Source organism: Lentilactobacillus senioris (genome assembly GCF_026798195.1).
GTDB classification, from domain to species: Bacteria; Bacillota; Bacilli; order Lactobacillales; family Lactobacillaceae; genus Lentilactobacillus; species Lentilactobacillus senioris_A.
In genome coordinates, this window is record NZ_JAPQEZ010000003.1 from 57672 (window position 1) to 173014 (window position 115343).

A 115343-nucleotide genomic window follows, 5' to 3' on the forward strand; every position below is an offset into this window, starting at 1 on the left:
ACTAGGAAGTCCCCAAATTGTACTCCTCGATTAGGAAGTGGCAAAGAACTTCTAAATTGATCGTTAATATCCGTAGCGATTTGTTTAGACCTACCAGGATGGTAGTAATAACTAGTCACTCCACTAGCAGTGTTAGGCTCATCAGATGAATCTAAATGAAAACTAATAAACGCATCTGCATAGTTGGTTTCAGCAATTTCTGGACGTTTATTTAAGGAAACGGTACTATCAGAATCACGAGTTATTATTACTCGTGCACCAGTAGCCCTTAATTGTTGTGCTACTTTTTTAGCTATTTGCAAGGTATAAGTTTGTTCTTGCTTGCCAGTATTAGAAAGGGCTCCGGTGTCGACACCACCATGTCCAGGATCGATAACGATGGTGGCTTCAGCAATTTTACGAGGATTGGTAATTTGGGTATCGTTAACCAGCCACGAAGCTACCCAGCCAACTTGCCGGTGATTAGCAATTACTTTTAACCAATTGTTTTGACGTTTAATTACTTGAAGGTGAGCTCCCTTTTTAACGGTCCCCTTAACGGAATAGGAAACGGACGGTCCAGATCGAACATTTAGCTCAGCAACTTTGACGGTAACGGAGTTGGAGAAAAAAATGGTTAATAAAATTGCAAATGTACCGATTGCAATTATTCCAGCAATTATCCAACCCCGGTTTTGTACAATTCTTTTCACTAAAATCCCCCAATAAAAATTATAATTGCAATTATTATACCGCAGTTTTTTATCAAGGGCTGTAATTGGCTGGATCTTGACTTTTTTTTATTTTTCAATTAGGCTAAATGCTGTTAGTAAACGATTAATCGTTCATCAACGGATGATTTTTAAAAACTTGCGCTTACCACTTTTAATCAAAAGTGGTTTTTTATTGAAAAATTGGGAGGTTTGAAATGAAATTTCAACGGCCAAAGGGAACAGCAGATATCTTACCTGGAGAATCACAAAAATGGAACTATATTGAAGAAACAGCACGGAGCTTATTTCAAGACTACCGTTATTCAGAAATAAGAACACCATTATTTGAAAATTTTGAAGTTTTTTCTAGAACGTCTGGAGATACGTCCGACGTGGTTACTAAAGAAATGTACGATTTCCACGACAAAGGTGACCGGCATATTAGTTTACGTCCAGAAGGAACGGCGGGAGTAGTTAGAGCCTTTGTAGAAAATAAACTGTATGGTCCGGAATTTCAAAAACCATATAAAGTGTTTTACATGGGCTCCATGTTTCGATATGAACGGCCACAATCTGGTCGGTTACGTGAATTTCACCAAATTGGGGTAGAGGCCTTTGGTAGTGATGCTTCTGCATTGGATGTAGAAGTAATTGCCATGGCTATGGATTTGCTAACTCGATTCGGCTTACAAAACTTACACTTAGTAATCAATACTTTGGGAGATCAAGAAAGTCGTGATGCCTATCGAAAAGCATTGATTGACTACTTAGAACCTCATTTTGATGAACTAAGTGAAGATTCTAAAGTTCGTTTGCACAAAAATCCATTACGGGTACTTGATAGTAAAGACCCTAAGGACCAGGTATTTGTTGCTGATGCACCTTCCATTTTAGATTATTTAACTCCAGAAGCCGTAACGCACTTTGAAGAAGTTAAGCAACTACTTACGGACTTAAATATTGCTTATGAAGTGGACTCAACTATGGTTCGAGGATTAGATTATTATAACCATACTATTTTTGAAGTAATGACTAGCTTGGACGGCTCAGCCGATTTAACTACTATTTGTGCTGGTGGTCGTTATAATGGTTTGGTAGAAGAATTAGGCGGTCCAGAAGTTTCTGGTGTCGGTTTTGGATTAGGGATTGAACGCTTATTATTGTTGATGGAAGCTCAACATGTCACTATTCCCGACTTAAACGAATTAACTGCCTACGTAGTGGGAATTGGCGAAGAAACTTCTGCCACCACTTTAAAAATCGTGCAAGCATTAAGACATAATGATATTACTGCCGAGCGCGATTATTTGAATCGTAAACCTAAAGCTCAATTTAAGTCAGCAAATAAAGATAATGCTAAGTTTACAATTACCATTGGAGATAACGAATTGGCCAATCAAACTGCCAATGTTAAGTCCATGACTACTGGTGAAGAAGTAGCAATTCCTCAAGCTGAAATTATGACTGATTTTGCTAAAGCTGTGTCTACGTATTTTGATCTTTAATAAAAGGCCGGTAAACGGCCTTTTTTATTTTGGTGACTGGTTAAGCAATTTGATATACTTAGATAGAAAATATAGACAAGGTTAGGAAGCAAATAATGGACGATTTTGGAAATCTTTTTAAACGGCATACTTATATTACCAAAGCATCAACTTCGTTAATTTACGGGATCTTAGTTTCAATTGCGGTGAATTTCTTTTGGACTCCAGGTCATATTTATTCATCTGGGATGACTGGTTTTGCCCAGTTATTAAACACTATTTCTAACCGTTCACTGCCAGTCACTATTCCGACTGGAATTGGATTATTTATTTTAAACGTACCATTATTTTTATTAGCTTGGCGATCAATTGGTAAGGAATTTACGGCATTTACTTTTATTACCGTGTTGCTTTCCAGTTTGATGATCCAAATGCTTAATCCAATTCCACTAACGCATGATCCGATTATTTGTGCGATTTTTGGTGGGGCAGTTAATGGATTTGGGACCGGGTTAGCTCTTAGAAATGGCATTTCTACTGGTGGCTTAGATATTTTAGGAATTGTGATTCGTAAGAAAACCGGTAAAAGTATTGGGACAATTAACATTGCTTTTAATTCAATCATTGTAATTGCTGCTGGTTTCTTGTATGGTTGGCCATATGCCTTTTACTCAGTGTTAGGTCTGTTGGTTAATGCTCGAGTGATCGATATGACTTATACCAGACAACATCAAATGCAGGTTATGATCATTACTGATCGCCCCAATACGGTAATTGATAGTGTCCAAAATCATATGCGCCGCGGAATCACCATCGTTAACGATGTAGAAGGGGCTTATCGACACGAATCTAAAACCATCTTATTCACGGTTATCTCTGCTTTTGAAATGAGTGAATTAGAAGCTGCATTAGAAGAATCTGATCCTAATGCATTTGCTAGCGTTTCTGATACCGTTAAAATTTTAGGGAGATTTTACGAACCGAAACCGTAATTTAAGAATTTACCATAATTCTAATTTGAATGTTGTAGCGATACGTGGTGTGATATAATACCGTCGTGTGAAAAAATGAATAAATTGAAAATGGTGAAAAAAGTGAAAGTCATTTATCTGTGGTTGATTCGACTAGTTTCCTTGTTTAATAGTTGGCGACCAAAGAAAAAAGTCATCTACTTAATGAGTTTTGACAATAATGTTGGGTTTATTAAACGCTTAGCTCAGCGTTTACCGCAACGGACGCCCATTGTGGTGTTGTATCGAAAAGAAACTGAAGCAGCCGCTACTGATTTGGCTGCATTTGGTATTCAAACAATTGAGTTTCGGGATGATTTATATTTTGTTACCCAATTAGTACCACTATTGGCTAGTGCTAAATTGATTTTTTGCGATAATTATTACGCCTTTTTAGGGGGCTTTGTTCATTCAAAGAAAACTAGAATTGTTCAATTGTGGCATGCAGCCGGTGCCATTAAGAAATTTGGATGGGAAGATCCAACCACCCAAAAGAGAACGGCAGTGGCTAAACGAAGATTTCAGCTAGTTTATAATCAATTTGATGAATACGTGGTTAGTTCTCAAGCGATGGGGACGGTATTTGAAGAAAGTTATCATGAGCCACAAGCTAAGATTAGATTGTTAGGTTATCCACGCTCAGATCGGTATTTAAATGCAGAGTGGTGTAAGAGAGCTCAACGGCACGTTTACCAAGTGGCTCCTGATCTAAAAGGAAAACGGGTAATTTTATATGCGCCAACGTACCGGGATGATAAAAAAATTAAAATTCCGGTGGGAGTGGCTGATGCTTTAAGTGCTGATCCCAATGCTATTGTGATTGTTAAATTGCATCCTTTATTACAATCATTGAGTCAACGACAAGCAGATGATAATAGCAAAATTAGGTCTTACGATCAATTATCAACTAGTGAGTTGTTAACCGTGACTGATACATTAGTAACGGATTATTCATCAGTAGCTTTTGATTTTTCATTGCTGCCTAATGCTAAAACGGCAATATTTTATATGTTTGACCTGGATAGCTACCAAAAGGCTCCAGGGATTCAAGATGATTTTTTAACTTGGTTGCCAACTCCGCCCGTAACTACTGTAGCTGAGTTAGCTGAGGTTATTAAAGCTAATCAAACTACCGATTTTACGACTTTTAATCAAAAGTGGAATACTTACAACGATGGTAATGCCACGCATCGAGTAATTGATTACTATACTGAGTATTTAAATTTAAAACGTTAAGGAGTGCCTAGCTTTGAAAGAGGTCTATACATTAATAAAAGAGCAATTTGACAATATCGGAATTATTGGACGAATTGCTAGGTACGAAGATAAAGCTGAATACCAGAGCCATTACTTAGGGTTGGTCTGGGAATACTTATATCCTTTAATCCAAATCGCCATTTATTGGTTAGTGTTCGGAGTGGGATTAAAGCATGGAAACGCCACTGACGGCGTAAGTTATTTAGCTTGGATGGTAATTGGGTATACTCCTTGGTTTTACATGAACCGGGCTACCTTGGATGCTTCTAAGAGCATCTATCAACGGGTAGGAATGGTATCCAAAATGAAATTTCCGGTTAGTGTCTTACCCAGCATTAAAATTATCGGTAATTTGAGTTCTTTTTGGACAATGATGACTTTTTCTATTGTTGTAGGGCTCTTATACGGAGTTCATCCCACTATTTACTGGGTTCAATGGATTTATTACTTTGTAGCCATGATTGCTTGGTTAATTGCTTTTGGGATCTTTAACTCAACTATTTCAGTGTTGGTCAGAGATTACCATATCCTATTACAATCATTAATGCGGATGTTATTCTATATGTCCGGGGTCTTATTTAACTTCCAAACGGATGCATTTCCAGCGCCATTTGTTAGAATTTTAGAATTAAATCCATTTTTCTACATTATTTCCGGATTCCGACAATCAATGGTTGGCCATACCGGGTTCTGGCAACAAACGACGCTTAACTTAGTCTTTTGGGGAATGGTTCTCTTCTTCTTACTAGTCGGCTCTCACTTACATTACAAGTTCCGTTCCAAGTTTGTAGACTTAATTTAACGGGAGATTAAAATTGAAAAAGCAATTAATTCACTTTTTAAAATTAATCGCTCGCTTAGGACTCATCGTGATGAACGATGGGTTTCTTTGTATGGCGATTAAAAAAGATACCGTCGTATTTGAAAGTTTTAACGGCAAGGATGTTAGCGATAATCCCTACGCCATATATCAGCAATTATTGGCTACTCACCCGGAGTTAAGAGAAAAACTGTACTTTAGTGTTAAACCTAAAGAATATAAGCGGCTACATAAAGAACATCCAGAAATCCATCTGGTTAAACGATTCACACCAGCTTGGGTGCCAGTAATTGCCAGAGCCCAATTTTGGGTTATGAATTCTAGAATGCCGGCTTGGTGGCATAAGAACCAAAATACTATCTATATTCAAACCTGGCATGGTACGCCGCTGAAACGTTTGGGAGCCGATATTGAGAATGTAGAAATCCCGGGTAAAACCACTGACCAATATCATCAAGAATTTATTCAAGAAGCTAGTCGTTGGCAATATCTAATTGCGCCTAATCAGTATTCTAAGGATATTTTCGCGAGAGCGTTTAAGTTTTCCAATCAGTTTTTAGATATTGGTTATCCCAGAAACGATGTTTTATACACAGACAATAATGTTTTTAAAATTAAGCACTTAAAACAAACTCTCTTGGGACATAATTTTCGGCAAGTGATTTTGTATGCTCCCACTTGGAGGGATGATGATTATATTCAACCAGGTCAATACCACTTTACGTTGCCGTTTGATCTAAAGAAGTTTTTTGATATGGTTGGTGATGATGTTGCTCTGATTATTCGGCCCCATTATTTAGTGGCTGATCAAGTGGATATAACCGGATTTGAAGATCGCGTTTTTGTTAAAGCAACTGAGGACATTAATCAGTTGTACTTGATTAGCGATTTACTGATTACGGACTATTCTTCAGTAATGTTTGACTATGCTAATTTAAAACGACCTATGTTATTCTATCCGTATGATTTACAGCACTATCAAAAAGAACTACGGGGCTTTTATTTTCCATATGATGAGCACCATCTCCCAGGACCAGTAGTGACCAACTCAACTGATTTTTATCAACAATTAACTACGTTTAAGGAAACTAAAATGTTTCCAGCCTTTAATTCTCAACTGGAATACTTTAATCAATTGTTTTGCCAGTGGGAAACTGGTCACGCAGCTGATGACGTGGCCAAATTAATTGAAACACTGACTGAAAGGAAGATGATCAAATGACAACTCCGTTTTTAATTGGATCTCACGTTAGCATGAAGGGTAAACCGATGTTTTTAGGCTCAGCACAACAAGCAGCAGAACTTGGCGAAAATGTCTTTATGGTGTATACGGGAGCGCCTCAAAATACGGTTAGAAAACCAATTGAAGCACTCAACGCTAAAGAAGGTCAAGAGTTCATGAAAGAACATGACCAAGTTGAAGTGGTTGTCCATGCACCCTATATTATTAATTTAGGAAACGTCAATAAACCAGAAAATTTCAGCTTTGGGATTCAGTTTTTAAAGAGTGAAATTCAGCGAGCTCAGGCAATTGGAGCTTCGCAAATTGTATTACATCCCGGATCTCATGTGGGAGCTGGTAGTCAAGTAGCAATTGAACAGATTGCCAAGGGGTTAAACCAGGTTTTAGATGCTGATCAAACGGTTCAAATATCATTAGAAACTATGGCCGGTAAAGGAACTGAAGTTGGTAAAACTTTTGATGAATTGGCCGCTATTATTAATCTAGTTGATCGTTCCGAACTATTGTCAGTCACTTTTGACACTTGTCACGTTAATGATGCCGGTTATGATATTAAAAATGATTTTAAGGGTGTTCTACAACAATTTGACGAAGTGATCGGGTTAGAACGAATTAAAGTGATTCACCTTAATGATTCTAAAAATCCGTTAGGCAGTCATAAAGATCGTCATGAAATTATTGGGTTAGGAACGATCGGATTTGAAGCATTGAATCAAATTGCACACAGTGTGGAATTTGAACAGTTGCCTAAATTATTGGAAACGCCAGCGTTAAAAGATCCGGAAAATAAAAAAGTCACCTACGATCCGCACGGATACGAGGTGGCTATGTTAAAACGAGAACAAATGAATGCCAATATTTTTGCTGATATGATGGCTGCTAAGCCGTTTTAATTAGTTCATCTGAGTGAAATCAATATTGAGACTTTCTAAAATAATGGAGGCCGTTTCTTCAATTGATTTATTAGCGACGTTGATAGTTAGGCAACCGATTTCTCGGTAAAGTTTTTTGGCGTATTCTAATTCTTGCTTAATATTTTCAGCGTCGGAGTAGGGAGTATCGGCAGCTAAACCGTAAGAAATCATTCGTTCTTTTCTAATTTGACTTAATTTTTCAGGAGTATTAGTTAATCCAAATATGCGAGTAGGGTCAACTTGCTTTAACTCTGCTGGTAATTGTAATTCTGGTCCAATTGGTAGGTTGGCTACCCGCAAATTTTGGTTAGCTAAGTACAATGATAGTGGGGTTTTAGAAGTTCGAGAAACCCCTAAAATCACTAAATCGGCTTCCAACATTCCTTGAGGATGTTTGCCATCATCGTTAGCTACTGCAAATTCCATCGCGGCGATTCGTTCAAAGTAGTTTTCGTTTAAATCATGGATTAAACCGGGGACACTAGCTGGTTGTTCTCCGGTGGCAGCACTGATCATTTCCATGGGGCTTTGAATGCAGTCAAATGAAAAGAGGTGATTATCAGTGGCAAAATCCTTCACCATTTGACAAAGTTCGCGGTTAACCAGGGTATGAAATAAAATAGCATTATTTTCTTTAGCTAATTTGAGAATTCCAGTTAAAATTGACTTAGTTTGAACGAAGGGGAATCTTTTTAGTTGGGGAGTTAAGTTAGGAAACTGGGATGCAGCGGTTTGGGCGATGGTTTGACTCGTAGCACCACTAGAATCTGAGATAATAAAAAACGTGGGATTGGTAGCCATATAGGGGCCTTCCTTTCAAAATAATTTTCTTTTAGTTTACACGCAAATTGTTTTTCTCACAAATGATTGACGGCGAGGAATTATTTATGTATAATTTATGCTGGACCGTTGTTAAGTATTGTATTTTTGCTTTTTAACAGTTACATTTCAAGCGCGGAGGGAGGGAATTTCATAATGGCAAAGACAGTCGTTCGTAAAAACGAGTCTCTTGATGATGCTCTTCGACGCTTCAAACGAACAGTTTCAAAAAGCGGTACACTGCAAGAATATCGTAAACGTGAGTTTTATGAAAAACCAAGTGTTAAGAGAAAGTTAAAATCAGAAGCAGCACGTAAACGTAACAATAAGAAAAAGAAGCGCTTCTAAGAACATTTTAAGATCGGAATCTAATTTTATTAGGTTCTGGTCTTTTTTAATGGTAAAATTAAGAGTAGAAAAAATAAAGGAGACCTGGGAAATGAGTATGCAAGATCAATTGAATTCAGATTTAAAAACAGCAATGAAGGCTCGTGATAAAACTAGTTTGGATGTTATTCGCGGCTTAAAATCCCAGTTAACCAACAAAAAAATTGAATTGGGTCATGATTTAAGCGACCAAGAAGCCTCTGAAGTGGTTCTAAAAGAACTTAAGCAACAAAAGGAATCATTGGCTGAATTTGAAAAGGGCGGTCGTGAAGATTTAGCTGAAGACCAAAAGGCTAAAATTGCAATAACTGAAAAATATGCACCTAAACAAATGAGTGCAGAAGAAGTTAAAGAAATTGTTGAACAAACTGCTAAGGACTTAAATGCTAGTGCACCATCAGATTTTGGTAAAGTGATGGGTGCAGTTATGCCTAAGCTCAAAGGTCAAGCAGATGGGAATGTAGTTAAACAAACGGTTAAAGAATTATTAGGTTAAGAATATAAGTAAAGGAGCTTATGTATTTGACTGATACTAAAGAAGTAGCCGCAGAAGTGACGGTAATTGATCCCGCTAAATTAGCTGAATTAGTGGGCACCCAAAACGAATACCTGACAATAATTGAAGAATCGTTGTCAGTGGTAATTAACCCGTTTGGTTCGGTGTTAAAAATCAGTGGTGCAGAAGAAATGGTAGCTGAGGCAACTGCTATCCTTGAAAATCTTGCTACGTTAATTAATAAGGACATTACCATTAATAGTAGTGACGTAGTAAGTGCTGTTAATATGGCAAAAAATGGCACTTTAGATTATTTTTTAGATCTTTATAGTCAGGTATTAATTAAAGACGTTAAGGGGCGGGCTGTTCGGGTTAAAACTTTTGGTCAACGTCAATATGTTAATGCGATTAAGCATAATGATATTACCTTTGGGATTGGTCCGGCTGGTACTGGTAAAACGTTCTTAGCGGTTGTAATGGCCATTGCCGCTTTGAAAAAAGGGCTTGTTGAAAAAATTGTGTTAACTCGCCCAGCTGTGGAAGCCGGAGAAAGTCTTGGTTTCTTACCCGGTGATTTAAAAGACAAGGTTGATCCATATTTACGGCCAATCTATGATGCGTTAAATGCGATTTTTGGAGTGGAACACACCGAACGATTAATTGAACGCAACGTAATTGAAATCGCCCCGTTAGCTTATATGCGAGGGCGGACGTTAGATAATGCCTTCGTTATTTTAGATGAAGCCCAAAACACCACTAACGCGCAAATGAAGATGTTTTTAACTCGATTAGGGTTTGGCTCTAAAATGATCGTTAATGGTGATATTTCTCAAATCGATTTACCCAACAAAGCTAAAAGTGGGTTAGTTGAAGCCCAACACATCCTCCAAAATTTGGATCAAATCGAATTTGTTGAATTTACCGCTCAAAATGTGGTTAGACATCCAGTGGTAGCTCGAGTAATCAACGCTTATGAAAATTTTGGAAAGTAGAAAGGAAATTTCATGGATTTAGAAATCTACGATAATACTAAAGATGGAGTACCAGCCGAACAAGTTGAATTAGTCAAAAAAGTTTTAAACTACGCAGGAAAGTACATTGATTTAGCAGACAATACCGAAATGTCAGTTACGTTTGTTAACAATGACGAAATCCAAAAAATCAATAACGATTACCGTGGAGTTAACCGGGCTACGGATGTTATTAGTTTTGCTATTGAGGATGAGGCAGACGATGATGATTTTCCAGTCATTATGGATGATGAATTAGCTGCTGAAATTCCACAAAACATCGGTGACATTTTTGTTTCCATCGATAAGGTTGGTGAACAGGCTGAATTTTTGGGCCACTCGTTTGAACGAGAATTAGGCTTTTTAGTAGTTCATGGATTCTTGCATTTAAATGGATATGACCATATGCAACCCGAAGATGAAGCGGTTATGTTTCCACTTCAAAGAAAGATTTTAGATGAATATGGGCTTACAAGATAATAAACAAACAGAAAAGAATCACAATTTTTTTCAGTCGCTTAAGCACGCTTTAGATGGTGTTAAGTTATTGATTGCAGAGGAACGGAATTTTCGGTTTGATATAATTATTAGCGCAATTACCGTTATTCTGGGGCTAGTAGTGCAACTAAATATTAATGAGTGGCTTTGGCTTTGTGTGGCTTTTTCTACCGTTTTAGGTTCTGAAGCATTAAATTCAATTATTGAAAACGTAGTTGATTTAATCGTAGATCATCGGTTTAATCTATTAGCTAAACGGGCAAAGGATATTGCGGCAGGAGCAGTGTTGTTATCTGCTTTTTTTGCAATTATTGTTGGTTGTTTAATCTTTATTCCTAAAATCATGCTGTGGTTTTAATTCAAAATAAAAGAAAGAAGTGTTATTGATGGACAATCCTAATTTTCATTCTGGCTTTGTAGCAATTGTTGGGCGGCCTAATGTTGGGAAATCAACCCTTTTAAACCGCGTGGTCGGCCAAAAAGTAGCTATTATGAGTGATAAAGCTCAAACGACCCGAAACAAAATTCAAGGAGTTTACACTACTGACGAATCTCAAATCGTGTTTATTGATACTCCCGGTATCCATAAACCCCAAAATAAATTGGGTGATTTTATGATGAATTCTGCCTTATCTGCTTTAAACGAAGTAGATGCAGTTTTATTCATGGTGAACGCAACTGAACGGCGGGGCGCAGGTGATAATTTTATTATTGATCAGCTTAAAACGGTTAAGAAACCAATTTTCTTGGTAATTAATAAAATTGACGAAATCAGCCCAGACGATTTATTCCCAATTATCGAACAGTATAAAGAAGCTTTACCATTTACCGATATTTTTCCGATTTCAGCTCTGCAAGGAAACAATGTTACTGAATTGCTAACTAAATTAACGGAAACGCTGCCTGAAGGACCCCAATACTATCCAGAAGATCAGGTAACTGACCATCCTGAACGGTTTATTATTTCAGAGTTAATCCGGGAAAAGGTACTTCAACTTACTAGACAAGAAATTCCTCATTCAGTAGCCGTTTACATTGAAAAAATTGCTGATGAAGGCGATAAAGTTCATGTTCAAGCAACTATTATTGTTGAACGTGATGGCCAAAAGGGAATTGTAATTGGTAAGCAAGGTTCAATGCTGAAAAAAATCGGAACTTTAGCTCGTAAAGACATTGAGAACTTGTTAGGCAGTAAAGTTTATTTGGAACTATGGGTTAAGGTGGTGCCTAGATGGCGTGATAAGGCTTCGCTCTTGCAATCCTACGGTTACCGTAAAAATGATTACTAGGCTTTAATAAAGGAATGATCAAGTGAATTATAAGCATCAGGCCACTGACTTTCACGCTATTATGATGTATTCGCGGCCCTACAAAGAACGGGATCTGCTGGTTAAGTATTTTACCGAAGAATTCGGTATTAAAATGTTTTTAATGCGGGGCGCGAAGAAACCTAATTTTAAAATGCGAGCAGCCCTACTTCCGTTTGCCGATGGCTGGTTTAGTGGTAGCATTTCTAACAGCGGATTGTCTTACTTGAATAATATTAAAGATGTTCATCAATATTCTAATATTAATGCAGATATTGTCTTAAATGCTTACGTCACTTATCTAGTATCACTACTAGATGCGGCTTTTGCTGAGGGGGAAGTTCAACCTAGTTGGTTTGCTCGATTTCAGTTAGCGGTTAAAATGATTGATTCAGGGGCAGATGTTGAAATCATCACTAATATTATGGAGATTCAACTGCTAACTGAATTTGGGGTTGCCCCTAACTGGCGAGATTGTAGCGTTTGTCACCGGACTGATTTAGCTTTTGATTTTTCAGAGGAATACGGTGGCTTATTATGTCAAAATCACTGGTCTTTGGATCCTTATAGATTACATTTAGATCAACGAACTATTTATTATTTAAGGCTATTTTCCGTGGTACAGTTAAGTCAAATTAATACGATTGATGTAAGTGAGCAGACTAAAAAAGCTATTCGACTTACCATCGATAAAATTTATGAAAATAGCGTAGGGATTGTGCCTAAGAGTAAACATTTCTTAGATCAAATTGATCAATTAAAGTTTTAAGCAGTGAGAAGCAGTTGACAAATTAAAGGTTGTCAACTATGCTAAAAAAAGTTGAATATTTAGCGAAGATAAAAGAAGATTATAAGTGGTTGGTTTAGCGACTGGGAAATGGTGTAAGCCCAGACAAACAGTTATGATTTGGCGCTTTTGGAGCTGACATGAACTAAGTGCTGACTATTACTAGTCAGAATTAGGGTGGAACCGCGAGATAATCGTCCCTATGTTAAATGAGCATTCATTTAGCATAGGTTTTTTTATTGGCAATATTTAGGAGGATAATAATGACTGAAAAGCTTTCGGTACAACAAATTATTTTAAAATTACAGCAATACTGGGCAGCTCAAGGATGCATGTTAATGCAAGCCTATGATACTGAAAAAGGGGCCGGAACAATGAGCCCGTATACATTCTTAAGAGCAGTTGGTCCAGAACCATGGAACGCCGCTTATATTGAACCATCCAGACGACCAGCCGATGGTCGTTATGGTGAAAATCCTAACCGGTTATACCAACATCACCAATTTCAAGTAATTATGAAACCATCTCCTGATAATATTCAAGAACTCTACTTGAATAGTTTACGGGAGTTAGGCATTGATCCGTTGGAACATGATATTCGGTTTGTTGAAGATAACTGGGAAAATCCTTCAATGGGTTGTGCTGGTGTTGGTTGGGAAGTTTGGTTAGACGGAATGGAAGTTACTCAATTCACTTACTTCCAAATTGTTGGGGGCTTAGAAATGAACCCGGTAGCTTCTGAAATCACTTATGGTTTAGAACGGTTGAGTTCATATATTCAAGACGTTAACTCTGTTTTTGATTTAGAATGGGCCGATAACGTTAAATATGGTGATATTTTTAAAGAACCAGAATATGAACATTCTAAGTATAGTTTTGAAGTTAGTGATCAAGACATGCTACTTAAGTTCTTTGAAGACTATGAGGCCGAAGCTAAACGGTTACTAGATCAAAATCTAGTTCATCCCGCCTATGATTACATCTTAAAATGTAGTCACACCTTTAATTTGTTGGATGCTCGTGGGGCAGTATCAGTTACCGAACGGGCCGGTTATCTTTCTAGAATTAGAAATATGGCTAGAATGGTAGCCCGTGAATTTGTGGAAGAACGTCGCAAATTAGGCTTCCCATTAATTAAGGATGAAGCTAAACGCCAAGCATTACTTGCAGATGCAAATGAGGAGGAAACTAAGAATGGCAAATAATTTTCTATTAGAAATCGGCTTAGAGGATATGCCGGCTCACGTAGTCACTCCCAGTGTGGAACAATTAAAGAAAAGAGTAGCAACTTATCTGAAAGAACAACGAATTACGTTTGCTAATATTAAAATGTTTGCTACTCCTCGAAGACTGGCTGTTATTGTTGAAGACTTAGCTGACAAACAACCTGATATTGATGAAGAAGTTAAAGGCCCGGCTAAAAAAATTGCCTTGGATGCTGACGGTAACTGGACTAAAGCCGCTATTGGCTTTAGTAAAGGACAAGGAGCTAGCGTAGAAGATATTGTCTTTAAGGAATTAAAGGGTGTCGATTACGTTTACGTTCAAAAGCATATTCAAGGTCAACCGGTTCAAGAAGTCTTAGCCGGCCTAAAAGACGTAATCACGGCCATGACTTTTCCAACCTTGATGAAGTGGGGAGCTAACTCTCTTAGCTATATTCGCCCTATTAAATGGTTGGTAGCCCTTTATAATGAAGAAGTCATTCCATTTTCAATTTTGGATATTACGACCGATAAAATTTCTGAAGGCCACCGGTTCTTAGGTCATGAAGCAGTTATTGACACTCCACTTGAATATGAAGAAAAACTAACCGAACAATTTGTAATTGCTAGTTTAAGTAAACGTAAGCAAATGATTAAAGATCAAATTGCTGCTATTGCCCAAAAAAATAATTGGCAAATTCATATTGATCCAGAACTATTGGAAGAAGTTACTAACTTAGTAGAGTGGCCAACGGCATTTGCTGGAAGCTTTGATTCTAAGTACCTAGTGATCCCCGACGAAGTTTTGATTACTTCTATGCGTGATCACCAACGATTCTTCTATGTTCAAGATTCTGATGGTAAGTTGTTACCAAACTTTATCTCTGTTCGTAATGGTAACGATCATATGATTGATAATGTGATTGCTGGTAACGAAAAAGTATTAACTGCTCGCTTAGAAGATGCCATGTTCTTCTTTGAAGAAGATCAAAAAGTAAACGTAGCTGATTACGTAGAACGTCTCAAAAAAGTTAGCTTCCACGATAAAATTTCTACAATGTACGAAAAAATGCAGCGAGTAGGAGTTATTGCTAACCACATTGCTAACGCGATTTCATTACCAGATGCTGCTAGAGCTGATTTAACTAGGGCCGCAGAAATTTACAAGTTTGATTTGGTTTCTGGAATGGTTGGCGAATTTGCTGAGTTGCAAGGGGTTATGGGTGAAAAGTATGCCTTACTACAAGGTGAAAATCCAGCAGTAGCCACTGCTATTCGGGAACACTACATGCCAATTTCAGCTAATGGTGATTTACCTACTAGTACTAACGGGGCTATTTTGGCGGTAGCTGATAAGTTAGATAGTGTTATGACCTTCTTTGCTGCTGGAATGATTCCAAGTGGTTCTAATGATCCTTATGCTTTGCGTCGTCAAGCATCTGGAATTGTCCGGATTATTACAGATCAAGACTGGTCATTGAATTTAAATGACGTTTTGGTTGGAGTAGAAAAAGAAGAACAAGCTGCCGGAGTTGCTCCTGAAATTGATTTAAGTAGCCAAAATGAAGCAGTCATTGACTTTATTAAGGACAGAGTTCGACAATATTTAGGTGATTTGAAGATTCGTTATGATATTACAGATGCCGTTACTAATGGTTTGGAAAATAACGTTTTGTTTATCGTTAAGAGTGCTCAAGCATTGACCGAACATAAAGACGATGCCGACTTTAAAAACGTAGTTGAGTCTCTAACTCGAGTATTAAGAATTGCCGATAAGGCTGAGGTACTGGTCACCGTTGATCCAGCATTATTTGAAAATGAATCTGAAACTAAACTTTATGAAGCAGTTTCTGTATTGACTGAAACAATTGATACTTTAACGGCTGATCAACTATATGCTAAATTGGTTGCAATTAGTCCGATTATTAGTGAATATTTTGATGCTACGATGGTGATGGCTAAGGATGAAGCTATCAAAAATAATCGTTTATCACAGTTACATGAATTAGCTCAAATGATCTATCGCTTGGGTGATTTAAACCAATTAGTAGTTAAAAGCTAATTATTGCTAAATAAGTAGATACATGTTATTATATTTCAGTGTCTCTTAAATGTACTTTTGATCGCACCGCAAATTTTTGGGGTGCGATTTTTGCAAGTTAGAATGGTTTGAGCTGAGGGGGATCAAAATAATTGGTAAAAATTCCGGAAGCAACCATTGAAGAAATTAGGTCCCAAACTAATATTACCGATGTTGTTAGCCAGTATGTTTCGTTACATCAAGCTGGTAAAAATTTATTTGGTTTGTGTCCGTTTCATGAGGAAAAAACAGCGTCCTTTTCTGTCTCTGAAAGCAAACAAATTTTTCATTGCTTCAGCTGCGGTCGAGGAGGGAATGTCTTTACCTTTTTAATGGATTTGGAAAATTTAAGTTTCCCAGAAGCAGTGGTGAAGGTAGCTGAATTTGAACATATTCCATTAGACTCGCAATATACGGATCAAAAAAACAATAATGCAAACGTTAATAATTCGCAAACTAGGGAACTAAGCGCCTTACATGAAGAGGCAGCTAAGTTATACCACCATATTTTAATGAATACTCAGATGGGACAACCGGCGTTGGATTACTTACACCAACGGGGGATGTCGGATGAGTTGATTAATGAATTTAATTTAGGGTATGCGCCTAGCCAACGACTATTAAAACCAGTTTTTGATGAGCGAAAAGTTGATTATCAAGTTCTACGTAAAACTGGTCTGTTTTCTGAAACTCAGGATGCACAATTAATTGATAGATTTGTGGATCGAATTATGTATCCGATTCGAGACGCCAGTGGAACTACCATTGCATTTTCTGGTAGATTGTTAACTGCCAATCCAGATTTACCTAAATATTTAAACAGTCCAGAAACGGAAATTTTTAATAAAGGCCGGGTGTTATTTAACCTAGATAAGGCCAAACTCGCTGTGCGAGAACATCGCAGTGTAATTTTATTCGAAGGTTTTATGGATGTTATCACGGCCTACTCAGCTGGGATTAAAAACGGAATTGCATCGATGGGAACTAGTCTCACCGACGACCAGGTTTATGATATTAAACGAATTGCGCAACAAGTTATCATTAGTTATGATGGAGATCAACCTGGTCAAAAGGCAACTAAAAGAGCAATTGACATTTTTAAACAGGTTCCTAGTTTGACTTTAGGAATTGTTGAAATTCCAGATGGCAAAGATCCTGATGAATATATTAAGTCTACAGGTGGTCCAGCCTTTCAAGAATTAATTAAGTCAGCGCAACCGGTAGTTGAGTACCAATTACGAATGTTAAAACAAGATGAAAATATGCATTCGGAATCTGGCCAGGCGGAATATATTAAACAAGCATTAGATTTAATTGCAACGATCAATTCTCCAATTGACCAAGAATTATATTTAAATCGATTGAGCGCCGAGTCAAAGATCAGTAAGGAAGTTTTACAACAACAGTTACAACAAGTGACTCAAGTAGTAAAACGGCCGGCGGTTAAACAGGTTCAACAACCTGGGATTTCTACTAATAATTTGAATAGAGAGCCGGCGTTATCTTTAGTTGAAAAAACCGAGCGGCGGCTGCTGAAACGAATGCTGTATGATCGAGATGTTTGGTTACAAGTAAAAAACATTTCTGATTTTGCGTTTATTGACGAAAAATATCAAATGCTGTATCTGTTAGCTGAAGGTTACTTTAGCCAATACGACCAATTTCAAATTGCTACTTTTAGCAATTTAATCAAAGAACCTGGATTACAGCAGTTACTAATTAATATTGATTTGGTTGATTTACCAGAAACGGTTTCTGCTGGAGAAATTGATGATTATGTTAATGTAATTATGAATCAGGCACCGTTAGTTAACCAAATTGCTGCAAAAAAACAAGAGCTAATAGATGCTGGCCGGGTGGGAGATCATCAACGCCAACGTCAGTTATTAGTGGATTTAATTGCATTAGAACAAAAAAAGCGTGCTAAGTAAACAAAGTGGAGGCAATTTAATGGCTGAAAAGAAAAGTGGCAAATCAGGACAAGTTAAAGTTGAAAAAACGTACCAAAAAGTTTTTAACGAATTAGTCAAGACTAATAAACCCATTGGACACGTTGTTTATTCAGAACTTGAAGATAAGATCATTACTCCGTACACCTTAAATGATAAGGGGACTGAAGAACTCTTAGAAATGGTGGAAGACGCTGGGATTAGTGTCGTGGATGAAAATGGGGAACCGGATCCTCGGGCTATTGGCGCTGCTAAAAAAGTTACTAAAAAAGAGTTAGCCGATGTCTCTGCTCCTACTGGGGTTAAAATTAATGATCCCGTTAGAATGTACCTTAAAGAAATTGGTCGAGTACCTTTGTTAAAAGCTGACGAAGAAATCAGTTTAGCTAAGCGAATCGAAGATGGTGATGAAACAGCTAAGCAAGAACTTGCTGAAGCTAACTTGCGTTTGGTGGTTTCTATTGCCAAGCGGTACGTTGGTCGTGGAATGCAATTCTTAGATTTAATTCAAGAAGGTAACATGGGCCTAATGAAGGCGGTAGAGAAGTTTGACTATCGTAAAGGATTCAAGTTTTCAACTTATGCTACTTGGTGGATTAGACAAGCAATTACTCGGGCTATTGCCGATCAAGCTCGAACTATTCGAATTCCAGTTCATATGGTTGAAACAATCAATAAATTAATTAGAATTCAACGCCAATTACTTCAAGATTTGGGTCGTGAACCTCTTCCAGAAGAAATTGGTGCTGAAATGGATATGCCAACTGATAAGGTTCGAGAAATCCTTAAGATTGCTCAAGAACCAGTATCATTGGAAACGCCAATTGGTGAGGAGGATGATTCTCACTTAGGTGATTTTATTGAAGATCAAGATGCTACTTCTCCTGCTGATCATGCAGCATACGAATTGTTAAAAGAACAATTGGAAAGCGTTTTGGATACTTTGACTGACCGAGAAGAAAATGTCTTACGACTTAGATTCGGATTGGATGATGGTAGAACCAGAACCCTTGAAGAAGTGGGGAAGGTCTTTGGAGTTACCCGAGAACGAATTCGACAAATCGAGGCCAAAGCATTACGTAAACTTCGCCATCCATCACGAAGCAAACAACTAAAAGACTTTTTAGAATAACAAGAAGCGAGAGAGATCTCGCTTTTTTTGTTGCTTTCATCAAAATATCAATTAATTTATTGCTGAGCATAGTATAATAATTGTAATTATAAAATAAGGAGTTTCTCTTCCATGAATAGTTTTCACCTATCTGAGCGGCTACAAACAGTTGCCAGCTATGTTCCTCGAAATAGTCGGTTGGCCGACATAGGTTCTGATCACGCCTATTTACCAATTCACCTAGTCCAAGAGCATTTGATTTCATTTGCCATTGCAGGAGAAGTGGCTAAAGGTCCACTGGCAAATGCCGTTCATGAAATCAATCAGGCGGGATTAAATAATCAGATTTTACCTCGGTTAGCAGATGGATTGGCGGCTGTTAATCTAGATGATCACGTTGATGCGATAACTATCGCTGGTATGGGTGGAACTTTGATTACTAAAATTTTAACTGATGGTAAAGACAAGTTAGTTGAAAAACCATTATTAGTTTTACAACCTAATGTTAACGAAGATATTGTTAGAACTTGGTTAATGCATAACGGTTACCGGATTAAAGCGGAAACTATTTTGCATGATTTAGGGCACACTTATGAAATTATTGTGGGTGAGGCGGTAACACAACCAGTTCAGTACACAGAACTAGAAATTAAATTTGGTCCCTTTTTAATGCAAGAAACTAACTCGGCTTTTCAACATAAATGGCAACAACGGTTGGATACGTTAGCTAAAATTAAGGTGAACTTGCAACGCGCTCATCAAACTGATGAAGCTAAGTTATTGGCAGTGGAACAAGAAATTAAAATGATTAATGAGGTGTTAGACGATGAAAGTTAAAACGTTAGTTGATCGCTTTGAAAAATTTGCTCCAAAAAACATAGCTGAAAAAAATGATCCGGTTGGTTTGCAGATTGGATCGCTGGATGCCGACATTCATAAGGTAATGGTGACGCTAGATGTTCGCCCAGAAGTGGTTGAAGAGGCTATTGAAAAGGACGTTGACTTTATTTTTGCTCATCATCCAGTGATGTTTCGCCCGGCTAAAAATTTAGATTTAAGCGATCCACAAAACGCAATGTACGCTAAAATTATCGCTAATCATATCACGGTCTACGCTGCCCATACTAATTTGGACTCGGCTAACGGCGGCTTAAATGACTGGTTAGCTGAAACATTAGGGTTGGAAGAAACTACTGGTTTGGTTCCGGGAGTAGTAGAACAGGTTTACTTACTAACCGTTCAAACTCCTAAAGTATATTCTGAAGCTATTCGAATGTCGTTAGAGGATGCAGGGGGCAAGCTCCAATTGCCGGATCAAGATGGTTACACCTTCCAGTGGGATGGGACTACTAGACTAACTACCGCTAGTAATTCGGCATTACCTCAAACTAGTAGTAGTCAAAATGATACCCGGATTGAATTCGAAGTCCCAGCATCTAACCTTACTGCGGTAATGTTGGCCTTAAAGGATGTTTTTCCTGGTGATAACCCGATTTACCGATTAGTTAAACTAGAAGATAGTCGTCTTCAGTATTACATGGGCCGAATTGGTAATTTACCAAATTCCATGACCATTCTCGAATTTGCTAACAAATGCAAACAAGATTTTAACGTTGCTGGCTTACGGGTCGTCGCAGCTAATTTGGATCAAAAAATTCGACGTGTAGCAATTTTAGGCGGTGATGGTGGTAAATTTTTCCACTTAGCTCAACAACAAGGAGCAGATGTTTATGTTACCGGTGACGTTTATTACCATACCGGCCATGATATGTTGGCGGCCGGATTACCGGTGGTAGATCCTGGGCATCATATTGAACAAATCGTTAAACCTAAATTGACACAATTGTTTACTGAGTGGGCCACTCAAGCAGATTGGCCTATTAAGGTTATTGCATCTGAAATTAATACTGATCCATTTACATTTATCTAAAAGGAGTGCTCATTATGGCTAAATATGACAATTTAATTCCTAACTTTCTGGATTTTGTGCGAGTAAATACTCGTTCTGATGAAACTTCAACAACAATTCCTTCTGCTCAACGCGAAGTGGACTTTTTGAATTCGTTAAAAGAATTATTGACTAAAATGGGCTTACAAGACGTGCATACTAATCAACAAAGTGGTTATGTCTTTGCTACCTTACCTGCCAATCAGGACAAGTCAGTGCCCACGGTAGGGTTTATTTCTCATGTAGATACAGCTGATTTTAATGGAGAAAATGTCAATCCCCAGATTGTTGCAAATTATGATGGCGAATCTGTGATTAAGTTGGATGCTGCTGGCGAATTTGTATTGGATCCAGCCGTTTTCCCTAATTTAAAAAATTATGCCGGCCATACATTAATTACAACTGACGGTTCTACTTTATTAGGGGCTGACGATAAATCTGGGGTGGCAGAAATTATTGCTGCAGCCACTTATTTATTAGCTCATCCCGAAGTTAAACATGGTGATATTAAATTTGGTTTTGGCCCAGATGAAGAAATTGGAACTGGGGCCGATCATTTTGATGTTGCTGATTTTGCTGCTGACGTGGCTTATACGGTAGATGGTGGTCCTGAAGGTGAGTTAAGTTACGAAACTTTTAATGCCGCTGATGCTAGAGTTGAAATCAAAGGGACTAACGTTCACCCTTCAGAAGCTAAGGGAGTAATGGTTAATGCTTCTCAAGTGGCCATTGATTTTCATAACCGGTTACCTAAAGATGTTAGACCAGAAAATACCGAAGGTAGACAAGGCTTTTTCCACCTCTATGAAATGAAAGGTGACGTAGACGCTAGTCAACTACGTTATATCATCCGAGACCACGATCGAAATCAATTCGAACAACAAAAGCAATTAATCACTGACATTACTGCTGATATGAATCACCAATTCGGTAGTGACCGAATTAAATTAACGCTGACTGATCAATATTACAATATGGGAGAAGTCATTGCTAAGGATCCAACGGTAGTGGACGTGGCAGAACAGGCCATGAAAAATGTGGGCGTCGTACCTAATATTTTCCCAGTTCGTGGGGGAACTGATGGCTCTAAAATTTCTTTCATGGGGCTACCAACGCCAAACATCTTTGCTGGCGGTGAAAACATGCACGGTCGCTTTGAATATGTTTCAGAAGAAACTATGGAAAAGGCTACCGATGTAATTATTGAAATCGTAAAATTATACGCAGCGAAATAATTGGTCAAAATTGGTCAAATTATTTCTCAAGGCTTCATTTATCTGTTAATATAGGTTTACAAAGTTTGAAATGATAATCATTTCAAACTTTTTTAAACTAAAAAACAAGGTGAAATATATGAATCCAGATAATTTAACTGAAGCGGTAACGCAAGCAATTGCTCAGGCTCAGCAAATTGCTGTCACCAGAAAACAACAAGAGATTACAGTTGCCCATCTTTTTAAATTTTTAACGCAGCCGGGTCAACTGGGTCGTCAGATTTATTCTGAAATGGGCTTAAATTTAGAAGATTTAGAACACGAATTAGACCAAGAAATTGATAATATCGCTACTGTTAGCGGCAGTAACGTTGCTTATGGTCAATCTATGTCTAATAATTTAGCTCAATTAATGCAACAGGCAGAACAGGTTAAAAATCAATTAGATGACGAATATATCGCTGTTGATACGTTAACCATTGCTTTGATGCAATTAACCGGAGAACGATTTACTGATTATTTGAAAAATCATGGAATTACTGAACAATTAGTACGTAACGAAGTAGATAGTATCCGTGGCGGTGAACGAGTAACCTCTAAAAATCAAGAAGATGGCTACCAAGCATTAGAGAAGTATGGAATTGATTTAGTTAAGGCAGCTCGTAATAATGAATTAGGTCCCATTATCGGTCGAGACGATGAAATCTTAGATGTGATTCGCATCCTATCTCGGAAAACCAAAAATAATCCGGTCCTTATTGGTGAACCCGGAGTTGGTAAAACTGCCGTAGTTGAAGGATTAGCTAAGCGCATTGCCATTAACGACGTGCCAGAAAACTTACAAAATAAAGTAATTTTCCAATTAGATATGAGTGCTTTGATCGCGGGCGCTAAGTACCGTGGTGAATTTGAAGAACGGCTTCAAGCAGTCCTGAAGGAAGTTAAAAAAGCTGAGGGACAAATTATTATGTTCATCGATGAAATTCATAACATCGTTGGAGCCGGTAAAACTGAAGGTAGTATGGACGCCGGAAATATCTTAAAGCCAATGTTAGCCCGAGGAGAGTTACACTTAATCGGCGCTACTACTCTAGATGAATATCGCCAGTATATGGAAAAAGATAAAGCCCTAGAACGGCGTTTCCAACGAGTAATGGTTAATGAACCCACAGTTAATGACACCATTACTATTTTGCGAGGCTTACGTGAAAGTTTAGAAATTCATCATGGGGTTAAAATTCACGATAATGCGTTAATTGCGGCAGCTAGACTTTCTGATCGTTACATTACGGATCGTTACTTACCTGATAAGGCTATTGATCTAGTTGATGAAGCCTCTGCTGAAATTCGGGTCGAAATGAACTCTAGTCCAACAGAGTTAGACCAAGCTAACCGTCAATTAATGCGCTTAGAAGTGGAAGAAGCAGCTTTAAATGAAGAAACTGATGAAGCGTCTCAGAAGCGGCTTCAAGAAGTTACTCATGAACTTGCTAGCATTAAAGAAAAGGTCAATGAACTTAATGCACGTTGGCAGGATGAAAAGAAATCTTTGACAGCCATTAGTGACAAGAAAAAGGAATTGGATCAAGCCAAAAACGAATTACAACAGGCTGAAAGTAACTACGATTTAAATTTAGCTGCTAAATTACAACACGGTACCATTCCTAGTTTAGAAAGCGAACTAGCGGAATTAGAAAGTACCGATCGACCAGATGAATGGTTGGTAGAAGAGTCCGTTACGGAAGATCAAATTGCTGATGTAGTTAGCCGGCAAACAGGAATTCCAGTTGCTAAGCTAGTAGAAGGCGAACGAGAAAAATTATTGCATTTGGCTGATAACTTACACAAACGAGTAGTGGGCCAAGACGACGCAGTTAATGCAGTTTCTGATGCCGTTTTAAGATCTAGAGCTGGATTGCAAGATCCAAGTAAACCCTTAGGATCATTTCTATTTTTGGGACCAACTGGGGTCGGAAAAACGGAATTAGCTAAAGCGTTAGCAGTCAATCTATTTGATTCAGAAGATCACATGGTTAGAATCGATATGTCTGAATATATGCAAAAAGAATCGGTTTCTCGTTTAGTAGGGGCGGCTCCTGGCTACATTGGCTATGAAGAAGGGGGCCAGCTTACTGAAGCGGTCCGACGTAATCCATATTCCATTGTCCTTTTTGATGAAATCGAAAAAGCCCATCCAGATGTCTTTAACATTTTGTTGCAGGTCTTAGATGACGGTCGCTTAACTGATGGCCAAGGTAGAACCGTGGACTTTAAGAACACGATTTTGATTATGACTTCTAACATTGGTTCTCAAGCTTTACTTGACGGAGTAACTGAAGATGGAACTATTCCTAAGGCTACCCAAGATGAAGTGTTAAATTTGTTGAGGGCACACTTTAGACCTGAATTTTTAAATCGCATTGATGAGACAATTATGTTTACGCCGTTGACCCTAGCAGACATGGCGCAAATTGTTCAAAAGTTAATTGATCAATTAGCGGTTAGAATGCATGATCAAGAAATGGGCCTAGAAATTACAGATGCAGCTAAGAACTGGATTGCTAAACAAGGATACGAACCTCAATTTGGGGCTCGACCACTTCAACGGTTTGTAACTAACCAAGTGGAAACCCCAATTGCTAAGTTAATCATTGCTGGAACAATTAAAAAGGATATGACCGTTAAAATTGATTTAGTAGATGATAAGTTAGCATTTAAGTATTAAAAATTAACACAAAAAAACCGGGAAAATTTCCCGGTTTTAATTTTGTCCTTTTTGTAAAAGGTAAATTCCGTTAACACTAACAACTGCAGTGATCACGGCGACGATTCCTACTTGAAGGGCGCTATACGGCATTACTTCAAGTGCGGAACCAATATAGCCAATAATTTCACCAAAGATGAATGACCAAAAAATAATTGTCAAGTTTGCGCTAATAATTTTAGGCAAAAATACCACCTCACAATCATGATGATTTTAGCACACATTTACAGAAAAATGAACTAATATCCAGATTGCTTGCTGAGTAATTCTAAAATTTTGATATACTTTAATACGAAAGGAAGTGAGCAGATGACGTTTGTGCCCCTACAATTAATTAGTTCATACAGTTTATTACAAAGCCCCATTAAAATTAATGATTTAATTCAAATTGCTAAACAAAGGGGTTATCAAGCGCTAGCACTCACTGATATTAACGTTATGTATGGTGCTGTCGAATTTTATGATGCCTGCGTAGCTGCTGATATTAAACCCATTATTGGATTAACGCTGGAAGTGGCTAATCAATTGAATCTGGATCGGTCAACTCAATTAGTTTTAGTTGCTAAAAATCAGCAAGGATATCAAAATTTAATGCTCCTATCTAGCCGTAAACTAACTACCGATGAGTTTGAGATTAAGGATCTCAAAGACCATTTGGCGGGATTAGCTGTTATCGTGGCCGAACAATCTGAATTTTATGATGATATTTTAAGAGGCCAAACGACAGAAGCAGAACAATTTTTATACCAATTACAAGAATTAAGCGATTCTACTACTGACATCTTAGTAGGATCAACATACATGCAACCAGCTAATATTATTCAAACGGTAGCTACCATCGCTGCAGAAGTAGGCAGCAAAGTAGTGGCCTTTAAACGAGTGGAATACCTTAATGCTGATGATTATTTTGCTCAACGAGTTTTAACGGCCATTGATTCAGGAAATAGGTTAACTGAAATAACCACCTTAGCTGCCAGTCAAGGACTTAATTGGTTACAACCAGCTAGGGATGAAGTGATTAACTTTGAAGCTTCTGGAATTAAGGCGGGACTGACTAATCTAAGTGAATTAGTAGCTAGCATTCAATTAGAAATGCAAAAGCAGGTGCCAATCTTACCCCAATTTAATACCCCGGATAACGTTACGGCAGGTGATTACCTAGCTAAGCTATGTGAACGGGGATTACTTAAACGCTTAAAAGATAACCAGATTTCCAATTCTTCACCATATTTTGAACGTTTAACCATGGAATTAACGGTTATTGCCGAAATGCAATTCAATGATTATTTCTTGATAGTTTGGGATATCATTCGCTTTGCCCACCAGCAACATATTTTAACTGGTCCGGGACGGGGATCTGCCGCTGGATCTTTGGTAGCGTATTGTTTGGGTATTACCGATGTGGATCCACTAAAATATGATTTACTATTTGAGCGCTTTTTGAATCCAGAACGAAATCAAATGCCCGACATTGATATTGATTTACCTGATGACCGTCGAGATGAAGTGATCCAGTACTTGCATACTAAGTATGGTCATGACCGAACTGGACAAATTATCACTTTTGGTACTTTAGCAGCTAAACAGGCTCTGCGAGATGTTTCTAGAAGTTTTGGTTTATCAGTAGCTCAACAAGATCAGTGGAGTAAAGCTATTCCGAATGCTTTGCATATTAGCTTGAGTGAGGCCTATGCTAACTCGCAGCGGTTAAAAAATTTAGTGGCGGATTCAGCAATTAATAAACTGATTTTTGAAACTGCTCAAAAATTAGAAGGACTTCCTAGACATTACTCAACGCATGCCGCTGGAATTGTTTTAAGTCAACATAAGTTAGTAGAACAAGTGCCAGTTCAAAATGGCAATGATGGATTGTTGATGACACAGTATTCTAAAAACTACGTTGAGTTAGTGGGTCTCTTAAAAATTGATTTATTAGGATTACGAAATCTGACTACCTTAGCTGATACCTTAAACAACGTGAAGTTGATCAATAACCAAATAATTAATCCAACGGCTATTCCTTTAGATGATTCGCAAACTATTGCGTTATTTCAGCAGGGAAAAACCGATGGCATTTTTCAGTTTGAATCGCAAGGAATTCGGCGAGCGTTGCAAGAAGTTGATCCGCAAAATTTTGAAGAAATCGCATTAGTTAACGCGTTATACCGACCAGGTCCCATGCAAAATATTCCACAATTAGTAAAGCGAAAGCAAGATGGACGCAAGCTGAAGTTTAATGTACCTCAGATTGAACCGATTTTAGCGCCGACTTTTGGAATTATTGTCTATCAAGAACAAGTAATGTTAGTAGCTTCCGCCATGGCTGGTTTTTCTTTAGGAGAAGCCGACTTGTTACGTAGAGCAATGAGTAAGAAGAATTTAGCCGCAATGGATCAAGAACGCGATAGTTTTATAAATGGTTCAGTAGCTAACGGAGTTGAACGAGATCGAGCTGTTGAAATTTTTGCCTATATTGAAAAATTTGCTAATTATGGATTTAATAAGTCACATGCGATTGCTTACAGTAAAATGGCTTACGAACAAGCATATCTCAAAGCTCATTTTCCTGCCGCTTTTTACGTAGCACTATTAAATTCTGTTCAAAATAATGACGTAAAAATTAAACAGTATTTAAATGAACTCAAGATCCTCAATATTGGAATTAAAGGCCCGGATATTAACCAAAGCCAAGAACGGTTTGGTGTTATTGACCACCAAATTATTTTTGGATTGAGTGCCATTAAACGGCTAAGAAAAGATACCGTAAAAGCAATTTTAGAAGAACGAACTGTCAATGGCGACTACACTAGTTTTGCTAATTTAATTACCAGATTGCCCGAAAAATTCAGAAATTCGGATCAAATTGAAATTCTAATTTACTCAGGAGCGTTAGATTCTTTTGGTTATAATCGAGCAGAATTATTAGCCGCAACACCGGAATTTATCAGTTCAGCAGAATTGAGTGGCCAATCAATAGAATTACTAACGGCATTGATGCCCAAGATTAAAAAAAGAGATGAATTAGAGTTAGCAGAGAAACTACAAAAAGAAAATGAATTATTAGGGGCTTACCTATCTGGACATCCAGTAGAAAAATATAATCGTTTATTAAGAAAACTCAATGCTGTATCAATACCAGATTTAGTAGTTGGTAGTCAGGTTACGGTGGGAATATACCTTACTAAGGTCAAAGTGATTAGAACTAAAAAAGGTAGTCAAATGGCATTTCTGGCGGGAAATGATTCTACGGGTGATATTGATATTACCATTTTTCCTCAATTGTATTCACAAGTAAGTAATTGGTTACATCGAGATATGGTAGTGGTTATAAGTGGTCGGGTGGAAGAACGCCAAGGATTACAAATTATTGCAGATCAAATCACTCCAGCCGCTAACCTTGCCCGTAAGTTACTTTTAAAAGAAAAACAGTGGTTTGTACGGGTAACTAAAGCTCAGTTGCAACCTAAATTAACTGAATTAGCTCAAATAGCTGTAGCTAATCAAGGAACTAGCAACGTAGTTTTGATTGCTGCTGATGATCATAAAACCACTAAATTAAATGATAATTTTAATTTAGCAACTACTAAAAAGGTCCAATCCCAATTAGAACGGCTTTTTGGTAAGGATAATGTAGCGCTTAAATAAACTTTTTTAAAAATATATTTACCGTTCAAGTAAAGGCTTTCTTTGTTATTAAACCAACTTTTAATCATTTGCTTTTTCAATAATCTCAAGAACTCAAGCAAGACAACGAATTTTAAAAGTGATAAAATACGTTTTGAATAAAAGCGGACAGAACAATTGTCACGTAGACTTTTGGAAATTCGCAAGCTAAAAGGAGAGATACTACTTATGAAGAAAACCAAGATCGTAAGTACCCTGGGACCAGCCAGTACCGATGTTGATATCATTGCTCAATTGATTGAAGCCGGTGCCAATGTATTCCGGTTTAACTTTTCACACGGTGATCATGAAGAACATTTAGACCGTATGAACAAAGTACATGAAGCAGAAAAGAAGACGGGCAAAACTGTCGGAATTATGCTTGATACTAAAGGAGCCGAAATTCGGACTACTGTCCAAAAAGGCGGCAAACTTGAATTCCATACTGGAGATACATTCCGGATTTCAATGGATGATAGCATCGAAGGAACTCCTGAAAAGATTGCGGTAACTTACCCAGGTCTTTATGATGACGTTCATGAAGGCGGTCACGTTTTATTTGATGATGGTTTGTTAGATACTGTTATCGATGAAAAAGATGACGCTAATAAAGAATTAGTTGTAACTGCTCAAAATGATGGTTTGTTAGGTTCACGTAAGGGTGTTAACGCCCCTGGTGTTTCAATCAACCTTCCTGGTATCACTGAAAAAGATTCAGATGATATCCGTTTTGGTTTGGACCACGAAATTGATTTCATTGCTGCTTCATTCGTTCGTAAACCTCAAGATGTTCTTGATATTCGCGAACTTTTGGAAGAAAAGCACATGGAACATGTTCAAATCTTCCCTAAGATTGAATCACAAGAAGGTATCAACAACTTTGACGAAATCATCAAGGTTTCAGATGGTTTGATGATTGCTCGTGGTGACATGGGTGTTGAAATTCCTGCTGAAAACGTTCCTTTGGTTCAAAAGACTTTGATCCGGAAATGTAACGCAATTGGTAAGCCAGTAATTGCTGCTACTCAAATGCTTGACTCAATGCAAGAAAACCCACGTCCTACTCGTGCCGAAGCATCTGACGTTGCTAACGCCGTATTTGACGGTACTGATGCAACTATGCTTTCTGGTGAAAGTGCCAACGGTGATTACCCTGTAGAAGCAGTTTCTACTATGGCTCGAATCGATGTTAAGGCTGAAAATGCTTTCCCTGAATTTGGTACTCCACGTCCTCAATTCATGACTAACGACGTAACAGAATCAATTGGTGATTCAGTAACTCGGGTAGCCAAAGAATTAGGGATCAAGACTATCGTAGCAGCAACTAAATCTGGTTACACTGCTCGAATGATTTCTAAGTACCACCCAGATGCTGACATTTTAGCTATTACTTTTGACGAACGTACTCGTCGTGGTTTGATGATCAACTGGGGTGTTACTCCAATCGTTGTGGACGAACCAGAAAGTACTGACGCTATCTTCGATTTGGCTTCTAAGAAGGCCGTTGAATCTGGTCTTGCTAAAGAAGGTGACTTGATCTTGATCACTGGTGGTATGCCAGTTGGTGAAAGTGGTACTACTAACTTAATGAAGGTTCAATTAATCGGTTCAAAGTTGGTTCAAGGCCAAGGTGTCGGTGACAAGACTGTGATCGGTAAGGCTGTTATCGCTGATAACGCTGCTGATGCTAACAGTAAAGTTACTGAAGGTAGTATCTTGGTTACCAAGACTACTGACAAGGAATACATGCCTGCTATCGAAAAAGCTAGTGCTTTAGTAGTAGAAAATGGTGGTTTGACTTCTCATGCTGCTGTGGTTGGTATTTCTATGGGCTTGCCAGTTATTGTTGGTGCTGAAAACGCTACTGATAAGATTTCTGATGGTGAATTAATTACAATTGACTCTCACCGCGGAATTGTTTATCATGGTGCTTCAAACGCTATCTAACATTTAACCAATAAAGAGTTTAGGGTTTTAAACCCTAAACTCTTTTCTTTTGGCCGCGGAAACGTGTAGAATAGGTACAGAATCAGGAAACGGAGTGGACGAAATCGAAACAATAGGACGCATATTAACTGGCCAAGTAATTGATGAAAATGAACAAAATTACTTTGTGCAAATTGAAGGAACTACTTTTTTATTAGCTAAAGAAGAAATTGAAAAACCTCTAAAATTAGGAGCTAATTTTACCGGTTTTACTTATGAAAATGAACACCATAAGCTTCAAATCACTAGATTTAGACCTAAAGTGCAAATTGATCAATACGCCTTTGCAAAGGTTGTAGGACAAAAGCATGATTTAGGAGTTTTTGTAGATATTGGTTTAAGTAATAAAGATATTGCCGTATCTTTAGATGAGCTTCCAACGGTGAGATCTTTGTGGCCAAAAGAAGGCGACCAACTTTTAGTGTGCTTAGGAGTTGATAAGAAAAACCGGTTATGGGCGCACTTGGCTGATGAAGATATCTTTGCAGCAATTGCTCGACCAGCCGGACCTAACTTAAAGAATAAAAATATTAAGGCAACTGCTTACAGATTAAAAATGGCGGGAACTCGACTTTTAACGGAAAATTACGAATTAGCATTTATGCATCCCAGTGAACGGGTAGAAGAACCTCGTTTAGGTCAACAAGTAGAAGCTAGAGTAATTGGTATGTTGCGGGATGGTAGTATTAATTTATCTACCTTACCACGAGCTTACCAAGCAATTGACGATGATGCTGCCATGATTTTGGCTTTATTAAACCGAGATGCTGAGCATTTCTTGCCTTATACTGATCATAGTGATCCTGTCTTAATTAAAGAATTCTTTGGGATCAGCAAGGGAGCCTTTAAGCGAGCAGTGGGACATTTACTAAAAGCTAAGTTAATTGTGGAAACCGATGCAGGTCTTTCACTAATTGAAGATGAGAGTAATGAATGAACAAATTGATAATTATATTCACTATTTAAAAGTAGAACGAGCATTATCTGCTAATACCCTGACTAGTTATCGTCAAGCATTAATTATCGCGGTAACTTACTTCAAGAAAAAAGTTAGCAGTTGGCAGGAAGTAGATCAGTATTTAATTTTAGATTTTTTGGATGAATTAAATCAAGAAGAACGATCCAGAAATACCGTGATTCATATGGTATCTACATTGCGAAAGTTCTTTTTGTATTTGCAGCGGTTTAAGGTGATAAATGATGATCCGATGGCTAAAATTGATTCCCCTAAAAAAGCAACGGTATTACCAGATGTTTTGACGATTGCTGAAGTTAATAATTTATTGGAACAACCCAACCTTAATAAACCGTTGGGCATCAGAGATCGAGCCATTATGGAAACAATGTATGCTACTGGAATGCGAGTCAGTGAGTTGGTTAACTTAAAAGTGGGTGATTTACATTTAACCATGAGCTTAATTCAAATTTTGGGAAAGGGCGACAAGCAACGAATTATTCCGATTAGTGCTGTTGCAATTGATTGGCTAGATCAATATTTGAATACTGTAAGACCTAACTTGCTAAAAAAGAAAACGGAATACGTCTTCTTAAATGCTAGGGGCGGTCAATTGAGTCGCCAAGCGATTTGGCAAATGCTAAAGAAGTATGTTACTTCGACTACCATTACCAAAAAAATCACGCCACATACGTTACGGCATTCATTTGCCACCCATCTGTTGGAAAACGGAGCGGACCTAAGAATTGTTCAAGAAATGTTAGGCCATTCTGATATTTCGACTACTCAGATTTATACCCACGTTTCCAGTCATCATTTAAGCGATGTCTATAATCAATTTCATCCCAGAGCTTAGGAGAATTACTATGTTATATCAATACCGAAAGGACTACGAAAAAGTGACGATGGGGCTACTATCGTTAATTGATAATCTCGACAATATGGATTTAGTTGAACAACAACTAAATTGGTATGTTGAAAATGACAACCACCGTTTGTGGCTGTATCGAGATGCCAATAATAATTGGACGGGACTAGTAGGAACTGAAGAACGACAAGGTCAGTTAATCGTTCATCAAATTGTCTGTACTCCTGGGGAACACAAACAAAATACGTACAACCAAATGCTCAACGAATTAAATGAAGCCTATCCTAAACTAAAAATTGTGGCTAGCTTAGCTAATCGTCAAATTTGTTTAGATTGGGAGAAACAGCTTCGTGAGTAAACAACCAATTATAACGACTGATAACTTCGCTGGACCACTAGAATTATTGCTACAACTTTTAAAAAAAGAACGATTATTGATAACTGATGTATCATTGATAGCAATTACGGATCAATACCTAAAGTACTTACAGCAAGCTTCAGAAATTAATTTACCTTTAGTAGGTGAATATTACCTTTTAGCGACCACCTTGATGGCGATGAAATCTCGGGCTTTGTTACCAGTTTTAGAAGTAGATAACGATGATGAAGAAGATCCTGGAATTTCATTGGTAGCTAGACTAAAAGAATATGAACGATATCGCAAAGTTACTGAACAATTCAAGCAGTTAGAAAAGGCATCTCAGAAAAACTATACAATTGAGCCAATTAGAATTCCTAAATTAAAACCGCAATTAGTTTTTCCGGCCCCGACTAATAAACAGGATTTAAAAACATCTTATGTTTATCTACTAAATAAAAATCAACGGGCTCAAAAGGTACCCAGAATTAAAAATACTTGGCGTTATTCCATAGATACCCAAACAGGAGTAATTCGGCAAAAATTATTAACTACGGGTTCTTTTTTATTTCAGAGCTTAATTACCAAGAATGATCGCCAAGAAATTGTTACTAATTTTTTAGCGGTGCTAAACATGGCTAAAGATGGAGAACTAGTAATTAAACAACAAACCCCAAATGAAGTGATGATTAGGAGAAATTCTCATGGTAACTAACGAAGCCAAAATTACGGCTTTAATTTATGCCGCTGGTAACGAGGGAATTACCTTAACTGACTTAGCTAATCAAGTACAAATTAGTCCGGCGGCTTGCAGACAATTAGTGGCAAAATTAGCTGATCAATATGCTAAAGACCAACAATCAGGATTAGAGATCCAGGTAACTGATGAAACGTATCGGCTAGCTACCAAAGCAGAGGTAGCCGATGTAGTAAACGATTATGTTTGTCATAGCCAGCCTCAACATTTATCAACAGCCGCAATTGAAATCATTGCAATTATCGCCTATAATCAGCCCATTGCCAGGGTGGAAATTGATGATATTAGGGGCGTTAATTCTAGTGCCACTTTACGGCGTTTACAAGAACTTGAATTAGTAGAAGTAGTCGGTGAAAAAAAAGAAATTGGACATCCAAAATTATATGGCATCAGTAACTATGGCTTGAATTATTTCGGCTTAAATTCACGAAATGATTTACCCAAATTACCAGAAGAAACATCAGAATTATAAAAGAAGATAAGAGGAATTTTGTATGAGTGAAAGGTTACAAAAAGTAATTGCCCAAGCGGGAATTGCTTCTAGAAGAAAAGCGGAAACGTTGATTACTGCTGGTCGGGTTCAGGTTAATGGAGAAACCGTAACTGAATTAGGAACTAAAGTGGAACCAAAAGACACCGTGACAGTTAACGGCGTCCCAATTACTAAGGAACAGTTAGTATATTACTTGTTTTATAAGCCTAGAGGAGTGGTAACTACCGTTTCGGATGATAAAAAACGTAAAACAGTGTTGGACTATTTTGAAGAAGTCCCAGAACGAATTTATCCAGTAGGTCGACTAGATTACGATACTTCTGGTTTGTTGTTGTTGACTAACGACGGTGAATTAGACAATCGGTTGACTCATCCTAAATATGAATTTGAAAAAAATTACGTTGCCAAGGTAAAAGGAATCATTAGTAATAATGATCTTAAACAACTTAGACTAGGTGTAATGGTAGACGGTAAGAAGAGTGCGCCAGCCAAGTCTAAACTTATCAGAACTGATAAGGAAAACAAAACTAGTATCGTAGGTCTTACTATTCATGAAGGCCGAAATCACCAAGTGAAGAAAATGCTAGCAGCAGTTTCTCATCCAGTGATGAAGTTAAGTCGAGAATCATATGGTTTCTTAGACTTAAAGGGCTTAAATCCGGGTGAATGGCGACGATTACGACCTCATGAAATTGAAGAACTAAAAAAAGCTACGGGGCTGGCCTAAGTTGTTGACAAAGTCAATTTTTTTGTTATATTTATGTTAGTAAAATAATTCTGGTTTATCTTCAGGGCAGGGTGTAATTCCCGACCGGCGGTATAGTCCGCGACCTACCTTTGGGTAGTTGATTTGGTGTAATTCCAAAACCGACAGTAAAGTCTGGTATAAAGAAGGTTAAATGTAGTTGACCAAAGCCGCCCGAAGTCTATCTTGGGTGGCTTTCTTTTTTGAAGATAGCCAATGTTTAAAGGAGACATTGTGCAATGGAAAGACATACTAAAGGATTAAAGCATAGTTTTGTAACCGCTGACATAGTTAGACTGGCTGTTTTAGCGGGGAGTTCGTACGTATTAATGTTTTTTGCTTTTCCGGTGATTCCGTTAGTATCGTACATGAAAATTGATTTTAGTGACATGCCGGTTTTGATTGCTACTGTCATTACAGGTCCACTGGGTGGTATTATTGTGGCGGGAGTGAAATCCCTCCTGTATTGGATTACTACTGGAGCTTCCATTCCTAATTTAATTGGGGTAGGATCTTCATTTATTTCATCGATAGTAATTGTGGAAGCATTTTACTATTCTGACAAATATTTAAAGAACTTTAAACGTCCTACAAAAATCACAGTAACAATTTTTAACATGGCGGTCAGTTTGGCAATTGTAATGAGCATTCTGAACTGGTTGGTAGTTACCCCGTTATATATGAATTTATTAGGTTTAAAAATATCTATTCCAATCGCTCAACTAGTGTTGACTGCGGTAGTTCCGTTTAACTTAATCAAAGGTATCCTAGTGGGCTTAGTATTTATTTTTGTTCGCCAACGGGTGCTTCCAAGACTTAAAATTAAAGAATAAAAATACTTGAGAATCTGATACTGCGGTATCAGATTTTTTTGGAGGATTGAACTTGTCACCAGATTTGGTTTTACTTTTTACTAATTCAACTGAATATAGACGTCCTAAGGTGTTTGAAAATATTTTAAACGGCAAAAAAACCGTTTCTAATTTATTTTGGGGCTTGCAATATGGTTTATTACCTGAATTAGGAATGTTGCACGGCCAAAACGTTATAGTAACGGAGACTACTATTAGCGCACTACTAGCTAAGGGATTAATAGTTAGTGATGAAACTGGTGCCATTAAATTGACAGAAGCGGGGACGAGTAAGCAAAAACGGCTTATTCAACTAATGCCCCCCTTAGCGGGCGATACAACTAGGTCTGTAAACGTAATGCAATTTAGAGATCGATTCTTGTTAGCGGCACAAGTTACTTCTGAGTATAGTTACCATAATTCAAAATACTATCCATTAAACATTCCATTATTTGATTCTTTTATCGTTAAAAGATGGTTTCAAACTACTAAAGCAGAACTACCTAACACATTATTAACGCCATTAACTGGCTATCTAAGTGAATTAGAAACTCAGTGGGCAGATATTTTTACCCGTAGCTTAGTGGGGCATCAAGTGGGAGGACAAACCTATCAACAATTGGGGTTAGAATTACAAGTAGATCCAGAAATTATAGAACTAGTTACTTTACATTTGTATGCTAATTTTGCTTATTATCTAGTCAGTCGATCTCAACAAACATTGTTGCCATTAGTTGCTGATTTATTCGGGGACAATTGGACTAGTAGTGCTCAGAAAACTTACCAGTTGTTCATTAATCAGCAATTAACGGTCGACCAAATTGCCCAACGAAGAAGTATTAAGCTTTCTACGGTGCGAGAACATTTATTAGAATCTGCAATTTGGTTGCCAATTGATAGATTTCCGTACCAACAATTTTTGGTTACTCGGTCGCAGCCAATTACTAATAAAGAGATGGCCTTTTTTAATTTTCGATTGAGTCAAATTTATAGGAGTAAGCTAAATGAATGACACCGAACGAATCACTTTTTTACAAACTAATTTTGGCTTTAAAAATTTTCGACCAGGCCAATTAGAAGTTATTCAACACCTGCAAAATCAACGAAATACCTTAGCAATTTTGCCTACTGGAAGTGGTAAAACGTTGCTTTACCAATATTATGGATTGTGGAGTCACAAATCAGTAATCGTAATTTCGCCGTTACTATCGTTAATGCAAGATCAAGTTAGCCGTTTACAATATTTAGGCTCTAAAAGAGTGGTCGCAATTACTTCTCAATTAGCATTTAATGAACGGCAATATGTTTTAAACCATATTAAGCATTATCAATATATTTATGTTTCTCCAGAAATGTTAGATCAAGAACCCGTCAAAGTAGCGCTACGGCAATTAGAATTAGGATTAGTAGTAGTTGATGAAGCGCACTGTCTTTCGGAATGGGGACCAGATTTTCGCCCGGATTATTTATCAATTAAAGATAATCTATTAGAATTAGGAAATCCGTTAGTATTAATGTTATCTGCAACCGCTGACGAAACTACCCGAACGGATATAATAACTAAATTAGGGTTACAATTCGATCAGGTCAATCAAGTGATTAAATCGGTAGATCGTCCCAATATTTATTTAACGGTGCAACATTTAGAAAATGAATCTGATAAAAATATGCAATTAATAGAATTGGTGAAAAAATTACGGGGAACTGGGGTTATTTATTTTAGCAGCAAGAAAAAAGTCAACGAAATTAGTCAGTTATTAACCGCTAAAACCAATAAACGAGTAATGCCTTACCATGGTGATTTGGATTCTTCTCAAAGGGAAATGATTCAACAGCAGTTTATGAATAATCAAATTGATGTGATTTGCGCGACCAGTGCGTTTGGGATGGGCATTGATAAAAATGATATTCGGTATGTAATTCATTATCATTTACCTGGTAGTTTGCAATCTTATGTTCAAGAAATTGGCAGAGCGGGCCGGGATGGAGCCGCCAGTATTGCTATTTTGTTATATACTACTGGTGATGAATATATTGCCCGGGCTTTAAATGATAGTGCAAATGTGACTGACGAACTAGTGGATTATTATTGGCGTAAACCAAATCCGGACCTAACAGGTCAAGATGTTAGATTATTGAATTATTATTTCACTCATGGTTACTCTGCCGAGCAAGTAAAACAGATTTTTGCTAACCAACAACGAAAACGAGAAAATAACCTGCAAAAGATGATTGCCTACGTAAACTGTGCTACGTGCTTGAGAAATTTTATTAAAAATGAATTTGGTGAAAGCCTGCAAGTAACTGAACAGCAGTTTTGCTGTGATAAAGACGGTCATTTTAATGGTGATTGGCAACAGTTTAATACTACGTTTTTAACTGAATTAAGTACTAATTCCAGCATCAAAAGCTGGCAAGAAGTGTTGAATCACTTATTTTTAGCGAAAAATTAAAACAATTATACTCTTAAAAATGATAAACTTAGATACGATTATGTAATCTCAGAATTGTTAGGAGGTTTCAGACAGTGAATTCAGATAATCAAAAAAAAGATGATCAACCCTGGAATCAAACATTTAACGAGGGTCGCGATAAAAACGGTAATCTTTCTAGAATGCAAATGCGCAAAGAAAATAAGAGTCATAATTTATTAACCGTTGGTTTAATTGTGATTATTGGTTTAATTGCGTTAGCATCTATCGTTTACGGCTTATCTCGTCAAAGCGCTTTAGGCAAAGACGAATCTAAAGTTAGTTCCGCAGTTCAATCTAGTAGTGTCGTTAGTTCAAAAAAAAAATCGAGCAGTTCCAAAGCTAGTAGTGTAAAAGCTAAAGAAGAAACGACAGCTCAAACTGATAAAACTAGTGAAAGCAACGACGATTCGACCAATACCAGTAGTTATCAGTCCGATAGTAGTCAAACGGCAACTAACGCAAATAATGATGCTAGTCAATCTACTGGAAATAACTATGGCTATTCAAGCGGTGCTAATACTACTAGCAATAGTGGTACTGACTCTGCTGCTAACGCTGCTAGCCAGTCAAGTACTTCCGATACTGGTAATGATCAAACGGCAACTAGTGCTACCAATTCAGCTAATAGTAGCAGTGCTTCTAATAGTCACTCCAGTGCTACTGGTACTGCCGGTAGCAACGGTGGTAACTACGCTACGGTTCAACAGGGGCAAGGATTGTACCGGGTAGCGGTTAATAATGGATTAACTACTTCGGAATTAATGGCTTTAAACGGGCTATCGTCTTCATCAGAAATTCACCCAGGACAAAAATTAAAAGTTAAATAGCAAGTAAGGTAGGATTAATAATGCACAAAAATGGTTTACAAGTGGCCATTGATGGTCCAGCATCTGCTGGTAAAAGCACGGTCGCTAAATTAGTAGCATCACGTTTTAATTATATTTATTGTGATACAGGAGCAATGTATCGGGCAATCACTTATAAAGTTCTTAAAAACGGAATTGCTTTAGATGATATTGCTGCAATTACCGAAATTGTTAAATCATCGCAAATCACATTTGAACCAACTGCACATGGTCAAAAAGTATTTATTGATGGTGAAGAAATCACTGAAGCAATTCGTCAAGAAGACATTACTAACTCTGTTTCAGCAGTTTCCGCTATTCAATCAGTAAGAACCAAGCTAAGTGATGATCAACAACAGCTAGCAGCTAATGGCGGAATTGTTATGGATGGCCGAGACATTGGGTCAACCGTACTACCAAACGCTGAAGTTAAAGTCTTTTTAATTGCTAGTGTTGACGAACGAGCAGATAGAAGATACAAAGAAAACGTCAAAAAGGGAATTGATACTTCCCTAAAAGTTTTAAAGCAAGAAATCAGAGATCGGGACTATAAGGATTCACATCGGGAAATTTCCCCATTGACTAAAGCCGCAGATGCTATCGAAGTGGATACGACTTCGATGTCAATTTCTGAGGTAGTTGAAACTATTTCTGATATAATTTTAAAAAATATTAATTAATAATTAAGCAATTGACTGGCATTAAATTGCTTTTTACGATAAAATCAACTGTAGAGTTGTTTCAAGGAGGAAATGTCGCATGAATGATAGTAACGAAAATAAAGACTTACTTGACGCTTTAAATAGCGTTAGTGAGGTTAATATTGGTGATGTAGTTAGTGGTGAAGTTTTGGCCATTGATGACGATAAGCAATTGATTGTTGGGATTGAAGGTACTGGTGTTGAAGGTGTAGTTCCTCAACGAGAGTTATCTGCAAACCAATCAGTTGACAATTTTAAACCAGGCGACACTTTGGATCTTGTAGTTACCTCAAAGATCGGAAACGATAAGGAAGGTGGCAGTTACCTATTGTCATCACGTCGTTTAGAAGCACGTAAAGTTTGGACTGAATTAGCCCAAAAAGCTGAAAATGAAGAAACTATTAAAGCCCCAGTTACCCAAGTAGTTAAGGGTGGGTTAGTTGTTGACGCTGGCGTTCGTGGTTTCATTCCAGCATCAATGATTTCAGATCGTTTTGTTGAAGATTTGAACCAATTCAAGGGTCAAGATCTTGAATTGAAGATTGTGGAAATCGATCCAGCATCTAACCGTTTGATCCTTTCTCACAAAGCCATTGTTCAAAAAGAAAAGGCTGAAAACAGAGCTAAATTGATGGACACCATCAAAGAAGGCGACGTTATGGAAGGTACTGTTGCTCGTTTGACTAACTTTGGTGCCTTTGTAGACCTCGGTGGTGTGGACGGTTTAGTTCATGTTTCTGAAATTTCTTATGAACGTGTTGCTAAACCAGCTGATGTTCTTAAAGTTGGTGAAAAGGTAACTGTTAAGGTATTGGCTGTTGACTTTGATCGTGATCGGATTTCACTTTCAATTAAGCAAACATTGCCACAACCATGGGATGGAATTGAAGATAAGGCTCCTGAAGGAAGCATTCTTGAAGGTACCGTTAAGCGTTTAGCTGACTTCGGTGCATTCGTTGAAGTATTCCCTGGTGTTGAAGGCTTGGTTCACATTTCTCAAATTTCTTACGAACACGTTGATACTCCTGCTGATAAATTAGCAGTTGGTGACAAAGTGCAAGTTAAGGTATTAAGCGTTGATCCAGAACGTCGTCGTTTGGCACTTTCAATCAAAGCTTTATTACCAGAACCAGAAAACAATAATAAACCAGCTGCTAAAAAGCATTCTTCAGCTCATGTAGCTGATAACTCAACTCAAAATGCTCCTGAAGAAGAAACTGGTTTTACTTTAGGCGATATTATTGGCAAAGATTTGAGTAGTTCTGACCAAGACTAATCAAACAAGCGAAAAGATTATCCTTGTTGAAGGATAATCTTTTTTATTCTAAAAAGGGAAGTGAATTAAATGACACTACCAACGGTTGCCATTATTGGCAGACCCAATGTGGGTAAATCCACTATTTTTAATCGAATTGCTGGAGACCGGATTTCAATTGTTGAAGATACTCCCGGAGTTACACGAGATCGAATTTACTCCCATGGGGAATGGTTAGGTAAATCATTTGCTATGATTGATACTGGTGGGATTGAAATCAGTGATGCTCCATTTATGGAGCAAATTAAGAGTCAAGCGGAAATTGCAATTGATGAGGCTGATGTTATTATTTTCATGGTTAGCGGCAAAGAAGGCCTAACCAGTGAAGATGAACAAGTAGCCAAAATTTTGTACCGCTCTGATAAACCCGTGGTTTTAGCCGTTAACAAAGTTGACAATCCAGAAAAACGTGATGATATTTATGATTTTTACGCTCTTGGTTTTGGCGAGCCATATCCTATTTCAGGGGTTCACGGATTAGGTTTGGGAGATTTGTTAGATCAAGTCATTGCTAATTTCCCAGAAGAAACCGAGCAAGAACCGGATGACAGTATCCACTTTAGCATTATTGGTCGTCCTAACGTTGGAAAATCTTCAATGGTTAATGCTTTATTAGGTGAAGACCGAGTTATCGTTTCCAACGTAGCCGGAACCACTAGAGATGCAATTGATACTCATTTTACTGCGGATGATACTGACTTTACGATGATCGATACTGCCGGAATTAGAAAACGGGGTAAGGTTTACGAAAATACCGAACGTTATAGCGTAATGCGAGCTATGAAAGCTATTGATGATAGTGATGTAGCTTTGTTTGTAATTAATGCTGAAGAAGGTATCAGAGAACAAGACAAAAAAGTTGCCGGTTACGCTCATGAAGCAGGCCGGGGGGTTATCATTGTAGTAAATAAATGGGACACCTTGAAAAAAGATAACCATACTCAAAAAGATTTTGAAAACGTGATTCGCGATGAATTCCAATACCTGAGTTACGCTCCCATCATCTTTGTATCGGCTAAAACTAAGCAACGCATTGAAAAACTACCAGCTTTAATTAAACAAGTTAATGAAAATCACAAACGGCGGATTCAATCATCTGCTCTTAATGACGTTATTATGGATGCAGTGGCTATCCATCCAACTCCAACGGTAAGTGGCAAGCGGTTGCGGATTTACTATGCTACTCAAGTGGCAGTAGGACCACCAACCTTTGTGATCTTTGTTAACGATCCAGAACTAATGCATTTTTCTTACCAACGGTTCTTAGATAATCAAATTAGAGATCATTTTGATTTTACGGGAACTCCTATTAGAATTATCAAAAGAAACCGAAAGTAATCAAACGATAAAATAAATAATATAGGTACTAATATATATTATTGAAAAACAGTGGAAAATAAGAGCAAAAAGGTAAAAAACATTGCAATGACGGCATTCTTGTGCTATCTTTGAAAAAGAAATGGTACTTGGTTAAGTGCTTTTTCCAAAATTTTAGGTTTACTAAAATTTTAGGTGTTACATACCTATTTGTTGAGGAGGTGAATACTCATGGCAAACAAAGCAGAATTAGTTACTGATGTTGCAACTGCAACTGGTTTGACTAAAAAAGACGCTACCGCAGCTGTTGACGCAGTATTTGAATCTATCCAAGCTAGCTTAGCTAAGGGTGAAAAAGTACAATTGATCGGCTTCGGTAACTTCGAAGTTCGTGAACGTGCAGCTCGTAAGGGTCGCAACCCACAAACAGGTCAAGAAATTCAAATTCCTGCAAGCAAGGTACCAGCATTTAAGCCTGGTAAAGCTCTTAAGGATGCTGTTAAATAGTATTTCATCTGTTTAGGCCAGCCCGGCATTTTGTCGCCTGGCTTTTTTTATACAATCAAATCCCAAAAGGTGGTGGCATCAATGAATTACTCAGCTGAAGCACTTAACCAATTAGAAGCAGGACAGCTAGATAAATTTCAAGAAAACTTTGATTTGGCTCTTAAAAATGATGATGATGATTTATTATTTTCATTAGCAGAAGAGCTCTATTCACTCGGTTTTACTGATAATGCTAAACGAATTTATGAACAGCTACTAACTAAATACCCAGATGAAGGCCAACTCAAAATTCAGTTGGCGGAATTAGCTATTGACGATCAAGATGACGAAGCGGCATTAGAATATCTAACCACCATTAATAAAGATGATCCTAACTATGTCCAAGCCTTACTGGTGGCAGCTGATTTATACCAAACACAAGAACTATTTGAAATCAGTGAGCAAAAACTATTGGAAGCTAGGGCAATCGCACCTGATGAACCAGTAATCGATTTTGCCTTAGGTGAATTTTACTTTGCCACTCGTAACTTCAATAAGGCCATTCGTATCTATCTGCAACTAATTAAAGCAGGAACGCTAGAAATTGCTGGAGTTAATCTAGTTCAACGAATTGGAGTGGCATACGCACAAAGTGGCAAATTTGAACAAGCATTGGGCTATCTAACTCAAATTAAACCGGTAGATATGAATCCTGACACTAGGTTTGAATTAGCATTTACCCAATTTAATCTGCACGATTATGGAGAAGCTATTAAGAATTTTGAAGAATTACGAGAAACTGACCCACAATATTCTTCATTATATTCCTATCTAGCAGATGCATATATCCAACAAAACGAAAATTCAGCCGCTTTAAGAACGATTCAAGAAGGTTTGGGTGTTGATCAATACAACGAACAACTTTGGCTTAAAGCTGCTAATATTGCTCAATTAGTGGGTGATGATGATTTAGTTCAAAAGTATCTTCAACAAGGATTGGCAATTGATCCTGAAAACTTAGAAATCATTACGCAATTAGCTAATTGGTTAATTAAACATGATCATTTTCAAGAAGTGGTGGATTTATTGACACCATTACAAGATGAAGAACAATTTGATGCCGTATTATCCTGGAATTTAGCTACTGCTAATAATCATTTAGGAAAAATTAAAGCAGCTAAACATAATTATGAATTAGCTGGTATTGAATTAACTAATGATTCTGACTTTTTAAAAGAAGCTGGCCTATTTTACCGTTCTGTAGGTGAAATAGAGGTGGCCCAAGATTACTTTAAACGTTATCTAACGTTAGTTCCTAGTGACTTTGAAATTGAAACGTTATTGGATGAAAATTTATAATTTGAATGCTCAAAAAACCTCGTATCTAAAAAGATACGAGGTTTTTTTAAATTATTTTAAATCTCTTCGGCCGTTTATAAGTGAAACCTTCACCAATCGCTTCGTTTACATCAATAATGGACATAAATGCTTGTTCATCAACGTTGGAAACAATACCTTTTAAATCATGTAGTTCGTTAGGAGCTACTACACAGTAAATTACTTGTTTTGGTTCATGAGAATAACCACCTTGAGCATCCAAATAAGTTACCCCACGGCCTAATTGAGCCATAATGTTGTTAGCAATTTCGTTTGGTTTAGAACTAATAATTAAAATTCCGCGTGCGGTGTAAGCACCTTGTTGTGTATAGTTAACAACCTGAGAAAAAATAAATACGTAAATAATTGTGTAAGCCATTTGGCGAACGTCTAAGTAAACTAAGGATGAAAGTAGTACTAAAACGTCAATTACCAATAAAGACTGACCCATTGGTATTCCTTTAAAGCGTTCAAATAAACGTGCGATAATATCAATTCCACCAGTGGTACCACCCATTCTAAAGACTAATCCAACCCCAAAACCGCCAATTAAACCGGCAATGATAGCTGAAAGCAATAAATCATGCTGAATATTAATGGTTAATGGGACCTTTTGCCATAGCCACAGAGAGCCAGATAAAACTCCAGTTCCATAAAGAGTATAGAGCATGTCTTTATGGCTTAAAAACCGAACCCCAATCAGTAGCAATGGGATATTGACAAATATCGTTGAGTAAGCAGGGTTAATGTTAAATAAAGCTTTTAGAATCAAGGTAACCCCGGTTACCCCTCCGTCAGCCAAATGGTTGTTCATGTTAAAGAACACGATCCCAAATGAATAACACGAGGACCCAATTCCGATAACAATTAGATCCCAAATCTTAACTAATAAATTATGTTTGGTAGCCGACATGTTAAAACTCCTTTTCAAAAAATTGTTAACCCCATCATACCAAGTTACCTAAAGCTCTGGCAATTCTTTTTAACCGACAACGAATCTGTTATTATGGTTAGTAAGAGTTTTTTTCGATAGGAGGCCCTAAAGGTGCAACTAAAACAACTGCCAGAAGAATTTAAACAAGCATTACCCATTTTAACGACCATTACTACTGCGGGATTTGAAGCCTATTTTGTAGGGGGATCAGTTCGAGACACTATTTTAAATAAACCCATTCATGATGTGGATATTGCTTCAAGTGCGTATCCCGCTGAAGTAAAAAATTTATTTAAAAAAACGGTGGATACCGGAATCCAACACGGTACTGTGATGATTTTAGACCATGGTAATGGATATGAAGTGACCACTTTTAGAACCGAAAGCGGCTACCAAGACTACCGGCGGCCAGACCAAGTGACGTTTGTCCGTTCACTGGCAGAGGATTTAATGCGCCGGGATTTTACGATTAATGCTCTAGCAATGAATGCAGAGGGAATCATAACTGATTTATTCGGGGGATTAACGGATCTTAAAAACCATGTTATTAAGGCAGTAGGAGATCCAACCGCCAGATTCCATGAAGATGCTCTCAGAATGATGCGAGCCGTCCGGTTTAGTAGTCAATTAAATTTTCAAATTGAAACAAAAACTAAACAAGCGATTGCTAGCCAATCAGAACTATTGACTAAGATTGCGATGGAACGTATCCACGAAGAATTTGTGAAATTAATGTTGGGTCAGGCTGCTAATCAGGGAGTAGAACAACTAATCTCCACTAATCTTTATCAATATTTACCGGGATTAAATGAGCAAGTAGCTAAGTTACAACCTCTAGTTCAGCAAAAATTTGAATTAGCTAACGAAAACCAAGTATGGAGCTTTTTAGCTATGACGTTGAAGATTTCTGTTCAACAAATTAGTGGCTGGTTAAAACAATGGAAAACAGCTAATAAGACCGTGAAGGATGTAACGACAATGGTTCAGTTATTAATGGTGATGGAAAAACAAACTGTTTCTAATTGGGACCTTTATGTTGCAGGAAAACAAAACGTAGTAGATGCTTTAGCTGTTAGTCAGTGGTTAGCTATGCCATACCAGCCAGAACTAATTCAAGAATACGATCAACTAATGATTACCCAGAAAAACCAATTAACTATTTCAGGTAAAGAATTAATGCAATATCAAGTAGTTACTGCTGGTCCTATGTTAGGAAAAGTATTAAGTTACTTGGAACAACAGGTTGTAGCAGGAAACCTGCCTAATGAATCAGAATCCTTAGTAACTGCCGCTAAAAAATATGTACAGGAGAAATAAAAATAATGCAAACCATGAGAGTGGACAATCTAACTAAAACTTACGGTGAAAAAACTTTATTTGATAATTTAAATTTTATTATTAATGAAAAAGATCGAATTGGGCTAATCGGTACTAATGGTACTGGAAAATCTTCATTATTAAATTCACTAGTGGAATCCGACCATGATTTTACTGGAACCATTACCACTTCTAATTCTTATAGTGTTGCTTATTTGCGTCAAGATCCAGACTTACCAGAAGATATGACCATCATGGAAGCAGTCTTTGCCGGTGCCCAACAGGTTTATCAAACTATTCGTCACTATGAAGAAGTCTTAGCTGATTATTCAGCTCATCCAGAAGACGAAAAATTGCAAAAAAGGTATGAAAATGCTGAAGCCAAGATGAATGAAGAGGATGCTTGGAACGCCTCCAATGAAGTAAAGACCATTTTGACGCAACTTAAAATTACGGATTATGACCAAAAAATTAAGAATCTTTCCGGTGGCCAAAAACGACGAGTTGGACTAGCTCAAGTATTGATTCAGTCTCCTGATTTACTATTGCTAGATGAACCAACTAACCACTTGGATTTTGATTCCATTGCTTGGTTAGAAAAATACTTGGCGGCTTATAAGGGAGCTATTTTATTAGTAACCCATGATCGGTATTTCTTAGACCGGGTTGCTAACCAGATTTGGGAATTGTCTTTTGGAAAATTATATAAATACCAAGGTAACTACCAAGACTATGTACGGTTGAAGGCCGAACGAGTAGAAGGCGAAGTTGCTGCCGAACATAAACGCCAACAGTTATATAAAAGTGAGCTGGATTGGATGAAGGCCGGAGCTAAGGCCCGTTCCACTAAACAGCAAGCCAGAATTAACCGGTTTAATGAATTGAAAGATAGTGTGAACACTTTACAGTTAGAAGATTCTGTTGACATTAACTTAGGCCAACAGCGATTAGGTAAACAAGTTTTTGAAATTCAAGATGGTAATTTAACTATTGATAATAAAGTGATCTTAAAGGACTTTAATATTTTGATTCAAGGAGCTGAACGAATTGGGATCAGTGGTGAAAACGGCGCCGGCAAGTCTAGTTTGCTGAATGTGTTAGCGGAACGCTTACCCTTGGATAGTGGAATATTAAAAGTTGGTGAAACCGTCAAATTAGCTTACTATACTCAACAAATTGAACCAATTCCAGAAGATAAACGGGTAATTACCTACCTATCTGAAATCGGTCAACAAGTTAGCACCAAAAACGGCCAAAAAATTAGCGTGGCTGAATTGCTAGAACAGTTCTTATTCCCTAAATTTATGCACGGAACGTTAATCAGAAAGTTATCCGGTGGCGAAAAACGGCGCTTGTATCTGTTAAAACTACTAATGGAACAACCCAATGTCTTATTGCTTGATGAACCAACTAACGATCTAGATATTGCTACCTTAACTGTTTTAGAAGACTATATTTCTAACTTTAACGGAACGGTTATTACCGTTTCTCATGATCGCTACTTCCTAGATAAAGTAGCTAATCGCCTTTTGTTCTTTAAAGGTAACGGCGTGATTTCAGAACATCGAGGAGTCTTTACCGATTTCTTAAGCGAATTAGATCAACCAAGTGATAAAAAGGCTGGTTCTACTAAAAAAACGGAACCAACTGTTACTAAGGAAGAACCCAAAGCCAAGTCTAAGACCAAATTAACCTATGCGGAACAAATGGAGTGGGAGCACCTAGAAGATGATATTGATACTTTAGAAACTCAAAAAGACGTCGCTGATCAACAAATGCAAGAAAATAGTGATGATTACGGTAAATTAGCTGAATTACAGCAACTAAAAGATGAATTGGACGTTAAAATTAATTCTAAAATGGAACGTTGGGAATACCTTAGTCAATTCGTTAATTAGGAGGTCACTACATTGAATGAAGAGCAATACCTACAATTAGAGCGTTATGTATTAGAACACGGAACCAAAAAAATGGATCGGACTAACACTGGTACCCTAAGTACTTTTGGTTACCAGATGCGATTTAATTTACAAGAAAGTTTTCCGTTGTTAACTACTAAAAAAGTACCGTTTGGATTAATTAAAAGCGAGTTACTTTGGTTTCTAAAAGGTGATACCAATATTCGTTTTCTACTAGAGCATAAAAACCATATTTGGGATGAATGGGCCTTTGAAAAATTTGTCAAATCTACCGATTATCAAGGACCTGACATGACTAATTTTGCTCACAGGGCGGAACAGGATTTAACTTTTGCCAAAGAATACCAAACCCAAAAGCAATTGTTTTGCGAACGCATCCTAAACGATGATCAATTTGCCGCTCAATATGGCGATCTGGGATTAGTTTATGGCAGTCAATGGCGCAAGTGGCAGACCACTAATGGCCAAACCATCGATCAAATTCAAGATGTGATTAATGCCATTCAAACCAATCCTGATTCTAGACGTTTAATCGTTTCTGCTTGGAATCCAGAAGATATTCCAACTATGGCCCTACCTCCTTGCCATACTATGTTTCAGTTTTACGTTGCAGATGGTAAATTAAGCTGTCAACTATATCAACGTTCCGGTGATATTTTCTTAGGGGTGCCGTTTAACATTGCCAGTTATGCGTTATTAACTAGTTTGATTGCTCGCCAAACCGGATTAGAGCCCGGTGAGTTTATTCATACCTTAGGAGATGCTCATATTTATCTAAATCATATAGACCAAGTTAAAGAACAGTTAAGTCGCACCCCCAAAACAGGACCTAAACTCTGGTTAAATCCTGACAAAACTAATCTAGCTGATTTTACGATGGCAGATATTAAGGTAACTGACTATGATCCGGCACCAGCGATTAAAGCTCCGGTGGCCGTGTAGAAGAGGAGTAACAATATGATTTCATTTATTTGGGCAGAAGACCTTAATGGTTTAATTGGTAAGAATAATCACTTACCTTGGCGCTTACCTGCCGACGTTAAATACTTTAAAGACACTACTATGGGACATCCACTGGTTTCAGGAGCAAATACTTTTAAGAGTTATCCAGGTGTGTTACCTGGACGCCAAAACATTGTTTTAGCGCAAAGTGACGATTTTCCTGAAGAAGTAACTGTAATTCACGAATTAGAACAACTATTAACCTTGATTAAGGATAATCCAGAAACCGAGTACTTTATTTCGGGTGGAGCAACCGTTTTTCAACAACTTTTACCTTATGTCGATCGCCTATACGTGACCACGATTAATGATACGTTTATCGGTGATACGTTCATGCCGGTAATTAATTATAGTGAATTTGAATTATTATCCAAACAAGAATTTAAATCAGATGCAGATAACCCTTACAGTTACCAATTTGAAGTTTATCAACGTAGTACAAACGGTGATGAATAATATTAAGTTGTCTGCTATAATAATTCATATGGTCTTAGAAAATTAAAGAAACGAGTGGACTCAATGGCAAACATCAAAATTGTGACTGATTCCTCTGCCGGGTTAACCGAAGAAGAAGTAAAACAATATGATATTACGATCATTCCATTAACGGTAATGATCGATGATACGATCTATGTAGAACATGAAAACATTACTAACGATGAATTCATCGATAAAATGTTGACTAGCAAAACGCTTCCCAAGACTAGCCAACCGCCAGTTGGTAAATTTGTTGATGTCTTCAACGAATTAGGTGCTGATGGCAGTCAGGTTCTTTCTATCAATATGACGGAAACAATTAGTGGTACGGTTCACTCTGCCGAACAAGCAGCTACTTTAAGTAGTTCAGACGTTACCGTCATTGATAGTCAAACTACTGATCGAGGACTAGCTTTTCAAGTAATTGCTGCTGCTAAAAAGGCTCAAGAAGGCGCTGATATGCAGGCAATTATCGCTGAAACTAAATTTGTCCGGGACCACAGCTTCCTATACATGGGGGTTATGACACTAGATAACATCGTTAAGGGTGGCCGGTTACATCCAGTCGCCGGAGCTATTACTAACTTTTTAAATATTAAGTTAGTATTAGAAGTTACCGACGGCAAAATCAAAATTCGGTCTAAAGGCCGTGGCAATAAGTCCGTTAAAAAGTTTTTCCAAGGAGTTTTAGCTGATATGCAATCCTTAGAATCCATTCAACAAATTGGAATTTCTTATGTAACTGATTCAGAATTAATTGCTGATTTGGTAGATCAAATTAAACAAGCTTTTCCAACTGTCCCCCTTGTTTTTAGAAAAACAACACCAATTATCGCCACTCATGCTGGTGAAGGTGCCTTTGCTTTAATGTATTATAATGATCCTCGCTAAATTTTGTAAAAGACTGACCAAAATTATTTGACCAGTCTTTTTTTAGGTTTAAAATGCTGATAGGTTAGTCTATAGTTCAAACCCGAAAAGTTTATATAGAGGAGTGGTAAAATTATATGGGGGTCAAAAAGATAAAACGTCGTGGGTTAATTGGAGCAGGATTAGTTATTGTAGTTGGACTAGTCTTAGCCGGGGCGCATTTTTTTAAAACAACTCAAACTCCGCACATTCAAATTACAGCTGTGGGGGATTCATTAACGCAGGGAATCGGCGATAACAATCAGGGTGGTTATCCTACCTTAATTTCGAAAAAGCTGACCAAACAAAAAAAGGCGATCGTCAAAAGTTCTAATTACGGAATTGCTGGAGAAACAACAACTCAAATTAATGATCGAGTTACCCAAAATACTAAAGTTCAAAAAGGCCTTAAAAAAGCAAATGTTATTACTATTACTACCGGTGGTAATGATTTACTGGCTTTCTTTAAAAATAATGCTTTAGAAACTAATACTAATAAATTAGCTCAAAAAGCTGACGCTGCAGCTAAAGATTATCAAACTCACTTGCAAGAATTATTGACCAACGTACGGAAGTTAAATCCTAAAGCTAATATTTACTTGTTTGGTATTTATAATCCGCTATACGTATACTTTCCTCAAGTGAATTCGTTGACTCAAACAGTAGCTAAATGGAATCGCACTGCGCAAAATACGGTGTCTCAAAACAAAAGAGTATACTTTATAGCTATTGATGATCAACTATCTAATGGGCAGTATAAAACTGTTTCTCAACGGGCCAAACTCAAAATGGATTCCAGCAAAGTAAACGCTAGTTCCACTTTAGATGCCTCATCTATTTCCACTATTTTTAGTGGTTCTGGCAAAGAAATCAATAACTATTTATCTAACGATGATCATTTTCATCCTAACCATAAAGGCTACCAAATTATGACTAATGATCTGTACAAAGCAATGACCAGCCATGAAAACTGGTTAAAGGAGAAATAACATGAGAAGTGAAAATCGACAACATAACCCCTGGAAATGGGCTTTTTGGGGGTTAATATCCCTCTTAGTAATAGGAGTTGCTACCAGTTTTATTTTAGCGTTTAGCAGTGCTAAGGCTCCTGTAACTCAGTCAGCTAATCAAACTGATACAGTTCCTACTTCAGCCACGTTAAATAAAAAACAACTAAATTCTTTAGTAGCTTATTATCTGAACAAACGTCAGGTAAACAGTACTAATCAGTATCAAGTAAAAGTAGAAGACCAGGTAATCATTTATGGTTCCGTTAAAGTTTTGGGTAGTAACGTTAATTATTCACTATTTTTAACTCCAAAAGCGGAAACAAATGGTAATGTAACCTTGAAAGCGACAAAATTATCGGTAGGAAAATTACAACTACCAATCAGTTTTGTAATGCTATTTATTCAAAACAACTACGACTTACCAGAGTGGGTAACAATGAATGCTAACAAGCATGAAATTTATTTAGATATTACTCACATGAATAGCGACGGAATTAACTATAAAGCTAAAGAAATTGATACCAGTGGTGCTGGTAAATTTAAATTTGAAATGCTAATTCCTAATACTAATGCGGAGGGGAATAATGCGTAAAAGTTTTTATCAATTTCTAATGACTAAACGAAATCCTGGTAGTACAGAAGAAATAGCGGAATTTGCTAACAACGCTTTTTTTGATCAATCATTTCCTAAACAGTCAATGGATTTTGATGAATTATCTAAATATCTAGAAGAAAATGCAAACTACCTTCCTAGCATGACGATTTTTGATGAAGCCTGGACGGAGTTTATTGAAACAAATTAGGAGGTTACTATGGCAGTAACAATACAGTGGTTTCCCGGCCACATGGCAAAAGCAATCCGAGAGTTTGAGGAAAATATCTCTTTAGTTGATATAGTATTTGAATTAGTAGATGCTAGGGCTCCATATTCTACTTTGAATCCCGAAATCGCTAGAATTTCAGCTAATAAACCTCATCTTTACATTCTAACCAAACGTGATTTAGCTGACGAAAAACTAACCAGACAATGGCTTAATTATTTTTATAGTCAAAATAGTGCTGCAATTGCAGTAGATGCCAAAGGTAAATTTGGAGTTAAGGACATTTTGACTGCCATTAATCCATTATTAAAGGATAAATTGGAACGTGAACTAGCTAAGGGGATGAAACCCCGGCCTATTAGAGCCATCGCTGTTGGAGTTCCCAACGTTGGAAAATCTACGGTGCTAAACCGCTTAGTTAAACGGCGGGCTGCCCAAGTAGGTAATCGTCCAGGAGTTACAAAAGGTCAACAATGGCTCAAAGCTGACAATCATTTGGAACTGTTAGATACTCCGGGAATTTTATGGCCTAAATTTCAAGATCAATTAATTGCTGATAAATTAGCATTAACTGGTGCTATCAAGGATAGTGTCTATCATAGCGATGATATTGCTTTATTTGGCTTAGAATATTTTGTGAAGCATTATCCCCAAGCTTTGCAGGAACGTTATAAGTTAACTGAAGAAGACTTAGAATTGCCAACTGCTGACTTATTACTTTTAATTACTAAAAAAATTGGTATGCGTGATGACTATGAACGCGCTTCTAACAGAATTATTTTGGATATGCGAAGTAAAAAAGTGGGACCGTTTACTTTGGATACGTTAGAGGACATTGATAATGAGTAAACAGTTAACCGTCAAACAAATTGAAGAGCAGTTAAAAAAGGTGGATGCACTTGATGATCCCCTTTTTTTGCGACTAAAAGAAGATCCCCGTTCAGGAGTTCAAAAAGCCATCGTTCAAAATGAACGACGGTTACATAAACAACAAGACCGCCAAATTGAATTTCAAAATCGTTTTAAGTATGAAAAAGAATTTTGGCATCAAGGTGTTAACTATGTTGCTGGTATTGATGAAGTAGGGCGCGGACCACTTGCTGGTCCAGTAGTCGCAGCTGCGGTGATTTTACCGAAAGATTTTGATTTAATTGAAGTCAACGATTCCAAACAATTATCTGCTAAACAGCGATCAATTTTGGCACCATTAATTAGACAAGAAGCGTTAGGAATTGGCATTGGGGAAATGGATAATACGGTCATTGATCGAGTTAATATTTATAAGGCAGCTAAACTAGCGATGCAAGAAGCATTATCTAACCTGACGCCAACACCAGAACAATTAATTATCGATGCGATGCAAATTAATACCACTATTTCTCAATTATCTTTAATCAAGGGAGATGCCAAAAGTATCAGTATTAGTGCTGCTAGTATTGTGGCCAAAGTTTATCGAGATCAGATTATGAGTCAATACGCTCAGCAGTATCCGGGGTATGGTTTTGAAAATAATGATGGATATGGAACAAAAGAGCACCTTGCCGGCTTAGAATTACATGGAGTTACGCCGATCCACCGCCAATCATTTAGTCCGGTGAAAAAATTCATGAATGAATAGTTATTACTTCGTATTTACCCTTAAAAGGAAGAAAGTAATGAAACTTCGAGAATTATTATTAAGAATTCACCTAAGTAAAGGAATAGGGATTAAAGGGCGGTACTTAGCATTTCAATTTTTATTGAAGCAACCCTTTTTAAGTAAGGTGACTGCTCGAACCATTATTAATGCGGGGTTAGTTACCTCACAGTATCAACAGGAGTTTGAACACAGTTTTAACCAATTATTAACGAATCAACGGTTAGTCAATAAGTTAGTTGATAATGAGCAATGGATATGTATTTGTGATGCTGATTATCCGGAACGGTTACGAGAAAGTTATTTACCTCCAATTATTTTATTTTACCGGGGTGACTGGCAACTGGTTCATAAAACTACTTTGGCGATTGTAGGTTCTAGAAAAGCTAGTACTTATTCGATCCAAGCGTTAACTAAGCTATTAACTCCAGTATGTTGTCGACAGTTAGTAATTGTATCCGGTTTAGCTAAGGGCGTTGATACTTTGGCGCACACTAGAGTTATCCAACAACATGGTAAGACCATTGCGGTAATTGGTACTGGACTAGATATTAGTTATCCAGCAAATAATCAAAAATTACAGCAATATATCGCTAATAATCATTTGTTAATTAGTGAATATCCTAATGGCATACGGGGGCATAAAAGCCACTTCCCAGAAAGAAATCGCATCCTTGCCGGATTGGTAGAAACCATTTTGGTAACTGAGGCAGCTAAACATTCGGGTAGTTTAATTACCGCTAATTTGGCACTCCAAAATAACCGCAATGTATTAGCAGTTCCTGGACCCATAACTAGTTCCTTATCCGTTGGTACTAATGAACTAATTGCCGCTGGTGCTAAACCGATCCTGACTACTAAGGATCTATTAGAAGAGTTTGTTAGTTGACAGTTTTTAAAAGCTGCAATATTATGTGGTAGATTCGTTTTTTAAAATTTCTACTATTATATGCGCTAATATAAACAGCTAAAATCAAAAAAATTACCTAAGGAGACATAATGGTAACTAGTACAACGACTAAAAAGAAAACTAAACCAAAAGCTAAAAGAAAACCAGCCAAAAAGAATTTAGTAATTGTAGAGTCCCCAGCTAAGGCCAAAACTATTGAAAAATATTTAGGCCGCTCTTACAAAGTAATTGCTAGTAAAGGTCACGTTCGTGATTTACCAAAAAGTTCTATGGGAGTGGATATTGAACACGACTACGATCCCCATTACATTTCCATTCGCGGAAAAGGCGATACGATCAAAGAATTAAGAAGTGCTGCTAAAAAAGCTAAGAAAGTATATTTAGCAGCCGATCCGGATCGTGAAGGAGAATCAATTGCCTGGCACTTATCCCATATTTTAAAATTAGATCCTAACGATGATAACCGAGTGGTCTTTAATGAAATCACTAAAGATGCAGTGAAAGAATCGTTTAATCATCCTAGAAGTATTGACATGGACTTAGTCGATGCTCAACAGGCCAGAAGAATTTTAGACCGATTAGTAGGATACTCGATTTCACCTTTATTGTGGCAAAAAGTCAAAAAGGGCCTGAGTGCCGGTCGAGTGCAATCTATTGCTCTATGGTTAATCATCGAACGGGAAAAAGAAATCAATGCTTTTAAGCCAGAAGAATATTGGACCATCGATTCAGAGTTTAAAAAAGGGCGTTCAAAATTTAAGGCTTCATTTTACGGGGTAAATGGTAAGAAAAAGGATCTGCCAAACAATGACGTTGTTCAAGAAATCCTTAAGCAATTAAATCCCAAAGCGCCATTTGATATTACCAAGGTCACCAAAAAAGAACGTAAACGCCAACCTCAGCCACCATTTACTACTAGTACCATGCAACAAGAAGCTAACCGTAAATTAAATTACCGGACTAGAAAAACCATGATGGCAGCTCAACAATTGTATGAAGGAATTAATTTGGGCAAGGAAGGCAATCAAGGCCTAATTACCTATATGAGAACTGATTCTACGCGGATCTCAGCCGTTGCTAAGCATGAAGCAGCTCAATACCTTCATGATGAATTAGGCGAGCAATATGCTGCTACTAAGCCGATTAAAGGTAAATTACCAGAAGGAGCCCAAGATGCCCATGAGGCTATTCGGCCCACTTCAGTATTTAGAACCCCAGAAAGCGTTAAGGAATACCTAACTAAAGATCAATTCAGATTGTATCAAATGATTTGGTCTCGCTTTGTTGCCAGTCAAATGACTCCAGCCGTTATGGACACCATGACAGTTACTATTGATCAAAATAACGTTACTTTTAGAGCCAATGGTTCTAAAATGAAGTTTGATGGGTTCTTAAAAATTTACGGCGATGGCAAAGAAAAGGATAATTTACTTCCTGACTTGGCAGTTGGCGATCAAGTCGATTTGGTTAATAATAATCCGGATCAACATTTCACTCAGCCGCCTGCTCGTTATAGCGAAGCTACGTTGATTAAAACCTTGGAAGAAAAAGGGGTGGGAAGACCATCAACCTATTCTCCAACTCTAGAAACTATCCAACGTCGTTATTACGTTAAATTAGTCGGTAAACGTTTTGAACCTACCGAATTAGGTGAAATTGTTAATTCTATTATCGTAGATTATTTCCCAGATATTGTTAACGTTGACTTTACTGCTAATCTAGAAAATGAACTAGATGAAATTGAAGAAGGTCAAGAAAACTGGGTTAAAGTAATTGATGAGTTTTACCAACCATTTTCAACGGAAGTGCAAAAAGCCACTGAAAATATGGAAAAAGTGCAAATCAAAGATGAGCCTGCTGGGTTTAACTGTGATATCTGTGGGGCACCAATGGTAGTTAAGATGGGGCGCTATGGTAAATTTCATGCTTGTTCTCGTTTCCCTGATTGTCGTAATACAAAAGCGATTGTCAAAGAAATTGGAGTTACTTGTCCTAAATGTCATGAAGGCCAAGTGATTGAACGTAAATCTAAGAAGAATCGGGTCTTTTATGGTTGTTCACGCTTTCCAGAATGTGATTTTGTTTCCTGGGATAAACCAGTAGGACGTAATTGTCCTAAAGATCAATATTTCTTAGTAGAAAAGAAAATTAAGGGTGGAACTCAGGTTGTTTGTCCTAATGGCGACTACGAAGAAGCACCACAAAAATAATAAAAAAGCAATTCGAAAATATTTTCGAATTGCTTTTTTATTATTTATTTTTATTACTACGAAACGAGTAGAAAATTAAAGCTACACTTCCGAAGAATAATGGACCCATGATTGTCCAAAAGGCAGTGACATAGTCGTGTGCCAAAATGGGTTGAAGGGCCGTGAAGATAATTCCTAGGGAAATTACGATTAAAATAACTACCACAATTAAATTAGTAATGATTGGATTCTTGTACGCAACAAATGGCCGTTCAATATTTTGTTTCTTCTTAAAGAATGGAAAGGCTCCAATAAGGAACAAGAATGGCACTGAGGTTGAGATGTTGCCCATATCAGTCAAAATTAAATAAAATTTTTGAGCTCCAGCACCACCAAAGGCAATCAGAAGAATGAAAACTGCTACAATACCAGCTTGAAGCCACATTGCAAACGCAGGCATGCCAGCTTTATTTAGTTTAGTCATTTTTTTAGGCCAGAGTTCTTTTGGTGATCCCATGATAAATGATTTTAGTGGTGAGTATGTCAAAATAAAAAAGGAACCACAGTATGCAAAAAACATGCTTAAACCAGTAAAACGTGAAAGTAAAGAACCGATCATTGCTGAAGTACCGTTAGAAAGTCCTAAACTATGTCCAAAGAAGTTACCTAAATTATTCATTAATACATACGTAACATTTCCTAATGTAACCTTATCACCACTGATTACGTTCATCCAATTAGTACTAATCCCCCAAAGAAAGATAGACAATGAATAAAAAATAGTAATGAAAAAGGCTGCAAACATAATCCCTTTAGGGAAAGTCTTTTCTGGTTGATCTAAATCATCGACTAAGCCACTCATAGATTCCATTCCAGCGTAAGCAAAGATAGCATATACCACGAAGGACATTACTGCGATAGGCGAACCAAATTGTGGATTAGGGGACTTAACAAAACTAGAGATCCCATGAATAGGTTGTTGCAATTCGCCATGGTTAACAATTAATAAGATAATGGAAGAAACAAAGAAAATTCCCGTTAAGACCATTACGAAAACCCCACCAATCGATGCAATTCTAGCAATTGATTTAACTCCGCGGGTGGTAAAGAAGGTTACTAAAATCATCCAACATAAAGCTAATAAACCAACCGTTTGAACGGAGGTTAACCCTAGAAAATGCCAATTTTGAGTTTGATCAGAACCAAAAATTAAAGTGGATAGTGGTATCCACACTTTAGAAGATGTTGAAACCATCCAGATTACCCAAGTGGAAAGCCAGATAAAGGTTCCTACAAAGGCAAAGCGATCACCAACGGATTCAGATAACCAAGAATAAAAACCACCATGAGACTCTTTAAAAGCGGCGCCATACTCAGCAAACATTAAACCTGAAGGTAAGAAAAAGATAATGGCAGCAAAAATGTACCAAATGATACTAGCATAACCCATTTGAGCAAAGGCAATGGGGGTGTTAGCAAAACCATAGATAGAACTAAAAATCATTAAAATTAGTCCCACTAAGGAAATTTTAGCTTTATTTTCCATAGAGATAACTCCTTATAAATTCGTATCGTGCTTGTAGTTAAGTGGTGATAAATCGGTAGCCAAAGTGATTAAGTCACTGGCTAATTGACGGTACCTAGTTAATCCCAATTCTGCATTTTGAAAATTAACTTTAGTTAATAACGTTTTTAATTCAATTCCAGAATGATAGACTGCTTTTTGATCAGTTTCAGAAATAACTTGACCAAATTTTTGCCGGAGTTCTGCTTGAACATCTTGAAGTTTAGGTTCGAATAATCCGTAATGAGCATCTACTAAAACACTAGCATGTTTATAGACCCAGTACGCATTTTCGGGATTAAACTTAGGTCGAGCCTGGTGGTAGCTATCAGGAGTTTGAGTAGCACCCGCGTAAAACGGAACGAAAGTACTTTCCGCTGCTACTCCCATAGCTAACCACTGAATTCCAGCAGCTTCTTTTGGCATATTGGGCCGTAATTGTAAAACATGAGCTTCTTGAGTTTTAGCCAAACTTACTGGACGGAATCGTTTTTTATCTGCGGGTGAACCGGCGCCAACTGGATCATATTGGGTTCCCTGGTAGTGAGATGCTAAATAGGCTTGGGCATCATTTACACTTAATTTCCGGCTAGCTTTATTAATAAAAGGCATATTATTACTAGTAGGAGTGAATTCTAGTTCAGGTGAAAACATCTTTAATCCGTACCATACTCGAGGATAGTTATAATACTGGTCCTGTAAACTATCGGTTCCAAAAATATTCCTGAAGTTAAAAGAGCCATCTAATGCTGGATTTAAATTATTTTTAGTTACAAATTCAACAATGGAAGGGGCCCACATAAAGTTTTCATGATCATTAAAATCAATTTCTTGAATTGCCAATTGATTAGATACGACTGCATAACTATCGTCAGGAATTCGTTGAGCCACCCATTGATGACCACCTGCAGTTTCCATATACCAAACTTCTTCTAAATCAGCAAATAAAATACCATTGGTTTCACAAGTTCCGTAACGTTCAATAATTTGTCCCAGACGTAAAATGCCTTCGCGAGCTGTTTTTACATATGGCAGTATTACATTAATCATCGCTTCTTCGCCGATCCCGTCAGCCACCAATGGATCAACACTTAAAACATTATCATTAGTGTAGGCACTTTCCGTAGCACTCATAGCAACATTAAATTCATTAATGCCGTCTTCTTCAAAATAACCTTCATCCAAGGTCCATTCCGGAGTTGCTGAATACTTATAAGCCACTTTAGGCAAAGAAAGTTCAAATTTATTTGCATTAGACTTAAAAATCTGAGGAGTTTCGTGTGTTTTCCCAGGGTGAATGATATAATTTTTCGGCCATGCTGCTTTACTATCTTCATTACGGCCAATCATAATAGAGCCATCAATACTGGCTTTTTTACCAATTAAAATACTTGTACAAGCCGAATATAATTGTTTTTCAATCAATTTTCATTCTCCTTTTTTAAATATTTTTTAATTTTATCATATCTTGAATAATGCGGATCTGTTTTTGCAAATTTTTTTCATAAATATACATTAAAAAGCTTTATTTTCAGAAAATTAAATATTATTAAGCAGGGTTTGAATGAAACGGTTTCTTAAGGTACAATTAGAAAAGATTCAATCCGTGACCGAGGAGGGTAACTATGCCAATTGTTAATATTGACTTGCGTGAAGGGCAAGACCCCAAACAAATTAAAGCGCTGGTTGCAGATGTTACACAAGCAATTGCTAAGAATGCTGTTGTTCCAGAAGAACGTGTCCATATCATCGTCAATGAACACGACGAAGAACACTTTAGCTAATAGCAGTTAACTTTAAAGAGTCATCAGCGAGATGGCCTTTTTGCTGACCGCTGAGATAACTTTAGGAGGGTAATTATGCCAATTGTTAAAATCAATTTAGTTGCCGGACGTACCCAAGAACAATTACGAGGAATCGTTCAAGACGTTACCAAAGCCGTAGTAAAAAACACGGGTTGTCAGGATTCTGACGTTCACGTGATTTTAAATGAAATGCAACCTGACCATTACAGTGTTGGTGGCGTTCTAAAAAGTGATGAAAAATAACAATTAAAAACCTAGGTTCCCCTAGGTTTTTGACTATATAACAACGAATTTTAATTAACTAGATGATTAATATCATTTAGTTTTCGTAGTATGGTTGCTACATACTTATTAAAATTAGAACGGAGAATTTTTAATGAGCGATCAACAATATATTATGTCTATTGATGAAGGTACTACCAGTACCCGAGCAATTTTATTTAATAATAAGGGAGAAATTGTCGGTAAATCCCAAAAAGAATTTACCCAATTCTTTCCCCATTCTGGCTGGGTAGAACATGATGCTACCGAAATTTGGAATGCTGTTCAGTCAGTAATTTCAGAAGCCTTAATTGAATCTGATATCCCCCCTTATAAAGTTCGCGGAATTGGTATGACTAACCAACGTGAAACTACGGTTATTTGGGATAAAAATACTGGTGAACCAATTTACAATGCTATCGTATGGCAGTCCAAACAAACTAGTGATATCGCTGATAAGTTAAAGGTAGATGGTTATCAAGACTTAGTTCATGATAAAACTGGACTGATCATTGATTCTTATTTTTCAGCTACCAAGATTAAATGGATTTTAGATCACGTAGAAGGGGCCCGTGAAAAGGCTGAAAAGGGTGATTTATTATTTGGGACCATTGATACTTGGATTTTATGGAAGTTAACCGATGGTAAAGTGCATGCTACTGACTATACAAATGCCAGCCGCACAATGCTATTTAATATTCATGACTTAAAATGGGACCAAGACATTTTAGATATTTTAGACATTCCTAGTTCCATGCTACCTGAAGTTCATTCATCTTCAGAAATTTTTGGTTATACTGCAGGCTACACTTTCTCTGGTGTCCAAGTACCCATTGCCGGAATTGCTGGAGACCAACAAGCTGCTTTATTCGGCCAAATGGCCCTTAAAAAAGGTATGATCAAAAATACCTATGGAACCGGAGCTTTCATTGTAATGAATACTGGTGAAACTCCTACTTTGTCTAACCGCGGTCTTTTAACCACTATTGCTTATGGGATCGATGGCAAAATTACCTATGCTTTAGAAGGTAGTATCTTTGTGGCTGGGTCAGCAATTCAATGGCTCCGTGATGGTATGGAAATGGTGGAACATTCATCAGAATCTGAACAAATGGCCATCAATGCTAAAGATAGTGGTGGAGTTTACGTAGTACCAGCCTTCACTGGGTTGGGCGCTCCATATTGGGACCAACAAACTAGAGGAGCCGTTTTTGGACTGACTAGGGGAACTACCAAAGATCAATTTGTTCGCGCTACTTTAGAATCCTTAGCTTATCAAACTCGTGATGTAATTGACACAATGGTAGCTGAAACTAACATTGATTTAGAAACTTTAGCAGTTGATGGTGGGGCAGCTAATAACAATTATCTCATGCAGTTCCAAGCTGACATCTTAAATACACCAATTGAACGAGCATCTATTTCTGAAACAACTGCGTTAGGGGCAGCATTTTTAGCTGGATTAGCAGTTGGTTTTTGGCGAGATATTGATGAAATTAAGCAAACCATTCATTCTAGGGACGAATTTATTCCTAATATGAACGCTGCTACTAGAGATCACCTATATAATGGTTGGCAAAAAGCAATTAACGCCACCATTCAATTCCATTATGATGATTAACTAAAAAAGCCAACACTAAAAATTAGTGTTGGCTTTTTTAACAGTTAATTATTCGGCTATTTGTAAGTCTAACTGGTGGTTCAAAAACTTAGCAACGCCATCTTCTTCGTTGGTATACTTAGTAATCACGTTGGCTGCTTTTTGAATACTAGGAATCGCATTTTTCATAGCAACTCCTAATCCAGCATAGTCAATCATGGTAGTATCGTTGTGTTCATCACCAATTGCAATAATGTCAGCTTGAGAAATACCATAATAGTCTGACAATATTTTAACGCCAGTTGCTTTTTGAACTCCTTTGGCAGCAATTTCGACAATTGAATACTTGCCACCCCAAGGTGAAATACTAACCTGATCACCAAAATTAGTTTCTACATAGGAAGTCATGGTTACCATCGCTTCTGGTTCCACGGCTACCGTAATGCTAATTGGGTTGTGATGGTCTTGAAGGTTTTGGTGAGTTAATTGTTGCCCTGCCTTTAAAATAGTAGGAAAGAAACCCATATCAATGGTAGCTCCACGATTAGCCATAAATAAATCTCGGCCTTCAATAGCGATTAATTTAATTCCCAACTCACTTTTTTTACTTAATAATTCCGCCACAATATCCTTATCAACATTGTATTCATATTCTAACGGCCATTTCTCGTGAGGTAGAATCCCCAGGTTGCCGTTAAAATTAATCATTGGTGATTTTAACCCTAATTGGTCGTAAAATTGTTCTGAAATTCGGTTAGGTCTGCCCGTAACGATACTAACTACGTGACCGGCTTGAACCGCTGTATTAAGGGTTTTAATAGTTAAGTCACTTAATTGGGAGTTATTATTTAACGTTGTGCCGTCTAGATCCAGCGCAATTAATTTCTTATTAATACTAATCACCTCAATATTGTCTCATATCATGTTATAATATCTAAATGTGTGTCAATAGTCAATTGAAAAACTTGTAGGAGGTCCTTATGCAATTACCAACGGACTTTATTTTAAAATACCAACAACTCTTTAAAGAACCGGAAGCTAGTCAATTTTTAGCTAGCTTTGATACGGAACCTCTTCATGGTTTTCGCATTAATCCCTTGAAACAAAACGCACCGGTTCAAGAAAACTTAAGCCAGCCAATTACTTACAGTAAATGGGGATATTATGGGCGTGTTAGTGGCAAAACCAGTGATCACCAAAGTGGGGCGGTATATAGTCAAGAACCCAGTGCAATGTACGTGGGAGAAGTTGCTAGTCCTAATCAAGGAGAAAAAGTACTAGATTTATGCGCGGCTCCTGGTGGTAAAACTACTCATTTAGGTAGTTTTTTGAATAATACTGGTTTTTTAATGGCTAACGAAATTGATTCCACTCGTTCTCAAGTTTTAACTGAAAATGTAGAACGATTCGGTATGACCAATACAATTGTTACTAATACAGATACTCCAACTTTGGCTAAACATTTACCAGAGTTCTTTGATAGATTATTAGTAGACGCACCGTGCTCTGGTGAAGGTATGTTTCGAAAGGATCCTAACGCCACCTCGTACTGGTCGTTAGACTATCCTAAAGAATGTGCCACCCGGCAAAAAGAAATTCTAACAAATGCGATCAAGGTATTGCGCCCAGGGGGAGAATTAATTTATTCTACCTGTACGTTTGCGCCAGAAGAAGATGAACAAATTATTGCATGGTTAGTTAAGGAATATGGTTTTGAAATTTTACCAGTGAAAAAGTACCCTCAAATGAGTACTGGTAGACCTGAATGGGCTGATGGCAATCCCGATTTAATTAACTGTGTCCGCTTATTCCCTCATCTTTTTCCAGGAGAAGGCCATTTTATTGCTAAATTAAGAAAACCACTAGCTGACTCGCAAATCAACCAAAAACCAGCTAAAACCATTAATCCGGCCGTAAAAGAGTTAAATAAAGACCAAGTTAAACTTTGGCAGCAATTTGCTAAAGAACATTTAACTACTTCGGCAACTGGTAAATTAGTCACTTTTAGGGATCAACTGTATAGCATTCCAGAACAGACCCCTAATTTAACTGGAATTAAAATTAGTCGCCTGGGACTTTGGTTAGGTACTTTTAAGAAAAATCGTTTCGAACCTAGTTATGCTTGGGCTTTAGCTTTACATCCAGCTGAGTGGCAACAAAAATTGACCATTTCTGATGAAGAATGGCAAAAATACGTGGCTGGAGAAACGTTTACGTGTGATCCTAATTTAGCTAAAAATTGGTATTTACTGGTTCATGATAAACAACCAGTTGGCTTTGGTAAGGTAGTTAATGGCACCGTTAAAAACTTTTTCCCTAAACGCTTTAGATTTAATATGAACTAATAATGAAAAAGACCTAACTAAGTCTCAGGAACGTTTCTTGAACTTGGTTAGGTCTTTTAGTTTAAATGTCGTTGTTGTCGGTAATTCTGTAATTTTTCGTCAAAGATTACTGGTGTTTGTCTTAATTTAGCTAATGTTGGTGCATTGAGCATAGCCATAATGCTTTTGATTCCGTATTGCCATTCTTGAATATTAGTAATAATTTCTTCATCAGTAAAATGAAATAGTTGGTTTAAGAAGTAACCTGCGACGCCAACTGCCGAACTTCCAAGAGCCAGAGCTTTAGCAACCTGATTAGGATCTTGAATGCCACCAGAGGAGATAATGGCTAGTTGGGATTGCAACGGCTGACTTTCTAATATTGATTCAACGGTAGACAATCCCCAGTCGGTAAGGTAAGTCATCTCCTTATGAGGGCGTCTAAAGTTTTCAATTTGGGCAAAATTAGTACCGCCATGACCACTGATATTCACAGTTTGAACACCTAAATCCTGCAACTCTAGCAAAGTTTCTTGACTCATCCCAAATCCAACTGCTTTAACGATTACCGGAACAGAAACGGTAGCTAAAATATCTTGAATATTTTCGCGAAAGTTAAATTGCCGATTACCTTCTGGCATGATCAGTTCTTGAGCAACGTTTACGTGAACTTCCAAGAGGTCAGCATCAATCATATCGATAACCTGTTGAGCCTCTTGACCAGAATGATCCGCCCCAATATTTGCAATTATTACCCCCGTCGGATTTTGTTGGCGAACGACTTGAAAACTAGCAGCCAGTTCTGGTTGTTTAAGGGCCACGCTTTGAGAGCCAACGGCCATGGCTAAGCCGGTTTCTCTAGTAATTAATGCCAAACGTTTATTTAATCGGCCGGTTTGTTCGCTGCCACCGGTCATTGCTTCAATATAAAAGGGGTGTGCTAATGAAACACCACCAATTTGAGTTTGATAGTCAATAGCTGCGATAGAAGTTCTAGCTAATTGTTGGGGTACGAATCGGACACTAGCAAAATCATTAGTGGGCTTTTTAGTATTAAAAAAATGTTGAGCAATGGAAACATGTTCGTCTTTTCGGTGTTCATGTTGTGAAGTCATCATTAATCTCCTAATCTAAATCGGTCACCATATGAACCGCAAGGGGTAAAAGTTGGACACCGTTATCTTGTAATTCTGAAACTAATTGGTCGTCCACTTCTGTTTTATCAGTGATCATAATGCCACAATCGCCACCGCCAGCACCAGATGTTTTAGCAGCTGCATGATGATGTTCAGCAATATTACACATTTTAGTTAAAAGCGGAGTTTCGATATCTACTTGGGTAAGTTTCGATAATTTTTGCAAAAGTTGCCGATTATGAGAAATACCAGCCATAATGCGTTTAAGATTACTAGTTTCAAACCCGGTAACAATATCAGTTAAGCATTGGGCACTAGCTTGCAAGAAATTTTGATATCCTTTAAGTTGTTGACCCTTTTTAAAGGCTACTTTATCAACTAATCTAGATGTGGAGGCTGGTGAACCAGTCCAACCAATGAGTAATTTTAAGTTATTAGGGGGGGTTAATTGCCGAATTTCTAATGCTGGCCATTTCAAATCAATTAAGTTGGTTAATTTTTCTTCGTAACGAGCACTTTTTAGCCATTCTCGATCAAAAGAACGATAAGCAATCCAACCGCCATAGACACTGGCGGCAATATCTCCTAATGATCCATTTCCTTGAACGTCTAAGTGCGCAATTGCCGCCAATTTAAATAAACGATCCTTAGTCAAGGGTAATTTATAAAATTGACACAGAGCGTTAATGGTGGCTACAGTTACAGCAGCTGAAGAACCCAAACCATATTTTTTACCGTCTGGGCTATCCAGGTCACTATTAACTTTTAGGTGATAGGTTTCCATTTTACAACCCATTGACTGAGCGTATTCTTCGGTTAAACGAATGGCTGAAAGGATGTAGTTGAACGTATTATCACGATTATCTAAAACGATTTCATCACCGCGGCGTTGCCATTGAACGGAGCTGTCTTGATACTGTTTAGAAACGATACTACCATATCTTTCACTTTTTTCGATAGTTACGGTCACAAATTGATCTAGTGCCACGATTATTGCTGGATTACCAGTTTCAACAACTGCATATTCTCCGGCAATGTATAATTTTCCTGGTGCTTTAGCTGAAATCAAACAATCATTTCCTTTCACTTTTTAAAGATATTCAACGCCAGAACCAGGAGTTGTGTAGGTAACGTTTTCCGATCCCAATAGTTGATTAAAGTGGCTCATAATTTTATTAGCATTTTCCTTTTGGCAGAGGACCTTAACATTTGGCCCTGCATCAATCGTAGCGTAGCATTCAATACCATTATCCCGTAATTGGCGAATTTCATTTAACATTTCAATGGTTTGACCAGTAAAGTAAATAAAACCTGGATCCGCGCTAAGGGTTAGGGCATGCATACGTAAAGCGTTAGTTTCACTAACTTTTCCCAAAGTAGTGAAATCATTTCGATCAATGGCCCGTTTAACCACTTCAATGTCATTTTGAGCTAATTTTACCCACTCAGAATAAAATGGAGAGGTACTAACGGATAATTGCATCCCTTTACGACTAGAAATTTTCTTACGAGCTTTTTGTAAGGTTAACGCAATTACTCCAATATCCCAATCATCAGCCGAAGCATACTGTTCAGCGTAAGAAGATGCATCATCTTGTCCCGTATGCCATTGAACAAAACCACCAAAAATAGAACGACTAGCAGAACCAGATCCACGTCTTGCTAATCTAGATAATTCGGTAAGATCTAACTTTAAGCCAGCTGTTCGACTAGCCGCAGCTGCTAGAGCCGCAAATGCAGAAGCCGAAGATGCAAAGCCTGCAGCGGTAGGGACATGGTTAACAGAAATAACTTGAAAATAGTGATCTGGCGCTTGAGTTTTTTGGCGAATAATGTCCAAAAATGCAACTACTCGCTGGTAGTCAGTTTCTTGAGCCACTTCATCGTCTATTACAACAACATCAGCAGATAATTGAGAATCAAAAGTAACGGTTGTTTCTGTATAAAATTGATCTAAGGTTAACGACAGGCTATCGTTTTGAGGAATGATTAAATCCTCATTTTGTTTACCCCAATACTTCACTAACGCAATGTTAGTATGGGCTCGAGCGGTAAAGGAATGTTTTTCGTTAGTCATTTTTAATCCTGCTTTTCAAATTGATTTAAAGGTTGAATCCAGGTAGCTGACGCACCTACTTGAAAGAGGTCATTAGCTACTTTTTGAGCTATTATCAAATTAGGGGCAATAGCAATTAGGCAGCCTCCTAAGCCGCTACCAGTCAATTTAGCTCCGAATGCTCCTGAATCAAGGGCTTGGATCTGCATTAGGTCTAACTGAGGGGTACTAACATTTAATTGCCGTAACAGATTATGATTTTGATTCATTAACGAACCCAGTAATGGTACATCATCAGCAATTAAAGCAGACGGGACTTGATTAACAACAGCTCCCATTTTATCAATAATATCTTGAGTTTTGGGATCGATTATTAACTGCTCTTTTACTTGATTGACAGCTACGCTAGTTTTACCTTTAACACCGCTATCGGCTATCACCATCGTGGCCGTTGATAAATTAATAGGTAGCTTAGTATTTTCTTTATTCTTGACGTACCAAATCGGCCACTTAGCACTAGCAGTAGCCGCATCTAAGCCACTGGGATTGCCATGAGTAACTTGTTCAGCAATATTCGCTGCTTTTAATAAATCGGTTCTAGTTAGATGCTTTTCGCTTAAATCAAAAAAAGCTCTAGTAATTGCAACTGCTGTAGCCGCAGAAGAGCCCATTCCGCGTTCTGCTGGAATATCACTGTCAATTACTAACTGGAATTGATAATCAGTTAAGCCTAGCTGATGTCGTAAAGACTCAGTTAATTGTTTAATTCCGGCCATTTCGACTGGGACTTGATCCCAATCACCATCATAATACCGGCTGAAAATTTGACTAGTTCCTTGCTGTCTAATTTTTATCTGGGCAGAAACTTTAACTGCCGGTAATGGTAAAGCGATAGCCGGCTGGCCGTATACTACACTATGTTCACCAAACCAAATAATTTTTGCGGAGCTTGCTCCGAATCCAATTTTTTTCACAATAATCGCTCACTTTCAAACATTCCAATTTTAACATACCGGCTAATAAAGACCTACAATGGGTAAGTAACTTTAAAGATTTATAAAATAATGCGCTTTTAACAATATCCACAACAAAACTATTTAATTTCTTGTAAAATAGATAGGTAATAGCTTGCAGATAGAGTGGTGAAAAAATGAATTCTCAAACCGTTTTTGCAGTTGTAGACCTTGAAACAACTGGAACTGATTTACATGCAGAAAATCGAATTATTCAATTTAGCTGCAGTTTAGTTCAAAATCAACAAATTATTAAAACCTTCTCTACGGATATTAATCCAGAAAGGCCCATTGGTTACCGGATAACCCAGCTAACTGGCATTAGTGCCGATAGAGTAACTTCAGCACCTACCTTTGATCAGGTAGCGGCTCAAATATTTCAATTATTGAGTGATACTGTTTTTGTGGCCCATAACGTTAATTTTGACTTCCCGTTTCTTAATATGGAATTACAACGAGCAGGTTATCCAGAGTTAGATAATCTAGCGATTGATACTGTCACGTTGAGTCAAATTTTACTGCCGACGTTAACTAGTTATCGGCTTCAAGATCTAAGTTCTTATTTTAATATTCATCATTTACAACCCCATTCAGCGGATAGTGATGCAACAGCTACGGCCAAATTATTAACCGTCTTAATTAACCAATTGCATCAGTTACCAACGGTGACTTTAAATCAAATTGTTAGTCTAAATCCGGAATTACCATGGGAAACGATGACCTTATTTAAAGACGAGCTGGATAATCGTGTTGATACTGACTCGCGACTAGCAGATCATCTTATTTTACACCATGGTATTGTCTTAAGAAGACGAGAAAAGGTCTTAAAAAGTCAAATTCCAGAAAATGCCAAGTATCCTAAAACTACGGCTGCTAAAGCCCAATTATTAGTTAATTTAGAAGCTCGACCAGAACAAAATAAAATGATGAACCTAATTTACAATAACTATGCTGCTGCTAAAGTGCACCAAACATATAATCTAGTTATCGAAGCACCTACTGGAATCGGTAAAAGTCTGGGATATACGTTACCACTTAGTTATCTATCTCGGCCACACAAGCAAGTCGTCATCAGTACTTCAACCACTTACTTGCAAGAGCAATTAAAAGAACAGGCCTTTCCACTATTAAACGATATCTTACCATTTCCAGTTACTGCAGCTGTATTAAAAGGCAATCGCCACTATATTGACCTAACCAAATTTACAGACCAGTTAGCGGTTTATGATAACTCTGCTCAGACTAAGTTTGTTAAAAGTCAAATCTTGGTTTGGTTAACCGAAACACAAACAGGGGATTTAGATGAACTACATCTTAATGCTGAACAAGTTCCGTTTCTTAGTAGTATTGAGCATGACGGCGTTAAGTGGTTGGATAAACAGAGCGCTTTTTACGGTGACGACTTCTTACGTTATGCTTTAGCACAAGCTAAACGAGCTGATTTTGTAATTGTTAACCATGATTATTTGCTAAACAATACGGCTAAATTTGCTGAACTACCTGAAAAACCATATTTAGTGATTGATGAAGCTCAAGATTTTGCTGATCGCGCTGCCAAAATTAGTCAAAAACATATTCGTTTATTTGATGGCATTGCCACTTACAACAAGATTATCGCTATGTGGCAAAATAGTCATGACAGTCAAATTAAGGAACTAATAGGTTCAGATCTATCAGTTCAATCATTAGTAGTCGATATTTTAAACCGTTTAGACGGGGTCAAACTATCATTAAACCAACTAATTGACCAAATCTTTAACAGATTCGTTGCTCACCGACGACTACACAGTAGAGAGGATAGCTTTGAATGGCTAATCCCTAATAACCTGTTACAAAATTTCTTAGGAGAGCAACTAGTTCTAATCAGCCAATTAACTGAAGCTACCAAAAAGTTACCTAAGTCCGTAGAACGCCTAAAAGGGCGCCTAAATCAGTTACTAAAAACCGCTAATCCAGCCGATGCAGTTAAATTAACTAAGTTTATGGATCTTATTGAAGACTTGGTAACTTACTTGACTGATCTAACAGAAGCTTTAAACGTAAATGCCAACGAATTAAATGAACGCGTATATTGGATTTCCATTAATGCCGCTAAAGATCCCTTAACTATTCGGTTAAGTTTTGGCATTGCGCCCAATGTTCAATTATTAGCTAATGAAGTTTATCCACTATTTGAACCAGTCACATTTACCGGAGCAACGTTATTGCCTTCTAAGAAATCACAATATACTTTTGATTCTTTCCAAATTAAGCCAGAAGAAACTAAGCTTAGAAGAATGAAAAGTGAATATTCTGCGGCTGATAGGGCCAAAATTTTCTTAGTTGACGACTTTACTAATGGTAAAGTAGACAGTCCTGAATTTGGAGAATACTTGGCTCACAGTATTATGCAAATTTTTGAAAAATCACAACGGCAAACCCTAGTCCTATTTAATTCATTAGCAATGATTAAAAATGTGTATCAAATTATGCATCAAGAAGGCTTCACCGCTAACAATTTAGTATTAGCTCAAGGAGTACACGGAACCGCTACAAGGGTTAGTCGCCGTTTTATTCATAATGAACCAGCGTTATTATTAGGAGCGAATACTTTTTGGCAGGGGGTTGATTTCCCCGGCCATTTGTTAGAAAATTTAGTGATTGCTCAATTGCCATTTGATTCTCCTGAGGATCCGTATAATCATGCACGTTATAGTATTGCTAAACGCGAGGGCCATAATCCGTTTTACAGTATTACTATTCCAAGAACCACCCTTAAACTACGTCAGGGAATTGGAAGATTATTACGTACCGCAAATGACTTTGGTACTATTTACGTACTAGACCCTAGATTATTAACTAGACACTACGGAGAAACTATAATTGCTAATCTTAGAACCGACATCCCCATTCAACGGATAGGACTAGTACAAGCAGTTAACCAAATGGAACAGTTTTTTGCAAACCAATCAATTAACCGAAAGGACTAACCATGCAACGTCAACGTCAAACCAGAATTAAACGGGGCAGTAGAGTCCCATTAATAATTACCGGAGTCATCCTAATTATTATCTTTGCATCCGTAGTAGTTTTAACTACTGCTACTAGACCAATGCGAACTGCCAAAGCTCAAACTGTAGCTATTGCTAAAAAATACGGTAAAGTAACTAAAACCACTAACTTTTATTCTTCTAACTTAGGACAAACCTATTATAGTGTTGCTGGTAATACTGATCAGGGAAAGAAAGTCTACGTTATAGTTGCTAAAAAAGGAGGCCATGTAACGGTTTTAAACCAATCAGCAGGGATCTCTGAAGCTAGTATTACTCAAAAAGTAACTCAGACTAGAAAACCTAGTAAAATTTTAAACGTGAGTTTAACTCTAACTAAAGAAAAACCGTATTGGTCCGTTAGTTACTTAAACCAAAAGAAACAACTCTGTTACGCAATCTACCAATTTAAGAATGGTAAATTAAGTAAATTAATAACTAACGTATAAATAAAGCGGGGCTAGATAAGTTATTATTTAGCTCCGTTTTTAGTCAGAAGGGATGATTAAATGGATCAATTAGCTCAACAATTAATTAATGCTGGCACTACTAATATTTCTAATGTGGTTCTCCAAAATTTCAGACAATTAGGGATGACCACTGATGAATTAGTATTGTATTTGTTAATTAAACAAAACGATTCAACTAAGGTATTAATGCCAAATGCTAAGCAAGTTGCTAATCAAATGGGGTTAACAGAAAAGCAGATCTTTAGTTTGTTTCATCAATTGATTGAAAAAAAATTAATGATGATCATTTCTGAAACGGTTGATGGCAAACAGGTGGATGGATACGATTTTGCACCTTTATACGTTAAATTAAACGCGTTAATTACTACTCAAGAAACCAAATCAGAACCGGCTACAACCGTTAAAAGTTCTTCAAATAGTTCAGCGGTTAAATTAAATCGCCAAATGTTATTTGGTAGCCTTGAAAAAGAATTTGGTCGAACTTTATCTCCGATTGAAATGGAAACGGTTAGTCAATGGCTGGATTTAGACCATTATTCTCCTGAAATAATTAACTTGGCCCTGAAAGAAGCTGTTTTAAACCAGGTTTATAATCTTAAATATATGGACCGAATTCTAATGAACTGGGAAAAAAAGAATCTAAAAACGGCAGCTCAAGTAGAAAATGCTAAAAATCAAAATTCTCATTCTAGCAAAGAAAATGATTTAAATAATTATAACGGACCAGATATTCCATTGATTAATTTAACAGATCAATAAAAAAGATCCTCTCTAAAAAATTTTAGAGAGGATCTTTTTTATTTAATTATTATCATCGGTAGTGCCGGCATTTTTATCAGTATCAGCATTGGCATTAGAATCTGTTTGGGTGTTGTCAGCAGAACTATCCGAATTATCTGCCGTAGCGGTTGAATCGGAACTAGCCGTTGCATCGGAGCTAGAATCTGCGGTAGTGTTGTCATTATCATCAGTACCGCCACCGTTGCCGTTACCACCTGATCCCGAAGGTTCCTGGGTTTGGTTAGATGAGGTAGAACCACCATAATTATTAGAATTATTATTAGTAGTGCCATTAGTAGTGGGTTCGGTAACCTGTGAGTTAGCACTGCTACTAGTAGCGGCAGCTGTAGCATCGGAATAAGCCGCCGCTCCGGCTTGACTAGAACTGCTATCAGTACTAGTTCCTGGATAGCCAGCAACATAGTATTCAGTATTACCATTCTTTTCGGTTTGAACTACATCTCCTGGTTGTTGCCAATCCAGGTTATCCTTGTTAGCAGAAGCGGTTGCCATGACTTCTCTATAATATTCTTGAGAAATCTTGCTTTGCTCCTGAGTAATATAATGACCAGCTTTAAACTGACGATCATACCCTGTCCAAATTGAAAGAGAATAATTTCTAGTATATCCAGTGAACCAAGCATCCATGGAAGCTCCTTCAGGAACTTTATTAAGGTAATCTGAAGGATATTGAGTAGTCCCCGTTTTACCGGCTTCATACAAGCCACTAATTTTAGCTGCAGTTCCTGATCCGTCACTAGAGTCCATAACCCCTTTAAGCATATTAGTAATCATAAAGGCTGTGGCTTCAGACATTGCTCGCTTACCTTTACTCTTATAATTGGTGGTTTTACCGTTTGATTGAACCACTTTTTTAACTAAATAGGGTTCGTAATACGTTCCACCGTTAGCAAAGGCTGCATAAGCTGCTGCTTCTTGCTTAGAAGAAATATAAAGGCCAATCCCATTTTGTAGTTCTAGAGGTTTATCAAAATTCATACCTAAGTTTTTTAAGAAGTCTTGAGCTCGATCAACTCCGACATTTTCCAAAGTTCTAATGGCTGGGATATTTCTAGATTCAACCAATGCTTTTCGCATGGTAATGGTACCTTCGTATCTATTATCAAAGTCCATTAGAGATTTATCGGTTCCCGGATACGTGTATGGCGTATCTTTAACGGGTTGATAAGTAGGGTACTTAAGGTACTCAATCGCTGGCCCAAAATCCATTAATGGCTTGGCAGTAGAACCACTGGAACGATCCGTTTGGACGGCCCGGTTTAGCCCAAAGGAAACTTTATTTTTTCTGTTTCCTTGCATAGCAACCACTTTACCGTTATTAACATTGACCATTGTGGCTCCTAATTGGAACTTTTTACTTGGGTAGGCAATAGTTAAACTACTATTAGCAGTTTTATACATACTTTTTTGAGCTTTCATATTTAAATTAGTGTAAACTTTTAAACCACTATTAACTTTATAGCCCTTCTTTTCCAATTCAGAAATTGCATCTTGCAAGTAAGCATCGATATATTTAGCCGTTTTTAAACTAGTATTAGTCTTAGTATGAGTCTTAGCTAATCCCGCTTGAACATTTTGAGCTTCTGCTTGTGAAGCTTGAGCGGAAGTAATCACCTTATTTTTAGCCATCGCTTGTAAGACTTCATTTCGTCGTTGGGTAGCATAAGTAGGATATTTATAAGGATTATAATTAGTAGGGGATTGTGGCATTCCGGCAATCATAGCTAATTGAGCTAAACTCAATTTTGATAATGGCTTGTTATAGTAATATTCCGCTGCCGTTTGCATACCATAAACGCCGTTGCCCATGTAAACCTTATTAATGTAAAATTCTAAAATTTGACTCTTAGAATATTTATTTTCCACTTGAATTGCTAACCAAGCTTCTTGAGCTTTTCGCTTAAGGGTTTGATCACTAGCAGCTGTAGAAAAGACTGACAATTTAACTAATTGCTGGGTTAAAGTACTACCACCTTGAAGTCCTAGAGAAGAACCAGTAACGTTAGCAGTAGCAGCTCCCAAAATTCTGATAGGATCTACACCGTGGTGTTTATAAAAACGTCTATCTTCAATAGAAATAACCGCATTTTTTAAATTCGTAGGGATATTAGCTGATTTAACGTAATCTCTATTTTGAGCTCCCATTCTTGAAATCAATCTACCCTTAGAATCGTAAAATTTAGTCGAGTTATCACTCGAAAGAGAATTGTACGTTATTTTAGGAGCACTTTGAGCGTAGTAAACGAATAGTCCCAGTCCGGAAACACCAGCTAAAACAATTAATCCTAAAATTACTAATAATGCTGTTTTTAGCTTGCTCCGTTTTTTTACCTGAGAATGACGGGGCTTTTTCCCCGAGTTTGTATTTTGTGGCATTTTTTCTCCTTTAAAACACTTAATTAATTATTTGGTCAACTGCTTTCAAATATGGAACGAGGGGATTGATGTGATAATCGACCTTGTAAGCCTTAGCTTCAATTTCTGTTCGAGGAATTGATTTACGACCACCGCTAAATTGAGCATCCCAAGATCTAATTAAATCCGAAGCCTTTAATACAAAAATAGTTTTATCAGTTACGAATTTAATAATAGCAAAACAAATACCTTGCTGGTTTAAACATTGACGCATATGCTCAATTTGGTGCTCATGAAAATTTTGCAGCGGAAATGAAGTTTTATTTTGCGTCTCTTTGGCATCAAAGTCAATATAGTATCCCTGATAAACACCATTGTAATCAGTAGTAGATGCTCTTTGAAAGTAAGCTTCTTTTATTTTGGCAGCACTTCTTTTAGGATAATCTACCGAAACAATTTGAATGGGAGTTGGTTTTTTGTGGATAACCGCAATTTCGTTAGCTAAATAGTACTGATTGCTTTTGTTAATTTCATCTTCAAGCGTCATCCCACGATTACCAAAGGAGTCAACTCTATTAGGTGAATGAGAAGTTTCCCAGCGATCCAAGGCAAAGGCTTGGCCATTGGGGTAGTTAATAGTCATTTAAATACCATCCTTTTTAATTTTGTGGGGTGAATACTAAAAAATCGGGAACAATGTTATTATAGCAATCAAATGGAATTTAACAAAATGAAGTAGGTGATTTTTTGAGCCGATTATGGATAACCGGATATAGAAATTACGAACTAGGTGTTTTTAACGACTCAGATCCCAAAGTACCAATTATAATGGTAGCACTCAAAAATGCAATCGAACAATCGATCTTAGATGGAGTTGATTGGATTATATCTGGTGGTCAATTAGGAACAGAACAGTGGGCGTTAAAAGCAGCTACAGAATTGAAATCACAATATCCCGGGGAGTTTCAAACCGCTATGATGTTACCATTTGCGAAATTTGGCAATCAGTGGGGCGAAGCTAATCAACTGACCCTGAGTCAAACTAAAACGGCCGTTGATTTTTCTGCGGTAGTCAGTGATAAACCGTATCATTCTCCAGAACAATTAAGAAATTACCAAGAATTCATGTTAACCCACACTGATCAGGCAATCTTGCTATATGATTTAGAAAGTCCCGGTAAAACTAAATACGATTATGAGCGAATTGTTAAATTTTCTGAAAATCGTGAATACCCATACCGGTTAATCACATTTGATGATCTTCAAGAAACTGCTGAAGAATATCAAGAGAATCTAAATAATAGTTTGCAAGATGATTAAGTTATGATATGATTTATATGATATGTTGCAAATTAACGACGAGGTGTAATGGATAGATGGAAAATATTAACTATACTCCCAACGATATCCTTCAAAAAGAGTTCCGCCAAAAAATGCGGGGATATGATCCTAATGATGTTGACAGCTTCTTGGACGATATTATTAAGGACTATGAGAGTTTCAGTAAGCAAGTTCAAAGTCTTGAAGACGAGAATGAGCGCCTTCGAATTCGTGTTGATGAATTGAATAAGCAAGTCACGGTTGGTGGTCAATCAACTATGACTCGTAGTAATTCATCTCAACCTATGTCCAGTGCAACTAATATGGATATCCTTAAACGGTTGTCTAATTTGGAACGAAGAGTTTTTGGTTCACAACTTGATGGTGGAAATAACGATTCCCATCGTCTATAATATAATATGGTGTAAATTGTGAGTAATCGCGGCCGGCAACAGTCGGCTGAGGAAAGTCCATGCTCGCACAGGCTGAGATGCCTGTAGTGTTCGTGCTCGGTGAAAAAATAAGCCGGGGAACTCATTTTGAGTTACGGCGGACTTCATGCTAAGGTCTTTGGCTATGCTAACAAGTCCTTAAGGTGCCACAGTGACGATACAGATTAGGAAACTTTTCTGGTGGAACGCGGTAAACCCCTCGAGCGGGAAACCCAAACTTATGGTAGGGGAGCTTCACACACGGAAACTGAACCAAGTGTGGGGGGAAGGTGCAAACCTTCGAGATAGATGATTACTACTTAAGCAATTGCCCTGGAATTGTTTAAGCACAAAACATGGCTTACAGGAATTTACACTTAACAGGATGGTGGGAGCTTGCTCCCACTTTTTTATTACCATCAAATAAATTTGACACCCCAAGGGGGACTTAATAATGGAATTTAATTTAATCGCTACTTGTGCGGCCGGCATTGAAGCATTGGTAGGAAAAGAACTACGTGATTTAGGTTATGAAACCCAAGTTGAAAACGGCCGAGTTCGGTTTACCGGAACTGAAAAAGACATCATTCAAACTAATTTATGGTTACGTACAGCCGATCGAATCAAAATTGTGGTAACTGAATTTCCGGCCACTACTTTTGAAGATTTGTTTGAAAATACTAAGGCTATTAAGTGGGAAACAATGTTACCAATGGACGCTGCCTTTCCAGTAGAGGGGCGTTCTCACAATTCAAAATTACACAGCGTCCCAGATGTTCAACGCATTGTTAAAAAAGCAATTGTTGACGAATTAAGCGAAGCTTATCATCGTCGTGGTCGCTTAGCAGAAACTGGCGCTACTTATCCGTTAGAAATTGTCATGAATAAAGACCAAGCCATGATTACCTTAGACACTACTGGTCCTAGTTTATTTAAACGAGGTTACCGAGTAGAAAAAGGGCCCGCACCCTTGAAAGAAAACATGGCCGCTGCTTTGGTAATGCTAACCAACTGGTATCCTGATATGCCATTCTTAGATCCATTTTGTGGTTCAGGAACAATTGCAATTGAAGCAGCTTTAATCGCTAGAAATATCGCTCCTGGTTTTAACCGGGATTTTGCCTTTGAAGCCTGGGATTTAATTGATGACCAATTAACCCAACAATTGCGAGATGAAGCCGATTCCAAGGCAGACTACGACAGTGAATTAAATATTATGGCTAGTGATATTGATGGTTCTATGATCGAAATCGCTAAAAAGAACGCCTTAGAAGCTGGAGTCTTTGCTGATATTAACTTCAAACAAGTTGCTGTTGCTGACTTTAAGACTGATCTTATTAACGGAGTAGTAGTGGGTAACCCTCCTTATGGCGAACGAATGGCTGATAAGGACAAGGTTACTCAGTTATACCAACAAATGGGTAAGGTCTTTAAGCCAATGACTAGTTGGTCTAAGTATTTCTTAACCAGTGATTTAGACTTCGAAACCGCCTATGGCCAAAAAGCCACTAAAAAACGGAAACTTTATAATGGTGCTTTACGTGTTGATTATTATCAATACTGGGGCAAAAAAATTCGACCACAGCAAACAAATGCGTGATCGCTTCTAAAATATGCTAAAATATTAGTGTTATGATTTCCTTAAAGCTTGCAACGCCAGACGATGAGCTCCTTCATTTTGCCGATCAGCAATCCATTGGTTGACAACCACTGCGTATTGATCTTCTAACTGAAGGAGCTGGCTTAACTCTTCAACATAGTGTTTGGAATATTCCTTGTTTAAACTATCAATCACTATTCGACTATCGCTATAAAATAAGATGGGTTGATCGGGTAAAGTTAATTCTTGTAAGGCATTAAACCCAAAATGAGCAGCCAAAAATTCTGCTTGATGGTTATTTGTTGCGTTAACTTTAGTTTTAAATTGCATTTGGGTACCATCTACAACTATTAAAGCTCCAACAGCAGCTAAACCACTATGGGGATCATAAGCTCCATCAGTATATAATTTAATCATTTTTACCTCGTTGTATTTACCAGATTGGAGGAGGACAATGTCGACTCAAAAACGTAAATTTTTGTACCAACCAGCTCCATTATCCAGCATTATTTGCTGGAGCTGGACTCTCATTATTTTCTTTGTTGGCATTATTATATGGCTTGAGATTACACATTTTCAATGGATAACGTTATTCTTCTTAGCATTTTTTTGCTTAGTTAGTTGGGCAGAGATCCGGTTTAGAACCGTTTCAATTGACCAAGGAGTAATGTCTATCAGCCGTTTAATTAATCCCAAGTCCTTGGTGGTCAACGTTTCTGAAGTAAAGCGGGTAAGTATGTCTAAACATCAAATTGGTTTTATCGCTCAGGGTAAGATTTATCATTTGATTATGCCTGCTAATTCGGTCATCGAACTTAATGAGTTAATTACTAACAACTAACTTTTAACTCGGAGGTTTTTTAACAATGAAAAGCGATATTGAAATTTCTCAAACCACTAAAATGGACCCTATTTTTGAAATAGCCCAAAAACTAGATATTAATACTGATTCTCTGGAACAGTATGGAAATTATAAAGCTAAAGTTAGCGTGCCGCTGGCTTCACAAGATGTCAAAAGTAAATTGGTATTAGTAACCTCCATTAATCCTACTAGTGCCGGAGAAGGTAAAACTACGGTCAGCGTTGGTTTAGGTGACGCATTGTCCCTTCTAGGTCAGCGAACTGCGCTGGCCTTACGGGAACCATCTTTAGGTCCGGTAATGGGCTTAAAGGGGGGCGCTACAGGTGGCGGTTACTCCCAAGTTGTGCCAATGGAAGATATTAATTTACACTTTACAGGAGATTTTCATGCCATTACCGAAGCTCATGATACTTTAGCCGCACTAGTAGACAACCATATCCAACATGGTAATCAATTAAACATTGATCCACGACAAATTGTTTGGAAGCGGGTATTAGACGTTAACGATCGTGAGTTACGCCAAACTGTCATTGGACTAGGCGGCAAAACTTCCGGGGTTCCGCGTCAGGATGGTTTTGATATTACGGTTGCTTCTGAAATCATGGCTATTTTATGTTTAGCTAGCGACTTAGAAGATTTAAAACGCCGGATCAGTAAAATTATTATTGGTTACACATACGATGGTGAGGTCGTAACCGTTGCTGATTTAAAGGTGCAAGGAGCATTGACTTTACTCTTAAAAGACGCAATCAAGCCCAACTTGGTTCAAACGTTAGAACACACTCCCGCCTTTATTCATGGCGGTCCTTTTGCAAATATCGCTCATGGTTGCAATAGTATCTTAGCTACCCAAGCTGGTTTAACCACCGCTGACTACACTGTCACCGAAGCCGGTTTTGGTTCTGATCTAGGTGGCGAAAAATTCATGGATATTGCCGCTCCAGCGATTGGGAAACGACCAGATGTAGTGGTCGTAGTAGCTACTATTCGAGCTCTTAAACTTAACGGTGGACAAGATGCTAAAGAATTAAAGCATGAAGACTTAGCCGCCCTTAAAGCAGGGGTAGTTAACTTAAAGCGTCATGTCCAAAACATGCAACAGTTTGGGCAGCCAGTCGTTGTAGGAATTAACAAATTTGCCACGGATAGTGAAGCAGAAGTGAAGTTCTTACATCAATACGTAGCCGACGAACTCCACGTAGCAATTGCTGAAGTTGATTGCTTTAGCGAGGGTGGTAAGGGAGCAGTTGATTTAGCTAATCTCGTTATCGAAAATAGTGAAACGTCTTTCACTCCTCAAAACATCTACGATGCTAATGATTCATTAGTAGAAAAATTAACTAAAGTAACTCAAAAAGTTTACGGTGGCAAAAACGTAGAGTTAACTACCGCTGCTAAAAAGCAATTAAAACAAATTGAAAAACTAGGTTATGCTCACTTACCAGTTTGCATGGCTAAAACTCAATATTCATTTAGCGACGATCCCAAACTATTGGGGGCACCATCTGATTTTACTATTACAGTTAGAGAATTACAGATTAAAGCGGGAGCAGGCTTTATCGTGGCCATTACCGGCAATATTTTAACCATGCCTGGACTACCATCTCACCCTGCAGCATTAGATATGGATATCAGTGCTGATGGAACTATCACAGGACTATTTTAATGGCAGCTAAAATCAAGCCCATCCTAAAATATTGGTTATTGGCGCTTTTATTAGTTGGACTAGATCAATTAGTAAAGTATTTAACCACTGCTAATCTAGCCTTAGGACAGGTCAAATCAGTAATCACAAATGTTTTATCCATCACTTATTTACAAAATGATGGGGCTGCTTGGAGTATTTTAATCGGCCAACGCTGGTTATTTATTTTGATCGCTACCGTAGCCATTATTTTAATTACGGTGTTAATGCTTCACTTTAATAATCAATGGAAATATTTATTAGGACTGTCATTAGTCTTGGCCGGTACAATTGGTAATTTACTTGATCGAATTATTAACGGGTACGTTGTTGATATGTTTCAATTAGATTTTATCAATTTCCCCATTTTTAATTGTGCTGACTTATTTTTAACCATTGGAATTGCATGGCTAGCCATTTTAATTATCAGAGAGGATTAACAACGTGCAAACGTATAAAATCACAACCGAATCAGGAAGAATAGACAAAGTAGCTGCAGAACTAGATCCAACTTTGTCTCGTTCTGCAGCTAAGGAAATGATTGATGCTGGACTTATCAAAGTTAATGATGTTGTTGTCAAAGCTAAGACTACGGTTCAACCAGGAGACCTTGTTTCTGTTGCAGCTAGAGAACCAGAAACCTTGGAAGTAATTCCTGAAGACATCCCCTTAGATATTGTCTACGAAGATGATGACGTTATTGTAGTGAATAAGCCACAAGGAATGGTAGTTCACCCAGCGCCAGGACATACCAGTCATACCTTAGTAAATGCACTTTTATTTCATAGCCCGCTTTCAACCATTAACGGCACTTACCGTCCGGGGATCGTTCATCGTATTGACAAAGACACTTCTGGTTTATTGATGGTTGCTAAAAACGACAACGCCCATCAATCATTATCTGCGCAACTAAAAGCTAAAACAAACTTAAGAAAGTACATTGCTCTAGTTCACGGTATTATTGAAGAAGACGAGGGTACGATTAATGCACCTTTGGGGCGGTCTCCTAAAGATCGTAAAAAACAAGCTATCGTTGCTAACGGGCGTGAAGCAGTTACCCATTTCAAAGTTCTAGAACGCTTTGAACACTACACACTAATTGAGTGTCAACTAGAAACTGGTAGAACTCATCAAATTCGGGTGCACTTAAAGTACATTAATCATCCGATTGCAGGGGACCCCATTTATGGTCCTAAGAAAACCTTAAAGGGCAATGGCCAGTTCTTGCACGCTGGGGAATTAGGCTTTACCCATCCAGTAACAGGAGAATTTTTAACCTTTGAGGCACCATTACCAGCTGTTTTTAAGCAGACCTTAGATCAATTACGCTTAAATGATAAAAGCTAACTTGACAATCGTTTCGTAGTTCCATATTCTAAATTTAATGACATTGTATTAACCGGGAAAGTACCACTTCCCGGTTTTAGCATATCTACAAGTAAAGGAGAACATAATGGGCAAAATCATTTTAGATCAAATGGCAATGCAACGAGCATTAACTCGAATCACCTATGAAATTATCGAAAAAAATAAAGGGGTAGAAGATCTCGTCTTGATCGGAATTAAAACTAGGGGCGTTTATTTAGCTCAACGAATCGCTAGTCGATTAGAGCAATTAGAAAACGTCTCCGTTCCCGTTGGCGAATTAGATATAACTAATTACCGCGACGATATTGAACATGATTCAACTGATGCTACGTTAACCATTGATAATAATACTGATGTGTCTATTGAAGGAAAAAGAGTGGTTATTGTTGATGATGTTTTATACACTGGTCGAACAGTTCGAGCTGCATTAAGTGCTATCATGGATTCTGGTAGACCTAAATTAATTAATTTGGCGGTTCTAGTTGACCGAGGTCATCGAGAATTACCAATTCGAGCTGACTTTGTAGGTAAAAATATTCCTAGTTCTCAAAAAGAAAAAATTAAAGTGACAGTAAGTGAAATTGATGGTAAAGATGCGGTAGAAATTACAAAATAAATGGTGGGTTAAACTATGCCAACAAAACGATATTTAATTCTTTCTGATGGAACCAGTTATGCTGGCCAAGCATTTGGCTCATTAGCTACTACTACTGGTGAAATCATCACTAATTCAACAATGAATGGGTATCAAGAAATTATTACTAATCAAGTTCACCATAATCAAATTATTGTTTTCACTCAACCTTCAATTGGCAATACCGGCTTAGATCAAAATGCTTACGAATCTATTTTGCCAACTGCCAAGGGAGTTGTGGTGCGAGAATACGAAAATTTGGCTACGGATCATTTAAAACGAATTTCTTTGGATCGCTACCTCAAACAACATGGTATCCCTGGCATTTACGGTATTGATACTAGACAATTACGCCACCATTTACAGCAAACGGGAACCCTGACTGCTAGTATCGTAGATGTTAATGATGAACATGCCTTTGATCAGCTAACTGCTACGGTTTTGACTAATCAACAAGTACCTCAAGTAGCTACGCCTAAACCTTATCCTAACCCAGGAGAAGGTGATAACGTAGTAGTCGTTGATTTTGGGTTAAAACACGGTATATTAAGGGAATTAGCCAAACGAAACTGTAACGTAACCGTAGTTCCTTGGAACACTACTAGCGAACGCATTTTGGATTTAGATCCTGATGGAGTAGTCTTGTCTACCGGTCCTGGATCACCTAACAATTTACCAGATTCGGTTTTAACCATGATTCAAGAGATTCAAAGTGCAGTGCCACTGATGGCAATTGGGTTAGGTCACCAACTGTTCGGACGGGCGAATGGAGCTACTGCACTTTCGTTACCGGTGGAACACCATGGTAGCAATCATCCTATTAAAGAAATCATTACCAATGAAACTTTTTATGCTGATCAAGAGCAGGGGTATGAATTAGACACTACTTCCGTGGATCACTCTCGATTATTTATCACCTATATTGATGTTATTAATGGCAGTATTCAGGGTCTTCGTCATCGTGACTATCCAGCTTTTTCAGTGGAATTTTTACCAGATGGCGCTCCAGGCCCTAAAGATCGAGTAGATTTATTTGATGATTTCATTGAAATGATGGCGGTAAGGAGAAGAAACAATAATGGTGCTACATATTAATAAAGTTTTATTAGTCGGTAGTGGCGCAACTAGTATTGGAAACGAAAATGAATTAGACGCAGCCGCATTTGAAAAGTTAATGGCTTTTAAAAAAATGGGCACCAAAGTATTGTACCTAGACGATAACCCATTTTCAGTAGTCAGTGACGAAATTCAACCAGCTGATGTTTTCATGCAGCAAATTAATTTGGAAAACATTGTTAATTTGATTATTCGCCAACAACCGGATGCGCTTTTGTTTAGCGTGTCCGGATTAAAGGGCCAAACTATTGCTAATCAGTTAATTGATTCTGGTGTGTTAGAAGAACACCATGTTACCTTACTGGGAATTTCACCAGCAGGACTGCAAACGGTAAACAATAATGATGTTCTTCGCCAAACACTAACTCAAATTAATGAGCGGGTAATTGCCTCTAAAACCGTTGAATCAGATGAGGAAGCCATAAAATTTGTGCGTGAAATTGGGTTTCCGGTAATTGTTAAACCTATCTCGCACATTCATGATACCAGCAGAATTATTTGTTTCAATACAGATGATTTAGAAGCAGCATTAGAATACAGTTTTGACCGCGCTTATATTACCCAATGTTCTATCGAGCAAAGCATCGTGGGTTATAAAGAAATTGAAATGGTGGGAATTAGAGACTCTAGTGGAAATAAAATTTTAATATCTGGGCTCGAAGATATGGATCCAGTAGGAATTCATTCTGGGGATTCCATTATTTTTGCACCTACTCAAACCTTAATTAATGAAGAATATCAACGATTACGAACTGCTACATTCAAAATTATGGACACTTTGGGTATTACAGGCAGTTGTCACGTTCAATTTGCCCAGAGTAGAACCAATGAAGAATTTTACGTAACCAAGGTGAGCCCGTTCTTTACCAGAAATACTAGTTTGGCGGCTAAGGCAAGTGGCTATCCAGTCGCTTATATTTCCACTTTTCTAGAAGCCGGTTTTACATTGGCTGAAGTTAAACTGCCCGCTAAGTACAGTCAAATTAAACCATTGATGGAACCTACGTTAGACCATATCTTGGTTAAAATTCCTCTTTGGCCGTTTGAAGATATTCCGGATGCAGATCAACATCTAAACACCATAATGAAATCAGTAGGCTCAACCATTGGGGTTGGCAGAACCGTTGAAGAGGCTATTATTAAAGCTATGCATAGCTCTCAATTTTCTCCACGAGACATTTTACCCAGTGTGCGCTCTATTGATGATGATGAAGTTATTAGCCAATTAATTCACCCACTAGCTAGTCGAATATTAATCTTAATTGAAGCCTTGCGACGGGGATTTTCCATTGATGATTTGGCAGAATTGACCCAAATAGATCAATTTTACTTTTACAAGCTCAATCAACTTTTAAAAGCTCAAAAATTTGTGCAAGATAATCCATTAACTGCCGAAGCCGTTTTAACTGGTCACCAGTATGGATTCGGTGATGGTATGTTAGCTGAACTATGGAGAGTGGACATTTCAGCGATAGAACAACTAAATGAAGCTAATGATTATCACGTTACCTATAAAGAAATTGAACCTAGTGCAGGAGAATTTCTAGAAAATACTAACATTTTTTATAGCAGCTACGAGCTAGAAAATGAAAGTCAGCCATTTGATAAGAAAACGGCACTAGTAATTGGACGCGGAGGTAATCAATTAGGACCTAATACCGGTGCTGATTATTATACTTCGCAAACCTTAATTCAATTGCATAAATCTGGTTATAAAACTATTATCATGAATAATAACCCCAATGCGGTATCACTTAGTCCGCAACTTAGTGATAAACAATATATTGAGCCTATTCAACTGGGTAATATCTTGAATATTATCAAATTAGAACAACCCGAGGTAATTATTCTGCCAGGTAATCGACACTACCTAGCCAAGCAACTTAAAAAACGTAAAGGATTAAAGATCATTGTTTTACCACCTGATCAAGATATTGCTCAAGTAGTGCGTCCTAAAGTTACTACAGCAGTCGATTTCTTTATTGATGGTACTCAAATTATTCCCATTGCTTCTATTTCTTACGGTGTAGCTAGTCACAAAGAAACACATGAATATAATACTAACTACCAACTGCCTATGAAGAACTTCGCTAAGGATCAAGAGACTTTAACGAATATTGGTAAAGAAAAATTAGCTACTGATGATTGGCAGGGGCTAGTTCAAGTTCTTTTTGAACAACAGGATTCTGGGGAGTATGAATTTGCTGGAATTCGACCAATCAGAATTACCGAAACTGCCTTTTTAACTAAGGCAACCGGCATTAACTGGGTACGAGTATTAGTGAAAAAATACTTAACTGGAGTAGATTCAGAAAGATTAAAACAAGATCTTCAGTTAAGATCAAAGCCTAATCGCTATGCTACCATGACTGGTCATTTTCCATTTAGTCAGTTAGGAGCTAGACGTCATGCAGGATCAAGTACTCAAGAAATTGGGGCAACTATTGAATTTAAGTCAGTAGAGTACTAATTTAACTAAAAAAGCAATAACTAACAGTTAAACTGTTAGTTATTGCTTTTTAATTTGATTATTCATGCAGTTGTTGAACTAATTGCGGGTCTGGATCCACCAATACATTAGTCTGGCCTTCATAAATTACAAAGCCCGGTTTAGTTCCATTTGGTTTCTTAATAGCTCTCACTTTAACATAATCTACCGGTACTTTAGTACTGCTTCTAGCCTTAGAAAAATAAGCGGCTAAACTAGCAGCTTCAAGTAAAGTTTGCTCTGATGGCTCAAAATCACGGATAATTACGTGAGAACCAGGGAGGTCCTTAACGTGTAACCAAGTATCTCGTTTATCGGCAAAATGAAGGGTTAGTTGTTCATTTTGCAGGTTGTTTTTACCCACTAAAATCTCAGTTCCATCACTTGCAATAAATTTTTCTGGTTTATTTACTTTATGGCGTTTCTTCTTACTTTTTTGATGTTGCTCATGGTTTCTGAGATAGCCTTGCTGTTCTAATTCATACCGAATTTCTTGTAAATCTTCCGGATTGGCTAATTCAATTTGAGCCTGGATATTTTCAAAATAATTAATTTCAGCCTTAGTTTCCTTGATTTGTTCCGTCAAATAAGAAATGGCATTTTTTAGTTTTTGGTAGCGTTTAAAGTATTTTTGAGCATTTTCAGACGGAGAAATTTGGTTAGACAGAGCAATTTTAATTGGTTTGTTTTCGGCATAAAAGTTGGGCAATTCAATTTCAGTCATTCCTCTTTGAACCTGACTAAGGTAGGTGGTTAAGATTTCACCTTTAATCCGGTATTGGTCCGCCTGGTCAGTTTCAGTTAATTCTTTTTGTAGTTTTTTCAACTTAGTTCGATTCTTTTTCAGTTGGTTTTTAACTACGTGAATTAAAACACTGCCTTTCTCCCGGACCCGATCTCGCTGAACTTGATCATGATAGAATTGGTCCAGCAATTCACTTAAAGACGAATATTCAACATTTGAAAGAGTATTTGGATACGGAAAAGCAGTATAATTATATTTGTTAGTAGCAATTTCGCTAATAGTAGGGGTTGGATGATTAAATCGTTGGAAAAATGCTGTGAAATTATCAACCAGTTCACTGGGTTCGTGAAGGTAACTTGCTAATGCCAAAGATGTGTCCTTACCAAGTCCTTGAATTTTTTGCCGCAATTGATCAGCTAAAACATCAGCATTAGGATAATCACGAACAATATTTTCAATTTCTTTAAAATTATTAACATTAAATGGATCTAATACATCTTGCTTGGGGGGATTAACATAGGTTGCTCCCGGTAATAGCGTTCTATATCTGTTAACATCACTGTTAACTCTTTTGATAGCATCGATAATTTTATTGGTGGCTTGATCAATTAAAATGATATTACTGTGTCTGGCCATAATTTCAATAATTAAGCGTAATTCTATTTGGTCTCCAATTTCATTTCGAGAACTAAAATCAAAATGTAAAACTCGGTCATTACCCGGTTGAGTAATTTGTTTTAAAATTGCGCCGTTTAAATACTTTCGAATTAGCATCGTAAAGTTGCTAGGAACATCCGGATTAACTGAAGGAATTTTCGTAATTTGGACCCGCGCATAAGTCGGGTTAGCAGATAACAGTAACTGGTGGCTTTTACCGTGGGCTCTGATTGTTAAAATCAATTCATTGGGGTATGGTTGATTAATCTTACTAATTCGACCCGTTGTAAGTTCACAGTCTAATTCGTTTCTAACTGCATGTAGAAAGGATCCGTCAAATGACATAATAATTCAGCTCGCTTTCTTTTAATTAATTATTTAGTTAACGGTGTTATAGTATACAGCACTTCTACCAGAAAAGCTAAGAGCTGCCCATTTATTTGCCCAGTGCAAATAATTATTGTATACTGTTTTTTCGGAGGTATTCTTTCAATGAAAGACACATTAGTTGTATTAAGAAGCGCTGAGAAGAAATATCAAAGAATTTTGTTGAAACTAACCAAATCAGTAGAGTTAACTATTTCTGAATGGCAGTTGTTAATTAAGGTAATAGCGGGAATTCAAACTCAAGATCAGTTGGCGGAAGCCAGTTCGTTAGATATTTCGACTCTGTCTAGACAATTAAAGAGTTTAGTAGCCAAGGATATGATCTCCAAAACTGCAATTGGTAAAGATAAGCGGCAATTAGTCTATCAAGTGACTGAAAAAGGTTCAACGGCAAATCAAAAAGTTGAACAATTATACCAGCAACTAACTGTCGATATTTTTAACCATTGGACCGATGAAGAACAGCAATTATTAAAAATCTTATTAAATCGTTTAGAACAAAGCATTAATCGGATTAAAATTTAGTAGGTAGGTGACTTAAATGAAAATCGCAGTTGTTACTGATAGTACTGCGTATTTAACCAAGCAAGAAGCAGAGCAGTATAATATCAAAGTCGTGCCCATTCCGGTAATCATTGATGGTAGAAGTTACGATGAAGGAATTGATTTAACTACAGAAGAGTTTTACGATAAGCTTCGCAACTCTAAATCATTCCCTAGTACTTCTCAGCCCCCAATGGGCGAAATGATTGAATTATATAATTCATTAGCAGATGAGGGGTATGACGCAGTTCTTAGTATCCATTTAGCAAGCACCATTTCTGGTTTCTACAATTCTTTAGAACAAATCGCTCCTACCATCGAACGAATTAAGGTAATTCCTTATGATTCTCAAATCACCGTAAAATTAATGGGATATTTAGCAATTCAAGCAAGCAAAATGGCTGCTAAAGATTATGCGGTGGATCAAATTATTGCTTACTTAGATGATTTGCGGTCTACCATTGATGAATTATTCATCGTTGATGACTTACAAAACCTAGTTCGTGGTGGTCGATTATCCAATGCTTCAGCTTTTATTGGTGGAATCTTAAAAATCAAACCATTGTTGACGTTTGATGATGATAGTCATGAGATCGTGGCATTTGAAAAAATAAGATCCCGTAAAAAAGCATTAGCAAGGGTAGAAGAATTATTTATTAAAGCCAATCAAGAAGCATCTTATCCGCTTAGAGCATTAGTGTTAAACGCTAATGATCCGGCAGCTGGAGATGCTTGGGCTAAACGAATTCAGCAATTATATCCATCAATGACGGTAGAACAGAGTTACTTTGGACCAGTCATTGGTACTCATTTAGGAGAGAAAGCCTTAGCATTAGGCTGGCTCCGTGATTTTGATAAAACAGATCAATTTTAATTAGCTATTATTTAGCAATTAATTACTTTTTATTAGTAATTAATTGCTTTTTTTGTAGGATATGCTATGCTTTAATAGTTACAAAATAAATGGGGTAGGATTCAATGCGTTAAGGACCAGCGGAACGGAATGTGAACGTTGGTAGAAGAACTTTAGGTTCGCGTCATTGTTTTCGCATTCACCAATCACTTAACTTAATATAGGTCTAGTATGGTGAGCTCCTTCGAGGAGATGTTTTTTTATGATGAAGTCAATTACAGACTCATTTACGTTTAAAAAACTACGGACATTGGATATCGTGGTTTTAGGATTGTTACTGGCAGCTGGTTTAGTGTTAAATCAACTAACGTTTGGTACTCAATTCATTCAGTTAGGATTTGGTTTTGTAGTTACGGCACTAATTAGTGCCTGGTACGGCCCGTGGTGGTCAGCGTCGGTAGCGGCCATTGCTGATATCGTGGGAACCATCTTAACTGGGGGCGTTTACTTTCCCGGTTTCACCGTTTCTGCCATCCTAGGCGCCGTTATTTACGGAATCTTTTTTTACCAACGAAAGGCAACTTGGGCTAATGTGATTATATCCCAACTCATTATTGCCGTAGTGGTCAATACGCTTTTAAACACATTGTGGCTAACTTTAATGTATAAAACTCCGTTTTGGGCTTTGGTATCTACTAGAATAGTTAAGGAAGTAATAATCACTCCCATCCAAATTATTATTTTATATTTAGTTTTAAACTCTCATTTAATAAAAAAACTAAAAAGCAGATTAAACGCTAAATAGATTGTAAAGACAGGGCTATGGCACTGTCTTTTTTTGTTGCAAGGCGTTTTGCTTATCAATTTTTTAAACTTTGATAAGATATAAATTAAGAATAATTATTAGCAATGGGACAGGGGAAATGAAAAGTAGAATGGGGGCTTCTCCAAACTTAAGAAATATTTTTATTATTTTAGCAGTGGGGTTAATCATCATCTCACCCCAAATTTTTCAACGTAGTAACTTAATGCTATATACGGATTCAGTTTTTCATCTTAGTAGATTTTATGATACTTACATGCAAATCAAGGAACATAATTTTCAACCATTCATTATGATGTACGGCTTTAATAGTACCGGTCGTTACATAAACGTCCTTTATGGACCGTTATTGGCATATTTAAACGGATTGTTACTATTCATTTTGGGATCGTACTATAAGCTCCAAATAGTAACCAATTTTTTGGTAGTAACTGCAGCAGGTTTAAATTGTCTTTATATGCTAAAAGTAGGGCAGGTAAAACCCAAATTACGGTTATATGGTGCTATTTTTTATATGACTTCGTATGCCGTTTTTGCTTAGGTTTTAAACTCAGAATTTATGGGGGTAGGAGCTGCTTTTATCCCCTTAGTAATTGCCGTTGGAATTAGAATGGCAACACAACCAAAGCAACCGGTTAAAATCAGTGAAATGATAATTGCAGTCACCATTTTAATTCAGGTTCATGTTTTATCGTCAGTGCTTTCTATTGTTGTTTTTTTGATGATTACGTTTAGTTACTCACTATTTCAATCTACTACAAATAAGAAACAGCTAATTACTAAAACCGGAATTGCAGCAGGGATAACGATTATTTTAACTATTAATATTTGGTTACCATATATTGTTTTAAGTACTCAAAACAAGTTGTTGAATCCATTTCCATACGCAGATCCACAGATGCATACCTTAAATTGGTCTGGAGCTACAGTATTACTAGTTTCTTTAATCTGTATTTTAAGTTGCGCAGTCTTATTTGTTAGCGTTAAAAACGTTAATACTAAGGCAATTAAATTTTTAGGCTGGCTCGGTATTGTTACTTTAGTGCTAGCATCTGGAATTTTTCCGTGGAATTTGTTATTTAAAACGTTTAAATTTTTGTATATTCTTCAATTTCCATTTAGGTTGGCACCAATAGCATTTTTACTATTAATTTATGCTGGGTTCATGACCTTACAAGAAATTAATTTAAATGAAATGGGCCGAAAGTTTATCATGCTTGCACTTAGAATCCTGATATGTCTGACCATTTTGCAAGGAATATCGGTTTTTACTACCATGCTGGCTAAATGGAACAATGCTAGCATCGGCTATCAAGGTCTGATGGTTAACAAAGACCGTAATGTACCGTTTAAATTGCAAAAATCGTTTGCTAGTAAAGATTTAAGCAAGCCATGGCAGCAAATCGCTAAGCCGGTGACTGATTATCTGCCAGCCACCAAACAAATGATTGCTTTAGCCAATCCAGCAGCCACTACGGATACTAAGTTAAATAACGTTCGTAAGCTAGCCAAATTATATACCAAAGTATACTTAAACAATAAGTTTACTAAGCAAGTTAAACACGGTCACATTGTAATAACTTGGCACCAAAACCAAGCTGAACCAATAACATTGCCAATTGCGCATTATAAAGGCACACGTTTTATTTTAAACGGTCATAAATTAGTTGCTAAGTAAATTAAAACTGGTTTGGCTGGTGCCTCAGTAATTAATAGCCAAGCTGGCGATAACGAAGTTAAAATTATTTACCATTTTGGGTTAAACAACTAACCATTTAAATTTTAAGAGTTAATTTGAGGGGGATAGATTTATATATATTTTACTTTACATAATATATATTATCCGAAGTAGATATATATAAATTGATTCCCCCGTTAACCCCCCTGAAGAAAATATTTTTCAGTTTGGTAACAAAAATCAATTTAGCAAACGCTTTCTTATATCATTTATAATAATTTTTTTCAATCTGATTGAATTTCGTCACCAAAAAGTCTAAAATACCCGTGTTGCTATTTTTTAAGTCGTACTTAAAAATAATGCAGACTATTAGAAATTATTTAGAGAGAAATGAGAGTGAACTTATGCCTTTTGTTGTATTGATTTTAGGTATTTTGCTGTTGTTGTTCTTAATCATTAAGTTCAAGCTGAATACCTTCGTTTCCCTTGTTGTAACTGCCATTGTAGTTGGTCTTGGATTAGGAATGAATCCAGCCCATATTGCAGATTCCATTAAAACTGGGATTGGTGGTTCCCTTGGTGAACTAGCCATTATCTTTGGCTTTGGTGCCATGGTTGGCCGTTTGGTTTCAGATGCCGGTGGTTCCTATCGAATCGCCAAAACTCTAATTGATAAATTTGGTAAAAAACGACTTCAATTAGCGATCGTTTTAGCTTCATTTATCATCGGAATGTCACTATTCTTCGAAGTTGGCTTGGTATTATTAACTCCAATCGTTTTTGCGGTTGCCTTGGAAGCAGATGTACCATTCGTATACCTTGGAATTCCAATGGCTACAGCACTATCAGCCACTCAAGGATTTTTGCCTCCACAACCAGCTCCAACCGCGGTAGCAACTGCTTTGGGTGCTAACATTGGTCAAATGCTTTTGTACGGAATTATCGTAGCCATTCCATGTGTGATCATTGCTGGTCCACTGTACACTAAGTTAGCTCAAAAATGGGTTCCAGAAGCCTTTGTAGTAAAGAAGAGCTTACCAGCTTTTGGGGAAATCAAGGAATTTGATTTAAAAGATACTCCTAGTTTTGGTTTATCCGTTTTAACCTCATTATTCCCTGTTATCTTCATGGCAATTTCTACTATCTACACTATGATCTTCATGGGTGGTAAAACCCCTGCTAACCCACATGGCTTAGACGCTATCGTGGTAATGCTTGGTAACCCAATGATTGCCATGGTAATTGCTTTGCTATTTGCCATTTGGTCAATGGGCTTTCATCGTAATAAGAGCATGAGCGAAATTACCGTTACCATTACTGAAGCCATCAAATCCATTGCTATGCTCTTGATGATTATCGGTGGTGGTGCCGCCTTCAAACAAATTTTAATTGATGGTGGTGTTGGTAAAGCTGTTCAAGACCTTATGATGCACACTAACCTTTCACCTATTATCTTAGGCTGGTTAATCGCCGTTATTTTACGGGCTTCATTAGGTTCAGCTACGGTTGCTGGTATGACCGCTGCTGGATTGGTTACTCCATTAATGAACAGTTTAGGCGCAGATCCAATCATGATGGCTTTAGCTATCGGTGCCGGATCACTTGCGTTATCTCACGTTAATGATGCTGGTTTCTGGATGTTCCAAGAATACTTCGATATTTCAGTTAAGCAAACTATGCAAATCTGGACCGTCCTAGAAACAATTATTTCTGTTGTTGGTTTATTGATGGTCTTATTACTAAACACTATCTTGCATTAATTTAATGCCAATAAAAAACCCCTTAACTTAAGTGTTAAGGGGTTTTTATTAGCTTTTTAGTTTAAAGCGTCAGTTAATTGTGGTACTACTTGTTTTTTACGAGAAACAACGCCTGGTAAGTCCATAACGTTATCAGTTAGCTTAGCAGCAAAAGCCTTTTCAACTGCAGCGGTTGGTTCACCAACTACAATCATTTTAGAATTACTGTTTAAGATATCAGTAACCAATACTAAAAACAAATCATAGCCTTCGCTTTGAGCTTCATTATTCATAGCCGTCATGATGCTTGATTGACGTTTTAAGACATCTTCAAAGTCAACTACGTTGATTTGGTCAATTCGCACGTTTTTGCCGTTAATATCGAAAGATTTGGCATCAGCATCGATTAATTCTTGATCACTCTTAGCATCAACGTTAGTACCAGCTTTAAGCATTTCAATACCGTATGATTTGTAATCTACATCAGCAATTTGAGCTAAAGCACGTAGAGCTTCTTTATCTTTATCAGTAGTAGTTGGTGACTTCAAAAGTAAAGTATCTGAAATAATAGCAGACATCATCAAACCAGCCAATTTAACTGGAATTTTAACGTCTTTTTCAGCAAACATATTAGTTAAAATGGTGCTGGTACAACCAACTGGTTCTGCTCGGTATTCTAATGGTTGATCAGTATTAAAGTTAGCAATTCGGTGATGGTCAACTACGTGAGTTACTTGAACTGCTTCAATATCTGATACACTTTGTTGGAATTCATTATGGTCTACCAACATAACAGAATCAACTTCTGGTTTTACAGCGGTAACGACCCGTGGTGTTGGTTCGTCAAAGTGATTTAACACGTAAACAGTTTCAGCGTTAGGTTCTCCCAAAGCAACTGCTTCGGTGTCGTAGCCTAATTGATTTTGTAGGTACGAATATGCCTTGGCAGCAACAATCGCATCTGTATCAGGATTTTGGTGACCAAAAACAAGTTCTTTACTCATAATATGAATCTCTCCTATTTTGTTTTATCTTTTGTAGCTATTTTTTCGAGCCTACTTAAATAATCCTCGTCTTCGAGGTATTTGTCAAAGGCATCTAAGAAAAATTTAATTCGTGGGATTTCATTTTTGTTTTTCCGGAATACAAAGCTGAGATCAAACTGAACTTTAGGTTCTAAAGTAGTCATCCAGGTATTTTGTTGTTCCAAAAAGTCAGAATTAATTCCCTTTAAAAATGATACTGGTAAAGCTGTATCTGTATTAGCGTGAATGGCGAAATTTAATAATTGTTCTGGCAACGTAAAGCGACCAGCGATTTTAGGAAAATCTACCATTTGATTCTTAAAAGCTTCATGTAAAGTAACGTTCAAAAAGTAGTTTTGTGGATAAATAACCCATGGAGAATCAGTTACGTCCTTAAAGCGAATGTATTTACGATCCTTAAGTTCAGGTTGGTGATGAACATACAAAAGTTCGTCAGACAAAATCTTTTTAGAACTGTACGGTTGCCAGTTTTTAATTGATGAATCTGGCAAGTACATAATGGCTAAATCAATCTTATTATTTTCCAAATTTTCCCAAATTTCTTTTCTAGTTAACATGTGAAAAGTAATGGTTAGATCTGGATACTTTTTGTATAGCTCAATCGTAAACGCTTGTAAAACACGTGTTTCAATTGAGGCTAAGATGCCTAAGTTAATTTCACCCGTGGTTTCACTGGATGACTGTTGAATTTCATCGGTAGCTTCATTCAATAGTTCATAAATATCATGGGTAGTTCTTAACATGGTGTGGCCTGCTTCAGTTAAACGCAATTTTTTGCCAACTGAATAAAATAGCGGTGCCCCCACAGTCCGTTCTAATTTTTTAATTTGTTGTGTTAACGCAGGTTGAGTAATCCCCAAGATTTGAGCTGCTTGAGTGTAATTCATGGTATCCGATAGTTGCAGAAAATAACTTAACGTTTTAGAAGAAAAAATATTTTCTTGAGTTGTTTTCATTGACAAGTGCCTCCCCCAGTTGGAGCATAATTTATTTTGCTGACCATAATATAATCTTTATCTGAACAGCTGGCAAACTATTAATCCTATTAAATTAATTTAGTATCAATTCTAATAACTTAGGTTGAATAGAAATTGGTTGTCCTTCAGAATCCACATCGATAACAAATGAACCGTTGGAATAACGCCCACCATCACTAAATTCGTTAGGTAATAGGTCATGTTCTTTACTGTGATCAGTATAAACTACTAACGGTGCATCGGCCTGGTTTATCACTGTAAATCCAACTACTCGATGAGGATCATTCTTGAGTTCACGTAAAATTAATACCCCTTTACGAGCTCTTGAAGTAGGTGTGACCTCGCTTACCTTCATCTTCTTAAACGCGCCTCGCTGAGTAATTAGAGCGATTGATTGATCATCGTTAACAATTTGAACGTTAGTTACCCAATCATTACCAAGATTCATTGATTTAACCCCAGTAGTTCTAGCTCCGTTCACCGGAATTTCAGCTAAGTTAAAGCGTAATGCGTAGCCTAGATGAGAAATCAGCATCACAGACATATTCTCATCAGGTTGAGCCAAATACATCACGTTAATTACTTTAGCAGCTGGTGATTTGAGTTTTTCATAAACAAATGCATGCTTCTTGTAAGTACGACCAGGAGTGAGACTTTCAAACGCTACTCGTTTAATATAGCCATCGTCAGTGGCAATTAAAAATTCTCCAGGTTCCTTCAAACTCTTAAAGGAGTAAGCGGCAATTACCATTTCATCAGATTCTAAGCCAACAGTTTGAGAAAGATGCTCACCAGTGTCTTTCCAACGGACATCACTAATTTCAAAAACTGGTCGGTAAATCAGGTTCCCTTTATTAGTAAACATCAGCAAATGATCGCGAGTGTTAACCTTGGCCAAAAAGACTGGATTATCAAAGTCTTGTAATCCGTTTTCCTCACCATTAGATGCTGTGTATGAGCGAATACTACTACGTTTAAGGTAACCTTGTTGACTTACTAAAACAATTACATCTTCATCCGGAACCGTTACCGTTTTACTAATCTTTAGATCAGCTACTTCAGCTTGGATTTCAGACATTCTAGGGTGCCGGAATTGTTTACTAATTTGTTTAAGCTCTTTAGCTAAAATTCGGTTTAACTCAGTTTCATCACTAAGAATTAATTGATCGGCTTCAATGCGAGCAGCCAAATCGGCAGCTTCTTTTTCTAGTTGGGTTACATCAGTATTAGTTAATCGATAAAGTTGTAACGCTACAATAGCATCAGCTTGAATAGTGGAAAATTCATACGCCTTTACCAAATTATCGCGAGCATCTTTACGATTCTTACTAGCCCGAATCGTTTTGATTACCTGATCTAAAATGGACAAGGCTTTAATCAGACCTTGGACAATATGTTGTCTATCTTGAGCCTTCTTTAAATCATAGATCGTCCGTTTTTTGATTACTTCTTGTTGGAATTCCAAGTAAGCAGTTAACATGGTCTTCAATGATACCCGTTCGGGCCGCATATGATTAATTGCCACCATGTTAAAAGTATATGAAACTTGCAGATCAGTATTTTTAAATAGGTAGTTCAAAATTCCATTAGAATCAACATCACGCTTTAGTTCCACCACAATCGTTAACCCATCACGATCACTTTCGTCACGCACTTCAGCAATTCCATCAATTTTTTTATTAATCCGAATTTCATCAATTCTTTTGACTAATTGAGCCTTGTTAACTTCATATGGAATTTCAGTAATTACAATTTGACTTTTATTTCCCCGAATGGGTTTAATTTCAGTCTTCGAACGCACTACAATCCGGCCATGTCCCGTTTCGTAGGCTTGCTTAATACCGTCTAGACCTTGAACAATTCCCCCAGTGGGAAAATCTGGACCGGCTACAAATTCCATTAATTTATCAGTAGAAGCATCTGGATGTTTTTGTAAGTATAAGATTGCATCGATGACCTCACCTAAATTATGAGGGGGAATATCGGTTGCGTAACCTGCTGAAATCCCGGTAGAACCATTAACTAATAAATTAGGAAATCTAGCTGGTAATACAGTAGGTTCGTATTCGGTATCATCAAAGTTCAAAACCCAATCTACAGTTTCTTGGTCAATATCTCTAAGCATTTCACCAGAGATTTTACTTAACCGAGCTTCAGTATATCGCATAGCAGCAGGCGGATCGCCATCCATAGAACCATTATTACCATGCATTTCAATTAATGGTTCTCGAACCTTCCAGTCTTGACTCATTCGAACCAACGCTTCATAAATCGAACTGTCGCCATGGGGATGAAAGTTACCCATAACGTTTCCGACTGATTTAGCGGATTTTCTAAAACCTTTATCATAAGTATTGCCGTCTTTGTTCATGGCGTATAAAATCCGGCGTTGGACCGGTTTTAATCCGTCTCGAATATCTGGCAAAGCCCGTTCTTGGATAATTGACTTGGAATAACGAGCAAATCGATCTCCCATTACGTCTTCTAAAGTTAAATTTTCAATTTTACTCAATTTACTATTCACCTCTATTCATCAGCTGCATTATCCAAAATGCTGCCTTCTTCTTCCATCGTAAATTTAACGTTGGCTTCAATCCAGGCCCTTCTTGGATCTACTTTATCACCCATTAAGGTAGTAACTCTTCGTTCAGCTAAAGCAGCATCATCAATTCGCACCCGGATTAAGGTCCTGGTTTCTGGATCCATAGTAGTTTCCCATAATTGGTCTGCGTTCATTTCTCCCAAACCTTTGAAGCGTTGCAAGGAAGCAGTTTTACCAAAATCTTTTTCAATTTGAGCTAATTGATCGTTAGTCCAAGCGTATTCGATCTTAGTTTTTGCCCCGGTACCTTGTTGCATTTTATATAGCGGTGGCAACGCAATATAAACTCGACCAGCATCGATCATCGGCCGCATGTACTTGTAGAAAAATGTTAACAGCAGGATTTGAATATGAGCTCCATCATCGTCGGCATCGGTCATGATAATGATCTTGTCGTAATTGGAATTATCGATGTTAAATTCAGACCCAACACCAGCCCCGATGGTGTAAATCATCGTGTTAATTTCTTCATTTTTCATAATTTCTGGCAATTTAGCCCGTTCGGTGTTTAAGACCTTGCCTCGTAATGGTAAGATCGCTTGATGTTTGCGATCTCGTCCTTGCTTAGCAGATCCACCGGCGGAATCCCCTTCGACTAGGAAGAGTTCGTTTTGACTATAATCTTTTGACTGGGCTGGCGTTAATTTACCTGATAATAACCGCTCTTGTTTCTTTGCCCGCTTGCCATTACGACTTTCGTCACGAGCCTTTCGTGCGGCTTGGCGGGCTTGCCGAGCTCTTAAAGCTTTGTGCACCAACGTTTGGGCAAATTCCCCGTTTTCCATTAAGAAATAGCCCAGCTGTTCACTCACAACGCTATCAACGATGCTTCTGGCTTCTGGAGTTCCCAATTTTTCTTTAGTTTGCCCTTCAAATTGGAGTAGTTCTTCTGGTACCCGCAAAGAGATCACTACAGAGAGGCCTTCTCGCACGTCGCTACCGTCTAAATTTTTATCCTTTTCTTTAAGTAAGCTGATCTTACGAGCATATTCATTAAAGGCTTTGGTCCAAGCGGATTTTAATCCCGCTTCATGAGTTCCACCGTCACGCGTTCTAACGTTGTTAACAAATGACAACATATTTTCAGTATAGCCATCATTATATTGGGCAGCGACTTCAACTTCGACACCATCTTTGGTACCGTCAAAATACATAATATCGCCTAAAACGTTTTTATCTTCATTTAAGTAACCAACGAACTCTTTGATCCCGGATTCATAATGAAAAACTTCTTCTTGTTCTTGTCCTGGACGTTCATCAGTTAACGTAATTTTAGTGCCTTTCAAAAGAAAGGCCGATTCTCTTAATCGTTCCGCCAAAGTACCAAAATTATAAACTACCGTGGTGAAGATACTCGAATCTGGTTTAAAAGTTACCATAGTGCCACTTGGTAACCCCGTCTTCCCTAATTTACGTAATGTACCTTTCGGATGACCACCATTTTCAAAATCTTCTTCGTACTTCACTCCGTCACGAACAATTGTTACGGTTAGACTAGATGATAGAGCGTTAACCACACTAGCACCGACTCCGTGAAGACCACCTGAGGTTTTATAACCACCTTGGCCAAATTTACCACCAGCATGCAGCATCGTTAAGATAACTTCTGGTGTAGGTTTTCCAGAAGCGTGCATACCTACTGGCATTCCCCGACCATGATCTTTAACCGTAATACTATTATCCGCGTGAATAATCACGTTAATTTCTTTTCCGTAGCCCGCTAATATTTCATCAACGGCGTTATCGACGATTTCATAAACCAAATGATGAAGGCCTCGTACTCCGGTAGAACCAATATACATACCGGGCCGTTTTCTAACGGCATCGAGCCCTTCTAAAATTTGGATGGAAGAATCGTCATATGTTTGTTTTGCTTTTGCCATTCGTATGCAGACTCCTTCTTTTAATAACAATCTATTTTATGATAACCTAATTTTTTTACTTTGAAAATGAAATTTTATTGGAGTCCCTAGTTAAACATGCTAAAATTAAAGACATTGTACAGAACTGTTTGAATTAAGGAATGGTGGAACTAGACATGGACTCTAATATAGGGCAAGTCGTAGTCATGCTCATCCTAGCTTACCTGCTAGGATCAATCCCCAGTGGTGTTTGGGTGGGGAAACTTTTTTTCCATAAAGACATTCGGCAATTTGGTTCCGGTAACATTGGTACTACCAATACTTATCGGGTATTAGGACCAGTGGCCGGTACCTTAGTAATGATTTTAGACATTGCTAAAGGATCAATTGCAACTATGTTGCCAGTGTTCTTTCATAGCTATACAATTTCTCCCTTAATTTTTGGGGTGGCAGCAATTTTAGGCCATACCTTTTCCATTTTTGATCATTTTAAAGGTGGTAAGGCCGTAGCTACTAGTGCCGGTATGCTTTTAGCGTATCGCCCAGAGTTATTTTTAATCGCCGCTGGTATCTGGGTCAGTTTGATCTTTATCACTAGTATGGTTAGTTTAGCTAGTATGATTGCCTTTAGTATTATTACAATCATTACTTTTGCACTTCAAGAACAACTATTAGCCATTTTGGCTTTAGCATTAACGGTTTTTATTTTTTATCGTCATAGAACTAACATTAAACGTATTCTGGCTGGAACTGAAAACCTAGTTCCGTTTGGTTTATATTATTGGTGGCGTAATCGTAGTAAGCAAAAATAAGATGATCCCTAACGGGGTCATCTTATTTTTTAGAAAAAAGTCATTGAATATTGAGCTACAAATTGTTGTTTAGTAGCTAGATGATTCATAGCTAATTTGTGTTCTAACACACCGTCGGCATCTACTGGATCAGCAATTCCCCACCACGGTTCTAAACAGACGAATGGCGCCTCTTTAGGATAGGGAGACCAAATACCTAGGTAAGGCGCATTAGCTACTGTAAGGGCTACTCCGTGGTCATTTTGAGCAGTCTCTAGCATTACCGTCGTCTCTTTGCCTTCCAGTTCTAAAATTAACGCATCATTTTCAAACAACTGATGATTTAATGCTAATGGCTGGAGAAGATTTAATTCCTGAGCATTTTGTGGATCACTTAACGGCGCTTGCAATGGAATTTGTTGGTAGTTAGTAGCTGGTGCTACTCGTAACACATAATCAGTAAAGCTAGCTTCATTAGCCACCAAGGGGATGTTAAACCCTGGATGAGCACCAATCGAAAATGGCATTTCCACGTCATTTTGATTAACTACCTCGTAACCCACTTTTAAACTATGTTGGTCTAATGTGTAGGTAACTCTCAGACTGAATTCAAACGGAAATTTGGCCCTAGTAGTTTCATTAGCAGTAAATTCTAATATCACCATATTACTAGTTTGTTCAATTACAGAGAACTGATTATCCCGCGCAAATCCGTGTTGTGACATGGAATAAGTTTGGCCATTATATTGATATTGATCATCTTTTAGCCGACCGACAATAGGGAATAACACGGGAGCATGGCGCCCCCAAAAAGATTTATCCGCTTGCCACATAAATTCAATGCCATCTGAATTAACCACACTAGTTAATTCCGCACCCAGTTCATTGATTTGAACCGTTAAATCGTTGTTAGCTAACTCAATCATGCTACTCCTCCTAGAGAATGTAACGAGAAAGATCTTTGTTTTGGGCCAACTGGCCAACTTTATCGTCAACGTATTTTTCAGTAATGGTAATTTCGCCCATTTGCATATCAGGACCTTCGTATAAGATGTCTTCCAATAGCTTTTCTAAAATGGTGTGCAACCGGCGAGCACCAATATTATCAGTATTATGATTAACATCGGTAGCAATCTCAGCGATTTTATTAATGGCTTCAATTGTAAATGTAACCTTGATGTTATCCGTTCCGATTAAAGCAATATATTGTTTAACCAATGCGTTGTTAGGCTCGGTCAAAATTCTAACAAAGTCTTCCTTAGTTAAATCGTTTAATTCCACTCGAATGGGAAAACGACCTTGCAATTCAGGAATCAGATCACTAGGCTTGCTCTCAGCAAACGCTCCCGAAGCAATAAACAAGATGTGGTCGGTGTTGACAGTTCCATACTTAGTATTGATTTGAGAACCCTCCACGATTGGCAAAATATCACGTTGAACCCCTTCACGCGAAACTTCACCTCGAGATTGAGAAGAACCACCGGTAATTTTATCAATTTCATCGATAAAAATAATTCCGGCGTTTTGAGCATTTTCAATTGCATCATGGTATAAGTCGGCACTATTAACTAAAGTTTCAGCTGCTTGCCGAGTTAAAATTTCACGCGCTTCAGCAACACTAACTGTTCTGGTGATCATTTTTTTAGGCATAATGCCAGCTAATGAATCATTGAGATCAATTCCCATTTGATTAAGCATGTTGTTATTGCCAACGTTAGATTGACTAGGATCTGGCACTTCGATTTCGACCATTTCGTTTTCCAGTAAACCAGCTCTTAACTTATCAGAAGTAGAAAGGCGTTTTTCGCGAATATCATCAGTTAATTCTTCTTGTTGCGCTGCATTCAGATCAGGCGTTTCTCCCTTTTGCATTGCAGAAAACATGTTCATGATATTTTGCATATCATTTTGATTGTTTTCCTTTTTCTTAGCGGGTACCAATAGCTTCAAGAGTTCATTATTAGCCTGCTTAACGGCATCAGCATTAACACGCTTGTAGGCCGCTTGTTTTTCTAATTGAACGGCATTTTCAACTAAATCCCGAACCATAGACTCAACATCACCACCAACGTAACCTACTTCAGTAAATTTAGTGGCTTCTACTTTGACAAATGGCGCGTTAACGATTTTAGCTAACCGTCTAGCAATTTCCGTTTTCCCTACCCCGGTAGGTCCAATCATTAATAGGTTTTTAGGAGAAATTTCTTCTTGCATTTGAGGACTTAATTGCATTCGGCGGTATCGATTCCGTAAAGCCACCGCTACCGCTTTTTTAGCATCATTTTGACCGACAATGTATTGGTCTAAAACATCAACGATTTGTTTAGGGGTTTGTACATTTTCCAACTCTACTACCTCCTATAATTCTTCTGAAATTACGTTTTGATTGGTAAAGATATCGATACTACCAGCAATATGGATAGCTGCTTCAGCGATTTCTCTAGCGGACATATCAGTAGCGTGGTGCTTCATAGCTGTAGCCGCAGCTAAAGCAAAATTACCACCAGAACCAATTGCCAAAATATCATCATCTGGTTCAATCACTTCACCAGAACCAGATACTAACAATAGATCCTTATCATTCATAACGATTAAGAGGGCTTCCAATTTTTGAAGAGCTTGATCTGAACGCCATTCTTGAGCCAATTCCACGGCAGCTCGCTTTAAATCGCCGTCGTATTGGTTTAATTTCTTTTCAAACCGTTCCTCTAAGTTAAAAGCATCGGCAACGCTGCCGGCAAAACCGACTACCACTCTATCATTATAAATTTTACGAACTTTATGAGCCGTTCCTTTCATGATAACTTTTTCACCCATCGTAACTTGACCATCTCCGGCCATAGCTAAGTGACCGCCATGACGAACGGCACAGATAGTGGTTGCTTCAAATTTAATTGGCATGGATAATTCTCCCTTTATTTTTTAGTTTGAGTGCGGGGAAAAAACGAATTATAATCCCGCAGTAGGTGTTCTTTAGTAATATGAGTGTATAGTTGCGTAGAAGATAAGCTACTATGGCCTAACAGCTCTTGAACGGTCCGTAGATCCGCCCCGTTATTTAATAAGTCCGTAGCATACGTATGCCGTAACATATGGGGATGAATGGAAGTAGTTAGGGAACTACGTTTGACGATTTGATCTAACACGTATTCAATTCCGCGAGCCGTTAATGCCGTCCCGCGATGATTAATAAATACCGCTTGATGGTGCTGATCATTTTTAGTCATAACCGGCCGTCGGCTATCAGCATAGTAATTTTGCAGTGCTTCTTGAGCATACCTACCAAAGGGAACGTAACGTTGTTTGTTTCCCTTCCCTTGAATCAACATTACTTTTTGCTGTAAATCGACTGTTTGGGTGGTTAACCCCGCACATTCACTTACCCGAATTCCGGTCCCATATAAAACTTCTAGCAGTGCTTGATCACGTAACCTCATTTGTGGATCTTTATTTAATTCCGCAGCCTGAAACAACTCCTGAAGTTCATTTTGGTAAAAGAACCTTGGTAATTGATTATTATGCTTCTTTAACTGAACAAACTCAAACGGATTAATACTGATTTCTTCATTTTTTTCCAAAAAATTATAAAATGACCGCATTGCGGATACTTTTTGTGAAATAGAGTTCCATGCATAATCCTTGTCATATAGATCACTCATGTAGGCCTCTACCGCTAATTGATCTACTTGAGTGAATTTATATTCAGCGTCTTCAGAAATCACTAAAAACTGTTGAAATTCCTTCAATGCTTCCTGATAAGCCCTGATAGTATCAGCAGAATACTGTCGTTCACTTTTTAAATACTTTAAAAACCAATTTACTTGTTCTTCGTTTTTACTCATACTTCTTCACCTAATTATTGGTAGATACGAAAAAAGGCTGACACCAAGCCAAGCTTGATTCAACCTTTAATTTCTTAGAATTAACGTCCACGACGTGATTCTTTAATACGAGCAGCCTTACCTTGAAGAGCACGCAAGTAGTAAAGTTTAGCACGACGAACACGACCATAACGAACAACTTCAATATGGTCAATACGTGGTGAGTTTACTGGGAAGATTCGTTCAACACCAACACCATTACTTACTTTACGAACAGTGTAAGTAGCTTGGATTCCGGCACCTTTACGCTTGATGACAACCCCTTCGAACAATTGGATCCGTTCGCGAGTACCTTCAACAACCTTTACATAAACCTTAACAGTATCACCGGCCCGGAATTCAGGAATATCATTTCTGATTTGGGCTTGGTTAATCTGATCAATCAATTTGTTTTGACGCATAGTATTTCTTCCTTTCACTAACATTCATTATCGACTGGACAGCGGAATGTTGTTTTCGGCCTAAGCCAACTTAAATTTTAACACAATTTTTCAATTACTGTAAAGTTATTTTTCTTGACGCTGTTCTTCTTCCTCACGCACTTCTCTTAAGAGCCGTTTTTGCAGATTAGTTAATCTAGAATGGTCAATCAAGTCTGGACGGCGTAAATAAGTTCGACGTAGGGATTCTTTTTGATTCCATTCGGCAATTTTTTTATGGTCTCCGCTAATTAAAACGTCAGGCACCCGCATACCACGAAAATCAGCGGGGCGAGTGTATTGGGGACCTTCTAATAACCCAGTAGAAAACGAATCGTCAACACTAGATTCACCATTGCCCAAAGTTCCTGGTAACAGTCTAGAAACTGCATCAATCATAACCATTGCTGGAAGTTCGCCCCCTGTTAAAATGAAATCACCAATGGAATATTCATCAGTAACAATTGAACGAATCCGTTCATCATAGCCCTCATAATGGCCACAAATAAACGTTAGATGCTCTTCTGTAGCCAATTCTTCAGCTACTTGTTGATTAAAGGTCTTACCAGCCGGATCAACTAAAATGACTCTTCCCTTAGCGATTCCTTGGGCTTGATTTTTAACAGCTAAGTCTTCATAGGCATCGATAATGGGTTGCGCTTGTAAAAGCATACCAACACCACCCCCAAACGGATAATCATCTACATGACGATGTTTGTCGGTGGTGTACTGGCGAAAATCCGTTACTTCGATATCTAAGATTTGATTTTCAACGGCTTTACCAATAATGGATTCCTGCATTGGGCCGGTAAACATATCCGGAAACAGACTTAAAACATCGATTTTCACTAGTCTAAGCCCTCCATTAATTCTACAGTCACTAAATGATTAGCCAGATCTACTTTTTTGATCACCTGATCAATTTTAGGGAGTAATAAATCACTTTGTCCAGGTCGATTAACTACCCAAACGTCATTTGCACCGGGAGCTAAAATTTCTTTAATGGCTCCCAACTCTTCACCATCCACCGTAACAACGTCTAAACCAATAATATCGTGGTAGTAGTATTCTCCTTCCTCCAGATCATCATTTGCTAACGCCGTTTCGTCAACGAACAAATCAGATGGCTTTAAGAATTCTACATCATTAATATTAGGATGATCCACAAAGTGAAGAATAATAAAGTTTTTATGCTTGCGAACTCCGTCGATAGTTAGTGAATGCATGGAGTTGTCTTTAGCTAATTTAGCGTAGACGGTATTGCCTTTTTTAAACCGTTCTGCTTCAAAATCCGTAATTGAAACTACCCGAACTTCTCCACGAATGCCTTGAGTATTAACAATTTTGCCAATTTTGTAGTATTCCATTTTGTCCTCCAAATTAAAAAGAGATAAGAAAAAAGGTTCTAAATAAAACCACCGTTTTATCTAAAACCCTATCCCTTATCTTCATCAATAACTAAACGCACTAATTTGCCGCCATTAGTTGGTATGCTGTACAAAATAGTCCGGATAGTTTGGATCACATGGCCTTGTTGCCCGATAATTCTACCAATATCATTTTCATTTAACTGAAGATGATATTCGTTAAATCGGTCGGTTGTTTTAGCAACAACTGCGATTTCTTCAGGGAACTCAACAAGTGGCGTAATAATTGTTTTAATTAAGTTATCAATGCCTACCATGATATCACTTCACTTTTTACTTTTTAGCGTACTTAGCTTCGTGATACTTTTGCATAATGCCTGCATCTGAAAGTAAGTTACGAACTGTATCAGATGGTTGAGCACCATTGTTTAACCAGTTAAGGATTTCTTCTTCCTTAAGAGTAACTTGTGCTGGTTCTGTTAGTGGGTTGTAAGTTCCAACGTTTTCGATGAAACGACCGTCACGAGGACTTCTTGAGTCAGCTACGACAACACGGTAAAATGGACGCTTCTTTGAACCCATCCGCTTAAGACGAATTTTAACTGCCATGTGTAAAACACCTCCTGTAATTTCTTAACGTTAATAATATACCAGTAATTTAGATGGTTGTAAAGGTTTTTTTCTTTACACCGTTAAAAGCTGATTTTATCGTTTTTTGCGCTTGTTTTTAGCCCGTTTCTTTTGGTTTTTCTTCATTTTGCGACCAATTTGCTTCATAGCTAACTTAGATAAGGCTCCGCCACCCATACCAGTAGCCTTCATCATGTTTTCCATTTCGCTCATGTTTCCGTTAGACATCTTATTCATCATTGTTTTCATTTGGTTAAATTGCTTAATCATGCGATTAACCTCTTGAATTGGTCGGCCTGAGCCACGAGAGATTCGTCGCCGCCGAGATGGGTTAATTACATCCGGTTCCGTTCTTTCTTGTTCGGTCATGGAGTAGATAATGGCCTTAATATGTTCCATATCCTTAGGATCCATATTAACGTTAGCTAGAGCTGGATTATTAGCCATTCCAGGGATCATCTTCATTAATTCATCCAGAGGTCCCATTTTTTGAATCTGAGCCAGTTGATCTAAAAAGTCGTTAAAATCAAAAGAATTTTCTTTAATTTTAGCAGATAATTCTGCGGCTTGCTTTTCATCGTATTCTTGTTGGGTTTTTTCAATCAACGACAACATATCGCCCATACCCAAAATTCGAGAAGCCATTCGGTCAGGGTAGAAAATATCTAAATCAGACATTTTTTCGCCTTGTCCGACGAACTTAATTGGCTTGTCAGTAACGGCTCTAATGGAAAGAGCAGCCCCACCACGGGTATCGCCATCTAATTTGGTTAAGACTACCCCAGTGATGCCTAAAGCGTCGTTAAACCCTTCAGCAGTAGCCACAGCATTTTGACCGGTCATAGCATCTACAACTAACAAAATTTCATCAGGGTTAATTTCAGATTTGATGTTTTTTAATTCATCCATCAAATCAGTATCAATTTGCAACCGGCCGGCGGTATCAATAATGACATAATCATTATGATCTGCTTGTGCCTTAGCCAAACCTTGTTTAGCAATTTCTACTGGATCAGTATCAGTACCCATTTGAAAGACGGGAACGTCGATTTGCTTACCAACCGTTTCTAATTGTTCAATTGCCGCTGGACGGTAAACGTCATCTGCTACTAGCAATGGTCTAGCATTTTCTTCTTTTTTCAGTTTAAGGGCAATCTTACCTGCAGTGGTAGTTTTACCAGCCCCTTGAAGCCCAACCATCATAATTACAGTTGGAATTTTAGGAGACTTATTCAGCGGAACTGCTGATTCTCCCATCATTTGCGTTAATTCTTCATTAACAATTTTAACAATTTGTTGAGAAGGATTTAAGCCTTCTAACACCTTAGCGCCTTTTGCTCGTTCTTCAACGGTTTTAACAAATTTTCGAACCACAGTAAAGTTAACGTCGGCTTCTAGTAACGCCAAACGAATTTCACGCATTGTAGCTCTTAAATCAGATTCGGAAACTTTTCCTTTACCGCGCAAGTTGCGCATTGCATTTTGTAATCGTTCTGTTAAGCCTTCAAAGGCCATATCCAGTCACCACTTTCACTCTTCTTCAGTTATTTCTAAACTATCAATGAGTTCACTTAATTGTGAATCATCGGGATAGTGTTCTTGCGCATATTGTTTAATTTGATCTAATTTTTGGTTGCGTTGTTTAAAACTTTGATATAATCTCAGCTTAGTTTCGTACTGCTGTAAGATTTTTTCAGATCGTCTGATGTTGTCATACACAGCTTGCCGACTAATATCAAATTCGGCAGCAATTTCACCTAGGGAATAATCATCTACGTAATAACGTTCTAAATAGTTAACCTGTTTAGTAGTTAGTAGCGGTGAATAAAACTCAAATAAAGAATTAATGTAGTTATTTTTTTCTAGTTCCATCTGGTTCCTCCTTGGGTTATCACCGCCATTAAGCCTATCTATTTTTACTCAATTAGTCAATTACGAAATTAATCCCTTAAATAAGCCATAGACAAATTCATTAGCATCAAAGACCTGTAAGTCCGTCACTTTTTCGCCCAATCCTACGTATTTAACTGGCAAATGAAGTTCGTTGCGAATAGCAAACACAATTCCACCTTTAGCCGTTCCGTCTAACTTAGTTAATACAATTCCGGAAACATCAGTGGTATCTTTGAACATCTTAGCCTGGTTTAACGCATTTTGCCCAGTGGTACCATCAAGCACCAATAAGGTTTCATGAGGAGCATCCGGAATTTCACGAGTGATGACTTTTTTCATTTTAGCTAACTCATTCATCAAATTAACTTTATTTTGTAATCGGCCAGCAGTATCCACCATCAAAATATCATAATTTTCTGCTTTAGCCTTCTTTACGGCATCATAGACTACCGCTGCAGGATCGCCTTGCTCTTTGCCCTTAACGATATCTACACCGTCACGTTCGGCCCAAACGTTTAATTGAGCAATGGCCCCGGCTCTAAATGTATCTGCAGCAGCCAAAAGAACTTTTCGGCCTTGGTCCTTATACATCTGCGCCATTTTACCAATGGTAGTAGTTTTACCTACTCCATTAACCCCTACAAAGAGAATTACTGTAGGTCCTTGATCAGCAAAATTAATTTCAATGCTTTCATTATCACCAGCAGCATCGTAAATATCGATCATTTTTTTGATTACAACGTTTTGAACTTCTTTGGTCTTTTTAACGTTTTTGAGCTTAACTTCATCACGAAGTTCATCTGTAATCTGCATAGCAGTTTCAAAACCGACATCAGACTCAATTAACATATCTTCTAGATTAGTAAAGAAAGATTCATCAACACTTCTGAAATTAGCAAATAAAGCATTCAATTTTTGTCCAAAGGTAGATCGAGAACGGGCCAATCCCCGTTCGTAAATATCATCATCATTTTTAACTGCTGGTGTCTCTGATGCTGTTGATTCTTCAACTGATTTAGGAGCTTCAGGTTCTTTAGTTTTATCTCCTACAGTTTCTGAACCTTCAGCCTCCACTGCCTCGGAATCTTCAACAGGTAATTGGACTTCTGCCTCTGAAGCAACGTTAGTGATGGCTTGTGAACCGTCATCTTCTTTTACTTCCGAAACGGTCTCTTCTGCTTGATTGCTCGTTTGAGAATCAACAGTTAACGATTTGGGAACTAGTTTTGCTTCAGAGTTTGCTTCAGTTGATTCGACAACTGTTTGAGATGTAGGTTCTTGTGAATTTACGTCTTCAGCAGCTTTTTCGCTGGCAACTTCTGACTTTTTAGTCTCAGAAGTCGATTCAGCCTCAGTGGCTTGGCTTGTATCCTCTGAAGTAACTTTAGAAGCTTCACTTGTAGATGTAGATTCACTACTTAAAACTTCACTATCATCAACATTATCCACCTCAACTTCAGGTTTTTCAGCTGGTTTTTCCTGTTCTTTTTTATTACGTCGCTTAAAAATATCAAATAATCCCATTATGTTCTCACCTCATTATTTGTTTGTAACGCTACGGAAACTACTTTTGAGACTCCGGAGTCTTGCATAGTCACCCCGTATAGTTGATCTCCATACACCATGGTTTCTTTTCTGTGAGTGACCACAATAAACTGGGTTTGAGTCGCAAACTCTTTTACATATCTAGCAAAGCGGTCCACATTAACTGGATCAAGGGCTGCTTCTGCCTCATCCAAAATAACAAATGGAACCGGTTTAATCTCCAAAATAGCAAATAATAACGCAATAGCGGTTAACGTCCGTTCACCACCAGACAATAATGACAGTGCTCGATATTTTTTGCCAGGAGGCATTGCCATTATTTCAATTCCAGTAGTTAAGGGATGCTTGGAATCAGTTAATTCCAACTTGGCCTTGCCACCACCAAACAATCGTTGAAATACTTGTTGAAATGATTCATCCAGTTGCTTGAAAGTGGTTAAAAAGCGTTGAGAAGATTCTTGATCCATCATAGAAATCGTATCCCTTAACTCTTCAATAGAATCAATTAGATCAGCTTTTTGATTAGTTAAAAACTCATTGCGTTCAAAAACTTGTTGGTACTCGTCAATCGCATTGACGTTAACGGGACCTAGTTCCTCAACTCCTTTTTCTAGTAATTTAATTTGACTATCAACATCGGTATTCGCCTGTTGATTACTAGCCGATTTTATTTCAGACAACTGGTAGTCAAATTGATCCACTAAAATTTGCTGGACATGGTTTAGTGCTTCTTGGGTCTTAATATGTTCAGTCAATTTTAATTCCAAATCAGCTTGTAACTTAGTTAATTGAACTTTTATTTGACTTAGTCCGTTAGTATCGGCATCTACCTGATTGTTTAACCGGTTCAATTCATCTTCTAGTTGTTGTTTTAACCCTTTAGTGGACTGCTTTTTAGTCTCTAATTGTTGCAGCTGAGTATTAATCCGTTCCTCTTTAGTAGTTGCTAATTTAGCTGCTAACTGCTTGATTTGTTGAAGCAAATTATGAGTATTTGAATGTAACTCGTCTAATTGCTGCTTAGTCTCCTGCTTACCGTTTGTTAAATACTCTGACTGAACTTGTAATTGACTCAGCTGTTGCTGATTGCTAGTTAATTGTGTAGTCAAATCTTCTTTTTGGTTGGCAACTTGTTCGTTTTGACGTTCCTGATCGGTAATTTTCTGTTGAATAACCGTAATTTGTGCTGCCAGTTGTTCTGGAGACTGTTTTTTAGTTTTTATGGATTGCATTACTTTAGTCAACTCTGATTGCTCATTATGATTTTGAGCCGTCAAATGAGCAGATTGTTTTACAATTTGTTTATTATCAGCTAACTGAGTGATAATTTGTTGTTGTTTCTGGGTTAGTTGCAATCTAATTTGTTGATCCGTTTCAACTAGTTGTTTAGTAGTTTCCAGTTGTTGCTGGACTTGCTTTACAGTAGTTTCTACTTGTTGTAACTGTTCGTTTTTTTGAACAACGGTTTGCTTTAATCGCGCAGTTTCGCTTTTAGCAGTTAATAATTGTGCTTGAGGGCGCGAATTTTTGCCACCGGTAATGGATCCTCCGGGATTAACTACCTGACCATCTAAGCTAACTACTTTAAACCGTTGACCACTTGCCTTACTAATTTCAATTGCAGCCGCTAGATTCTCACTAACTAAAGTATTTGCCAGCAAATAAGATTTAATTGCCAAAAATGACTCCGGAAATTCAACTAGTTCTTCGGCACTGCCTAAAAAACCGTTAATTGAGCGAACAGCTGTATTAATTTTTTTCCGACTGATAGCTTGAATTGCTGTCATCGGTAAAAATGTTACCCGTCCACGTTTGCCTTCACTTAACCACTTCACCGCCATTTGGGCAGTTGAATTAGTATCTACAATCACATTTTGCAACCGTCCCCCTAAAGCTGTTTCGATAGCTAAGACATACTGAGAACTGGTTTGAATATAATCAGCTACCGGTCCATAAATTCCAGCAAATTGATCCTTATGCTGCATTAAATTAGTGACTCCCTGGTAAAACGGTTGGTACTCATTTTGTTGGTGATATTCCAATTGACTTTTAAGTTGTTCTAACTGTTTAAGTTGCGCCAACCAATTAGCCTGTAACCGGTTATATTGGCTAGTTAATTGTTCTTGTTGCTTAAGTTGAGCAGTTTGTTTTTGTTCGTTGTCAAGTAGTTCTTGCTTTAAGCCGGTCAAGCGGTTTGACAATTGCTGCTGTTGTTGATTTAAATCGGTTTGTTTTTCGATTAAGTCTACTTCATTATTTTTTAGTTCAATCAGCCGTTGCTCATTTTGCTTTAAAGTTAGCTGATGATTATTAACTTGTTCCGTAATTTTAGACTGTTGTTTAATCAGCTCCACATATTGAACCTGTAACTGAGCTAATTCTCGAGTTCCATCTTGCTTCAATTGAGCTAGTTGAGCCGTTAATTGATTCACTTCCTGCTGATAATTAGCTTGTTGACGTTGGTTATCTACTAACTGTTGGTCAAGACTAGCCTCTTTATTCTTTAATTCCTGGATCTGTTGTTTATTAGCTGCGAGTCGTTTTTCTAAATCGATTTTAGTTTGTTCATGAAAAGCTCGTTCCTGTTGTGTTAACTTAACCGAGGCTTTGAGTTCACTTTCCAGTTGGACTAATCGCTGCAGTTGCTCCACTTGATCAGTAATCAAATTTTGTTGGTTAGTTAAAGCTAATTTAGTAGCAGTTAAATGCTGTTGGCAATTCGTTAAACTAGTTTCAGCCGTTTTTTTAATCTCTTGTAGATTTTGAATTTCATTAGCTAATTTTTCGGTCTTAACAGTTAAACGTCGCCAGTTACTCAATTCTTTTTGCTTTTTTAGTTGATTTAATTTAGTTTTTTGCGCCAAATAATCAACCGCAATATCCTTTTGCTTAGCTAATTCTGGCAACCGATTAGTTAGTTCATAGATAATATCATTAACCCGGTTTAAATTGTCTTCTACCTTAACGATCTTAGCTTCAGCAGTCTTTTTTTGTTGCTTATACTGAAAAATTCCGGCTACCGTTTCAACTATCGAACGTCTAGATTCTGCCGTGCTGTTAAACACTTCTTCGACATTGCCTTGTGAAATTATTGAAAAACCGTCAGCGCCCACTCCCGAATCCATAAATAAACTAGTAATATCTTTTAACCGGCATTCCTGCCCATTAATTCCATACCAACTCTCCCCATTACGAAAAAGCTTTCTAGTGACCTCTATCTCTGTATAAGGAGAATCCAAGTAGTGATCGGAATTATCAAACAACAAGCTCACCTGAGCTAAATTCATAGCAGCCTTTTGTTGAGCACCGGAAAAAATAACATCGCCCATTTTTTGCCCCCGCAACGTCTTAGCAGACTGTTCGCCTAAGACCCAACGGATTGCTTCGGTGATATTGCTTTTGCCGCTACCATTAGGACCCACTATGATGGTAGTTCCTGGTCTTAATTCAATTTTAGTTTTTTCGGCAAACGATTTAAATCCCGAAAGTTTAATGGTCTTTAGTTGCACTTTAATTCCTACTCATTTCAATAAATTAATCGCTGTAGTGAGTTAACGCCTGTTGAGCCGCCTTTTGTTCGGCATTCTTTTTAGAACTGCCAATCCCGACACCCAACTCCTGGTTATCCACTACTACGCTAACTTTAAACTGTCTATCATTTTCTGGGCCAAATTCTTC

At 37.6% G+C, this 115343-nt stretch carries 107 protein-coding genes, 1 other RNA gene and 2 riboswitches (2 of these 110 cut by a window edge); of the genes, 75 read left to right on the forward strand and 33 right to left on the reverse strand.

Going from position 1 to position 115343, the window contains the following annotated elements:
- A protein-coding gene (locus OXT66_RS04350) for an N-acetylmuramoyl-L-alanine amidase (protein WP_268596048.1) crosses the window boundary here: on the reverse strand, positions 1 to 692 show its 5' portion. The gene continues 154 nt to the left of window position 1, outside the view; the window shows 692 of its 846 coding nt (coding positions 1-692); its start codon is at positions 690 to 692; its stop codon lies off the left edge, out of view.
- Positions 693 to 907: 215 nt separating this feature from the next.
- Between OXT66_RS04350 and hisS the strand changes: the two genes are divergently transcribed.
- The 6 genes from hisS to OXT66_RS04380 all read left to right on the forward strand — a co-directional run bounded on the left by hisS (position 908) and on the right by OXT66_RS04380 (position 7399).
- The gene (gene hisS / locus OXT66_RS04355) at positions 908 to 2197 is read left to right on the forward strand and encodes a histidine--tRNA ligase (protein ID WP_268596050.1); all 1290 of its coding nucleotides are present in this window, start codon (positions 908 to 910) and stop codon (positions 2195 to 2197) included.
- Between the two features lie 95 nt (positions 2198 to 2292).
- Positions 2293 to 3168, forward strand: coding sequence for a YitT family protein (locus OXT66_RS04360; protein ID WP_268596052.1), 876 nt, complete (start codon positions 2293 to 2295; stop codon positions 3166 to 3168).
- Between the two features lie 102 nt (positions 3169 to 3270).
- Positions 3271 to 4422 (forward strand): CDP-glycerol glycerophosphotransferase family protein, encoded by a 1152-nt coding sequence (locus OXT66_RS04365; RefSeq protein ID WP_268596054.1) that lies wholly within the window; start codon positions 3271 to 3273, stop codon positions 4420 to 4422.
- A gap of 13 nt (positions 4423 to 4435) precedes the next feature.
- The gene (locus tag OXT66_RS04370; RefSeq protein WP_268596056.1) at positions 4436 to 5245 is read left to right on the forward strand and encodes an ABC transporter permease; all 810 of its coding nucleotides are present in this window, start codon (positions 4436 to 4438) and stop codon (positions 5243 to 5245) included.
- A gap of 13 nt (positions 5246 to 5258) precedes the next feature.
- Entirely contained in the window at positions 5259 to 6485 is a 1227-nt protein-coding gene (locus tag OXT66_RS04375) for a CDP-glycerol glycerophosphotransferase family protein (protein WP_268596058.1), read from the forward strand.
- Positions 6482 to 7399, forward strand: a complete 918-nt coding sequence (locus OXT66_RS04380) for a deoxyribonuclease IV (RefSeq protein WP_268596060.1) — start codon at positions 6482 to 6484, stop codon at positions 7397 to 7399. The genes OXT66_RS04375 and OXT66_RS04380 overlap by 4 nt, the downstream gene beginning before the upstream one ends.
- Here the strand turns inward: OXT66_RS04380 and OXT66_RS04385 are convergent, their stop codons facing one another.
- Entirely contained in the window at positions 7400 to 8221 is an 822-nt protein-coding gene (locus tag OXT66_RS04385) for a pyruvate, water dikinase regulatory protein (RefSeq protein WP_268596062.1), read from the reverse strand.
- 174 nt (positions 8222 to 8395) lie between these two features.
- On the opposite strand from OXT66_RS04385, the gene rpsU reads away from it, so the two are divergent.
- The 15 genes from rpsU (at position 8396) to clpB (ending at position 24956) form a co-directional block, all read left to right on the forward strand.
- Entirely contained in the window at positions 8396 to 8587 is a 192-nt protein-coding gene (rpsU, locus tag OXT66_RS04390) for a 30S ribosomal protein S21 (protein ID WP_054669564.1), read from the forward strand.
- 91 nt (positions 8588 to 8678) lie between these two features.
- Complete coding sequence (locus OXT66_RS04395; RefSeq protein WP_268596065.1) at positions 8679 to 9122, forward strand: GatB/YqeY domain-containing protein; 444 nt, start codon at positions 8679 to 8681, stop codon at positions 9120 to 9122.
- Positions 9123 to 9148: 26 nt separating this feature from the next.
- A complete protein-coding gene (locus OXT66_RS04400) occupies positions 9149 to 10114 on the forward strand; it encodes a PhoH family protein (protein ID WP_268596067.1) in 966 nt (321 codons plus the stop codon).
- A 12-nt stretch (positions 10115 to 10126) separates the two neighbouring features.
- The gene (ybeY, locus tag OXT66_RS04405) at positions 10127 to 10612 is read left to right on the forward strand and encodes an rRNA maturation RNase YbeY (RefSeq protein WP_268596069.1); all 486 of its coding nucleotides are present in this window, start codon (positions 10127 to 10129) and stop codon (positions 10610 to 10612) included.
- Positions 10596 to 10988, forward strand: a complete 393-nt coding sequence (locus OXT66_RS04410) for a diacylglycerol kinase family protein (RefSeq protein WP_082620599.1) — start codon at positions 10596 to 10598, stop codon at positions 10986 to 10988. Before ybeY ends, OXT66_RS04410 begins: the two co-directional genes overlap by 17 nt.
- Before the next feature lie 28 nt (positions 10989 to 11016).
- Positions 11017 to 11919 (forward strand): GTPase Era, encoded by a 903-nt coding sequence (gene era, locus OXT66_RS04415; protein ID WP_268596071.1) that lies wholly within the window; start codon positions 11017 to 11019, stop codon positions 11917 to 11919.
- 22 nt (positions 11920 to 11941) lie between these two features.
- Positions 11942 to 12706 (forward strand): DNA repair protein RecO, encoded by a 765-nt coding sequence (recO, locus tag OXT66_RS04420; RefSeq protein WP_268596073.1) that lies wholly within the window; start codon positions 11942 to 11944, stop codon positions 12704 to 12706.
- A gap of 281 nt (positions 12707 to 12987) precedes the next feature.
- A complete protein-coding gene (gene glyQ / locus OXT66_RS04425) occupies positions 12988 to 13929 on the forward strand; it encodes a glycine--tRNA ligase subunit alpha (protein ID WP_268596075.1) in 942 nt (313 codons plus the stop codon).
- Entirely contained in the window at positions 13919 to 15991 is a 2073-nt protein-coding gene (gene glyS / locus OXT66_RS04430) for a glycine--tRNA ligase subunit beta (RefSeq protein WP_268596077.1), read from the forward strand. Before glyQ ends, glyS begins: the two co-directional genes overlap by 11 nt.
- Before the next feature lie 131 nt (positions 15992 to 16122).
- Positions 16123 to 17940: a DNA primase gene (gene dnaG / locus OXT66_RS04435; RefSeq protein ID WP_268596079.1), complete on the forward strand. Its 1818-nt coding sequence runs from the start codon at positions 16123 to 16125 to the stop codon at positions 17938 to 17940.
- 19 nt (positions 17941 to 17959) lie between these two features.
- Positions 17960 to 19090 (forward strand): RNA polymerase sigma factor RpoD, encoded by a 1131-nt coding sequence (rpoD, locus tag OXT66_RS04440; protein WP_268596081.1) that lies wholly within the window; start codon positions 17960 to 17962, stop codon positions 19088 to 19090.
- 111 nt (positions 19091 to 19201) lie between these two features.
- Positions 19202 to 19906: a tRNA (adenine(22)-N(1))-methyltransferase gene (locus OXT66_RS04445; protein WP_268596083.1), complete on the forward strand. Its 705-nt coding sequence runs from the start codon at positions 19202 to 19204 to the stop codon at positions 19904 to 19906.
- Positions 19896 to 20999, forward strand: a complete 1104-nt coding sequence (locus OXT66_RS04450; RefSeq protein ID WP_268596085.1) for a Nif3-like dinuclear metal center hexameric protein — start codon at positions 19896 to 19898, stop codon at positions 20997 to 20999. The genes OXT66_RS04445 and OXT66_RS04450 overlap by 11 nt, the downstream gene beginning before the upstream one ends.
- 14 nt (positions 21000 to 21013) lie before the next feature.
- Entirely contained in the window at positions 21014 to 22252 is a 1239-nt protein-coding gene (pepT, locus tag OXT66_RS04455) for a peptidase T (protein ID WP_268596087.1), read from the forward strand.
- Between the two features lie 118 nt (positions 22253 to 22370).
- Entirely contained in the window at positions 22371 to 24956 is a 2586-nt protein-coding gene (gene clpB, locus OXT66_RS04460; protein WP_268596089.1) for an ATP-dependent chaperone ClpB, read from the forward strand.
- Positions 24957 to 24992: 36 nt separating this feature from the next.
- On the opposite strand, the gene OXT66_RS04465 is transcribed toward clpB, so the two are convergent.
- Positions 24993 to 25181 (reverse strand): DUF2929 family protein, encoded by a 189-nt coding sequence (locus OXT66_RS04465; protein WP_268596091.1) that lies wholly within the window; start codon positions 25179 to 25181, stop codon positions 24993 to 24995.
- 123 nt (positions 25182 to 25304) lie between these two features.
- Between OXT66_RS04465 and dnaE the strand changes: the two genes are divergently transcribed.
- From dnaE to OXT66_RS04550, 17 genes are all read left to right on the forward strand, one after another.
- The gene (gene dnaE / locus OXT66_RS04470) at positions 25305 to 28640 is read left to right on the forward strand and encodes a DNA polymerase III subunit alpha (RefSeq protein ID WP_268596093.1); all 3336 of its coding nucleotides are present in this window, start codon (positions 25305 to 25307) and stop codon (positions 28638 to 28640) included.
- A gap of 207 nt (positions 28641 to 28847) precedes the next feature.
- Positions 28848 to 30605, forward strand: coding sequence for a pyruvate kinase (gene pyk, locus OXT66_RS04475; RefSeq protein ID WP_268596095.1), 1758 nt, complete (start codon positions 28848 to 28850; stop codon positions 30603 to 30605).
- Between the two features lie 94 nt (positions 30606 to 30699).
- Complete coding sequence (locus OXT66_RS04480) at positions 30700 to 31581, forward strand: S1 RNA-binding domain-containing protein (RefSeq protein ID WP_268596097.1); 882 nt, start codon at positions 30700 to 30702, stop codon at positions 31579 to 31581.
- Positions 31574 to 32455, forward strand: coding sequence for a site-specific tyrosine recombinase XerD (xerD, locus tag OXT66_RS04485; protein WP_268596099.1), 882 nt, complete (start codon positions 31574 to 31576; stop codon positions 32453 to 32455). Before OXT66_RS04480 ends, xerD begins: the two co-directional genes overlap by 8 nt.
- A 10-nt stretch (positions 32456 to 32465) precedes the next feature.
- A complete protein-coding gene (locus tag OXT66_RS04490) occupies positions 32466 to 32825 on the forward strand; it encodes a reductase (RefSeq protein WP_268596102.1) in 360 nt (119 codons plus the stop codon).
- Positions 32818 to 33540, forward strand: coding sequence for a segregation and condensation protein A (locus OXT66_RS04495; RefSeq protein ID WP_268596104.1), 723 nt, complete (start codon positions 32818 to 32820; stop codon positions 33538 to 33540). Before OXT66_RS04490 ends, OXT66_RS04495 begins: the two co-directional genes overlap by 8 nt.
- Complete coding sequence (scpB, locus tag OXT66_RS04500; RefSeq protein WP_268596106.1) at positions 33530 to 34054, forward strand: SMC-Scp complex subunit ScpB; 525 nt, start codon at positions 33530 to 33532, stop codon at positions 34052 to 34054. The genes OXT66_RS04495 and scpB overlap by 11 nt, the downstream gene beginning before the upstream one ends.
- A gap of 22 nt (positions 34055 to 34076) precedes the next feature.
- Entirely contained in the window at positions 34077 to 34802 is a 726-nt protein-coding gene (locus OXT66_RS04505) for a pseudouridine synthase (protein ID WP_268596108.1), read from the forward strand.
- 53 nt (positions 34803 to 34855) lie between these two features.
- A riboswitch (FMN riboswitch) is annotated at positions 34856 to 34975 on the forward strand.
- 84 nt (positions 34976 to 35059) lie between these two features.
- Positions 35060 to 35653, forward strand: coding sequence for an ECF transporter S component (locus OXT66_RS04510; protein ID WP_268596110.1), 594 nt, complete (start codon positions 35060 to 35062; stop codon positions 35651 to 35653).
- 52 nt (positions 35654 to 35705) lie between these two features.
- A complete protein-coding gene (locus tag OXT66_RS04515; protein WP_268596111.1) occupies positions 35706 to 36683 on the forward strand; it encodes a helix-turn-helix domain-containing protein in 978 nt (325 codons plus the stop codon).
- Positions 36676 to 38124 (forward strand): RecQ family ATP-dependent DNA helicase, encoded by a 1449-nt coding sequence (locus OXT66_RS04520; protein WP_268596113.1) that lies wholly within the window; start codon positions 36676 to 36678, stop codon positions 38122 to 38124. Before OXT66_RS04515 ends, OXT66_RS04520 begins: the two co-directional genes overlap by 8 nt.
- Positions 38125 to 38198: 74 nt before the next feature.
- Positions 38199 to 38972, forward strand: coding sequence for a LysM peptidoglycan-binding domain-containing protein (locus OXT66_RS04525; RefSeq protein WP_268596115.1), 774 nt, complete (start codon positions 38199 to 38201; stop codon positions 38970 to 38972).
- 20 nt (positions 38973 to 38992) lie between these two features.
- Positions 38993 to 39670: a (d)CMP kinase gene (gene cmk, locus OXT66_RS04530; RefSeq protein WP_268596117.1), complete on the forward strand. Its 678-nt coding sequence runs from the start codon at positions 38993 to 38995 to the stop codon at positions 39668 to 39670.
- A 79-nt stretch (positions 39671 to 39749) separates the two neighbouring features.
- Positions 39750 to 40967, forward strand: coding sequence for a 30S ribosomal protein S1 (rpsA, locus tag OXT66_RS04535; protein WP_268596119.1), 1218 nt, complete (start codon positions 39750 to 39752; stop codon positions 40965 to 40967).
- Positions 40968 to 41036: 69 nt separating this feature from the next.
- Positions 41037 to 42344 (forward strand): ribosome biogenesis GTPase Der, encoded by a 1308-nt coding sequence (der, locus tag OXT66_RS04540; RefSeq protein ID WP_268596121.1) that lies wholly within the window; start codon positions 41037 to 41039, stop codon positions 42342 to 42344.
- A 210-nt stretch (positions 42345 to 42554) separates the two neighbouring features.
- Positions 42555 to 42830, forward strand: coding sequence for an HU family DNA-binding protein (locus OXT66_RS04545; RefSeq protein ID WP_054669627.1), 276 nt, complete (start codon positions 42555 to 42557; stop codon positions 42828 to 42830).
- Between the two features lie 81 nt (positions 42831 to 42911).
- Positions 42912 to 44168, forward strand: coding sequence for a tetratricopeptide repeat protein (locus OXT66_RS04550; protein WP_268596124.1), 1257 nt, complete (start codon positions 42912 to 42914; stop codon positions 44166 to 44168).
- 46 nt (positions 44169 to 44214) lie between these two features.
- On the opposite strand, the gene OXT66_RS04555 is transcribed toward OXT66_RS04550, so the two are convergent.
- Positions 44215 to 45099 carry a YitT family protein gene (locus OXT66_RS04555; protein ID WP_268596126.1) on the reverse strand — a complete coding sequence of 295 codons (885 nt, stop codon included), beginning with the start codon at positions 45097 to 45099 and terminating at the stop codon, positions 44215 to 44217.
- Between the two features lie 132 nt (positions 45100 to 45231).
- Here OXT66_RS04555 and OXT66_RS04560 point away from each other — a divergent pair, with 132 nt between their 5' ends.
- The 12 genes from OXT66_RS04560 to topA all read left to right on the forward strand — a co-directional run bounded on the left by OXT66_RS04560 (position 45232) and on the right by topA (position 57331).
- Positions 45232 to 46437, forward strand: coding sequence for a CCA tRNA nucleotidyltransferase (locus tag OXT66_RS04560; RefSeq protein WP_268596128.1), 1206 nt, complete (start codon positions 45232 to 45234; stop codon positions 46435 to 46437).
- Between the two features lie 5 nt (positions 46438 to 46442).
- Complete coding sequence (locus tag OXT66_RS04565; protein WP_268596130.1) at positions 46443 to 48335, forward strand: ABC-F family ATP-binding cassette domain-containing protein; 1893 nt, start codon at positions 46443 to 46445, stop codon at positions 48333 to 48335.
- A 12-nt stretch (positions 48336 to 48347) separates the two neighbouring features.
- Positions 48348 to 49298: a thymidylate synthase gene (locus OXT66_RS04570; RefSeq protein WP_268596132.1), complete on the forward strand. Its 951-nt coding sequence runs from the start codon at positions 48348 to 48350 to the stop codon at positions 49296 to 49298.
- Positions 49299 to 49313: 15 nt separating this feature from the next.
- Positions 49314 to 49814 (forward strand): dihydrofolate reductase, encoded by a 501-nt coding sequence (locus OXT66_RS04575; RefSeq protein WP_268596134.1) that lies wholly within the window; start codon positions 49314 to 49316, stop codon positions 49812 to 49814.
- A gap of 63 nt (positions 49815 to 49877) precedes the next feature.
- On the forward strand, positions 49878 to 50726 hold the full coding sequence (locus tag OXT66_RS04580) for a DegV family protein (RefSeq protein ID WP_268596136.1): 849 nt from the start codon (positions 49878 to 49880) through the stop codon (positions 50724 to 50726).
- Positions 50727 to 50842: 116 nt separating this feature from the next.
- The gene (locus tag OXT66_RS04585) at positions 50843 to 51733 is read left to right on the forward strand and encodes a GDSL-type esterase/lipase family protein (protein ID WP_268596138.1); all 891 of its coding nucleotides are present in this window, start codon (positions 50843 to 50845) and stop codon (positions 51731 to 51733) included.
- A 1-nt stretch (position 51734) separates the two neighbouring features.
- Positions 51735 to 52346, forward strand: coding sequence for a YpmS family protein (locus OXT66_RS04590; RefSeq protein WP_268596140.1), 612 nt, complete (start codon positions 51735 to 51737; stop codon positions 52344 to 52346).
- Complete coding sequence (locus OXT66_RS04595) at positions 52339 to 52557, forward strand: YozE family protein (protein WP_268596142.1); 219 nt, start codon at positions 52339 to 52341, stop codon at positions 52555 to 52557. The genes OXT66_RS04590 and OXT66_RS04595 overlap by 8 nt, the downstream gene beginning before the upstream one ends.
- 9 nt (positions 52558 to 52566) lie before the next feature.
- On the forward strand, positions 52567 to 53424 hold the full coding sequence (gene ylqF, locus OXT66_RS04600) for a ribosome biogenesis GTPase YlqF (RefSeq protein ID WP_268596144.1): 858 nt from the start codon (positions 52567 to 52569) through the stop codon (positions 53422 to 53424).
- Complete coding sequence (locus tag OXT66_RS04605; protein ID WP_268596146.1) at positions 53417 to 54193, forward strand: ribonuclease HII; 777 nt, start codon at positions 53417 to 53419, stop codon at positions 54191 to 54193. Before ylqF ends, OXT66_RS04605 begins: the two co-directional genes overlap by 8 nt.
- Positions 54194 to 54230: 37 nt before the next feature.
- Positions 54231 to 55100, forward strand: coding sequence for a DNA-processing protein DprA (gene dprA / locus OXT66_RS04610; RefSeq protein WP_268596148.1), 870 nt, complete (start codon positions 54231 to 54233; stop codon positions 55098 to 55100).
- A 110-nt stretch (positions 55101 to 55210) separates the two neighbouring features.
- Positions 55211 to 57331 carry a type I DNA topoisomerase gene (gene topA / locus OXT66_RS04615; protein ID WP_268596150.1) on the forward strand — a complete coding sequence of 707 codons (2121 nt, stop codon included), beginning with the start codon at positions 55211 to 55213 and terminating at the stop codon, positions 57329 to 57331.
- 40 nt (positions 57332 to 57371) lie between these two features.
- On the opposite strand, the gene yjeM is transcribed toward topA, so the two are convergent.
- Both yjeM and OXT66_RS04625 read right to left on the reverse strand, forming a co-directional pair.
- Positions 57372 to 58856: a glutamate/gamma-aminobutyrate family transporter YjeM gene (yjeM, locus tag OXT66_RS04620; protein WP_268596152.1), complete on the reverse strand. Its 1485-nt coding sequence runs from the start codon at positions 58854 to 58856 to the stop codon at positions 57372 to 57374.
- Positions 58857 to 58868: 12 nt separating this feature from the next.
- Positions 58869 to 60299: a C69 family dipeptidase gene (locus OXT66_RS04625; RefSeq protein WP_268596154.1), complete on the reverse strand. Its 1431-nt coding sequence runs from the start codon at positions 60297 to 60299 to the stop codon at positions 58869 to 58871.
- Positions 60300 to 60499: 200 nt separating this feature from the next.
- Between OXT66_RS04625 and OXT66_RS04630 the strand changes: the two genes are divergently transcribed.
- The 3 genes from OXT66_RS04630 to glpK all read left to right on the forward strand — a co-directional run bounded on the left by OXT66_RS04630 (position 60500) and on the right by glpK (position 62561).
- On the forward strand, positions 60500 to 60658 hold the full coding sequence (locus tag OXT66_RS04630) for a 2-hydroxymuconate tautomerase (protein WP_268596156.1): 159 nt from the start codon (positions 60500 to 60502) through the stop codon (positions 60656 to 60658).
- Positions 60659 to 60733: 75 nt separating this feature from the next.
- Positions 60734 to 60922 (forward strand): 2-hydroxymuconate tautomerase, encoded by a 189-nt coding sequence (locus tag OXT66_RS04635; protein WP_268596158.1) that lies wholly within the window; start codon positions 60734 to 60736, stop codon positions 60920 to 60922.
- Positions 60923 to 61055: 133 nt separating this feature from the next.
- Positions 61056 to 62561 carry a glycerol kinase GlpK gene (gene glpK, locus OXT66_RS04640; RefSeq protein WP_268596159.1) on the forward strand — a complete coding sequence of 502 codons (1506 nt, stop codon included), beginning with the start codon at positions 61056 to 61058 and terminating at the stop codon, positions 62559 to 62561.
- 48 nt (positions 62562 to 62609) lie between these two features.
- On the opposite strand, the gene OXT66_RS04645 is transcribed toward glpK, so the two are convergent.
- On the reverse strand, positions 62610 to 63443 hold the full coding sequence (locus OXT66_RS04645; protein ID WP_268596161.1) for a Cof-type HAD-IIB family hydrolase: 834 nt from the start codon (positions 63441 to 63443) through the stop codon (positions 62610 to 62612).
- Between the two features lie 77 nt (positions 63444 to 63520).
- On the opposite strand from OXT66_RS04645, the gene OXT66_RS04650 reads away from it, so the two are divergent.
- On the forward strand, positions 63521 to 64885 hold the full coding sequence (locus tag OXT66_RS04650) for an RsmF rRNA methyltransferase first C-terminal domain-containing protein (RefSeq protein WP_268596163.1): 1365 nt from the start codon (positions 63521 to 63523) through the stop codon (positions 64883 to 64885).
- A 56-nt stretch (positions 64886 to 64941) separates the two neighbouring features.
- Here the strand turns inward: OXT66_RS04650 and fni are convergent, their stop codons facing one another.
- Genes fni through mvk form a run of 4 tightly spaced genes read right to left on the reverse strand, consistent with a single transcriptional unit; the run spans position 64942 to position 69030 of the window.
- Entirely contained in the window at positions 64942 to 65979 is a 1038-nt protein-coding gene (gene fni, locus OXT66_RS04655; protein WP_268596490.1) for a type 2 isopentenyl-diphosphate Delta-isomerase, read from the reverse strand.
- 10 nt (positions 65980 to 65989) lie between these two features.
- A complete protein-coding gene (locus tag OXT66_RS04660; RefSeq protein WP_268596165.1) occupies positions 65990 to 67069 on the reverse strand; it encodes a phosphomevalonate kinase in 1080 nt (359 codons plus the stop codon).
- Between the two features lie 21 nt (positions 67070 to 67090).
- A complete protein-coding gene (gene mvaD / locus OXT66_RS04665; RefSeq protein ID WP_268596167.1) occupies positions 67091 to 68077 on the reverse strand; it encodes a diphosphomevalonate decarboxylase in 987 nt (328 codons plus the stop codon).
- Positions 68078 to 68079: 2 nt separating this feature from the next.
- Positions 68080 to 69030, reverse strand: coding sequence for a mevalonate kinase (gene mvk, locus OXT66_RS04670; RefSeq protein WP_268596168.1), 951 nt, complete (start codon positions 69028 to 69030; stop codon positions 68080 to 68082).
- A gap of 176 nt (positions 69031 to 69206) precedes the next feature.
- Here mvk and OXT66_RS04675 point away from each other — a divergent pair, with 176 nt between their 5' ends.
- From OXT66_RS04675 to OXT66_RS04685, 3 genes are read left to right on the forward strand one after another with little or no spacing between them, the layout of a single operon-like run.
- On the forward strand, positions 69207 to 72038 hold the full coding sequence (locus OXT66_RS04675) for a helicase C-terminal domain-containing protein (protein ID WP_268596170.1): 2832 nt from the start codon (positions 69207 to 69209) through the stop codon (positions 72036 to 72038).
- 2 nt (positions 72039 to 72040) lie between these two features.
- Positions 72041 to 72547: a DUF5590 domain-containing protein gene (locus tag OXT66_RS04680; RefSeq protein ID WP_268596172.1), complete on the forward strand. Its 507-nt coding sequence runs from the start codon at positions 72041 to 72043 to the stop codon at positions 72545 to 72547.
- A 60-nt stretch (positions 72548 to 72607) separates the two neighbouring features.
- On the forward strand, positions 72608 to 73327 hold the full coding sequence (locus tag OXT66_RS04685) for a DnaD domain-containing protein (RefSeq protein ID WP_268596174.1): 720 nt from the start codon (positions 72608 to 72610) through the stop codon (positions 73325 to 73327).
- A 42-nt stretch (positions 73328 to 73369) separates the two neighbouring features.
- Here the strand turns inward: OXT66_RS04685 and OXT66_RS04690 are convergent, their stop codons facing one another.
- Together OXT66_RS04690 and recU are read right to left on the reverse strand one after the other, a co-directional pair.
- Positions 73370 to 75745, reverse strand: a complete 2376-nt coding sequence (locus OXT66_RS04690; protein WP_268596177.1) for a PBP1A family penicillin-binding protein — start codon at positions 75743 to 75745, stop codon at positions 73370 to 73372.
- Between the two features lie 19 nt (positions 75746 to 75764).
- Positions 75765 to 76367, reverse strand: coding sequence for a Holliday junction resolvase RecU (gene recU / locus OXT66_RS04695; RefSeq protein ID WP_268596179.1), 603 nt, complete (start codon positions 76365 to 76367; stop codon positions 75765 to 75767).
- Positions 76368 to 76471: 104 nt separating this feature from the next.
- Here recU and OXT66_RS04700 point away from each other — a divergent pair, with 104 nt between their 5' ends.
- The 4 genes from OXT66_RS04700 to OXT66_RS04715 all read left to right on the forward strand — a co-directional run bounded on the left by OXT66_RS04700 (position 76472) and on the right by OXT66_RS04715 (position 79075).
- Positions 76472 to 77044, forward strand: coding sequence for a DUF1273 domain-containing protein (locus OXT66_RS04700; protein ID WP_268596181.1), 573 nt, complete (start codon positions 76472 to 76474; stop codon positions 77042 to 77044).
- A gap of 56 nt (positions 77045 to 77100) precedes the next feature.
- Entirely contained in the window at positions 77101 to 77457 is a 357-nt protein-coding gene (gpsB, locus tag OXT66_RS04705) for a cell division regulator GpsB (RefSeq protein ID WP_268596183.1), read from the forward strand.
- 14 nt (positions 77458 to 77471) lie between these two features.
- An RNA gene (rnpB, locus tag OXT66_RS04710) (RNase P RNA component class B) lies at positions 77472 to 77844 on the forward strand.
- Positions 77845 to 77929: 85 nt separating this feature from the next.
- Positions 77930 to 79075, forward strand: a complete 1146-nt coding sequence (locus OXT66_RS04715; protein ID WP_268596185.1) for a THUMP domain-containing class I SAM-dependent RNA methyltransferase — start codon at positions 77930 to 77932, stop codon at positions 79073 to 79075.
- Positions 79076 to 79105: 30 nt separating this feature from the next.
- Here OXT66_RS04715 and OXT66_RS04720 read toward each other — a convergent pair whose 3' ends face one another.
- Positions 79106 to 79492 (reverse strand): ribonuclease HI family protein, encoded by a 387-nt coding sequence (locus OXT66_RS04720; protein WP_268596187.1) that lies wholly within the window; start codon positions 79490 to 79492, stop codon positions 79106 to 79108.
- A gap of 37 nt (positions 79493 to 79529) precedes the next feature.
- On the opposite strand from OXT66_RS04720, the gene OXT66_RS04725 reads away from it, so the two are divergent.
- From OXT66_RS04725 to OXT66_RS04755, 7 genes are all read left to right on the forward strand, one after another.
- Entirely contained in the window at positions 79530 to 79916 is a 387-nt protein-coding gene (locus tag OXT66_RS04725; RefSeq protein ID WP_268596189.1) for an EbsA family protein, read from the forward strand.
- A 25-nt stretch (positions 79917 to 79941) separates the two neighbouring features.
- The gene (locus OXT66_RS04730) at positions 79942 to 81603 is read left to right on the forward strand and encodes a formate--tetrahydrofolate ligase (protein WP_268596191.1); all 1662 of its coding nucleotides are present in this window, start codon (positions 79942 to 79944) and stop codon (positions 81601 to 81603) included.
- Complete coding sequence (lspA, locus tag OXT66_RS04735) at positions 81603 to 82061, forward strand: signal peptidase II (protein WP_268596193.1); 459 nt, start codon at positions 81603 to 81605, stop codon at positions 82059 to 82061. The genes OXT66_RS04730 and lspA overlap by 1 nt, the downstream gene beginning before the upstream one ends.
- A 4-nt stretch (positions 82062 to 82065) precedes the next feature.
- Positions 82066 to 82968, forward strand: coding sequence for an RluA family pseudouridine synthase (locus OXT66_RS04740; protein ID WP_268596195.1), 903 nt, complete (start codon positions 82066 to 82068; stop codon positions 82966 to 82968).
- A 106-nt stretch (positions 82969 to 83074) separates the two neighbouring features.
- A complete protein-coding gene (pyrR, locus tag OXT66_RS04745; RefSeq protein ID WP_268596198.1) occupies positions 83075 to 83605 on the forward strand; it encodes a bifunctional pyr operon transcriptional regulator/uracil phosphoribosyltransferase PyrR in 531 nt (176 codons plus the stop codon).
- A gap of 15 nt (positions 83606 to 83620) precedes the next feature.
- Positions 83621 to 84718 carry a carbamoyl phosphate synthase small subunit gene (locus tag OXT66_RS04750; RefSeq protein ID WP_268596200.1) on the forward strand — a complete coding sequence of 366 codons (1098 nt, stop codon included), beginning with the start codon at positions 83621 to 83623 and terminating at the stop codon, positions 84716 to 84718.
- Positions 84702 to 87209, forward strand: a complete 2508-nt coding sequence (locus OXT66_RS04755) for an ATP-grasp domain-containing protein (protein WP_268596202.1) — start codon at positions 84702 to 84704, stop codon at positions 87207 to 87209. The genes OXT66_RS04750 and OXT66_RS04755 overlap by 17 nt, the downstream gene beginning before the upstream one ends.
- Positions 87210 to 87267: 58 nt before the next feature.
- Here the strand turns inward: OXT66_RS04755 and OXT66_RS04760 are convergent, their stop codons facing one another.
- Positions 87268 to 88974 carry an Rqc2 family fibronectin-binding protein gene (locus tag OXT66_RS04760; protein ID WP_268596204.1) on the reverse strand — a complete coding sequence of 569 codons (1707 nt, stop codon included), beginning with the start codon at positions 88972 to 88974 and terminating at the stop codon, positions 87268 to 87270.
- Positions 88975 to 89121: 147 nt separating this feature from the next.
- On the opposite strand from OXT66_RS04760, the gene OXT66_RS04765 reads away from it, so the two are divergent.
- The 6 genes from OXT66_RS04765 to OXT66_RS04790 all read left to right on the forward strand — a co-directional run bounded on the left by OXT66_RS04765 (position 89122) and on the right by OXT66_RS04790 (position 94673).
- Positions 89122 to 89541, forward strand: a complete 420-nt coding sequence (locus tag OXT66_RS04765) for a MarR family winged helix-turn-helix transcriptional regulator (protein WP_268596206.1) — start codon at positions 89122 to 89124, stop codon at positions 89539 to 89541.
- Between the two features lie 16 nt (positions 89542 to 89557).
- Entirely contained in the window at positions 89558 to 90433 is an 876-nt protein-coding gene (locus OXT66_RS04770; protein WP_268596208.1) for a DegV family protein, read from the forward strand.
- Between the two features lie 88 nt (positions 90434 to 90521).
- Positions 90522 to 90619: riboswitch (THF riboswitch) on the forward strand.
- A gap of 55 nt (positions 90620 to 90674) precedes the next feature.
- On the forward strand, positions 90675 to 91217 hold the full coding sequence (locus OXT66_RS04775) for a folate family ECF transporter S component (RefSeq protein WP_327058998.1): 543 nt from the start codon (positions 90675 to 90677) through the stop codon (positions 91215 to 91217).
- Between the two features lie 118 nt (positions 91218 to 91335).
- Entirely contained in the window at positions 91336 to 91776 is a 441-nt protein-coding gene (locus OXT66_RS04780) for a hypothetical protein (protein WP_268596210.1), read from the forward strand.
- Between the two features lie 69 nt (positions 91777 to 91845).
- Positions 91846 to 92913: a hypothetical protein gene (locus tag OXT66_RS04785; protein ID WP_268596211.1), complete on the forward strand. Its 1068-nt coding sequence runs from the start codon at positions 91846 to 91848 to the stop codon at positions 92911 to 92913.
- 404 nt (positions 92914 to 93317) lie between these two features.
- Entirely contained in the window at positions 93318 to 94673 is a 1356-nt protein-coding gene (locus tag OXT66_RS04790; RefSeq protein ID WP_054669724.1) for a gluconate:H+ symporter, read from the forward strand.
- 56 nt (positions 94674 to 94729) lie between these two features.
- On the opposite strand, the gene OXT66_RS04795 is transcribed toward OXT66_RS04790, so the two are convergent.
- From OXT66_RS04795 to parE, 4 genes are all read right to left on the reverse strand, one after another.
- Positions 94730 to 95656 (reverse strand): manganese-dependent inorganic pyrophosphatase, encoded by a 927-nt coding sequence (locus OXT66_RS04795; RefSeq protein ID WP_268596214.1) that lies wholly within the window; start codon positions 95654 to 95656, stop codon positions 94730 to 94732.
- A gap of 14 nt (positions 95657 to 95670) precedes the next feature.
- Positions 95671 to 96654: a LysR family transcriptional regulator gene (locus OXT66_RS04800; RefSeq protein ID WP_268596216.1), complete on the reverse strand. Its 984-nt coding sequence runs from the start codon at positions 96652 to 96654 to the stop codon at positions 95671 to 95673.
- 94 nt (positions 96655 to 96748) lie between these two features.
- Positions 96749 to 99187, reverse strand: coding sequence for a DNA topoisomerase IV subunit A (gene parC / locus OXT66_RS04805; protein ID WP_268596218.1), 2439 nt, complete (start codon positions 99185 to 99187; stop codon positions 96749 to 96751).
- A 14-nt stretch (positions 99188 to 99201) separates the two neighbouring features.
- Positions 99202 to 101160 (reverse strand): DNA topoisomerase IV subunit B, encoded by a 1959-nt coding sequence (parE, locus tag OXT66_RS04810; protein ID WP_268596221.1) that lies wholly within the window; start codon positions 101158 to 101160, stop codon positions 99202 to 99204.
- Positions 101161 to 101315: 155 nt separating this feature from the next.
- On the opposite strand from parE, the gene plsY reads away from it, so the two are divergent.
- Positions 101316 to 101951 (forward strand): glycerol-3-phosphate 1-O-acyltransferase PlsY, encoded by a 636-nt coding sequence (gene plsY, locus OXT66_RS04815; RefSeq protein WP_268596223.1) that lies wholly within the window; start codon positions 101316 to 101318, stop codon positions 101949 to 101951.
- Between the two features lie 29 nt (positions 101952 to 101980).
- On the opposite strand, the gene OXT66_RS04820 is transcribed toward plsY, so the two are convergent.
- The 14 genes from OXT66_RS04820 to rnc form a co-directional block, all read right to left on the reverse strand.
- A complete protein-coding gene (locus OXT66_RS04820; protein WP_268596225.1) occupies positions 101981 to 102856 on the reverse strand; it encodes an aldose 1-epimerase family protein in 876 nt (291 codons plus the stop codon).
- A 10-nt stretch (positions 102857 to 102866) separates the two neighbouring features.
- A complete protein-coding gene (gene hslU, locus OXT66_RS04825) occupies positions 102867 to 104276 on the reverse strand; it encodes an ATP-dependent protease ATPase subunit HslU (RefSeq protein WP_268596226.1) in 1410 nt (469 codons plus the stop codon).
- A gap of 12 nt (positions 104277 to 104288) precedes the next feature.
- The gene (hslV, locus tag OXT66_RS04830) at positions 104289 to 104831 is read right to left on the reverse strand and encodes an HslVU peptidase proteolytic subunit (protein WP_268596229.1); all 543 of its coding nucleotides are present in this window, start codon (positions 104829 to 104831) and stop codon (positions 104289 to 104291) included.
- Positions 104832 to 104845: 14 nt separating this feature from the next.
- Positions 104846 to 105772, reverse strand: coding sequence for a tyrosine recombinase XerC (xerC, locus tag OXT66_RS04835; protein ID WP_268596231.1), 927 nt, complete (start codon positions 105770 to 105772; stop codon positions 104846 to 104848).
- Positions 105773 to 105852: 80 nt separating this feature from the next.
- Positions 105853 to 106212 carry a 50S ribosomal protein L19 gene (gene rplS / locus OXT66_RS04840; protein ID WP_268596233.1) on the reverse strand — a complete coding sequence of 120 codons (360 nt, stop codon included), beginning with the start codon at positions 106210 to 106212 and terminating at the stop codon, positions 105853 to 105855.
- Between the two features lie 105 nt (positions 106213 to 106317).
- Entirely contained in the window at positions 106318 to 107079 is a 762-nt protein-coding gene (gene trmD, locus OXT66_RS04845) for a tRNA (guanosine(37)-N1)-methyltransferase TrmD (RefSeq protein ID WP_268596235.1), read from the reverse strand.
- Positions 107079 to 107597, reverse strand: coding sequence for a ribosome maturation factor RimM (rimM, locus tag OXT66_RS04850; protein WP_268596237.1), 519 nt, complete (start codon positions 107595 to 107597; stop codon positions 107079 to 107081). Before rimM ends, trmD begins: the two co-directional genes overlap by 1 nt.
- 68 nt (positions 107598 to 107665) lie before the next feature.
- Positions 107666 to 107914, reverse strand: a complete 249-nt coding sequence (locus OXT66_RS04855) for a KH domain-containing protein (protein ID WP_054669751.1) — start codon at positions 107912 to 107914, stop codon at positions 107666 to 107668.
- A gap of 16 nt (positions 107915 to 107930) precedes the next feature.
- Positions 107931 to 108206 carry a 30S ribosomal protein S16 gene (gene rpsP / locus OXT66_RS04860; protein ID WP_268596239.1) on the reverse strand — a complete coding sequence of 92 codons (276 nt, stop codon included), beginning with the start codon at positions 108204 to 108206 and terminating at the stop codon, positions 107931 to 107933.
- A 96-nt stretch (positions 108207 to 108302) separates the two neighbouring features.
- Positions 108303 to 109742, reverse strand: a complete 1440-nt coding sequence (ffh, locus tag OXT66_RS04865; protein WP_268596241.1) for a signal recognition particle protein — start codon at positions 109740 to 109742, stop codon at positions 108303 to 108305.
- Positions 109743 to 109757: 15 nt separating this feature from the next.
- Positions 109758 to 110099: a putative DNA-binding protein gene (locus OXT66_RS04870; RefSeq protein ID WP_268596243.1), complete on the reverse strand. Its 342-nt coding sequence runs from the start codon at positions 110097 to 110099 to the stop codon at positions 109758 to 109760.
- Positions 110100 to 110159: 60 nt separating this feature from the next.
- A complete protein-coding gene (ftsY, locus tag OXT66_RS04875) occupies positions 110160 to 111644 on the reverse strand; it encodes a signal recognition particle-docking protein FtsY (RefSeq protein ID WP_268596245.1) in 1485 nt (494 codons plus the stop codon).
- Positions 111644 to 115174: a chromosome segregation protein SMC gene (smc, locus tag OXT66_RS04880; protein WP_268596247.1), complete on the reverse strand. Its 3531-nt coding sequence runs from the start codon at positions 115172 to 115174 to the stop codon at positions 111644 to 111646. The genes ftsY and smc overlap by 1 nt, the downstream gene beginning before the upstream one ends.
- 25 nt (positions 115175 to 115199) lie before the next feature.
- Positions 115200 to 115343: the 3' end of a ribonuclease III gene (gene rnc, locus OXT66_RS04885; protein ID WP_268596249.1), read on the reverse strand. Its footprint extends 549 nt past the window's final position; 144 of the gene's 693 nt are visible here — the last part of the coding sequence; its start codon lies off the right edge, out of view — the gene reads right to left on this strand; it ends in the stop codon at positions 115200 to 115202.

Excerpts from the sequence above, each read along its gene's own strand:
- hisS (WP_268596050.1), top strand. The coding sequence starts at position 908 with ATGAAATTTCAACGGCCAAAGGGAACAGCAGATATCTTACCTGGAGAA.
- xerC (WP_268596231.1), bottom strand. The coding sequence starts at position 105,772 with ATGAGTAAAAACGAAGAACAAGTAAATTGGTTTTTAAAGTATTTAAAA.
- OXT66_RS04630 (WP_268596156.1), top strand. The coding sequence starts at position 60,500 with ATGCCAATTGTTAATATTGACTTGCGTGAAGGGCAAGACCCCAAACAA.
- ffh (WP_268596241.1), bottom strand. The coding sequence starts at position 109,742 with ATGGCCTTTGAAGGCTTAACAGAACGATTACAAAATGCAATGCGCAAC.
- ftsY (WP_268596245.1), bottom strand. The coding sequence starts at position 111,644 with ATGGGATTATTTGATATTTTTAAGCGACGTAATAAAAAAGAACAGGAA.
- OXT66_RS04795 (WP_268596214.1), bottom strand. The coding sequence starts at position 95,656 with ATGAGTAAAGAACTTGTTTTTGGTCACCAAAATCCTGATACAGATGCG.
- OXT66_RS04765 (WP_268596206.1), top strand. The coding sequence starts at position 89,122 with ATGAAAGACACATTAGTTGTATTAAGAAGCGCTGAGAAGAAATATCAA.
- OXT66_RS04715 (WP_268596185.1), top strand. The coding sequence starts at position 77,930 with ATGGAATTTAATTTAATCGCTACTTGTGCGGCCGGCATTGAAGCATTG.
- OXT66_RS04590 (WP_268596140.1), top strand. The coding sequence starts at position 51,735 with ATGAGAAGTGAAAATCGACAACATAACCCCTGGAAATGGGCTTTTTGG.
- OXT66_RS04585 (WP_268596138.1), top strand. The coding sequence starts at position 50,843 with ATGGGGGTCAAAAAGATAAAACGTCGTGGGTTAATTGGAGCAGGATTA.
- rpsA (WP_268596119.1), top strand. The coding sequence starts at position 39,750 with ATGAATGATAGTAACGAAAATAAAGACTTACTTGACGCTTTAAATAGC.
- OXT66_RS04490 (WP_268596102.1), top strand. The coding sequence starts at position 32,466 with ATGTTATATCAATACCGAAAGGACTACGAAAAAGTGACGATGGGGCTA.
- yjeM (WP_268596152.1), bottom strand. The coding sequence starts at position 58,856 with ATGGAAAATAAAGCTAAAATTTCCTTAGTGGGACTAATTTTAATGATT.
- OXT66_RS04555 (WP_268596126.1), bottom strand. The coding sequence starts at position 45,099 with ATGTCGGCTACCAAACATAATTTATTAGTTAAGATTTGGGATCTAATT.
- hslV (WP_268596229.1), bottom strand. The coding sequence starts at position 104,831 with ATGCCAATTAAATTTGAAGCAACCACTATCTGTGCCGTTCGTCATGGC.
- OXT66_RS04675 (WP_268596170.1), top strand. The coding sequence starts at position 69,207 with ATGAATTCTCAAACCGTTTTTGCAGTTGTAGACCTTGAAACAACTGGA.
- rimM (WP_268596237.1), bottom strand. The coding sequence starts at position 107,597 with ATGGAATACTACAAAATTGGCAAAATTGTTAATACTCAAGGCATTCGT.
- rpoD (WP_268596081.1), top strand. The coding sequence starts at position 17,960 with ATGGCTGAAAAGAAAAGTGGCAAATCAGGACAAGTTAAAGTTGAAAAA.
- OXT66_RS04650 (WP_268596163.1), top strand. The coding sequence starts at position 63,521 with ATGCAATTACCAACGGACTTTATTTTAAAATACCAACAACTCTTTAAA.
- OXT66_RS04725 (WP_268596189.1), top strand. The coding sequence starts at position 79,530 with ATGTCGACTCAAAAACGTAAATTTTTGTACCAACCAGCTCCATTATCC.
- OXT66_RS04550 (WP_268596124.1), top strand. The coding sequence starts at position 42,912 with ATGAATTACTCAGCTGAAGCACTTAACCAATTAGAAGCAGGACAGCTA.
- era (WP_268596071.1), top strand. The coding sequence starts at position 11,017 with ATGGACAATCCTAATTTTCATTCTGGCTTTGTAGCAATTGTTGGGCGG.
- OXT66_RS04565 (WP_268596130.1), top strand. The coding sequence starts at position 46,443 with ATGCAAACCATGAGAGTGGACAATCTAACTAAAACTTACGGTGAAAAA.
- OXT66_RS04595 (WP_268596142.1), top strand. The coding sequence starts at position 52,339 with ATGCGTAAAAGTTTTTATCAATTTCTAATGACTAAACGAAATCCTGGT.
- OXT66_RS04450 (WP_268596085.1), top strand. The coding sequence starts at position 19,896 with ATGAAAGTTAAAACGTTAGTTGATCGCTTTGAAAAATTTGCTCCAAAA.
- scpB (WP_268596106.1), top strand. The coding sequence starts at position 33,530 with ATGGTAACTAACGAAGCCAAAATTACGGCTTTAATTTATGCCGCTGGT.
- OXT66_RS04785 (WP_268596211.1), top strand. The coding sequence starts at position 91,846 with ATGGCAACACAACCAAAGCAACCGGTTAAAATCAGTGAAATGATAATT.
- rpsU (WP_054669564.1), top strand. The coding sequence starts at position 8,396 with ATGGCAAAGACAGTCGTTCGTAAAAACGAGTCTCTTGATGATGCTCTT.
- pyk (WP_268596095.1), top strand. The coding sequence starts at position 28,848 with ATGAAGAAAACCAAGATCGTAAGTACCCTGGGACCAGCCAGTACCGAT.
- glyQ (WP_268596075.1), top strand. The coding sequence starts at position 12,988 with ATGACTGAAAAGCTTTCGGTACAACAAATTATTTTAAAATTACAGCAA.
- OXT66_RS04505 (WP_268596108.1), top strand. The coding sequence starts at position 34,077 with ATGAGTGAAAGGTTACAAAAAGTAATTGCCCAAGCGGGAATTGCTTCT.
- fni (WP_268596490.1), bottom strand. The coding sequence starts at position 65,979 with ATGACTTCACAACATGAACACCGAAAAGACGAACATGTTTCCATTGCT.
- der (WP_268596121.1), top strand. The coding sequence starts at position 41,037 with ATGACACTACCAACGGTTGCCATTATTGGCAGACCCAATGTGGGTAAA.
- OXT66_RS04575 (WP_268596134.1), top strand. The coding sequence starts at position 49,314 with ATGATTTCATTTATTTGGGCAGAAGACCTTAATGGTTTAATTGGTAAG.
- rpsP (WP_268596239.1), bottom strand. The coding sequence starts at position 108,206 with ATGGCAGTTAAAATTCGTCTTAAGCGGATGGGTTCAAAGAAGCGTCCA.
- OXT66_RS04510 (WP_268596110.1), top strand. The coding sequence starts at position 35,060 with ATGGAAAGACATACTAAAGGATTAAAGCATAGTTTTGTAACCGCTGAC.
- OXT66_RS04760 (WP_268596204.1), bottom strand. The coding sequence starts at position 88,974 with ATGTCATTTGACGGATCCTTTCTACATGCAGTTAGAAACGAATTAGAC.
- OXT66_RS04520 (WP_268596113.1), top strand. The coding sequence starts at position 36,676 with ATGAATGACACCGAACGAATCACTTTTTTACAAACTAATTTTGGCTTT.
- plsY (WP_268596223.1), top strand. The coding sequence starts at position 101,316 with ATGGACTCTAATATAGGGCAAGTCGTAGTCATGCTCATCCTAGCTTAC.
- ylqF (WP_268596144.1), top strand. The coding sequence starts at position 52,567 with ATGGCAGTAACAATACAGTGGTTTCCCGGCCACATGGCAAAAGCAATC.
- OXT66_RS04790 (WP_054669724.1), top strand. The coding sequence starts at position 93,318 with ATGCCTTTTGTTGTATTGATTTTAGGTATTTTGCTGTTGTTGTTCTTA.
- glpK (WP_268596159.1), top strand. The coding sequence starts at position 61,056 with ATGAGCGATCAACAATATATTATGTCTATTGATGAAGGTACTACCAGT.
- OXT66_RS04385 (WP_268596062.1), bottom strand. The coding sequence starts at position 8,221 with ATGGCTACCAATCCCACGTTTTTTATTATCTCAGATTCTAGTGGTGCT.
- OXT66_RS04635 (WP_268596158.1), top strand. The coding sequence starts at position 60,734 with ATGCCAATTGTTAAAATCAATTTAGTTGCCGGACGTACCCAAGAACAA.
- OXT66_RS04820 (WP_268596225.1), bottom strand. The coding sequence starts at position 102,856 with ATGATTGAGTTAGCTAACAACGATTTAACGGTTCAAATCAATGAACTG.
- topA (WP_268596150.1), top strand. The coding sequence starts at position 55,211 with ATGGTAACTAGTACAACGACTAAAAAGAAAACTAAACCAAAAGCTAAA.
- glyS (WP_268596077.1), top strand. The coding sequence starts at position 13,919 with ATGGCAAATAATTTTCTATTAGAAATCGGCTTAGAGGATATGCCGGCT.
- parE (WP_268596221.1), bottom strand. The coding sequence starts at position 101,160 with ATGGCAAAAGCAAAACAAACATATGACGATTCTTCCATCCAAATTTTA.
- OXT66_RS04410 (WP_082620599.1), top strand. The coding sequence starts at position 10,596 with ATGGGCTTACAAGATAATAAACAAACAGAAAAGAATCACAATTTTTTT.
- OXT66_RS04800 (WP_268596216.1), bottom strand. The coding sequence starts at position 96,654 with ATGAAAACAACTCAAGAAAATATTTTTTCTTCTAAAACGTTAAGTTAT.
- lspA (WP_268596193.1), top strand. The coding sequence starts at position 81,603 with ATGGCAGCTAAAATCAAGCCCATCCTAAAATATTGGTTATTGGCGCTT.
- recU (WP_268596179.1), bottom strand. The coding sequence starts at position 76,367 with ATGACTATTAACTACCCCAATGGCCAAGCCTTTGCCTTGGATCGCTGG.
- OXT66_RS04395 (WP_268596065.1), top strand. The coding sequence starts at position 8,679 with ATGAGTATGCAAGATCAATTGAATTCAGATTTAAAAACAGCAATGAAG.
- OXT66_RS04545 (WP_054669627.1), top strand. The coding sequence starts at position 42,555 with ATGGCAAACAAAGCAGAATTAGTTACTGATGTTGCAACTGCAACTGGT.
- cmk (WP_268596117.1), top strand. The coding sequence starts at position 38,993 with ATGCACAAAAATGGTTTACAAGTGGCCATTGATGGTCCAGCATCTGCT.
- OXT66_RS04680 (WP_268596172.1), top strand. The coding sequence starts at position 72,041 with ATGCAACGTCAACGTCAAACCAGAATTAAACGGGGCAGTAGAGTCCCA.
- dprA (WP_268596148.1), top strand. The coding sequence starts at position 54,231 with ATGAAACTTCGAGAATTATTATTAAGAATTCACCTAAGTAAAGGAATA.
- mvaD (WP_268596167.1), bottom strand. The coding sequence starts at position 68,077 with ATGACTAACGAAAAACATTCCTTTACCGCTCGAGCCCATACTAACATT.
- OXT66_RS04605 (WP_268596146.1), top strand. The coding sequence starts at position 53,417 with ATGAGTAAACAGTTAACCGTCAAACAAATTGAAGAGCAGTTAAAAAAG.
- OXT66_RS04870 (WP_268596243.1), bottom strand. The coding sequence starts at position 110,099 with ATGGAACTAGAAAAAAATAACTACATTAATTCTTTATTTGAGTTTTAT.
- pyrR (WP_268596198.1), top strand. The coding sequence starts at position 83,075 with ATGGGCAAAATCATTTTAGATCAAATGGCAATGCAACGAGCATTAACT.
- OXT66_RS04720 (WP_268596187.1), bottom strand. The coding sequence starts at position 79,492 with ATGATTAAATTATATACTGATGGAGCTTATGATCCCCATAGTGGTTTA.
- dnaE (WP_268596093.1), top strand. The coding sequence starts at position 25,305 with ATGACGTTTGTGCCCCTACAATTAATTAGTTCATACAGTTTATTACAA.
- OXT66_RS04580 (WP_268596136.1), top strand. The coding sequence starts at position 49,878 with ATGGCAAACATCAAAATTGTGACTGATTCCTCTGCCGGGTTAACCGAA.
- ybeY (WP_268596069.1), top strand. The coding sequence starts at position 10,127 with ATGGATTTAGAAATCTACGATAATACTAAAGATGGAGTACCAGCCGAA.
- xerD (WP_268596099.1), top strand. The coding sequence starts at position 31,574 with ATGAATGAACAAATTGATAATTATATTCACTATTTAAAAGTAGAACGA.
- OXT66_RS04750 (WP_268596200.1), top strand. The coding sequence starts at position 83,621 with ATGCCAACAAAACGATATTTAATTCTTTCTGATGGAACCAGTTATGCT.
- OXT66_RS04380 (WP_268596060.1), top strand. The coding sequence starts at position 6,482 with ATGACAACTCCGTTTTTAATTGGATCTCACGTTAGCATGAAGGGTAAA.
- OXT66_RS04770 (WP_268596208.1), top strand. The coding sequence starts at position 89,558 with ATGAAAATCGCAGTTGTTACTGATAGTACTGCGTATTTAACCAAGCAA.
- gpsB (WP_268596183.1), top strand. The coding sequence starts at position 77,101 with ATGGAAAATATTAACTATACTCCCAACGATATCCTTCAAAAAGAGTTC.
- OXT66_RS04445 (WP_268596083.1), top strand. The coding sequence starts at position 19,202 with ATGAATAGTTTTCACCTATCTGAGCGGCTACAAACAGTTGCCAGCTAT.
- OXT66_RS04730 (WP_268596191.1), top strand. The coding sequence starts at position 79,942 with ATGAAAAGCGATATTGAAATTTCTCAAACCACTAAAATGGACCCTATT.
- OXT66_RS04780 (WP_268596210.1), top strand. The coding sequence starts at position 91,336 with ATGAAAAGTAGAATGGGGGCTTCTCCAAACTTAAGAAATATTTTTATT.
- OXT66_RS04775 (WP_327058998.1), top strand. The coding sequence starts at position 90,675 with ATGATGAAGTCAATTACAGACTCATTTACGTTTAAAAAACTACGGACA.
- rplS (WP_268596233.1), bottom strand. The coding sequence starts at position 106,212 with ATGCGTCAAAACAAATTGATTGATCAGATTAACCAAGCCCAAATCAGA.
- OXT66_RS04855 (WP_054669751.1), bottom strand. The coding sequence starts at position 107,914 with ATGGTAGGCATTGATAACTTAATTAAAACAATTATTACGCCACTTGTT.
- OXT66_RS04360 (WP_268596052.1), top strand. The coding sequence starts at position 2,293 with ATGGACGATTTTGGAAATCTTTTTAAACGGCATACTTATATTACCAAA.
- OXT66_RS04690 (WP_268596177.1), bottom strand. The coding sequence starts at position 75,745 with ATGCCACAAAATACAAACTCGGGGAAAAAGCCCCGTCATTCTCAGGTA.
- clpB (WP_268596089.1), top strand. The coding sequence starts at position 22,371 with ATGAATCCAGATAATTTAACTGAAGCGGTAACGCAAGCAATTGCTCAG.
- OXT66_RS04755 (WP_268596202.1), top strand. The coding sequence starts at position 84,702 with ATGGTGCTACATATTAATAAAGTTTTATTAGTCGGTAGTGGCGCAACT.
- pepT (WP_268596087.1), top strand. The coding sequence starts at position 21,014 with ATGGCTAAATATGACAATTTAATTCCTAACTTTCTGGATTTTGTGCGA.
- OXT66_RS04685 (WP_268596174.1), top strand. The coding sequence starts at position 72,608 with ATGGATCAATTAGCTCAACAATTAATTAATGCTGGCACTACTAATATT.